The organism is Trebonia kvetii (assembly GCF_007827045.1).
GTDB lineage: Bacteria > Actinomycetota > Actinomycetes > Streptosporangiales > Streptosporangiaceae > Trebonia > Trebonia kvetii.
The window spans coordinates 1,133,086-1,246,821 of sequence record NZ_RPFW01000001.1 but is presented as its reverse complement, the minus strand read 5'-3'; the positions used below and the strand labels follow the sequence as shown (position 1 = coordinate 1,246,821).

The 113,736-nt window shown below is 69.8% G+C and carries 103 protein-coding genes and 8 pseudogenes (2 of these 111 cut by a window edge); 60 read left to right on the top strand and 51 right to left on the bottom strand.

The annotated features are described in order from the left end of the window. A protein-coding gene (gene pgm, locus EAS64_RS05655) for a phosphoglucomutase (alpha-D-glucose-1,6-bisphosphate-dependent) (protein WP_145851589.1) crosses the window boundary here: on the top strand, positions 1-617 show its final stretch. 1,024 nt of this gene lie to the left of the window's left edge; 617 of the gene's 1,641 nt are visible here — the last part of the coding sequence; its start codon lies off the left edge, out of view; it ends in the stop codon at positions 615-617. Between the two features lie 138 nt (positions 618-755). Further along, positions 756-2,765 (top strand): hypothetical protein, encoded by a 2,010-nt coding sequence (locus tag EAS64_RS05650; RefSeq protein WP_145851588.1) that lies wholly within the window; start codon positions 756-758, stop codon positions 2,763-2,765. 87 nt (positions 2,766-2,852) lie between these two features. Here the strand turns inward: EAS64_RS05650 and EAS64_RS05645 are convergent, their stop codons facing one another. Then, entirely contained in the window at positions 2,853-3,449 is a 597-nt protein-coding gene (locus EAS64_RS05645; RefSeq protein ID WP_145851587.1) for a TetR/AcrR family transcriptional regulator, read from the bottom strand. Positions 3,450-3,552: 103 nt separating this feature from the next. Between EAS64_RS05645 and EAS64_RS05640 the strand changes: the two genes are divergently transcribed. The 7 genes from EAS64_RS05640 (at position 3,553) to EAS64_RS05610 (ending at position 12,905) form a co-directional block, all read left to right on the top strand. After that, positions 3,553-4,611, top strand: coding sequence for a carbohydrate kinase family protein (locus EAS64_RS05640; protein WP_145851586.1), 1,059 nt, complete (start codon positions 3,553-3,555; stop codon positions 4,609-4,611). After that, positions 4,604-5,854 carry an aminotransferase class III-fold pyridoxal phosphate-dependent enzyme gene (locus EAS64_RS05635; RefSeq protein ID WP_145851585.1) on the top strand — a complete coding sequence of 417 codons (1,251 nt, stop codon included), beginning with the start codon at positions 4,604-4,606 and terminating at the stop codon, positions 5,852-5,854. Before EAS64_RS05640 ends, EAS64_RS05635 begins: the two co-directional genes overlap by 8 nt. Before the next feature lie 56 nt (positions 5,855-5,910). Further along, positions 5,911-7,404: an amino acid permease gene (locus EAS64_RS05630; protein WP_145851584.1), complete on the top strand. Its 1,494-nt coding sequence runs from the start codon at positions 5,911-5,913 to the stop codon at positions 7,402-7,404. Positions 7,405-7,551: 147 nt separating this feature from the next. Then, positions 7,552-9,537: an oxidoreductase gene (locus tag EAS64_RS05625; protein WP_222849023.1), complete on the top strand. Its 1,986-nt coding sequence runs from the start codon at positions 7,552-7,554 to the stop codon at positions 9,535-9,537. A 116-nt stretch (positions 9,538-9,653) separates the two neighbouring features. After that, entirely contained in the window at positions 9,654-10,847 is a 1,194-nt protein-coding gene (locus EAS64_RS05620) for an acyl-CoA dehydrogenase family protein (protein ID WP_145851582.1), read from the top strand. Between the two features lie 671 nt (positions 10,848-11,518). Further along, entirely contained in the window at positions 11,519-11,764 is a 246-nt protein-coding gene (locus tag EAS64_RS05615) for a hypothetical protein (protein WP_222849022.1), read from the top strand. Positions 11,765-11,846: 82 nt separating this feature from the next. Continuing rightward, complete coding sequence (locus tag EAS64_RS05610; RefSeq protein ID WP_145851580.1) at positions 11,847-12,905, top strand: alpha/beta hydrolase; 1,059 nt, start codon at positions 11,847-11,849, stop codon at positions 12,903-12,905. A 9-nt stretch (positions 12,906-12,914) separates the two neighbouring features. On the opposite strand, the gene EAS64_RS05605 is transcribed toward EAS64_RS05610, so the two are convergent. The 5 genes from EAS64_RS05605 to EAS64_RS05585 all read right to left on the bottom strand — a co-directional run bounded on the left by EAS64_RS05605 (position 12,915) and on the right by EAS64_RS05585 (position 17,745). Next, entirely contained in the window at positions 12,915-13,826 is a 912-nt protein-coding gene (locus EAS64_RS05605; RefSeq protein WP_145851579.1) for a threonine/serine dehydratase, read from the bottom strand. Between the two features lie 137 nt (positions 13,827-13,963). Then, complete coding sequence (locus tag EAS64_RS05600) at positions 13,964-14,176, bottom strand: hypothetical protein (RefSeq protein WP_145851578.1); 213 nt, start codon at positions 14,174-14,176, stop codon at positions 13,964-13,966. 214 nt (positions 14,177-14,390) lie between these two features. After that, on the bottom strand, positions 14,391-15,371 hold the full coding sequence (locus tag EAS64_RS05595; protein WP_145851577.1) for a Gfo/Idh/MocA family protein: 981 nt from the start codon (positions 15,369-15,371) through the stop codon (positions 14,391-14,393). 126 nt (positions 15,372-15,497) lie between these two features. Further along, positions 15,498-16,742, bottom strand: a complete 1,245-nt coding sequence (locus EAS64_RS05590; protein WP_145851576.1) for a styrene monooxygenase/indole monooxygenase family protein — start codon at positions 16,740-16,742, stop codon at positions 15,498-15,500. A 298-nt stretch (positions 16,743-17,040) separates the two neighbouring features. Beyond that, positions 17,041-17,745 carry a DUF5995 family protein gene (locus EAS64_RS05585; protein ID WP_145851575.1) on the bottom strand — a complete coding sequence of 235 codons (705 nt, stop codon included), beginning with the start codon at positions 17,743-17,745 and terminating at the stop codon, positions 17,041-17,043. Positions 17,746-18,007: 262 nt separating this feature from the next. On the opposite strand from EAS64_RS05585, the gene EAS64_RS05580 reads away from it, so the two are divergent. From EAS64_RS05580 to EAS64_RS05565, 4 genes are read left to right on the top strand one after another with little or no spacing between them, the layout of a single operon-like run. Next, entirely contained in the window at positions 18,008-19,156 is a 1,149-nt protein-coding gene (locus tag EAS64_RS05580; RefSeq protein WP_145851574.1) for an ABC transporter ATP-binding protein, read from the top strand. Then, entirely contained in the window at positions 19,153-20,436 is a 1,284-nt protein-coding gene (locus EAS64_RS05575) for a polyamine ABC transporter substrate-binding protein (RefSeq protein ID WP_246115534.1), read from the top strand. Before EAS64_RS05580 ends, EAS64_RS05575 begins: the two co-directional genes overlap by 4 nt. Before the next feature lie 2 nt (positions 20,437-20,438). After that, a complete protein-coding gene (locus tag EAS64_RS05570; RefSeq protein WP_145851573.1) occupies positions 20,439-21,308 on the top strand; it encodes an ABC transporter permease in 870 nt (289 codons plus the stop codon). Then, positions 21,305-22,150 (top strand): ABC transporter permease, encoded by an 846-nt coding sequence (locus tag EAS64_RS05565; protein ID WP_145851572.1) that lies wholly within the window; start codon positions 21,305-21,307, stop codon positions 22,148-22,150. The genes EAS64_RS05570 and EAS64_RS05565 overlap by 4 nt, the downstream gene beginning before the upstream one ends. A 122-nt stretch (positions 22,151-22,272) precedes the next feature. Here EAS64_RS05565 and EAS64_RS05560 read toward each other — a convergent pair whose 3' ends face one another. Further along, complete coding sequence (locus tag EAS64_RS05560; RefSeq protein ID WP_145851571.1) at positions 22,273-23,838, bottom strand: outer membrane protein assembly factor BamB family protein; 1,566 nt, start codon at positions 23,836-23,838, stop codon at positions 22,273-22,275. 49 nt (positions 23,839-23,887) lie between these two features. Next, positions 23,888-24,925, bottom strand: coding sequence for an LLM class flavin-dependent oxidoreductase (locus tag EAS64_RS05555; protein ID WP_145851570.1), 1,038 nt, complete (start codon positions 24,923-24,925; stop codon positions 23,888-23,890). A gap of 56 nt (positions 24,926-24,981) precedes the next feature. On the opposite strand from EAS64_RS05555, the gene EAS64_RS05550 reads away from it, so the two are divergent. Next, positions 24,982-25,488, top strand: a complete 507-nt coding sequence (locus EAS64_RS05550) for an SRPBCC family protein (RefSeq protein ID WP_145851569.1) — start codon at positions 24,982-24,984, stop codon at positions 25,486-25,488. Positions 25,489-25,516: 28 nt separating this feature from the next. Here EAS64_RS05550 and EAS64_RS05545 read toward each other — a convergent pair whose 3' ends face one another. After that, the gene (locus EAS64_RS05545; protein WP_187365706.1) at positions 25,517-26,149 is read right to left on the bottom strand and encodes a TetR/AcrR family transcriptional regulator; all 633 of its coding nucleotides are present in this window, start codon (positions 26,147-26,149) and stop codon (positions 25,517-25,519) included. A 138-nt stretch (positions 26,150-26,287) separates the two neighbouring features. Between EAS64_RS05545 and EAS64_RS05540 the strand changes: the two genes are divergently transcribed. Next, a complete protein-coding gene (locus tag EAS64_RS05540; RefSeq protein ID WP_145851567.1) occupies positions 26,288-26,923 on the top strand; it encodes a hemerythrin domain-containing protein in 636 nt (211 codons plus the stop codon). A gap of 28 nt (positions 26,924-26,951) precedes the next feature. On the opposite strand, the gene EAS64_RS05535 is transcribed toward EAS64_RS05540, so the two are convergent. Then, positions 26,952-27,908: an aldo/keto reductase gene (locus EAS64_RS05535; RefSeq protein WP_145851566.1), complete on the bottom strand. Its 957-nt coding sequence runs from the start codon at positions 27,906-27,908 to the stop codon at positions 26,952-26,954. Between the two features lie 46 nt (positions 27,909-27,954). Here EAS64_RS05535 and pdxR point away from each other — a divergent pair, with 46 nt between their 5' ends. Next, positions 27,955-29,397 (top strand): MocR-like pyridoxine biosynthesis transcription factor PdxR, encoded by a 1,443-nt coding sequence (pdxR, locus tag EAS64_RS05530; protein WP_222849021.1) that lies wholly within the window; start codon positions 27,955-27,957, stop codon positions 29,395-29,397. Here pdxR and EAS64_RS47335 read toward each other — a convergent pair. Genes EAS64_RS47335 through EAS64_RS05515 form a run of 3 tightly spaced genes read right to left on the bottom strand, consistent with a single transcriptional unit; the run spans position 29,315 to position 30,984 of the window. Continuing rightward, positions 29,315-29,806, bottom strand: a complete 492-nt coding sequence (locus EAS64_RS47335) for a YybH family protein (protein ID WP_369333553.1) — start codon at positions 29,804-29,806, stop codon at positions 29,315-29,317. The genes pdxR and EAS64_RS47335 overlap by 83 nt on opposite strands. Beyond that, the gene (locus tag EAS64_RS05520; protein WP_145851563.1) at positions 29,752-30,159 is read right to left on the bottom strand and encodes a TetR/AcrR family transcriptional regulator; all 408 of its coding nucleotides are present in this window, start codon (positions 30,157-30,159) and stop codon (positions 29,752-29,754) included. The genes EAS64_RS47335 and EAS64_RS05520 overlap by 55 nt, the downstream gene beginning before the upstream one ends. A gap of 42 nt (positions 30,160-30,201) precedes the next feature. Then, positions 30,202-30,984, bottom strand: a complete 783-nt coding sequence (locus tag EAS64_RS05515; RefSeq protein WP_342782015.1) for an SDR family oxidoreductase — start codon at positions 30,982-30,984, stop codon at positions 30,202-30,204. A gap of 307 nt (positions 30,985-31,291) precedes the next feature. Between EAS64_RS05515 and EAS64_RS05510 the strand changes: the two genes are divergently transcribed. Together EAS64_RS05510 and EAS64_RS05505 are read left to right on the top strand one after the other, a co-directional pair. Continuing rightward, positions 31,292-31,660 carry a lipase family protein gene (locus EAS64_RS05510; RefSeq protein WP_145851562.1) on the top strand — a complete coding sequence of 123 codons (369 nt, stop codon included), beginning with the start codon at positions 31,292-31,294 and terminating at the stop codon, positions 31,658-31,660. A gap of 5 nt (positions 31,661-31,665) precedes the next feature. After that, positions 31,666-32,628, top strand: coding sequence for an NADP-dependent oxidoreductase (locus EAS64_RS05505; RefSeq protein WP_222849020.1), 963 nt, complete (start codon positions 31,666-31,668; stop codon positions 32,626-32,628). Here EAS64_RS05505 and EAS64_RS05500 read toward each other — a convergent pair. From EAS64_RS05500 to EAS64_RS05470, 7 genes and pseudogenes are all read right to left on the bottom strand, one after another. Then, entirely contained in the window at positions 32,625-33,332 is a 708-nt protein-coding gene (locus tag EAS64_RS05500) for a helix-turn-helix domain-containing protein (RefSeq protein WP_145851560.1), read from the bottom strand. The genes EAS64_RS05505 and EAS64_RS05500 overlap by 4 nt on opposite strands. 4 nt (positions 33,333-33,336) lie before the next feature. Beyond that, on the bottom strand, positions 33,337-33,639 hold the full coding sequence (locus EAS64_RS05495) for an ATP-binding protein (RefSeq protein ID WP_222849019.1): 303 nt from the start codon (positions 33,637-33,639) through the stop codon (positions 33,337-33,339). A 280-nt stretch (positions 33,640-33,919) separates the two neighbouring features. Beyond that, positions 33,920-34,816 (bottom strand): alpha/beta fold hydrolase, encoded by an 897-nt coding sequence (locus tag EAS64_RS05490; protein ID WP_145851559.1) that lies wholly within the window; start codon positions 34,814-34,816, stop codon positions 33,920-33,922. Positions 34,817-35,023: 207 nt separating this feature from the next. Beyond that, complete coding sequence (locus tag EAS64_RS05485) at positions 35,024-37,243, bottom strand: MMPL family transporter (RefSeq protein WP_222849018.1); 2,220 nt, start codon at positions 37,241-37,243, stop codon at positions 35,024-35,026. Between the two features lie 294 nt (positions 37,244-37,537). Next, on the bottom strand, positions 37,538-38,089 hold the full coding sequence (locus tag EAS64_RS05480) for a LysM peptidoglycan-binding domain-containing protein (protein ID WP_145851557.1): 552 nt from the start codon (positions 38,087-38,089) through the stop codon (positions 37,538-37,540). Between the two features lie 489 nt (positions 38,090-38,578). Beyond that, positions 38,579-38,767, bottom strand: a pseudogene (locus EAS64_RS45605) (response regulator transcription factor); the annotation flags it as partial. A gap of 160 nt (positions 38,768-38,927) precedes the next feature. Next, a complete protein-coding gene (locus EAS64_RS05470) occupies positions 38,928-39,122 on the bottom strand; it encodes a hypothetical protein (RefSeq protein WP_222849016.1) in 195 nt (64 codons plus the stop codon). Between the two features lie 209 nt (positions 39,123-39,331). On the opposite strand from EAS64_RS05470, the gene EAS64_RS05465 reads away from it, so the two are divergent. Then, a complete protein-coding gene (locus EAS64_RS05465; protein WP_145851556.1) occupies positions 39,332-39,526 on the top strand; it encodes a hypothetical protein in 195 nt (64 codons plus the stop codon). Positions 39,527-39,834: 308 nt separating this feature from the next. On the opposite strand, the gene EAS64_RS43355 is transcribed toward EAS64_RS05465, so the two are convergent. Then, complete coding sequence (locus EAS64_RS43355; protein WP_187365705.1) at positions 39,835-39,999, bottom strand: hypothetical protein; 165 nt, start codon at positions 39,997-39,999, stop codon at positions 39,835-39,837. A gap of 315 nt (positions 40,000-40,314) precedes the next feature. Between EAS64_RS43355 and EAS64_RS44550 the strand changes: the two genes are divergently transcribed. Both EAS64_RS44550 and EAS64_RS44545 read left to right on the top strand, forming a co-directional pair. Continuing rightward, complete coding sequence (locus tag EAS64_RS44550) at positions 40,315-40,764, top strand: alcohol dehydrogenase catalytic domain-containing protein (protein WP_222849015.1); 450 nt, start codon at positions 40,315-40,317, stop codon at positions 40,762-40,764. After that, entirely contained in the window at positions 40,761-40,949 is a 189-nt protein-coding gene (locus EAS64_RS44545; protein WP_222849014.1) for a hypothetical protein, read from the top strand. Before EAS64_RS44550 ends, EAS64_RS44545 begins: the two co-directional genes overlap by 4 nt. A gap of 136 nt (positions 40,950-41,085) precedes the next feature. Here the strand turns inward: EAS64_RS44545 and EAS64_RS05455 are convergent, their stop codons facing one another. Together EAS64_RS05455 and EAS64_RS05450 are read right to left on the bottom strand one after the other, a co-directional pair. Continuing rightward, complete coding sequence (locus EAS64_RS05455; protein ID WP_222849013.1) at positions 41,086-42,141, bottom strand: carbohydrate kinase family protein; 1,056 nt, start codon at positions 42,139-42,141, stop codon at positions 41,086-41,088. After that, positions 42,134-43,192 carry a LacI family DNA-binding transcriptional regulator gene (locus EAS64_RS05450; protein WP_145851554.1) on the bottom strand — a complete coding sequence of 353 codons (1,059 nt, stop codon included), beginning with the start codon at positions 43,190-43,192 and terminating at the stop codon, positions 42,134-42,136. The genes EAS64_RS05455 and EAS64_RS05450 overlap by 8 nt, the downstream gene beginning before the upstream one ends. Before the next feature lie 398 nt (positions 43,193-43,590). On the opposite strand from EAS64_RS05450, the gene EAS64_RS05445 reads away from it, so the two are divergent. The 5 genes and pseudogenes from EAS64_RS05445 to EAS64_RS05425 form a co-directional block, all read left to right on the top strand. Continuing rightward, a complete protein-coding gene (locus EAS64_RS05445) occupies positions 43,591-44,550 on the top strand; it encodes a substrate-binding domain-containing protein (RefSeq protein ID WP_222849012.1) in 960 nt (319 codons plus the stop codon). 113 nt (positions 44,551-44,663) lie between these two features. Beyond that, positions 44,664-45,698, top strand: coding sequence for an ABC transporter permease (locus EAS64_RS05440; protein WP_145851552.1), 1,035 nt, complete (start codon positions 44,664-44,666; stop codon positions 45,696-45,698). Beyond that, a complete protein-coding gene (locus tag EAS64_RS05435) occupies positions 45,695-46,474 on the top strand; it encodes an ATP-binding cassette domain-containing protein (RefSeq protein ID WP_145851551.1) in 780 nt (259 codons plus the stop codon). Before EAS64_RS05440 ends, EAS64_RS05435 begins: the two co-directional genes overlap by 4 nt. Before the next feature lie 381 nt (positions 46,475-46,855). Then, positions 46,856-47,623, top strand: a pseudogene (locus EAS64_RS05430) (ABC transporter ATP-binding protein); the annotation flags it as partial. Between the two features lie 103 nt (positions 47,624-47,726). Next, positions 47,727-47,873 (top strand): annotated as a pseudogene (locus tag EAS64_RS05425) (LacI family DNA-binding transcriptional regulator); the annotation flags it as partial. A 119-nt stretch (positions 47,874-47,992) separates the two neighbouring features. Here EAS64_RS05425 and EAS64_RS05420 read toward each other — a convergent pair. Beyond that, complete coding sequence (locus EAS64_RS05420; RefSeq protein WP_145851549.1) at positions 47,993-48,244, bottom strand: hypothetical protein; 252 nt, start codon at positions 48,242-48,244, stop codon at positions 47,993-47,995. A gap of 224 nt (positions 48,245-48,468) precedes the next feature. On the opposite strand from EAS64_RS05420, the gene EAS64_RS05415 reads away from it, so the two are divergent. Continuing rightward, positions 48,469-49,128 carry a response regulator gene (locus EAS64_RS05415; RefSeq protein WP_145851548.1) on the top strand — a complete coding sequence of 220 codons (660 nt, stop codon included), beginning with the start codon at positions 48,469-48,471 and terminating at the stop codon, positions 49,126-49,128. Positions 49,129-49,148: 20 nt separating this feature from the next. Here the strand turns inward: EAS64_RS05415 and EAS64_RS05410 are convergent, their stop codons facing one another. Further along, positions 49,149-49,502, bottom strand: coding sequence for a response regulator (locus tag EAS64_RS05410; protein WP_145852366.1), 354 nt, complete (start codon positions 49,500-49,502; stop codon positions 49,149-49,151). A 172-nt stretch (positions 49,503-49,674) separates the two neighbouring features. Between EAS64_RS05410 and EAS64_RS45600 the strand changes: the two are divergent. Then, positions 49,675-49,845 (top strand): annotated as a pseudogene (locus tag EAS64_RS45600) (DUF5999 family protein); the annotation flags it as partial. A 287-nt stretch (positions 49,846-50,132) separates the two neighbouring features. On the opposite strand, the gene EAS64_RS05400 reads toward EAS64_RS45600, so the two are convergent. Then, positions 50,133-52,310, bottom strand: coding sequence for a GAF domain-containing sensor histidine kinase (locus EAS64_RS05400; protein WP_145851546.1), 2,178 nt, complete (start codon positions 52,308-52,310; stop codon positions 50,133-50,135). A gap of 170 nt (positions 52,311-52,480) precedes the next feature. Further along, the gene (locus EAS64_RS05395; RefSeq protein WP_145851545.1) at positions 52,481-54,481 is read right to left on the bottom strand and encodes a beta-galactosidase; all 2,001 of its coding nucleotides are present in this window, start codon (positions 54,479-54,481) and stop codon (positions 52,481-52,483) included. A gap of 226 nt (positions 54,482-54,707) precedes the next feature. Here EAS64_RS05395 and EAS64_RS05390 point away from each other — a divergent pair, with 226 nt between their 5' ends. From EAS64_RS05390 to paaI, 4 genes are all read left to right on the top strand, one after another. Then, positions 54,708-56,846: an alpha-galactosidase gene (locus tag EAS64_RS05390; protein WP_145851544.1), complete on the top strand. Its 2,139-nt coding sequence runs from the start codon at positions 54,708-54,710 to the stop codon at positions 56,844-56,846. Continuing rightward, positions 56,843-57,538, top strand: coding sequence for a hypothetical protein (locus tag EAS64_RS05385; RefSeq protein WP_145851543.1), 696 nt, complete (start codon positions 56,843-56,845; stop codon positions 57,536-57,538). Before EAS64_RS05390 ends, EAS64_RS05385 begins: the two co-directional genes overlap by 4 nt. A gap of 74 nt (positions 57,539-57,612) precedes the next feature. Next, positions 57,613-59,040 carry a sialidase family protein gene (locus EAS64_RS05380; RefSeq protein WP_145851542.1) on the top strand — a complete coding sequence of 476 codons (1,428 nt, stop codon included), beginning with the start codon at positions 57,613-57,615 and terminating at the stop codon, positions 59,038-59,040. Between the two features lie 126 nt (positions 59,041-59,166). Then, positions 59,167-59,589, top strand: a complete 423-nt coding sequence (paaI, locus tag EAS64_RS05375; RefSeq protein ID WP_342782014.1) for a hydroxyphenylacetyl-CoA thioesterase PaaI — start codon at positions 59,167-59,169, stop codon at positions 59,587-59,589. Between the two features lie 71 nt (positions 59,590-59,660). Here paaI and paaK read toward each other — a convergent pair whose 3' ends face one another. From paaK to paaZ, 7 genes are read right to left on the bottom strand one after another with little or no spacing between them, the layout of a single operon-like run. Then, entirely contained in the window at positions 59,661-60,965 is a 1,305-nt protein-coding gene (gene paaK, locus EAS64_RS05370) for a phenylacetate--CoA ligase PaaK (protein WP_145851541.1), read from the bottom strand. Positions 60,966-60,975: 10 nt separating this feature from the next. Further along, positions 60,976-62,058: a 1,2-phenylacetyl-CoA epoxidase subunit PaaE gene (gene paaE, locus EAS64_RS05365; RefSeq protein WP_145851540.1), complete on the bottom strand. Its 1,083-nt coding sequence runs from the start codon at positions 62,056-62,058 to the stop codon at positions 60,976-60,978. Further along, positions 62,055-62,567 (bottom strand): 1,2-phenylacetyl-CoA epoxidase subunit PaaD, encoded by a 513-nt coding sequence (gene paaD / locus EAS64_RS05360; RefSeq protein WP_145851539.1) that lies wholly within the window; start codon positions 62,565-62,567, stop codon positions 62,055-62,057. The genes paaE and paaD overlap by 4 nt, the downstream gene beginning before the upstream one ends. Further along, positions 62,561-63,415 (bottom strand): 1,2-phenylacetyl-CoA epoxidase subunit PaaC, encoded by an 855-nt coding sequence (gene paaC, locus EAS64_RS05355; protein WP_145851538.1) that lies wholly within the window; start codon positions 63,413-63,415, stop codon positions 62,561-62,563. The genes paaD and paaC overlap by 7 nt, the downstream gene beginning before the upstream one ends. Positions 63,416-63,424: 9 nt before the next feature. Further along, positions 63,425-63,718: a 1,2-phenylacetyl-CoA epoxidase subunit PaaB gene (gene paaB / locus EAS64_RS05350; protein ID WP_145851537.1), complete on the bottom strand. Its 294-nt coding sequence runs from the start codon at positions 63,716-63,718 to the stop codon at positions 63,425-63,427. Then, positions 63,715-64,668: a 1,2-phenylacetyl-CoA epoxidase subunit PaaA gene (paaA, locus tag EAS64_RS05345; protein ID WP_145851536.1), complete on the bottom strand. Its 954-nt coding sequence runs from the start codon at positions 64,666-64,668 to the stop codon at positions 63,715-63,717. The genes paaB and paaA overlap by 4 nt, the downstream gene beginning before the upstream one ends. Continuing rightward, positions 64,665-66,695, bottom strand: coding sequence for a phenylacetic acid degradation bifunctional protein PaaZ (gene paaZ / locus EAS64_RS05340; protein WP_145851535.1), 2,031 nt, complete (start codon positions 66,693-66,695; stop codon positions 64,665-64,667). The genes paaA and paaZ overlap by 4 nt, the downstream gene beginning before the upstream one ends. 68 nt (positions 66,696-66,763) lie before the next feature. On the opposite strand from paaZ, the gene EAS64_RS05335 reads away from it, so the two are divergent. Further along, a complete protein-coding gene (locus tag EAS64_RS05335) occupies positions 66,764-67,564 on the top strand; it encodes an enoyl-CoA hydratase/isomerase family protein (protein WP_246115533.1) in 801 nt (266 codons plus the stop codon). Further along, complete coding sequence (locus EAS64_RS05330; protein WP_145851534.1) at positions 67,561-68,178, top strand: TetR/AcrR family transcriptional regulator; 618 nt, start codon at positions 67,561-67,563, stop codon at positions 68,176-68,178. The genes EAS64_RS05335 and EAS64_RS05330 overlap by 4 nt, the downstream gene beginning before the upstream one ends. A gap of 306 nt (positions 68,179-68,484) precedes the next feature. Here the strand turns inward: EAS64_RS05330 and EAS64_RS45595 are convergent. Both EAS64_RS45595 and EAS64_RS05320 read right to left on the bottom strand, forming a co-directional pair. Next, positions 68,485-69,237: pseudogene (locus tag EAS64_RS45595) on the bottom strand (NAD-dependent epimerase/dehydratase family protein); the annotation flags it as partial. Next, positions 69,234-70,478, bottom strand: coding sequence for an MFS transporter (locus EAS64_RS05320; protein WP_187365704.1), 1,245 nt, complete (start codon positions 70,476-70,478; stop codon positions 69,234-69,236). The pseudogene EAS64_RS45595 and the gene EAS64_RS05320, both read right to left, overlap by 4 nt. Positions 70,479-70,482: 4 nt before the next feature. Here EAS64_RS05320 and EAS64_RS45590 point away from each other — a divergent pair. After that, a pseudogene (locus EAS64_RS45590) lies at positions 70,483-70,959 on the top strand (NUDIX hydrolase); the annotation flags it as partial. 39 nt (positions 70,960-70,998) lie between these two features. Here EAS64_RS45590 and EAS64_RS05310 read toward each other — a convergent pair. Beyond that, a complete protein-coding gene (locus tag EAS64_RS05310) occupies positions 70,999-72,216 on the bottom strand; it encodes an amidohydrolase family protein (protein ID WP_222849010.1) in 1,218 nt (405 codons plus the stop codon). A gap of 164 nt (positions 72,217-72,380) precedes the next feature. On the opposite strand from EAS64_RS05310, the gene EAS64_RS05305 reads away from it, so the two are divergent. The 9 genes from EAS64_RS05305 to EAS64_RS05265 all read left to right on the top strand — a co-directional run bounded on the left by EAS64_RS05305 (position 72,381) and on the right by EAS64_RS05265 (position 80,852). Further along, positions 72,381-72,881: a Rieske (2Fe-2S) protein gene (locus EAS64_RS05305; protein WP_145851531.1), complete on the top strand. Its 501-nt coding sequence runs from the start codon at positions 72,381-72,383 to the stop codon at positions 72,879-72,881. After that, the gene (locus EAS64_RS05300) at positions 72,878-73,999 is read left to right on the top strand and encodes an amidohydrolase family protein (RefSeq protein ID WP_145851530.1); all 1,122 of its coding nucleotides are present in this window, start codon (positions 72,878-72,880) and stop codon (positions 73,997-73,999) included. The genes EAS64_RS05305 and EAS64_RS05300 overlap by 4 nt, the downstream gene beginning before the upstream one ends. Before the next feature lie 42 nt (positions 74,000-74,041). Further along, positions 74,042-76,270 (top strand): glycoside hydrolase family 3 C-terminal domain-containing protein, encoded by a 2,229-nt coding sequence (locus EAS64_RS05295; RefSeq protein WP_145851529.1) that lies wholly within the window; start codon positions 74,042-74,044, stop codon positions 76,268-76,270. A gap of 88 nt (positions 76,271-76,358) precedes the next feature. Continuing rightward, a complete protein-coding gene (locus EAS64_RS05290) occupies positions 76,359-77,579 on the top strand; it encodes a DUF4032 domain-containing protein (RefSeq protein WP_145851528.1) in 1,221 nt (406 codons plus the stop codon). 91 nt (positions 77,580-77,670) lie between these two features. Next, positions 77,671-78,246, top strand: coding sequence for a TIGR03086 family metal-binding protein (locus EAS64_RS05285; RefSeq protein WP_145851527.1), 576 nt, complete (start codon positions 77,671-77,673; stop codon positions 78,244-78,246). Next, on the top strand, positions 78,243-78,623 hold the full coding sequence (locus EAS64_RS05280) for an ArsR/SmtB family transcription factor (protein ID WP_145851526.1): 381 nt from the start codon (positions 78,243-78,245) through the stop codon (positions 78,621-78,623). Before EAS64_RS05285 ends, EAS64_RS05280 begins: the two co-directional genes overlap by 4 nt. After that, on the top strand, positions 78,616-79,050 hold the full coding sequence (locus EAS64_RS05275) for an SRPBCC family protein (protein WP_145851525.1): 435 nt from the start codon (positions 78,616-78,618) through the stop codon (positions 79,048-79,050). Before EAS64_RS05280 ends, EAS64_RS05275 begins: the two co-directional genes overlap by 8 nt. A gap of 36 nt (positions 79,051-79,086) precedes the next feature. Next, on the top strand, positions 79,087-79,596 hold the full coding sequence (locus EAS64_RS05270) for a DUF72 domain-containing protein (RefSeq protein ID WP_145851524.1): 510 nt from the start codon (positions 79,087-79,089) through the stop codon (positions 79,594-79,596). Between the two features lie 59 nt (positions 79,597-79,655). Next, on the top strand, positions 79,656-80,852 hold the full coding sequence (locus tag EAS64_RS05265; RefSeq protein ID WP_145851523.1) for a phosphorylase family protein: 1,197 nt from the start codon (positions 79,656-79,658) through the stop codon (positions 80,850-80,852). A 22-nt stretch (positions 80,853-80,874) separates the two neighbouring features. Here EAS64_RS05265 and EAS64_RS05260 read toward each other — a convergent pair whose 3' ends face one another. Next, a complete protein-coding gene (locus tag EAS64_RS05260) occupies positions 80,875-81,630 on the bottom strand; it encodes an alpha/beta fold hydrolase (RefSeq protein ID WP_222849009.1) in 756 nt (251 codons plus the stop codon). An 86-nt stretch (positions 81,631-81,716) separates the two neighbouring features. On the opposite strand from EAS64_RS05260, the gene EAS64_RS05255 reads away from it, so the two are divergent. Then, entirely contained in the window at positions 81,717-82,310 is a 594-nt protein-coding gene (locus tag EAS64_RS05255) for an amidohydrolase family protein (protein WP_281283218.1), read from the top strand. Continuing rightward, positions 82,307-82,450 (top strand): hypothetical protein, encoded by a 144-nt coding sequence (locus EAS64_RS44540; RefSeq protein ID WP_246115532.1) that lies wholly within the window; start codon positions 82,307-82,309, stop codon positions 82,448-82,450. Before EAS64_RS05255 ends, EAS64_RS44540 begins: the two co-directional genes overlap by 4 nt. Before the next feature lie 4 nt (positions 82,451-82,454). On the opposite strand, the pseudogene EAS64_RS43350 reads toward EAS64_RS44540, so the two are convergent. From EAS64_RS43350 to EAS64_RS05225, 4 genes and pseudogenes are all read right to left on the bottom strand, one after another. Further along, a pseudogene (locus EAS64_RS43350) lies at positions 82,455-84,820 on the bottom strand (alpha/beta fold hydrolase). 83 nt (positions 84,821-84,903) lie between these two features. Beyond that, positions 84,904-85,395 (bottom strand): hypothetical protein, encoded by a 492-nt coding sequence (locus EAS64_RS05235; protein WP_222849006.1) that lies wholly within the window; start codon positions 85,393-85,395, stop codon positions 84,904-84,906. Continuing rightward, positions 85,392-86,246 (bottom strand): fumarylacetoacetate hydrolase family protein, encoded by an 855-nt coding sequence (locus tag EAS64_RS05230; protein ID WP_246115531.1) that lies wholly within the window; start codon positions 86,244-86,246, stop codon positions 85,392-85,394. The genes EAS64_RS05235 and EAS64_RS05230 overlap by 4 nt, the downstream gene beginning before the upstream one ends. A 28-nt stretch (positions 86,247-86,274) precedes the next feature. Then, entirely contained in the window at positions 86,275-86,874 is a 600-nt protein-coding gene (locus EAS64_RS05225) for a VOC family protein (RefSeq protein ID WP_246115530.1), read from the bottom strand. A gap of 173 nt (positions 86,875-87,047) precedes the next feature. Between EAS64_RS05225 and EAS64_RS05220 the strand changes: the two genes are divergently transcribed. After that, a complete protein-coding gene (locus EAS64_RS05220) occupies positions 87,048-87,752 on the top strand; it encodes a GntR family transcriptional regulator (protein ID WP_246115529.1) in 705 nt (234 codons plus the stop codon). On the opposite strand, the gene EAS64_RS05215 is transcribed toward EAS64_RS05220, so the two are convergent. Continuing rightward, positions 87,749-90,076: a thiamine pyrophosphate-binding protein gene (locus EAS64_RS05215; protein WP_145851519.1), complete on the bottom strand. Its 2,328-nt coding sequence runs from the start codon at positions 90,074-90,076 to the stop codon at positions 87,749-87,751. The genes EAS64_RS05220 and EAS64_RS05215 overlap by 4 nt on opposite strands. Before the next feature lie 166 nt (positions 90,077-90,242). On the opposite strand from EAS64_RS05215, the gene rph reads away from it, so the two are divergent. Both rph and EAS64_RS05205 read left to right on the top strand, forming a co-directional pair. Beyond that, a complete protein-coding gene (gene rph / locus EAS64_RS05210; RefSeq protein ID WP_145851518.1) occupies positions 90,243-92,876 on the top strand; it encodes a rifamycin-inactivating phosphotransferase in 2,634 nt (877 codons plus the stop codon). 11 nt (positions 92,877-92,887) lie between these two features. Continuing rightward, positions 92,888-94,651, top strand: a complete 1,764-nt coding sequence (locus tag EAS64_RS05205) for a heparinase II/III domain-containing protein (RefSeq protein ID WP_145851517.1) — start codon at positions 92,888-92,890, stop codon at positions 94,649-94,651. Here the strand turns inward: EAS64_RS05205 and EAS64_RS05200 are convergent. Next, positions 94,648-95,064, bottom strand: a complete 417-nt coding sequence (locus tag EAS64_RS05200) for a RidA family protein (protein WP_145851516.1) — start codon at positions 95,062-95,064, stop codon at positions 94,648-94,650. The two genes, EAS64_RS05205 and EAS64_RS05200, sit on opposite strands and share 4 nt — an antisense overlap. A gap of 92 nt (positions 95,065-95,156) precedes the next feature. Between EAS64_RS05200 and EAS64_RS05195 the strand changes: the two genes are divergently transcribed. From EAS64_RS05195 to EAS64_RS05175, 5 genes are read left to right on the top strand one after another with little or no spacing between them, the layout of a single operon-like run. Next, positions 95,157-95,639, top strand: coding sequence for a cupin domain-containing protein (locus tag EAS64_RS05195; RefSeq protein WP_145851515.1), 483 nt, complete (start codon positions 95,157-95,159; stop codon positions 95,637-95,639). 8 nt (positions 95,640-95,647) lie between these two features. Next, positions 95,648-96,616: an acyl-CoA thioesterase gene (locus EAS64_RS05190; RefSeq protein WP_145851514.1), complete on the top strand. Its 969-nt coding sequence runs from the start codon at positions 95,648-95,650 to the stop codon at positions 96,614-96,616. Between the two features lie 15 nt (positions 96,617-96,631). Beyond that, a complete protein-coding gene (locus EAS64_RS05185; protein ID WP_145851513.1) occupies positions 96,632-98,326 on the top strand; it encodes an AMP-binding protein in 1,695 nt (564 codons plus the stop codon). Continuing rightward, entirely contained in the window at positions 98,323-100,716 is a 2,394-nt protein-coding gene (locus EAS64_RS05180) for a bifunctional salicylyl-CoA 5-hydroxylase/oxidoreductase (RefSeq protein WP_145851512.1), read from the top strand. The genes EAS64_RS05185 and EAS64_RS05180 overlap by 4 nt, the downstream gene beginning before the upstream one ends. A 1-nt stretch (position 100,717) precedes the next feature. Beyond that, positions 100,718-101,545, top strand: coding sequence for a PaaX family transcriptional regulator (locus EAS64_RS05175; protein ID WP_246115528.1), 828 nt, complete (start codon positions 100,718-100,720; stop codon positions 101,543-101,545). A gap of 118 nt (positions 101,546-101,663) precedes the next feature. Here EAS64_RS05175 and EAS64_RS05170 read toward each other — a convergent pair whose 3' ends face one another. Together EAS64_RS05170 and EAS64_RS05165 are read right to left on the bottom strand one after the other, a co-directional pair. After that, the gene (locus tag EAS64_RS05170) at positions 101,664-102,509 is read right to left on the bottom strand and encodes an oxygenase MpaB family protein (protein WP_246115527.1); all 846 of its coding nucleotides are present in this window, start codon (positions 102,507-102,509) and stop codon (positions 101,664-101,666) included. Positions 102,510-102,713: 204 nt separating this feature from the next. Next, a complete protein-coding gene (locus EAS64_RS05165; protein ID WP_222849005.1) occupies positions 102,714-103,520 on the bottom strand; it encodes a FadR/GntR family transcriptional regulator in 807 nt (268 codons plus the stop codon). A gap of 500 nt (positions 103,521-104,020) precedes the next feature. Here EAS64_RS05165 and EAS64_RS05160 point away from each other — a divergent pair, with 500 nt between their 5' ends. The 4 genes from EAS64_RS05160 to EAS64_RS05145 are packed head-to-tail and all read left to right on the top strand — an operon-like array spanning position 104,021 to position 109,116. Further along, positions 104,021-105,379, top strand: a complete 1,359-nt coding sequence (locus tag EAS64_RS05160) for an ABC transporter substrate-binding protein (RefSeq protein ID WP_222849004.1) — start codon at positions 104,021-104,023, stop codon at positions 105,377-105,379. Continuing rightward, the gene (locus EAS64_RS05155; protein ID WP_222849003.1) at positions 105,376-106,311 is read left to right on the top strand and encodes a carbohydrate ABC transporter permease; all 936 of its coding nucleotides are present in this window, start codon (positions 105,376-105,378) and stop codon (positions 106,309-106,311) included. The genes EAS64_RS05160 and EAS64_RS05155 overlap by 4 nt, the downstream gene beginning before the upstream one ends. Further along, complete coding sequence (locus tag EAS64_RS05150; RefSeq protein WP_145851507.1) at positions 106,311-107,183, top strand: carbohydrate ABC transporter permease; 873 nt, start codon at positions 106,311-106,313, stop codon at positions 107,181-107,183. The genes EAS64_RS05155 and EAS64_RS05150 overlap by 1 nt, the downstream gene beginning before the upstream one ends. Position 107,184: 1 nt before the next feature. Further along, positions 107,185-109,116 (top strand): DUF8034 domain-containing protein, encoded by a 1,932-nt coding sequence (locus EAS64_RS05145; protein ID WP_145851506.1) that lies wholly within the window; start codon positions 107,185-107,187, stop codon positions 109,114-109,116. Between the two features lies 1 nt (position 109,117). On the opposite strand, the gene EAS64_RS05140 is transcribed toward EAS64_RS05145, so the two are convergent. Together EAS64_RS05140 and EAS64_RS05135 are read right to left on the bottom strand one after the other, a co-directional pair. Beyond that, positions 109,118-109,579: an SRPBCC family protein gene (locus tag EAS64_RS05140; protein WP_145851505.1), complete on the bottom strand. Its 462-nt coding sequence runs from the start codon at positions 109,577-109,579 to the stop codon at positions 109,118-109,120. 35 nt (positions 109,580-109,614) lie between these two features. After that, a complete protein-coding gene (locus EAS64_RS05135) occupies positions 109,615-109,977 on the bottom strand; it encodes a nuclear transport factor 2 family protein (RefSeq protein WP_187365702.1) in 363 nt (120 codons plus the stop codon). Between the two features lie 78 nt (positions 109,978-110,055). Between EAS64_RS05135 and EAS64_RS05130 the strand changes: the two are divergent. After that, positions 110,056-110,397, top strand: a pseudogene (locus tag EAS64_RS05130) (ArsR/SmtB family transcription factor); the annotation flags it as partial. Then, entirely contained in the window at positions 110,384-110,866 is a 483-nt protein-coding gene (locus tag EAS64_RS05125) for an SRPBCC family protein (protein ID WP_222849002.1), read from the top strand. The pseudogene EAS64_RS05130 and the gene EAS64_RS05125, both read left to right, overlap by 14 nt. A 37-nt stretch (positions 110,867-110,903) precedes the next feature. Here the strand turns inward: EAS64_RS05125 and EAS64_RS05120 are convergent, their stop codons facing one another. The 3 genes from EAS64_RS05120 to EAS64_RS05110 form a co-directional block, all read right to left on the bottom strand. Beyond that, positions 110,904-112,367, bottom strand: a complete 1,464-nt coding sequence (locus tag EAS64_RS05120; protein WP_145851502.1) for an arabinofuranosidase catalytic domain-containing protein — start codon at positions 112,365-112,367, stop codon at positions 110,904-110,906. 123 nt (positions 112,368-112,490) lie between these two features. After that, the gene (locus EAS64_RS05115; protein WP_145851501.1) at positions 112,491-113,417 is read right to left on the bottom strand and encodes a gamma-glutamyl-gamma-aminobutyrate hydrolase family protein; all 927 of its coding nucleotides are present in this window, start codon (positions 113,415-113,417) and stop codon (positions 112,491-112,493) included. A gap of 4 nt (positions 113,418-113,421) precedes the next feature. Then, a protein-coding gene (locus EAS64_RS05110; protein ID WP_222849001.1) for a type I glutamate--ammonia ligase crosses the window boundary here: on the bottom strand, positions 113,422-113,736 show its 3' portion. The gene runs 9 nt beyond the window's last position; 315 of the gene's 324 nt are visible here — the last part of the coding sequence; the start codon falls outside the window, past its right edge; the stop codon is at positions 113,422-113,424.

Here is a 113,736-nt window from a genome sequence, read left to right as displayed (position 1 = left end):
AAGCCGCCGCGGTCGGCAAGACGCTGGTCAGCTCCTCGATGATCGACCGGGTGACGGCCGGCCTCGGCCGGAGGCTCCTCGAGGTGCCCGTCGGGTTCAAGTGGTTCGTGCCCGGGCTGCTCGACGGCTCGGTGGCCTTCGGCGGCGAGGAGAGCGCAGGGGCCTCCTTCCTGCAGCGCGACGGGTCGGTGTGGACGACCGACAAGGACGGGATCATCCTGGCGCTGCTCGCCTCGGAGATCACCGCGGTCACCGGCCAGACGCCGTCCCAGCTCTACGACGGACTCACCAAGCAGTACGGCGCGCCGGTCTACGCCAGGGTCGACACGCCCGCCACGCGGGACCAGAAGGCGGCACTCGGCAGGCTGTCGCCGGAGCAGGTTCCGGCGGGCGATCTTGCCGGTGAGAAGATCCTGGCGACGCTGACCTCGGCACCGGGAAACGATGCGCCGATCGGCGGGCTCAAGGTTGTCACCGAGTCCGGCTGGTTCGCCGCCCGCCCGTCGGGCACCGAGGACGTCTACAAGCTGTACGCCGAGTCCTTCCGCGGCGCCGAGCACCTCGCCGCCATCCAGGAAGAGGCCCGCGCCATCGTCGCCGCCGCCATCGCCCCCTAGCCGCGCCCCGAGGAACGTACCCCCGCGATGCGGGCTGCTTTGTTGCGTTTTCTGATCATTCCTGGGCAAGCCTGATCCCTCGGAACCTCCGGCCGCTACCGTTCCCGTGTTGGTCTTCTGAGCGGGCGGGAGCGAGCTGTGCGACGAAACTGGAAGTTCAGGTCGGCGGGGATCGCGGGCGCGTTGCTGCTGGCCACCGGTGGCGTGCTGCTGGCGGGGAGCGGCACGAGCGCCAGGGCCGACGCCGTCATCTCACTGCCCGCCAGCGTGACCTACCTGAACCAGACGCTGCCCGACACGCTCGGCGGCAACGGCTACGTGTTCATCGCGGCCGAAGGCGGGATCATCGTCTGCAATGTCGCCGGGCAGCAGCTCACGACCGTCGACGCCGCGGACGGGATCGGCGCGCTCGCGCTCTCCCCGGACGGCGCCACCCTGTACGCCTCGGTCAACTCGGGAGCCAATGCGGGCTCCGTCGCGGCCATCACGGTGTCGTCGATCGCCAGCGGGCCGGTGAAGCAGACCTTCTACCCGCTTGCGGCGGGCGACCAGCCGGGATCCCTGGCAGCGCAGAGCGGCAAGGTGTGGGTCGCCTACAGTTCGACGGTGGCCGCCGTCACTACCGTGGCGATCGGCGCCATCAACCTGGCGGACAACGGCACGTTCGAGCCCGCCGCGGCGCCCGGCACCTGGGATAAGTCGGTGGACCTCGCCGCCGACCCGCAGGACACCGGCGTGCTCGTCGCGGTCTCGTATGATTCCCCGTCCGAGGCCGCCAGCTACAACACCGGAACCGACCCGGCCACGCCGATCGCCGCGCAGGGCGCACTCGGCTCTGGCGGGAACGCGTGCACCTACCTCGGCGAGGTCGCGGTCGTGCCCGGCGGCCAGCGGTTCGCGGCCGGCTGCGACGGGCCCGGCAGCGTGCAGGAGTACGGCACCGCGGACCTCGCCACCGGGGTAGCCGCCTACAACGCCAATGGCGCCGGCACCTCGCAGGCCATCGCGGTCGCGGTGGACGCCGACGGGTCCGTGGCGGTCGCCAACCGGACCAGCATCTACGTCTACAAGGCGAACGGGACCCTGCTCAACACCTTCGCGGTCACCACGGGCAACAAGACGGACGAGGCCTACGGCCTTGAGTGGGTGGACACCGCGGGCGGGCCGAGCCTCGCCGCCGTGTCCCAGTCGGTCACGGCGAAGACCTACACGGTGCAGATCTTCAGCAAGGCGGAGCTGCTGCGGCCGACGGTGAAGTTCTCCGCCACCGCCAAGACCGCCTTCGGCAAGCCGGTAAAGCTCACCGGCTTCTCGCTGCTCCCCGGCGGAGCGGCGGACACGGCCCCGGTCAGCATCAAGAGGACCGGTCCGGGCGGCACGGTGACCGTCAAGACCGTCACGCCGTCGAGCGCCGGCGCCTTCACGGCCACCGACACGCCCACGGCTGTGGGCAGCTACACCTACACGGCGACGAGCGGCGCCACGTCGGTCGCCGCGAAGGCCACGGTCGTCAAGGACACCCCCGCGCTGACGCTCACCCCGGCCAGTTCCACGGTCGGCTACAACAGCGTGGTGCACCTGACCGCCACCCTCGGCGCCACCCACGGCAACCGAGCAGTGACGATCTACGCGCAGGTCAACGGCGGGAAGAGCAGGGTCCTCGCGAGCGGCAAGGTCAACGGCAAGGGCCAGCTGTCCGTCGCCTGGACCGCACTGCGGAGCAGCACCTTCCTCGCCAAGTTCGCCGGCGACGCGGATGACGTCGCGGTCAGCGCCGCCGCCGCCGCGTCGGTCCGCGCGCAGGTCACCGAGACGCTGAGCGGGCAGTACGGCACCAAGAAGTCCGGCGGCACCACCTACCGGCTCTACCACCACACCGGCAAGGTCACCGTCGCCGCGACGGTGACGCCCGGCCACCCTGGCGAGTGCGTCAAGGCGGAGCTGCAGGTGTTCGCCAACGGCGCCTGGCACGCCAGCACCACGACCGCCTGCACGAAGCTCAGCGCCACGAGCAAGGCGACGGTCCGCCTCGCACTCGGCATGGCGCGGCTCGGCGTCCCGTACCGGGTCCGCGCCGATTACGTCAGCGGCAGCAAGACCAATGCGAGCGGCGACAGCGGCTGGCTGTACCTCATGGTGGAGAAATAGGGGATACCGGAGTCACCACGAACCCGTTCGGGATATTCCAGATCTCTATCCCGAACGGGTTCGGTTATCACGCCCACGCCAACGTCGTCACCCGGCCGGGCGGAAGCTGTCGAGCAGCCTGTCCAGCATCTCCCGCTGCCTTTCCGCGGTGACACGGTCGGCGTACAGCACGCGCTGCGCGCTGAGCCCGTCGATCAGCACGAGCAGCTGGTGGGCCGCCAGGTCGATGTCCAGGCCGTCGCGGAGCTCGCCCTGCTCGCCCGCATGGGCGAGGTGCGCGCGCAGCCGGCGGGCGAACCGGTCGAACTCGGCGTTCTGCACCGTGCGCATCTCTGGGTTGCCGAGGGCCCGCCCCCAGAAGCTGATCTCGATCCGCGCCTCGAGGTCACGCTCGTCGTCGAGCGGCAGCGCCTCGAGCATGATCACGCGCAGCGCCGCTAGCCCGGTCAGGCCGGCCGCGCTGGTCTCCATCCGGGCCGCGACCCGGCGGTGTGACAGCACGAGCGCCGAGCCGAGGATGTCGGCCTTGTCGTCGAAATAGTGTGCGAGGATGCCTGGCGAGCAGTGCGCCTCCCGGGCGATGGCCCGGACGGTCGCCTTCGCGATGCCGTCGCGCGCGATCACCCGCCAGGTGGCGGACAGGATCTCGTCGCGCCGCTCATCCCAGTTGACGATCTTTGGCATGGCCCACAGACTCCCACTACCGGTTCTGGCCTAACTCTGTTTTTTTATCGGACGTCCGTCTAATATCCCCTCAACGTACCGCACGGACCCCGAGGAACCGCCGATGACAAGCGAACCGCGCAGCACCCGGGTGACCGGGCTGCTTGGCCAGGTCACGGTGCTCGGTGCGCACATTCTCGACGTGCTGGGCAGGCCGGTCGAGGTGATACCGCCCGGCCAGGGCGGCGCCCGGCTCACCGAGATCAAGGCCACCGCCGCGGGCACGGCGGCAGGCACGGGCGTGGACCTGGCCAAGCTGGGCGCCGAGGTGCACGCGATCGGCGCGATCGGCGACGACCTGATAGGCGACGTGGTCGTCGCCGCGATGACCAGGCACGGCGTGGACACCGGCGGGCTAAGCCGCAAGAGCGCGGCGCAGACATCGGCCACCATCCTGCCGATCAGGCCCAACGGCGAGCGCCCCACGCTGCACGTGCCCGGCGCGACGTCGCTGCTCGAACTGGCCGACGTGGACCTGTGGCGGGTGCGCGGCAGCCGGGCGCTGCTCGTCGGCGGGCCTGACGCGCTCGGCGGCTTCGCCCGCGACGGGCTGCCTCAGGTGATCGCGGCGGCGCGGGACGGGGGGGTGCTTGTCGCCGTCGACGTGCTGCATCCAGGCAGCCCGCGCGACCTGGAGCGGATCTGCGATGTCCTCGCCGCGGCCGACTGGTTCCTGCCGAACGGCGACCAGCTTCTCGCGCTCACCGGCCGCGACGACCTGACGGCGGCCATCGAGGACATGCTGGCGCTCGGCGCCGGCGGCGTGGCCGTCACCTGCGGCGCGGACGGCTGCCTGGTCGCCTGGCGCGGCGGCGGCGCCCCGGTGGCGCTGCCCGCCATCAAGGTCGACGTGGTGGACACCACTGGCTGCGGCGACGGCTTCACCGCGGGCATGCTCGCCGGGCTGCTGCTCGGCGTGGCCCCGGTCGACGCCGCGTGGCTCGGCATCGCCTGCGGGGCGCTCGTCGCCACCGGCCTCGGTTCCGACGCCGGCATCGACAGCCTCGGCCAGGCGCTCGCCTTCCTGTCCCGCGAGCAGCCGGCCGTGGCTGGCCGGATCGCCGCCGCCGCGATCGCGCGGCGGTCAACTCACCACGAAGTAGAGGAGCAGGTCCATGACTGAGCAGCCCCGCGTGACGGCAGAGCACACCGCCGACAAGCGGCTGCGGGAGCGCGCGCGGGCCGTCATCCCCGGCGGGATGTACGGGCACCAGTCGACCGCGCTGCTGCCCGGCGCCTACCCGCAGTTCATGCGCGGCGGCCGCGGCGCGCGGATCTGGGATGTGGACGGCAACGAGTACATCGACCTGATGTGCAGCTACGGGCCCGTCGTGCTCGGCCACCAGCACCCGCGGGTGGAAGAGGCGGCGGCGGCGCAGGCGGCGCTCGGCGACTGCCAGAACGCGCCCGGCCCGGTCATGGTGGACCTCGCGGAGCTGCTGGTGCGGACCGTACGGCACGCGGACTGGGCGATGTTCGCCAAGAACGGCACCGACGCCACCACCATGTGCTGCACGATCGCCCGGGCGCGGACCGGGCGGCGCAAGATCCTGGTGGCGACCGGTGCGTATCACGGCGCGGCGCCCTGGTGCACGCCCCGGCCGGCCGGCGTCACGCCGCAGGACCGCGAGAACCTCGGCTACTACACCTACAACGACATGGAAAGCGTCCGGCAGGCCGCCGCCGCGGCGGGCGACGACCTGGCAGGCATCCTGGTCAGCCCGTTCAAGCACGACGCCGGGTACGACCAGGAACTCGTCGACCCCGGGTTCGCCCGCGGTCTGCGCGCGCTGTGCGACGAGACCGGGGCCGCGCTCATCCTCGACGACGTGCGCTGCGGGTTCCGGCTCCACCTGGGCTCGAGCTGGGAGCCCGTGGGCGTGGCGCCCGACCTGTCGGCCTGGAGCAAGGCGATCGCGAACGGGCACGCGCTCGCCGCGGTGCTCGGCAACGACGCGTTCCGCGACGGTGCCCGCCAGCTATTCGTCACGGGCTCGTTCTGGTTCTCCGCGGTCTCGATGGCGGCGGCGATCGCCACCATCACGGCGCTTGCCGAGGAGCGGGCGGTCGAGGCGATGGAGCGGTCGGGTGCCGAGCTGCGCGACGGGATCCTGGCGCAGGCGCACTCGTGGGATCTCCCGATCAGCTACACCGGCCCGGACGTGATGCCCTACCTCTCCTTCGCGGGCGACGAGGACCACCGGCTCGGCGACGTGTTCGCGGAGCACGCCCTGCGCGGCGGCGTCTACCTGCACCCGCGGCACAACTGGTTCGTCTCCGCCGCGATGACCGGCGACGACATCGCCCGGGCGCTTGAGGCGACGGACCGGGCGTTCGCCGCGGTCCGCAAGCAGATCGGCAACTGAAGGAAACAGGAAGAGCAGCAGTACGAGTGAGATAGCCAGTCAGAAAGTAGGTCACCATGTCCAACAGAGCAGCGGCCGGCGTACAGCCGGCGGCGGACTCGCCCGAGTCGCTACTCGAGCGGGCCGGCTACAAACCGGAACTGCGGCGGTCGCTCCGCTTCTTCTCGATGTTCGCGATCGCCTTCTCGGTCATCTCGATCACCACGGGAATCTTCCTGAATTACGGGTTCGGCCTGGCGTACTGGGGGCCCGCCTCCATCTGGACGTGGCCGATCGTCGGCGTCGGCAACCTGGCGATCGCCCTGGTCGTCGCCGAGCTCGGCACCCGCATCCCGCTGGCCGGCTACGCCTACCAGTGGAGCGCCCGGCTGGTGAACCCCAGCTACGGCTGGTTCGTCGGCTTCGCCGGACTGCTCTACATGGCGGTCGGCGGCGGCGCGATCATGCTGCAGGTGGCGGCGCCGCTGCTGCTCAGCGAGTTCAACGTGGACAACCCGAGCTCGCACCTGGTGCTCGCGGTGGCGATCATCCTGATGCTGCTGCCGGTGGTGATCAACCTCATCAGCATCCAGGTGGCTGCCCGGGTCAACAACATCGCGGTGTTCACCGAGATCATCGGGACCGTGGTGTTCGGCGTGCTGCTCCTCGTGCTGTGGGGCGTCAAGTCGAAGCCCGCGCCGTACGGCGCGAGCATTCTCACCAACACGACCTCCGTCTTCCACAACCCGACGTGGTACGCCTTCACCCTGGCCGGGCTGCTCGGCGCCTTCACCCTGGTCGGGTTCGAACTCGCCGCCGACATGTCGGAGGACGCGGTGGACCCTCGCCGCAGCGTGCCGCGCGGCGTGCTGTGGGCAGTGCTCGGCTCCGTCGTGCTCGGCATGGTCGCGCTGATCGGCTTCACGCTCGCCATCCCCGACCTGAAGACCGTCGAGGAGGCGCCGCTGCCGCTGCTCGCGATCGCGGGCTACTGGCTGCCGTCCGGCCTGGTTAAGGTCTTCGTGGCGTTCGTGGTCTTCTCGATGTTCTCGATCCTGGTCGTGGGCAGCGGCGCGCAGGCCAGGCTGGTCTTCTCGCTGTCGCGGGACAACATGCTGCCGTTCTCCGGCGCGCTGCGTAAGGTCAACAAGCGCAGCCAGACGCCGGTGGTGGCGCTGGTGGTCTTCGGCGTGATCGACCTCGGCGTGATGATCTACGGGTACAACCAGCCAAGCTCGTTCGGCACGCTCGTCGGCGCGACCGCGATCATCCCCTACATCATCTACTTCCTGATCACCCTGGCCTACGCGGTCAAGCGGCGCACCACGGAGAGCCTGCCAGGCGCGTTCTCCCTCGGCCGCTGGGCGTGGCCAGTCATCGGCTTCGTGCTCGTCTACACCGTGGTGATCATGGTGGCGCTGTCGTTCCCCTCGCCGTTCCACGGCTCGGACAAGATGCTCGGCTACGCCCTGATTCTGGCCGCGCTCTGGTACTTCGGCGGCCTGCTGCGGCGGCTCAGGAACGGGACCGCGGGGGTGAAGCCGGTCGACGACCTGGCCGGCAATCAGTAACCCGCTGTCGGCGGACTGAGCCCCGACGGCCGATGGAGTGAGGCGGCCGTCGGGGCTCACCGCTGTGCACAGGGCACTCGCCGGGGGGCTTGGGGGGCGTCCCCGGGCAAGCAGGGCCGTTGCGCGCCTACTATGTCCCGGTCAGCGTTGACCAGTGACCGTCCGGAGCGGCTCGTGATGTTTCCCCGCCTGTTCAGCCCGCTCGCCATCGGCTCGGTGACCTTGCGGAACCGCATCGTCTCCTCCGGCCACGACACCGTCATGGCGGAGCACGGGCAGATCACCGACCGGCTGATCGCCTACCACGAGGCCCGCGCCCGGGGCGGAGCGGGCCTGATCGTGGTCCAGGTCGCGGGCATCCACGAGACGGCCAGGTACACCAGCCACGTGCTGATGGCGACCGACGACTCCTGCGTGCCCGGCTACCGCGCGCTTGCCGAGGCGGTCGCGCCGCACGGCACCCTGCTGTTCGGCCAGCTCTTCCACCCAGGCCGGGAGGTCATGGACCTGGATGACGGCACGCTGACCGTGGCGGTCGCGCCGTCGGCGGTGCCGACCGAGCGGTTCCGCGTCATGCCGCGGCCGCTGCGGCTCGCCGAGATCCGCGAGATCATCGACGGGTACGGCCAGGCCGCCGCCCGGCTGCGCCGGGCAGGCCTTGATGGCGTGGAGATCGTCGCCAGCCACGGCTACCTGCCGTCGCAGTTCCTCAACCCGGCGGCCAACCTGCGCACCGACGCCTACGGCGGCAGCGCGGAGAACCGGCTCCGCTTCCTGCGTGAGGCCTTCGAGTCGGTCAGGCGGCACTGCGGGCCCGATTTCCCCGTCGGCCTGCGCATCTCCCTCGACGAGCGTGACCCGTCGGGCCTGCCCGCCGACATCGCGTTCGCGGCGAGCGTTTCGCTAGCCGGCGAGGGACTTGCCGACTACCTGAGCGTCACCACCGGGACCTCCGCCTCGCTGGCCGGCTCCGACCACATCGCGCCGGACATGAGCAACGCCAGCGGCTACCTTGCGCCGCTGGCCGGGAAGCTGCGCGCGGCGGTCCGCGTGCCGGTGCTCGTCGCCGGACGGATCAACCAGCCGCAGGAGGCGGAGCACATCATCGCCGACGGCCAGGCCGACGCCTGCGTGATGACCAGGGCGATGATCTGCGACCCGGAGATGCCCGCCCTCGCGGCAGCCGGGCAGACCGACGACATCCGCGCCTGCATCGGCTGCAACCAGGCCTGCATCGGGCATTTCCACCTCGGGTTCCCGATCTCCTGCATCCAGCACCCGGAGACCGGCCGCGAGCGGCTTTACGGCATCAGGCGGCGCGCGGACCGGCCCAAGAACGTCATGATCGTCGGCGGCGGCCCGGCCGGACTGAAGGCCGCCGCCGTCGCCGCCGAGCGCGGCCACGACGTCACCCTGTACGAGGCGGCGGGCCGGGTCGGCGGGCAGGTGCTGGTCGCCGAGCGGCTGCCCGGCCGCGAGGAGTTCGGCGGCGCGATCACCAACCTGTCCCGCGAGGTCGCGCGGGCCGGCGTGGCCATCCGGCTGCGCACCACCGTGGACCTGCCCGCCGTCCAGGCGCAGTCACCGGATCTGGTGGTCGTCGCCACCGGGGCGCGGCCCTACCGGCCGCCGCTGGAGATCATGGACAGCCCGTGGATCGCCGACGCCTGGGACGTTATCCGCCGGCCGGAGTCCGCTCCGCCGGGGAAGATCGTGGTGGCCGATTTCCGCGGCGACTGGGTGGGCCTGGGCACCGCGCGGCTGCTCGCCGCCGCCGGGCACGAGGTGATCCTCGCAGTGCGCGGCTACGCGGCGGGCGAAAGCCTGCAACAGTATGTCCGCGACCGCCTGCTCGCCGCCATCTCCAGGCAGCGGATCACCGTGCTGCCCCTGGTGCGCCCGTTCGGCGCCGACGACGACACGGTCTACCTGCAGCACGTGCTGACCGATGAGCCCGTCCTGGTCGCAGGAGTCGCGGGCCTGGTGCTCGCCTGCGGCTCGTCGCCGGCGAACGAGCTGCTTGACACGCTCGACTCGGCAGGAGTTCCCGCGCTCGGCATCGGCGACTGCCTGGCGCCGCGCACCGTCGAGGAGGCGGTGCTCGAGGGCCTCGTCGCCGCGTCCGGCATCTGACCTCCGCGGCGCCTGGGCGCCTAGCCCGAGACCTGCCGGCGCCGATCGCCGCGGCAGTGATGCTGGGCACGGTCGCCGCCGTGCGTTATCGTCGGGGCCGACGCACAGGAGCAGCCATGACTTCCACCGCACCCGCCACTTCCCAGGTCTCGCAGGAAGACTTCGCCGAGATTCTCGCCGCCACCCGCGAGTTCGTCAGGACCCGGGTGATCCCGCGGGAGAACGAGATCATGGAAGCCGACGCCATCCCCGCCGACCTGCGGGCGGCCGCGGCCGAACTCGGCCTGTTCGGTTTCGCGATCCCGCAGGACCACGGCGGGCTTGGCCTGGACCTGATGCAGGACGTCGAGCTCGCCATGGAGCTCGGCTACACCAGCCTGGCGCTGCGCTCGATGTTCGGCACCAACAACGGCATCGCCGGGCAGGTGCTCGTCGGCTACGGCACCGCGGCGCAGCAGGCGGCATGGCTGGAGCGGATCGCCTCCGGCGAGGTCGTCGCCAGCTTCGCCCTCACCGAGCCGGGGGCCGGGTCGAACCCGGCGGGGCTGCGCACCCGCGCGGTCCGCGACGGCGACGACTGGGTGATCAGCGGCTCCAAGCGGTTCATCACCAACGCGCCGACCGCCGGGCTGTTCATCGTCTTCGCCCGCACCCGCGAGGCAGCCGGCAGCGACCCGGGCATCGCGGTGTTCCTCGTCCCGGCCGGGCTGCCCGGCCTGCACGTCGGGCCGCACGACCGCAAGATGGGCCAGGAAGGCTCATGGACCGCGGACGTCACGCTGGACAGCGTCCGGGTCGGCGCGGACGCGCTGGTCGGCGGCTCGGAACAGGTCGGCTACCAGGCCGCGATGTCGTCGCTGGCCCGCGGCCGGGTGCACATCGCCGCGGTCGCCGTCGGCGCCGCGCGCCGCGCCCTTGACGAGTCGGTGGCCTACGCCGCCACAGCCACCCAGGGCGGCACCCCGATCGGCGACTTCCAGCTGGTGCAGGCGCACCTGGCCGACATGCAGACCGGCGTGCTGGCCGGCGAGGCCCTGGTGCGCGAGTGCGCGCGCAAGTACCAGACGGGTGAGGATCAGCGGATCAGTCCGTCGGTCGCCAAGCTGTTCTGCACCGAGATGGCCGGCCAGGTCGCCGACAAGGCCATCCAGGTCCACGGCGGCACCGGCTACATGCGCGAGGTCCCCGTCGAGCGGATCTACCGCGACGTCCGCCTGCTCCGCCTCTACGAGGGCACCAGCGAAATCCAGCGCCTCATCATCGGCGGCGGCCTCATCCGCAACGAAAAGCGCCGCCTGAAGCCCCAATAGCTCCGGCAGCACGGTCAACCGGGTCAATAAGTGGGCGCGTTAGGCCCTATCTCGGACCGTGTCCGCGCGCCCGCTGTCCTCGCCCGCCCCGCTGGTCACCCCGATCCCGGGAGCATCGCCGACCTCGCTGGTCACGTCCAGCGCTCCTCACCGGTCCCGTCAAACGCCGCCGGTCTCTCTGGTCCTGGCGGCCTCGCCGCGCCGGCAATGATCACGGAACTTCGGATTTCAACGGAACTTCTCTACCTGAATCGGGTAGAGAAGTTCCGCCAGGATCGGATTTTCCGTGATCAACGGCCCCGTATGCGGGAATTGCCGGGTTCGCCAGAATTCTGGCGCCCCGGCGTCCCGCGGCACTCCGCCGGGGCGCCGGCCGCCCAACGCACACGCGCACCTCCACGAAGGGCGGTCCGCTGGCGGTGGCAGTTCGGTTGCGACCCACCCGTACGTGTCGCCCATCACGGCACTTATGCCCCACCAGGGTTCGCATGCCTCTCAGGCACCTGATATTAATGAGAGGCGCGAAAAGCGGTCTAGACCACTCGAACCCCCAGGTCACGAGCGGCCGGCTGCGGTCCAGCGCCGAAACCCATCGTGAGGTCGCCTCCGGCGGAGGTGGCTGGCTGCCGCGTGCCGTGACGGGCTCATGGTGCGCGAAAGGAGAGATACCTGTGATCACCGGGATCACCGAGATCTCACATATAACCACTAAACAGGACATGTCTCGATGGACCCGGGCGCACGCCGATGTGCCGGGCATCACATGGTCGGTTTTCGCCGGACCGGGCGGGACCATGATCATCGTCGAGCACGCCGAAGACCGCTGCTCGCTGAACCGGGCTGACGACGTGCACGAGGTCGCCGCCACCCCGGCCGACAGCGCAGGCAGAGTCGGCCGGGCCCGCGCAAGCGCCTGAAGATCTCGCACGCCGGGCGACGCGGCTAGAGGTCGCGTCCCGATTCCGCTAGGCTCCCTGTCGCGATAGGGCGGAGGGCACCATGCAGACTTTGCTTCCCGGAATCACCATGGAGCGGGTGCCCACGCGCCGGCTGACCACGGCCGTGCTTTCCGTGGCCGGGCGTACCGGGCGGCCCGTGCTTTTCGTGCACGGCAACGTATCTTCATCGCTGTTTTGGCAGCCCCTCATGCTCGCCCTGCCGGAGCGTTACCGGCCGCTCGCGGTGGACCTGCGCGGCTTCGGCGACACCGACCCGGAAGCGGTGGACGCGACCCGTGGCCTCGGCGACTACGCCGACGACCTCGCCGCCCTCATCGAGGCGCTTGAGCTGAACTCGGTGCACCTCGTCGGCTGGAGCATGGGCGGCGGCGTTGTCCTGCAGTACCTGACCGAGCGGCCCGCCGAGCACGCGGCCGCCTCGGTGACCCTGGTCGCCCCGGTCTCACCGTTCGGCTTCGGCGGCACCTACGGGGTGGACGGCACGCTCTGTGACCCGGACGGCGCGGGTTCCGGCGCCGGCGGGGTCAACCCCGACTTCGTGGCGCGCCTCGCCGCAGGCGACCGGGGCGCGGACAGCCCCACCTCGCCGCGGCAGGTGCTGCTCGCGCACTACGTGAAGCCGCCATTCGTTCCGGATGAGCTCGACATCTTTGTGGAGTCGATGCTGTCCACCAGGACTGGTGACGACCATTACCCGGGCACCTCCCGGCAGGCGCCGGGCTGGCCGGGCTTCGCACCGGGCGACCGCGGTGTGCTGAACACGATGGCGCCCACCCATTTCCGCATCGAAGGCCTTGACGCGCTCGACCCCAAGCCGCCGGTGCTGTGGGTGCGCGGCGCCGACGACGTGATCGTGTCGGACACCTCGCTGTACGACTTCGGGTACCTCGGCTCGCTCGGGGCCGTCCCAGGCTGGCCGGGCCCCGATGCCTGGCCGCCGCAGCCCATGGTGGCGCAGACCCGCGGCCTGCTCGACGGCTACGCCGCCGCCGGCGGCCGGTACCGCGAGGTGGTCTTCGCGGACTCAGGCCACGGACCGCACCTCGACCAGCAGGCCCAGTTCCTCGCCGCCCTTGAACCGCACCTCGCGCAGGCGTAGCCGGGAGCTTCAGTCGCCCAGCTGGGCCGGGCTCATGTTGGCGCCGCTGATGACGACGGCGACGCGCTCACCGGGCGCCGGCTTGTACGCGCCGGAGAGCAGCGCCGCGACGCCGACCGAGGCGGCAGGCTCGGCGGCGATGCGCGCCGACTGCCACAGCGTGCGCTGCGCCCCGCGGATGGCGTCATCGTCGACGAGCACCACGTCCTCAACATAGGCCTGGGTGATCGGGAAGACCAGCTGGCCGACCTGGCGCGGCGCGAGGGCGTCCACCGCGATGCTGCCGGCGGGCGCGTCGACGGGCGCGCCTGCCGCCCGGGCGTAGGCGAGCGTCGGCGCGCCGTCCGGCTCCACCCCGATGACCTTGACGGTGCCCGTGAAATACGAGGCGATCCCGGCGATGAGACCGCCGCCGCCCACCGGAACGAGCACCGTGTCGAGCGGCCCGGCCTGCTCGGCAAGCTCGAGGGCAAGCGTGGCCTGCCCGAGTATGGTTTCCCGCTGGTCGTAGGCGTGCACGCTCATCGCACCCGACGAACCGATCCACTGCTCAGCCGCCGCGAGCGCGTCGGCGTAGCGATCGCCCGCGATCACCAGGTCCGCCAGCTGCCTGATGCGCTCGATCTTGGCGGGAGCGGAGACCGTGGGCACGAAGATCCTGGCCGGAATGCCAAGCCGGTGCGCCGCATACGCGACGGCCACCCCGTGGTTGCCACCGGACGCGGCCGCCACCCCGACCGCAGGCACCTCCCGCAGCAGCAGGTTAGTGAACGCACCGCGTGCCTTGAACGAGCCAGCGCACTGCAACTGCTCAAGCTTGAGCGTCACCGGCCCGGCCAGGTCCACCTCCACAACCGGCGTGCGACGCACATAAGGCCGGATCGTCTCATACGCCCGCTGAATCTCGTCCAGGGAAATCACCAGCCACCGCCCTCCGTCACCATCACCGTTTCCGCCCGCCGGTCATAGTGGATCGTTACGAGGGTCCTGATCCTCTCAACGATCCACTATCTCCCAGATGCCGGACGGGTCACTGTCTCAGCCCCTCCGATTCCAGCTCATTCTGGTGGCAGCCGCGCGATCAGGCTGGAGAGCTCGGAGCGCAGTGCCCTTGCATCAGCCTTGTCGACGCCGAGCCTGGTCGAGAACTCCCAGTCCTCGACGGCTTCGATGGCCTCATTGACGCTTCCCGCCAGAAGCAGCAACTCTGCGCGTGTGACGTGGAGAACGATCTGATCCGACCTGTCATGCTGTGCGAGTTCACCTGTCAAGGAGCTGCCTGACGTGACCGCCTAGCCATCTCGCAAGCCCTTCTTTGCCTGAACGGCAACGACCTGCCACTGCACCCGCGACTGGGTGAGCATCCCGGCGCGCGGTAACTAAATGCTACTCAATAGATGCTAAAAGTGACAATCCGGAGAATAGCAACTCCTGCCGTCGGTCACGGTGATCATCGCGGTTAGGCCTGCCTAGGGACCGACGCGTTCACTCGTCCGGGTAGCGCAGGCCGATCTGCTGGCGGATCTCGTCGAGAGTGGCCATGATCGCCACGGTCTCCTCCGGCGGCAGGATGTCGCCGGCGATCCGGCCCTCGCCGACCAGGCGCTCCGCCTCGGCCGCCTGGAAGTGCATGCCGCGTCCGTTGACGGCCGGGCGGAACTCCTCGGTCAGCGCGCCAGTCGCGTCGTAGACCCGCAGCCCGGTCGCGGTGTACCAGACACTGTCGAGTTCGATGCGGCCCTCGGTGCCAAGGACCACGGCGACGTTCGGGCCGCGCGTGGTGCTCGCCGAGTAGGTCGTGGCGATCTGCCCGCCCGCGTAGCGGAACATGGTCGCCACCTGCGCGTCGGCGCCGGTCTCCTTGAACGTGGCGACCGCCTGGACCGACTGCGGCGTTCCGAACAGCTGCGAGGCGAACGAGATCGGATAGATGCCGAGGTCGAGCAGCGCGCCGCCGCCGAGTTCGAGGGCGTTGAGCCGGTGGGCGGGGTCGTTCGGCAGCAGCTGGGTGTGATCCGCGCTCATCGAACGGATCTCCCCGATCGTCCCCGCCGCCAGGATTTCCCTGAGCCGGACCATGTGCGGGAGCCAGCGCGTCCACATCGCCTCGAGCACGAGCAGTCCGCGCTCCGCGGCCAGCGTCACGAGCCCCTGCGCCTGCGCCGCGTTCAGCGTGAACGGCTTCTCGACCAGCACGTGCTTGCCCGCGTTGAGCGCGAGCGCCGCGTTCGGGTAGTGCCAGGGGTGCGGGGTGGCGACGTAGACGATGTCGACCGTGGGGTCGGCGACCAGCGCCTCGTAGCTCGCGTGCGCGGCCGGCAGGCCGAAGTGCGCCGCGAACCGGTCGGCGCTCTCCTGGGTGCGCGACCCGACCGCCGCCACGGTATGCCCGTTGAGCAGCAGGTCGGCGGTGAACTGGCGGGCGATGCCGCCGGTGCTGATGATTCCCCAGCGCAACGCCGTCATAATGACCCGCCCTCGATGATGATCGAACACACCTTGCCGTCGTCCGTCACCTGGCGATCGTAGTACTCCCCGCGGAAAGCGCGACGCCGGGCGGCCGGTCGAAACCGCCCGGCGAAGGGCAGCCGCTTACATTCCGTGGCGCGCCAGGAACGCGGCCGTGCGCTCCGGCGTCGCCAGGATGTCCCACTGGCGTTCCGGCTGGTTGAAGTTGTTGGTGAACTCGTCCGCGACGGCCGGGTTCTGCGACATCGCGCCGAGCAGCTGGAGCAGGTGCGGCGCGGGCGGCAGCCCGATCATGAGGTTTGTCCAATCGGAGATGGCCCGCACCCGGTTGGCGCGGCGGGCGGCGACCTTCTGCGCGAACCGTTCGTCGAAGTTCTGGTCCTCGGTGATCACCTGGCCGAGTTCCCAGGCTGAGTAGGAGGCCGAGTTCGCGCCCTGGCCCACGACCGGGTCCACGACCGAGTGCGCGTCGCCGAGCGCCATCACCACCCTCCCGTTCGGCAGGATGGCGTAGTCCTCGCGCAGCACCGGGGTCACGGCGCCCTGGAGCAGGTCGTTAGGGCCAGTCAGCCTGAACCGGGCGGTGTCGATCCGCGCGAAGACCTCCGGGTGGTGCGTGCGGACCTTCTCGAGCACCAGCTGCTCGAACGCCGCCGGGTCCTCGTCGTACTTGGCGTCGGCGAGGATCTCGGTGTCGCCGCCCGGCACGTTCTCGAACAGCAGCACGGTGACGTGCCCGTTGGCGGAGAACGTGGGAATCTCAAGCAGTTCGCCGTGCGGCGGCGCGATGCTCATCGTCACGCCCTTGGGCTCCGACGGGGCGATGCCGTGGTACAGCCCGGCGGACAGCCGCCGCATCGGCCGGCTGTAGGGGGACTTGCCGGGGATGACAGGGAACATCGCGCTCGTGCCGCCCTTGCCGGTGGCGACGACCACGAGGTCGTACTGCTCCGACAGGCGCACGATCTCTTCGGGGATGACCAGGTGCCCGGCACGGAAGTCACCGCCGCGCTCCTGGAAGTCGGCAAGAAGTCGCGGCAGGTAGACCCGGTAGTCGATGGCCCTCGACGGCGCGCCGAACGCTCCGGGGAAGGACAGCGGCTGCGGCCCGCCAATGTAGTGGTGGTGGCAGAAGTACCCGTACTCCGCCAGATCCCAGTGGTCGACGCCGAGCGCTTCCTCGCGCTTCACGGTCGTGTTGTGGTGCGCGACCGTGTTCAGCATCCTGCCGCTGGCAAGCTGCGCGGCCGTCTGGTCGCTGTAAAGGGTGACGGGGATTGCCTGCTGCTGCAGCAGCAGGGCCAGGTGCAGTCCCGCGACCCCTGATCCGACGATGGCGATGCCTGAAGACGGTGTACCACCAGCCATGGATGGTGCCTCTCTGTGTGAGCCCATTCGAGGACCTTCGCCTCAATATTCGCTCGCGTGCCCGCGCAAATCGAGATCTTGCTTTCGCGTGGAGATTGCCAAATAAGACCTCGTGCCCGAGGCGGTCACGCCACGTCTGACCAGCCCCACGCGCCCCGGCGGCCTCGTCTACCTCCCCATGGCGGCATTGATCACGGAACTTTGTATTTCAACGGAAATTCGCTACCCGATTCGGGTAGCGAATTTCCGCCAGGATCAGAAGTTCCGTGATCATCGTGCCCGCGAAGCCGAATCGGACCTAGACGGCCACGAGCAGCAGCCGGCTGGCCGCCGCGGTGGCGGCGGCGAGCGAGTCGAGGAAGAGCCCGCGTGCCAGCGGATCGTCGCGCAGCGCCCATAGCAGCAGGCAGTTGTTCCAGGCCAGGTCCCGCGCGCTGTTGATCGTCCAATTGCCGATCAGGTCGGCCACCGCGGCCAGGTGCCTGTCCGCCGCGAGCTCACAACTGGTCTCGAACGACTCCCTGACGGACTGCTCGGCCGCGTCGAGCAGCGTGTCGACCCTCTGGTAGTCGGCGTAATGCGGGCCGGCGTCCGGCGCGGTGCCTAGCGCCGCGCAGGTGGCGACCACCGCGAGCGGCAGGTCGTGGTTGATGTGCGCGTTCATGCCGGCCAGCGCGAACTGGATCGGCTCGATCCCGGCGGCTGACCGCCGGTCCACGAGCGGCTGCCACGCCAGCGGCACCGAAGACGGATCCGACAGCGCGTCCACCGCGGTGAAGTACAGGTTCGCGAAGGTGACGTCGAGCTGGCTCATGAAGCCGGCGTCGGCGAAGAACCCCTGCGTAAGCGAGGCGCTCACTTGCCTGGTCACGTCCAGGTACATGCGGTTGAAGCAGGCGATCCCGTCCGTCGCGGGAAGCGCCGCCCCGATCGCCTCCATCCGGGCGATCGCGTCGGCGACCGAGACCGCCGGCGTGTCAGGCACCGGCAAAGCGAGTGACATGGCGATCACTATAGGCCGGCCAGGACCTGCAACCGACCTGCACCTTGGCCGGCAACGTGCCGGCAACCGGGCGCTCACACCCTGTTGCTTGGCACGCATCCGCAACGGCTGCACCAGCGGTAACACAGCACACAGGCTGGCCAAAACGACGGATTCCGTTGTGGAACTTCGAAGTTGATGTAATATCCCCGCTTACAGGCATCCTCGGATGTGGAATTAGTGGGCTAAACCCCGGACTGCAACGGGTCCCGGAGGGCGATAGATGACACAGACACGCGAGTCGGCCAGCCCCGAGCAGGCGACCGAGACGCTCCCCGCCATCGAACTGGCTGGGATCTACAAGGAGTTCAGCTCCCACGGCGACGTGGTGCAGGCCGTGGCAGGCATCGACCTGGAGATCGGTGTCGGGGAGTTCTTCTCGCTCCTTGGGCCGTCCGGTTGCGGTAAGACCACCACGATGCGGATGATCGCGGGCTTCGAGGAGCCCACCCGCGGTGAGGTCAAGCTTTACGGGAAGAGCGTCCTCGGGGTGCCGCCGAACAAGCGTGACGTGAACATGGTGTTCCAGTCCTACGCGCTGTTCCCGCACATGAGCGTGTTCGAGAACGTCGCCTTCGGGCTGCGGCGCAAGGGCGTCGCCAAGGACGAGGTGACCAAGCGGGTCGGCGAGATCATCGAGACCGTCGGCCTGGCCGGCCGGGAGAAGCGCCGTCCCCGGGAGCTGTCCGGCGGACAGCAGCAGCGGGTCGCGCTTGCCCGTGCCCTGGTGAACCGGCCGCGGGCGCTGCTGCTCGACGAGCCGCTCGGCGCGCTTGACCTCAAGCTCCGCCAGGCCATGCAGGTCGAGCTCAAGCGGATCCAGCGCGAGGTCGGCATCACTTTCATCTACGTGACGCACGACCAGGGCGAGGCGCTGACCATGTCCGACCGGATCGCGGTCATGAACGAGGGCAGGGTCGAGCAGCTCGGCTCGCCGCGTGCCATCTACGAGCGCCCGGCGACGCGTTTCGTGGCCGGCTTCATCGGCACCTCGAACCTGCTGTCCGGTGACGTCAAGTCGGCGTCAGGCGACCGGGCGGTCATCCTCAGCGGCGACGGCCAGCACATCGAGGTCCCGCTGCGCGAGGGCCTGTCCGCCGCCATCGGCAGTCCGGTTGAGCTCACCGTCCGGCCGGAGAAGATCGACCTCACGCTTGACGCCGCAGGCGCCGCGAGCTGCCGGCTGCGCGGCACGGTCACCGAGGTCGTCTACCTCGGCACCTCCACCAACTACAACGTCCTGACCTCGACCGGCGCCGAGATGACGGTCTTCGTGCAGAACTCCAACAACGCCGACGACGTGGCGGCGCGCGGCCAGGACGTCTGGCTGTCCTGGGAGCCCGAGCACTCCTACGCGATCGGGGCCCAATGACCGGCCTGGACCCGGCGAAGCTGCGCGGACTGGCCCAGCGCCGTAACGGCGTACCGGGCACGGAAGGCGGCATGAGCCGCCGCGGCCTGATCAAGCTCGGCGGCGCGGCGGCGGCCGGCCTGGCGCTGTCCGGCTGCGCCATCCCCGGCCTCGCCAAGATCATCACCCCGGACGAGGCCAAGGCCCAGGCGAAGGACTTCTGGCCCAAGCAGAAGGCGACAGGCCAGCTCAACTTCGCCAACTGGGCGAGCTATATCGACCCGAACCACGAGACGCTGAAGCTGTTCACCAAGGCCACCGGCATTGCGGTGAACTACCAGGAAGTCATCGAGGACGACAACTCGTTCTTCGCCAAGATCGACCCCATCCTGCGGTCCGGGCAGTACAGCGGCTACGACCTGATGGTGATCACCGATGGCTTCGAGTTCACCGACCTGGTCGAACTGCAGGAGGTGATCCCGCTCGACCACGGCATGATGCCGAACTTCAAGAAGTACGCGCTCAGCAAGTTCATGCAGGAGACCTTCGACCCGGGCAATCTGTACAGCGTGCCGTGGGCGTCGGGCATCACCGGCATCGCGTGGAACACCAAGTACATCAAGGAGCCGGTCACCAGCATCAGCGAGCTGTGGAACCCGAAGTACGCGGGCAAGATCGGCATGATGCAAGACCCGCAGGAGCTGGCGAACTTCGGGTTGTTCCGGGCCGGCATCGACCCGGACAAGTCCACGCTCAAGGACTGGAACACGGCCGCCGCGGTCCTGGACAAGCAGCGGAACGACGGGCTCGTCCGCGCCTATTACGACCAGTCCTACCTGAACGCGCTCAGCCGGGGCGACGTCTGGATCACCATGGCCTGGTCCGGGGACATCTTCCAGCAGAACCAGTCGACGGGCAACAACGACCTTGCGTTCGTGGTGCCCGCCGAGGGCGGCAACATCTGGACCGACAACATGATGATCCCCAAGCTGGCGCAGAACCCGGTCTCCGCGATGAAGATGATCGACTGGTTCTACCGGCCGGAGATCGCGACGATGCTCACCGAGAACGTGCAGTACATCAGCTCGAACTCCGCGGTGCCCACTCTGATGAAGCAGGATTCCCAGCGCAAGAAGGGCGCCAACGGCCAGGACCAGGCGACGCTGCAGGCCCTGGTCGACAGCCCGCTCGTCTTCCCGCCTGCGTCGGTGCTGAGCCGGACACGGAACTACGTCACGCCGGTTGACCCGAAGACCGCGCAGACGTTCAAGAACATCTTCAACGCGATCACCGAGGCCTGATCATGCGTGCGATTCGATCCAAGCTCACCCCGTACTACCTGATGCTGCCTGGCGGCCTGTGGCTCGCGGTGTTCTTCGCGGTGCCGATCATCATGATGATCGGGCTGTCCACGATGAGCGGGAACATCATCTCCGGCTTCGGCGAGACCTGGCAGCACTTCGGCAACTACACGTACGGCTTCACGCAGTACAAGTCGCAGTGGATACGGTCCGCTGAGTACGCGGGCCTCGGCTGCCTGATTTCCATCGCGCTTTCTTACCCGATCGCGTACTGGATCGCCTTCTACGGCGGGGCGCGCAAGTCGACCTACCTGTTCCTGCTGCTGCTGCCGTTCTTCGTCTCGTTCGTGCTGCGGACGATCGCCTGGAACTACATCCTCGGCGACCAGGGCCTGCTGCTCGACCCGCTCAAGCACCTGCACCTGGTGCCGCAGAACTTCCACATCCTGGCCACCGGCTGGGCGGTCGTCATCGGCATCGTCTACAACTACTTGCCGTTCATGATCCTGCCGATCTACGTCGCGCTTGAGCGGGTCGATCCGAAGGTCATCGAGGCGGGCAGGGATCTCTACGCCAACCCCCTGACGGTCTTCACGAAGGTGGTACTGCCGCTGTCGCTGCCCGGCGTCTTCGCGGGCGTGCTGCTCAACTTCGTGCCTGCCGCCTCGGACTACGTGAACGCCTCGGTGCTCGGCGGGACGGGGAACTCCATGATCGGAAACGTCATCTACGACCAGTACTTCGTCGTGCAGAACTATCCGCTGCAGGCCTCGCTGTCGTTCTCGCTGATGGCGATCCTGCTGATCGGCATCTTCAGTTACGCCCGGGTGCTCGGCACCGAGGACGTGCTCGAAGCGGCGGCAGTGGCATGAGCGCGGCGACTCTGGAGCGGACCTCCCACCGCAAGCCGAGCAAGAAGGTCAGGCAGCGCAGGAAGACCGGCGAGCGCCTGCTGCACTGGTTTACCTGGATCCTGATCGTCTGGCTCGCCCTGCCGATCGCCGTGGTGATCGCGTTCAGCTTCAACAACCCGCACGGCCGGTACAACTACTCCTGGACCGGCTTCACCTTCAAGTACTGGGGCTCGAAGCTGTTCGCGATCCCCGACCTGACCACCGCGATGGAGCACTCGATCGAGGTGGCCGCCGTCGCCACCATCGGCGCGACGGTACTCGGCACGCTGGTCGGCCTCGCGGTCGGCAAGTACAAGTTCCGTGGTCAGGGCGCGAGCAACCTGGTCCAGTTCGCCTGCATCTCCGCCCCCGAGGTGGTGCTCGGTTCGTCGCTCGCGACGTTCTTCCTGCAGGCGCACATCAAGGAGGGTGCGCTGACCGTGATGGCGGCGCACATCATGTTCTGCATGTCGTTCGTCGCGATCACCGTGCGGGCGCGGGTGGTCGGCCTCGACCCCTCCGTCGAGGACGCCGCCAAGGACCTCGGCGCCGGGCCGTGGGACACGTTCCGCCTGGTCACCCTGCCGATGATCTTGCCCGGCGTGATCGCGGGCGCCATGCTCGCCTTCGCGCTGTCGATCGACGACTTCATCACCACCGAGTTCACCTCGGGTTCGTTCGTGACGTACCCGCTGTGGATCTGGTCGGTCAGCCGTCAGGGCCTGCCGCCGCAGGTGAACGTGATGGGCTCGATCGTCTTCGCGGTCGGCGTACTGTTCGCGATCGCCAACTCGGTGGTTTCCCGCCGCCGCGCCGCCTGACGCTATCGCGCGGAAGCCGGCCTGACTGAGTCACGCCGCACCCGTTCCGGGGAAGATCCTTTTGGATTATCCCGAACGGTTGCGGCGTGACTCCGTCCCGAGAACCTTTTCCTGACGGCCTGTCAGCCTGGGGTGGCCGGAGCCGTGATCGCGGCGACCGGCGGCTCGCCTGAGCTGTCGCTGCTCTGGTTGACGATCAGGTAGTTACCGCCGGACGCGAACAGGCCGGACTGCTCCGTCTGCAGGATCGCCTGGCTGAAGTAGCCGAGCGAACGAACGGCGCCCGTCGCGACGTCGGCCTCCTCCAGGGAGTACGTGGGGTCAGACTCATCGACAAAGACCAGGTGGCCGCCGCTGAGCGTCAGGTCGTGCACCTCATCTGGCGTGGCTGTCAGCCACAGCCGCTTGCCGTCGGCGAGCCGGTATCCGACGAATGCGGTAGTGCCGCCATAGCCGTCGGTGAGGCCGATGAGCATTCCGCCGGTCACCACCGCCGTCACGCCGAAGCCGTCGGTCGATCCGGTGGCGAGTGCCACGGTGCCGCCCCGCAGCGGGATGCCCGACACGCTGAAGGAAGAGGTCACGGTGCCGTCCGCGCCGAAAACCCGGACCTTGGACGTGCCGCGCGGTCCGGAAAGGGCGTCGCTAACGACGACCGGGCTCGTCGACAGGATCTGATACTGGTAGCTATTCGTCGGCTCGGTGACGTGGTACCGCCAGGCTGCCTTGCCTGTCGCGGCGTCGAGGCTCACCACGTAATAGGCGGAGTTGCAGCCCGCTATGGCGACGACGCTCCCGCCTGACGCCGCGAGCTGCTGGAAGCTGCATTCTGCGGGCGGCGCGAGCGTCCACTTTTGCACGCCGTCCTGCCCGTTCACCCCGGCGATCCCGTCGTCGGTCAGCACGATCGCGGTACCCGAGGCGACAGCCAGTTCGCCCGTCGGCTCGCTGCCGGTGTGGGGGTCCTTTACCGGGTCCGACCAGAGCCGCCGGCCGGTGCGGAGATCGACGGCCATCACGTTGCCGCAGTCCGTCGAGTCCTGACCGTATCCGATGAGCCCGAGCGTGGTGTCCGAGCTTGTCCCGCTCACGCCGCACGCGACGTCGATGCCGGGCATCGTCAGCGCCCACTGCCGCCGGCCGGTCGCGGCGTCGTAGCTGACGGCCTCGTCGACGCGGACCCGGATCAGCGACTGCCCGCTGGTCCACGCGCCGACGGTGGTCAGTTCCGGCGAGCTGTCACCGGGCGCGACCCAGGCCACGGTCAGGTCGGCGCCATGCCACACCGCGAACAGGGACTGACCGGCGAACAGCCCGCAGGCAACGCCGACGGCGAGGAAGCCGCGCCGCGCCCACCCCTTCCTGAACACCAGGACAAGGGCCGCGGGCACGGCGGGGATGCCGATGAGGAACGAGGTGACAAGCGCCGGGGCGATTCCGCGCGGGCACGCGCCGTAGGACACACCCTGGTCGCTGGTTCCGCAGGAACCGCCAGTCTCGCTGATAAGGGTGCCCCAGCCCTTGACCTGCAGCATGATGGCCAGTCCGGCCGCAGTCCCCACAACGAGGGCGATGATAAGGCGAACCGCCAGCTTCCCGGTGCGCGTCCGGCCTCCGCCGGATTCCGGGACATCGTCGTAGCCGATCTCGGCCTGCCGGTGCACGCTAAGGAAGCTATCAGCGCGCACTTATCAAACTCTTAATGATGGCTGATCGACGCACGATGGACATCGGCCGTCAATCCGTGACGTTTGCGTCCTTGACTAGGTCGACCAGGATTCCCAGGGCCGCGACGCGTTCTCGCAGATCGTCGCCCACCAGGCTGACCCGCAGCGTCGTGACACCGCAGTCGCGGTAGGCGCGCAGCCGCTCGCGGACCACGTCAGGCGGTCCGATCAGGTTGGTGCCAAGGCCGATCTCGATCGGCACCCGGGCGGCGGCGGCCGTCCGGTCGCCCTCGGCCCACAGCCGCTGCACCTCGGCCACGTCGTCGCCGAAGCCCTGCCTGGCGAAGGCGTTGTTGTAGAAATTGCTGCCCCGCGATCCCATGGCGCCGAAGGTGAACGCGTACCCGTCGGCATGGCGCCGCCCGGCCGCCTCGATGTCCTCGGTGAACTCCAGGCTCACCGCGACCACCAGGTCCAGGTCGGACAGGGACCGCCCGGCCTGCCGCGCCGCCGCGCCGAGCGGTGCGAAGAACGCATCGGCGGACTCGGTGAAGAACGAGTTGCCGATCCACCCGTCGGCCAGCTCACCGGTGAGCGCGAGGTTCGCCGGCCCGAGCGCCGCGATGTAGATGGGGATGAGGCAGGGCTCGGCGCGGGACCTGATGGCCACCCCCTCGCTGCCGGGCAGCGGAAGCCGGTACACCTCGCCGGAATAACTCAGCCGCTCGCCCGCGGCGATCATGCGGATGATCTCAATTGTCTCCCTGGTCCTGCGCACCGGCCGGGAGAACTCGGTGCCATGCCAGCCCTCCATCACCTGCGGGCCGCTCGCCCCGATCCCCAGCACGAACCGGCCGGCCGAGATGTGCTGCAGGCTCATCGCGGACATGGCGAGCATCGCGGGAGTCCGCGCCCCGAGCTGCGCGATGCCGGTGGCGAGGCACACCCGCTGCGTGCGAGCCGCGATCGCAGCGAGCGGCGTGAACGCGTCGTACGCCCAGAACTCGGGCATCCAGATCGAGTCCACCCCGACCCGCTCGGCCTCGCGGGCCAGTTCCAGCCAATCCGGCTCCTGGGGATTCACCGACAGTCCGACCGTCAGCGTCATGGCTTAGACCCCTCCTCGGTTGACACGGTGAGTCCAGTATGGGGAGGCTGGCCGGCATGGAGTGGACGGGAGCGCGCTACGCGGACAAGCCCACGGTTGAGGTGCGGACCTGGATCGGTGCTCCGCCCGGCCGGGTCTGGGAGCTGGTGTCGGACATCGAGCTGATGCCCGTCATGAGCTCAGAACTGCAGTCGGTGCGCTGGCTTGACGGCGTGGCCGGGCCGTCGGCGGGCGCCCGGTTCACCGGTCGCAGCCGCCACGAGGCGCTCGGCGAATGGGAGACCACCTCGCAGGTGACCGAGTTCGAACCGGAGCGGGTGTTCGGCTGGGCGGTGGGGGACCCCGCCGACCCGGCCGCGCGGTGGCGGTTCCGGCTTGAGCCGAAGGATGGCGGGACCGAGCTGTCTGAGTGGATGCAGCTGGGGCCTGCCCGCTCGGGCCTGTCGTTCGCGATCGACCAGATGCCGGACAAGGAGCAGAAGATCGTGTTCGTGCGGTTGCGCGAGTTCGAGCGCAACATGACCGCCACCCTCGGGCAGATCAAGGCGCGCGCCGAAGCCTGACGGCCTCGCCCCGCGGCTAGGCGGGCGGCTAGCCGGGCGCGGTCATGCCGAGGCTGGCGGGGATGGCCTCGATCGCGCCGTCAAGCCGGCTGAGCAGCGCCTTGCGCCCGCCCCGGCCCCCGTTGTACACCCAGTGCCGGCCCGACACGCTCCAGGCCAGGATGGTGAGCTCCACCAGGGTGCGCAACCGCAGGTCGTCGGCGTCCAGCGCGAGCTTGGCGGCGAGGTGCTGGGCCAGTTCGTCCTTGACGCCGGCCCGGTAGTGCTCCACGTACCGCAGCAGCGCGGGCTCGTTCGCCACCATGCGCCGGGTGTCGATGAACCGCTGGTCCCAGTCGGCGTCGAGCCCGGTGACGGCGTCCGCCAGGGCCCGGTGCAGCTCACCGAAGAGCACCCCGGACAGTTCGCGCTCGTCGAGCGCGGCGAGGAACGCCGTCCATAGCTCCGCCTCCGCCTCGATCCCCGCGGCCTCCTTGGCGGGGAAGATCCGGGAGAACGTGCTCTTGGAGACGTCGGCGGCGTCCGCCAGCTCCTCGAGCGTGGTTCCTTCGAACCCCTTGGCGGTGAACAGGCGGAGCGCCGCCTCCGCGAGCGCGCGCCGGTTCCGCAGCTTCTTCCGCTCGCGCAGCGGCAGCGAACGGTCGGTCTCCGGGATGGTCATGCCGCGCATCATAGCTGATCCGGACCCCATGACCGAAAGAACCCACGTTCTACTTGACCCTTGACAACAAATGAGTCTGAGATTCATTATGGTCTTAGCGTCAGATTAGGGTCTGAGCCTGTGAGTCAAGGAGGAGCCATGGAATTCCAGCTCGACATGAGCATGATGTTCGCGATGCACGACGCGCTGCGCAGGCAGCTGGTGCAGATCGCCCGGTTCACCAGGCGGCCCGACGACAATCCGGCGAAGCTGCTGCAGGCCTCGCTGGGCTGGGAGCTGTTCAAGAAGTTCCTGATCGTCCACCACACGACGGAAGACGACGTGCTGTGGCCCGACCTGCGCGGCGCGGTGACCGGGAACGGCGCGCGGCTCTCGCTTGCCGACGAGCTTGAGGCCGAGCACGCGGTCATCGAGCCGCTGCTCGCCGCCATCGACGCGGCCGCGGCGGACCGGGACTACGGCCATGAGCGGTTCGGCGGCATCGTGGACGAGCTGACGGTCAAGCTCTCCGCGCACCTACGGCATGAGGAAACCGACGGGCTGCCGCTGATCGATGTGTCACTGACCCCGCAGCAGTGGCAGCGCTTCGCGCAGATCCACGCCGACCGGATCGGCCCCGACGCGCCCACCTACATGCCATGGCTGCTCGCCGACGCGAGCCAGCAGACACTCGACGACGTGCTCGGCAAGTTTCCGCCGCACCTGCTAGCGGCGTACCGCGAGCAGTGGGGCCCGCGGTACGCCGCGCTCGACGTATGGAACGCCGCCGGCTGATCAGCACGTGTTGATCAGCTCGTGTTGATCAGCACTGCACGCCGGCCCCCGCCAGGCGCGCGAGCTGCGAGTCGTCCAGCTTGAGCTCGGTCGCGGCGAGAGTCTCCTCGAGCTGGGCGACGCTGCTCACACCGGGGATGGGGATGACGGGCCGGTCCTCGTGCAGCAGCCAGGCGAGCACCACCTGGTTGGCGCTGGCGTCGAGTTGCGCGGCGACCTCGTACAGGGCGGCAAGCCGGGCCTGCGCGGTCGGGTGATCGTAGGCCGCGGGCAGCGGCTTGTCCGGATCGCAGTAGGCGCCGCCGAGCAGCGGGGAGTAGGCGAACAGCGTGAGGTTCTCCGCGGCTGCGTAGTCTTTCAGTTCCTCGCTGATCATGTCGAACTCGCCGGGGCCCTGCAGGGCGGGCAGGTAGGTGTACCGCTGCTGCACGCAGCTGTACGAGGGACGGCGCTGCGCGAGCCCCCTGGCCCGCTCGATCCGCCAGGTCGCGGTGTTGCTCGCGCCGAGCAGGCCCACCGTGCCGCGCTCGGCGAGGCCAGCGAACGCGTTCACGGTCTCCTCGAGCAGGGTGTCTCTGTCGTCGATGTGCGCGTAGTAGAGATCCAGCCGGTCGACGCCGAGGTTGCGCCTGCTGAGGTCCGCGTCCGCGAGGATCGCCCGGGACCCGAATCCCTGCCAAAGCCGCGCGTCGGGGTTGCCCGCAACGGTGGTGCGCGCTCCGACCTTGGTGGCGACGACCATCTGGCCGGCGACACCGCGGGACTTCATCCAGCGGCCGAGGACGCGTTCGCTCTCGCCGGCGTCGCCGTGCCACTGGCCGTAGCAGTTGGCGGTGTCGAGGAAGTTGCCGCCCGCGTCGAGGAACCGGTCGAGGATGTCGAAGGCGACGGCTTCCGGTGTCCGGTAGCCGAAGTACATGGTGCCGAGACAGAGCTCGCTCACCCGGAGGCTGACTCGGCCGTCGCTGAGGGTGCGTGTGCGCATGGCCTCAAGGTAACGGGACAAGGGTACGGCGATACGATCCAATTCCATGCGGGATTCCCAGTCCAATTCTAGGTACGATTCGCCCGCGAGCATGCTGCTTGACCTGGACGGGCACGGCCCGCTGCACGCCAGGCTGGCCGGTGCGCTGCGTGCCGCGATCCGTGACGGGCGGCTGCGGCAGGACTCGCTGCTGCCGCCGAGCCGCGTGCTGGCCGCCGAACTCGGATGTTCCCGCTGGGTGGTGACGCAGGCGTACGCCGAGCTGGTGACCGCCGGCTACCTGGAGACCAGGACCGGCTCCGGCACCAGCGTCCGGCCGCTCGCCGGGGCGAGCGGTACCAGTGAGGCAGGCGGCGCAGGCCGTACGGGGACGGCGAGCGGCCGCACCCGGCCCGGCCCGGCGCCGACAGCGCGAGCGGCAAGCATCGACATGGCGCCCGGGCTGCCCGACCTCCGGCTGTTTCCCGTCGCACGGTGGGCCGGTGCCATCCGGGCCGCGGCGGCCGGCCTGACCACCGCCGACCTCGGGTACCGCGATCCCGCTGGCCATCCGGTGCTGCGCGAGGCGCTTGCCGAGTACCTCGCCCGGGTCCGCGGCGCGGCCGTCGGCCCCGGCGCGCTGACCGTCTGCGGCAGCGCCACCGAAGGCATCGCCCGCATCTGCCGTGCGCTGGCCCGGGAGGGAGCGACGGCCGTCGCGGTGGAGGATCCCGGCTGGCAGCGGGTCAGGGAGGTGGCGGCGGCCGCGGGGCTGGCCGTCGTCCCTGTTCCCGTCGATGAGCAGGGACTTCGCGCCGACCTGCTCGCCGGCCTGCGCGATGTCGGCGGGGTCATCCTCACCCCCGCCCATCAGTTTCCGTCCGGTGCGGTGCTGTCGCCTGCCAGGCGGCACGAGCTGCTCGACTGGGCGCGGCGAACCGGCGGGCTCCTTGTCGAGGATGATTACGACGCCGAGTTCCGCTACGACCGCCGGGCCGTCGCGACGCTGCAAGGCGCCGCGCCCTGGGCGGTCACGCTCGTCGGCTCGGTCAGCAAGACGCTGTCGCCGGCGGTCGGCATCGGCTGGATGGTCGCACCGCCCCGGTGGACTCCGCTGCTGCGCGACGCCGCTCCGCCCCCGGTCCTGGACCAGCTGGCGTTCGCCTCGTTCCTGCGGGCCGGCTCCTACGACCGTCACCTGCGCGCCGCGCGCAAGCGCTACCGCGAGCGCCGGGACGCCGTGGTGCGCGAACTCGCCGGTCGGCTGCCCGATGCGTCGGTGTCCGGAATTCCCGCCGGGCTGCATCTCGTCGCGAGCCTCGGCCCCGGCCTCGACGGTGACGCCGTGCAGCGGCACGCGGCCCGGCTCGGCGTCCACGTGGTCAGCATCTCCAGGTACCAGGTCCGCCGCGGCGAGCCGGGGCTGGTCATCGGGTACGGCAACCTGGCCGACCACGAGGTAGCCGCGGGGGTGGCGTCCCTTTCCGCCGCGATCGGGCGAGTCGGCTAATCGCCCTTCCGTTCGCCCCTCGGAAAGAACATGTACTGCTTTTGAGGCAAAGATCCGGCACTTTTGAACCGATTGTCCTACCAAAATCAGTACATGTGCTGGCTAAGCGCGGATTCGGGCTCGATGAATCGACGGCGAGCCGCCAAAGGCCGTCAGCATCGCGCTGCCAGACGGTCGCGTACTTGGTCACCAGGGTGGGCCCGCCAGGGATGCGCACCGTGACGGTGCCGAGCACGTACCCGAGGCCGCCCGCGCTCACCACCTCGTCAGTCGCGATGGTTCTGATGGCGCCCGCCGCGCTGGCCCGGTCGATGGCGAGCCGCCAGAACAGCTCGATGGTCGCGCGGCCCCTGATCAGCTCGGTGTTCTCGGCGAGCAGCCGGGCGTCCTCGGTGTAGCAGGCGGCCATGCCGGCCGCGTCGCCGTCGTTGAACAGCGCCTCGAACCGGCGGTTAAACCGCTCAAGCTCATCATGGCGAGGAACTCGGAAGTCAGGTGCCCGGCCATCGCCTGGAGCACCGCGAGCAGGTCGCCCCGCAGGCTGCCGGTGTCGGTCCCCGCCGTCAGCCGCTCCGCCGCGTACCCGTCCACGGCGGCCAGGACGAGCTGCGGCTTGCCCGGCCACCGCCGGTGGATCGTCGTCTTGCTGGCGTGCGCCCGCGCCGCGACGGCGTCCATCGTCATGCCCGCATAGCCAAGCTCACCGAGCAACTCGATGACGGCGGCCCGAATCGCTCGCTCGCGTACTTCACCCCGGGCCATAAGTGTACGATACCGTATCGTACACTTCAGTTAAAGAGGGAGTTACCAGGTGGGGACGAGGCCGCCGTCGATGCGGATGTCGGCGCCGGTGACGTTGGCGGTGATGTCGCTCGCCAGCAGGAGCACCATGTCGGCCACCTCGTCCGGGCGGCTGAACCGGCCGGTGACCATGGCACTCGCCGCGCCGTTCGCGACATCCTCCGGCCGGGCGCCGGTGGCACGCCCGATCCGGGCGGCCACGCCGTCCGTGCCGAGCCACAGGTCGGTGGCGACCGGGCCTGGGCTCACCGTGTTGACGCGGATGCCGTGCGGGCCGACCTCCTTGGACAGGGCCTTGGAGAAGCTGGCCAGTGCGGCCTTCGCCGCGCTGTAGTCAAGAACGGCGGGATCCGGGAGCACGGAATTGACCGAGCAGATGTTCACGATCGCGCCCTTGCCCGCCTCGAGCATGCCGGGCAAGGCGGCGCGCGTGGCGCGCACCGCCGCCATCAGGTCGAGGTTGATGGTGGCCAGCCAGTCCTCGTCGGTGATGGACAGGAAACCGCCGGTCCGCGGCGGCGCCCCGCCGACGTTGTTGACCAGGATGTCGACGCCGCCGCCCGCGCGGGCGACCAGTTCGGCGGGCCCGCCGGGCGCGGCGAGATCCACCTCGACGGATGTCACGGCATAGGAATCCGCCAGTTTGTCCAGCTCTGCCGACGAGTGCAGTGCCCCGGCGGTGACCCGCGCGCCGCCGGCGGCAAGCCCGCGCGTCACGGCGAGGCCGATGCCGCGGCTCGCGCCGGTGACGACGGCGCTGTGTCCAGAGAAGTCGATGCTCATCATGTCTGCCAACGGTATGCCGTGGAGGCCGCGGTGGCTTCGGTCAGCCGACTGCATCGGTCGCTTAGCCGTGACGGTACTGGTACGCATCCGGTTAAGTTGGTTGACCCAAGCCTGCTTAACCAGTCGGCTTGTACCTTCGGCGCCGTGAGCATGCTTTTCGGTCGGAGGTCCGCGCGCGGCGGCGCGAGCGGCGGGTTTCCTGTACCCGAGTCATGATCGCAGTCGCGTGACTCAAGCATGGCCGGGGGTAGGCCGGGTGACGATGACGGAGGTCACAGCAAACCGCGCAATCAAAGGAGCACCGCCCATGAACGGCACAAGGAACCCGGTCCTCTTCATCCACGGGCTCCGGCTGCACGCCAGCTCGTGGGAGCCATGGGTCAGCCCGTTCGCCGAGGAGGGCTACGCCCCGCTGGCGCCCGGCTGGCCCGGCGTTCCCGAGACGGTCGAGGAAGCCCGCGCCAACCCGGAGTCCATCGCGAACCAGGGCATGGGCGGCAGGGACCACACGGTGCCCGAGGCCATCACCAAGGCGACGCTGAAGCAGTACCGGGGATCCGATGCGGTGACGGACCTATTCGAATTCCCCGACCGAGGGCACAGCCTCACCATCGACAGCGGCTGGCGCACGGTGGCGGGCGAGTGCCTGTCCTGGATGGCCAAGCAGAGTTTGTGATTGCCATGCAGGAAACCATGATGGCCCTGCGTGCGCACGCGCGCGGCGGCCCCGAGCAACTCGTCTTCGAGCGGGCCCCGGTCCCCGTGCCGGGGCCCGGCGAGGCCCTCGTCGCGGTGCATGCCGCCGCGATCACGTTCGCCGAACTCGGCTGGGACCTGTCCTGGACCACTAAGGACGGGAAGGACCGCACGCCGGCCATCCCGTCCCATGAGGTGTCCGGGACGGTGGCAGCGCCCGGGCCTGAGGTCACCGGCCTGTCGGCGGGCGACGAGGTGTACGGCCTCATCGAGTTCGACCGTGACGGCGCGGCGGCCGAGTACGTGACGCTGCCCGCCGCCCACCTCGCGGCGCGGCCGCGGTCGGTCTCGCACACCGAAGCGGCCACCCTGCCGCTCGCGGCGCTTACCGCGTGGCAGGCGCTCAGCGACTACGCGGCACTCGAGCCGGGGGAGCGGGTGCTTGTGCAGGGCGGTGCGGGCGGTGTGGGCGGTGTGGGCGCGTACGCGGTCCAGCTCGCCGCCATCCTCGGCGGCACCGTCACCGCGACAGGCAGCACACGGCACCGGGATCTGGTCGGCCGCCTTGGCGCGACCACGTTCGTTGCCTCGGGGGCCAGCGGGGCGGCCGTCTACGGGGCGGCCGCCCCCGCTGAATACGACGTGGTCATCGACACGGTCGGCGGAGACGTGCTCGACGCCTCCTATCAGGTGACGCGCCCGGGCGGGCGGCTGGTGACGCTCAGCGCGCCGCCGTCGGCGGAGAAGGCCGCCGCGCGCGGCGTGCACGCCATGTTCTTCGTCGTTACCCCGGACGCCGCCGAGCTGGCACGGCTCGCGGCGCTGGTGGACGAGGGCAGGCTGCGGCCGATCGTCAGCCAGGAATTCCCGCTGGCGGAAGGCAGGGCGGCGTTCGAGAGCGCCACCCGGCCGCGTCCGCCCGGCAAGACGGTGCTGCTCGTCCGCTAGCTCGCCGGCAGGACGCTCGCCAGTTCGGTCCGGGAGCCGATCCCGAGCTTGGGGAAGATCCGGTACAGGTGCGCCGCCACCGTGCGGTGCGACAGGTACAGCCGCTCGCCGATCTCGCGGTTGGACAAGCCGCGGGCGGCGAGCTGCGCGACCTGCAGCTCGACGGCAGACAGCTGGGTCCAGCCGTCACCGCCGCGCCGCGGGGAAGGCTGTCCGGTGGCGGCCAGTTCCGCCTCGGCCCTCGCGGCCCAGGCGGCGGCGCCGAGCGAGTCGAAAGCGGCGAGCGCGTCGTGCAGCGGCTGGCGTGCCTGCGCCGCGCGGTGCTCACCGCGCAGCCAGCTGCCGTATGCCAGGTCAAGCCGCGCGCCAAACCACGCGGGTGCGCCGGCCGCATACTCCCTGGCCTGCGCGAACCGTTCTTCCGCGACCTCGTCCTCAGCAAGGACGACGCGAGCGAGCGCGATCGCCCGGCGCACGTCGGGCGCGGTCGTCGCGCCGGTCAGTACCTCGACGTCGCGCAAGATGGCCGCCCCTTCCGCCCGCCGTCCGCTCAGCGCCGCCGCCTCGGCCAGGTAGTCGACCGCCCACGCGCACTGCGGCGCCTGGTATGCCTGGTCGGCGGGGTCCATCATGCGGCGGAGCTCAGCGAACGCGTCGACCGGGCGGCCGTCGCCGAGCGCGGCGAAGCCGCGGGCCAGCTGCACGAAGTCACCGGCGACGAAGCCGGCCCGGCCGAGCGCGCTCGCCAGCGCAGGATCGCGGGTGTCCCGTGCGCTGTGCCGCCGCCTTGGTGCCGCGCGCGGAAAGCACGGTGAAGCCGCCCCTGCGCGCGTCCGTCGCCGCGCCCGCCAGCAGCGCGCTCTTGCCCGTGCCCGGATCTCCTACGATGCCGAGCGACTGCCCACGTGCACCGGCCGCGTCCAGCGCCTCCTGGAGGCGCCGCTGCTCTTCTTCCCTGCCGATAATCCGGCCGCCTTGCCCGGCAAGCCGGGCAAGCACGTCTTCAGTCACTCCGCCCCCGCTATGTACTGCTGCCTGCGTACCCGAGACTAGCGGCCGCGGCCGCGCGACCCGCGCCCTGGTCCCGGCGCCACCGCGCGACTCAACCCCCGCCCCGCGCCACCGCGCGACTCAACCCCCGGTCCCCGCGCCACCGCGCGACTCAACCCCCTGTGCCGCCGCCACCGCGCGACAAAACCGCCGCAGCCGGGGACCCGTCGTCCCCGGCTGCGGCAGCGCGCCGGTGCCGTTCGGTGATGATCCGGAACGGTTTCGGCTTACTCTCCCCGCCTCAGCTACTCGCCGTGGTGGCCTGGATGATCACCCGGGCGACCGCGTCCGGTGCGGAGATCAGCGACAGGTGCCCGGCCTTGACCTTGGCCACGTGCGCGTGCGCGCGGTTGGCCATGGCGAGCAGCTCGGCCGGCGGTATGACCTTGTCTCCGGTGCCCACGACGGCCCAGGACGGAACCTTGGCCCAGGCCGGCGTCCCCGATGGCTGGGTCACTGCGGCGGACGACAGCGGCCGCTGCGTCGCGGCGAGTTGCGCGGCGGACACGCCGCTCGCGAAGCAGTCGGGGAACAGCTGCGGCTGCAGGTACAGGTCGGCGGCGCCCTTCGGCGCGCCCGGGTAGGGGACGGGCAGGAATGTGCTGGCGGGGTTGCCGCCGATGCACGAGCCAGGCACCTTGCCGAGCAGCCCGTCGACGGTCTGCCCCTTGGCCGGGATGAACGCGTCGACGTAGACCAGTGCCTTCACCGCCGGGTCGCCGACGGCGGCGTTGGTGATGACCGCACCGCCGCAGGAGTGCCCGACAAGGACGATCTTCCGCCCGGCCAGAGCCGGGTTCTTAGTAAGGAAGTCGTGCAGGTACGCCGAGTCCGACGGCAGCCCGCGCAGCGGGTTCGGCGGCGCGTATACGGTGTACCCGGCGACGGCCAGCCGGGCGATCACCCGGTCCCAGCTCGACGCGTCGGCCCACGCGCCGTGCTCGAGCACGATGACCGGCTTGGCGCTGGCCGTGGCGTGCGCGACCGGGGCGTTGCCGGCCGCCGGTGCCGCCTGGGCGGAGGCCGCCACGAGGGAGATCGCGGCGAGCCCGGCCGCGAGGCCGGCCGCGGCGGTGCCGATGACGGGGCCGGTGATAATGCGCGCCCGTGCCAGCCGCGGCTTCAGTGAGAGCTTCATGGTGATGCCTTGCGTCGCTCGCGGCGCCCCCGCCGGCGTCGCCGTGCCGCACGTTAGGCTCCGCCCTGCTCGCCGCGCGTACGTCAGCCGACTGCAAACAACGCTGTCATCGGACAGGCCAGGCACCCCTTGCCGGCTAACTGAAACCGGCATTCGACCGCACAGCCGCGCGTAAGGCGGGTGCCGGCTCAGTCGGTTGACGCGCCCCTAGCCGATGCCCCGGCCCGCCAGGTCATCGAGGGCGCACTCGTCACCCGCCGCAGGAGGTTCCGCGTCCGGCCCGCCGCCCGCCGTGAACCCGGCGAGCCACCGGGGCAGGTACCAGTTTCGGTCGCCGAGCAGCGTCATGACAGAAGGCAGCAGGACGGCGCGGATCACGGTCGCGTCGATGAGTACGGAGATGGCCAGGCCGACGGCGAGCTGCTTGAACTGCTGCACGCTGAGCGTGCCGAACACCGCGAAAACGGCAACCATGATGATCGCGGCGCTGGTCACCACGCCGGCGGTGGACCGGATGCCGTACGCGACCGCCTCCCTGGTGGGGAGTCCGCGGTCATGGCCTTCCCTGATCCGGGACACGACGAACACGTTGTAGTCCATGGAGAGACCGAACAGCACGACGAACACGAACAGCGGGATCCACGACTCGATCGCGCCTGGTGCCTGGGTGCCGACAAGCCCCGCGCCCCAGCCGTGCACGAAGACGGCGCTGAGCGCGCCGTAGGCGGCGCCGACCGAGAGGAGGTTGAGTGCCATCGAGGTCGCCGCGATCGTCAGCGAGCCGAACGAGACGAGCATCAGCAGGAAGGTGATGCCCATCACGAACAGGATCACCGGAACGATGCTGCTGCCCATCTGGTTATTCCAGTCGATGCGCGCCGCAAGGTCGCCGCCCACCAGCGCGGTGCCGCCGGGGATCTGTCCAACGGTGGCAGGCACGATCGTGTCGTGCAGCGCCGTCAGGGCCTGCCGTGAGGTGGCGTCGTTACCTGTCCCAGCCAGCGGGATGGAGATCTCCGCCAGGTTCGCCTTCGGGTACACGATGGTGTGCACCGGCTGGCCGAGCGCACTGTTGTGGTAGCTAGTCAGGGCCGCGATCTGCCGCTGAGCGACTGCCGACCTGATGTCCGGCGCCTTCACCACCACAACGGCCGGGTTGGGACCGCCGGGGAAAGCAGTCATGATGTGGTCATAGCGCTGCACGATCGGACTGTTCGAGGGCAGCATCTGCTGCACGTTCAGGAATTCGGTGCGGATGCTGAGGGCGGGAGCGGCAAGGGCCAGCAGCAGGCCCGTGGCGAGTACCGCGGACCGGCCCGGGTGGGCGAGCACCCGGTCAAGCGCCGCGGTCCAGAATCGCCCGCCGCCGCTGCGGCCGATCCGGCGGAGGAACGGGATGCGGCCGAGCTCCACCTTGTCGCCGAGCAGCGAGAGCAGTGCGGGCAGCACGGTCACCGAGCCAACGACGGCGATCAGCACCACGGAGATGGTGGCGATCGCGAAGCCGTCGAAGATCTGCACGCCCGCCAGGAACATGCCGGCCATGGCGACCATGACGGTCAGGCCGGAGATCAGCACCGAGCGGCCGGAGGTGGCGGCGGCGGTGCGCAGCGCGGCTTCACGGCTCGCGCCCTTGGCCCGTTCCTCGCGCTCCCGGCGCAGGTAGAACAGGCAGTAGTCGACGCCAACCGCCATGCCCATCAGCATCATCACAGAGCTCGCCGAGGAGTCCACGTGCAGCACGTGGCTGACAAGCGCGAGGATCCCGTTGGCGGCAAGGAAGGCGGTCAGTGCCAGCACGACCGGCAGCAGCGCGGCGAGCAGTGCGCCGAAGATGACGAGCAAGATGCCAAGGGCCAGCGGGATAACGGTCCACTCGGCCTGACGGAAGTCACGGAAGATCGTGTCGTTGAACCACTTGGAGACGCTGGCCTGGCCGACTTCCTCGATCGTGACGTTCCGGTGTGCGGCCGCCACCCGCGCGACCGCGTCCTCAACCGGCTGCACCCGGTTGTACGCCGTGTCGGGGTCGCCCTTCATCGAGAACTGGAGCAGCTCCTGCTGCCCGCTGGCCGAGAAGGCGGGTGGCCGTACGCCGCTCACCTGGCCTGTTGCCTTGACGGCTGCGAGCACGGCGGTAGCAGCGGACCGCAGCGCCGCCTTGTCCGGCGACGCGGCGGAACTTGAGATCATCACGAGTTCGGACGCTGGGTCCTTGATGCCCGCGTTGACCAGCGTCCAGGTGGCCCGGCCGGACTCGCCGACACCGTACTCCGCCTGGTTCATGGTGACCTGGCCGACCATGCCGCCGACCAGCATGGTCACGATGACGAGCGCCAGCCACGCACCGACCGCGGTCAGCCGGTGCCGTGCGCTCCACCCGCCGAGCGTGGCGGCGAGATTGGGCAGGTGGCCCGTTGCCGTCACGCGCGCCGGATATGACTGATGGGTCGCCGAGCTTTTCATCGGTGCTCACCCCTACGACACGACCTTGCTGCCACCCCCAGCATGGTCACCAGGGCGGCGACGCGATACGGCCGTAAGGCCCGCACTCCCCGGGGCGTTGGTCACCGGTCAGCCTGCCGCGCCGACCCCGAACGCTTCGGCGAGCCGGCTTCAAGGTCAAGCCGGAGATTGCCGAGGCCCGGCCGATCGCGCCGTGAGGGGGGCTCACGGGGAGGTACGCGATCGACCGGGCCTTTCTAAAGGCTGTGCTCGTTATCAGGTCCCGGGGCACCCGTCGGCGGCCCACGGGGAACCGCCGTACTGCTGGTACAGCTCGGCGAAGATCTGCTTCTGGTGCGCGATCGACGTGCCGTACACGTTGTACCCGCTGGCGGGGATGATGCCGTAGGCATTGCCGTTCGCGGCAGGGTTCTGCAGGTTCGTCGACTCCCGGTAGGCCACGCACGCGGCGAACGACGAAGGCACGCCGGGGATGTCCGAGAGGCTGCTGGACGAGTAGCCCGACGACCCGGTGGAGGCCGCCCGCGTCGTGGTGCTCGCGGCGCTGCCCGACGATGAGCTGTAGGACGTCGTGTGCTGGCTGCTCGCGGGCGAGCTCGTGTGGTTCGACTGGGTGGTCGACGCGTGCGCGGCAGACGGTCCCGCGGGGATCTTGACAGTCTGCCCGGCGAAGATCAGGTCGAAGTTGTGGATCTGGGAGTTCGCAGTCTCAACCGCCGCGAGGCTCGCGTTATGCGCGGAGGCAATCCCAGAAAGGGTGTCACCCGGCTGAACGAGATAGGCGACGAGTGCGAGTGCTGAAAGCAATTCCTGTTGGCCTTCCGGCTTACGGCGGGTCCTACTGACTAACCGCCTTGGGTCTCCTGGCTGGGTCGCCCGGAATCAATCCTTTCGGATGTCCGGCAACAAGAAGCCCGGCACGTGCGCAATGGCGCCAACCCGTGTCGGGCGAGACCCAGACTACTCCGGTAATCGTCGGCTGGCCATTCAAGCAACCTCGGCCTCAAGGCCATTAACAGTGCCGATCCCGCGTGCCTGTCGGCTAATCGGCAAGATCGGGTAATCGGCCCCTGTGCATGAGGTCACATTGACCGCAGCCATTTCTCACACTTAGCAATCGCCGCACTACTAGGTGTAGCGACATTTCCAGGGAGCCGCAATTAAACTGCCACCGTTCTGCAACCCTACGGCCCATGATCACGGATACCTCGCTCCTGGCGGAAATAACGACCCGCATTCAGGGGCGTTATTCCGCGGTAATCCAATTTCCGCCGCGCCCACGTGGATTGGGATCTATCACACGTTGTTGAGGTACGCGAGTACCGCCAGGACCCGGCGGTGGCCGCTGTCGCTTTGCGGCAGGCCTAGCTTGACGAAGATGCCGCCGATGTGCTTGCTTACTGCCCGTTCGGTGATGAACAGGGTCTTCGCGATCGTGGTGTTGTCGTGGCCCTCGGCCATCAGCATGAGGACCTCGCGCTCGCGCGGGCTCTGGATGCCCGCCAGCGAGGCCGCGCAGGCCTCGGCCCGGCCGCAGTCGGCCGTCCTGGTGTCGGACGTGCCGCGCGGCGACGACGGCGGGGGTGGCCGCGGCGGACGGGACTGGTTCATCGGTTCTCCCCCTGGGTAACTGCCGCGGGCCGGCTTAGCGGTGGACGGCCGTTGCGCGACGGCTACGGAGGAGGCCGATGCCGGCGCCGGCCGCGACGACTCCCATGCCAACGGCGGTCACCACCTGCTGGCTGCCATCGATGGTGTGGCCGTGCAGGTGAATGTGCGGCCCGGCGACCCCGGCCACGACGGCGACGGCGGCGTTGAAGAGGAACAGGAACCAGAGCACCGCTTGGCGGAGAGCAGCGACTTCATGAGTCTTCCTTTCGAATCGTGGTTGCGATCTCTGCAATCCACGATGCGGTCAGGCGCTCAACGCAACGAGGGGGTGCTCACCCGAAACCGGGGTGTAGCGCGCTACACCCCGGTTGGGAGCCCGGTCCCCCTTCGGCCAGCCACGGGTCAGCCGGTAACCGGAACCTGGGGCGGGCCGCAGCCGTGCCCACCAGGGTGCTGGACGGGCTGGAGGTGGTGAGGATCGCGAAAGCGGCCCGCGGTCGCCTGGTCCAGCCGGCGGCCGTCGCCGAGTTCCGCGTTGGGGCACAGGCTGTCGGCCAGCCCGTGTCCCAGGCGCTGCCGGAGCACGAGTTCCGACCGCTGCAGGGCCTCGCGTCGCGGCACGGCGGGAGATAGCCCGCTCCCGCCGTGCCGCGCACGGCCGCCCCGGGGGGCCTGGGCGGTGGACGAAAGCGATCAGGCGGCCTTGCCGCTACTAGGCTCGGTCCCGCGACGCTTGAAGGGCCGTCGGCCAGAGAACGTGGCCGGTTCCTGCGCGCGACGATCCTGACTGCCCCTGGACCACCCCGTCGGCGGCGGTCCAGCTGAATCAGGCGTACATTGCGTGCGCGGCACGGCGGGGCCAGGAGATGCTCCCGCCGTGCCACGCACGGCCGCCCTGGGGAAGGGCGGCCCGCCCCGGGGGAGGGCGGTGGAGGAAAGTCTCAGGCGGCCTTGCCGCAGGGCTCGGTCCCGCGCCGAGCGAAGGGCTGCAGCTCGGAGAAGGCAGCCGATTCCTCGGCGATGACCATGATCGCCAGTTGCTTCATCATGAGGAACCGCACGTCGGCTTGGGTCAGCCCGCTGTCTAGCGTGTCAGTCCGCTCCATCGTCTCCCCGTCCGCTCGTACTGTGCTTGACGCTCCGGTCGGCTTGGGCCAATCCAGCCGACCGGAGCACTGGAAAGAGTCTGCGTCACCCGTGGTGTGCCGCACATCACGGTCAGCGTCCGTCATCGGATGGTGCTAGCTGGGCCCGGGCATTCCCGCTAGCCGGTATGCCCGGCTGCTTCGCCGGCCCTGGGCATATCGCGGCGCAGCCTGTGCGCGGATAAGCAGGGTCCAGCGCCCAAAGCAGAGGTGTAGCTGCTTACACCGGCGTTCGGGAGTGCGCTCCCTCGCCGCCCCGGGCGGGGGTCGGCACTGTTGATCAAGGAACAGTCGCAACCTGAAGGCGAGAAGAGCATGCCCATGATGAAGTCCGTGCGTACTGCCGGTTCCGGCAGGATCGAGGTGGTGAAGGTGGAGCGTCCGGTTCCCGGCCCCAGGGATGTGCTCGTGCGGGTGCGCGCTTGCGGCATCTGCGGCACCGATGCCGCATTCGTCGAGATGGGCGGGATGCCCGGCCCTGCGGGAGAGGTGCGGGCGATTCCGCTCGGGCATGAGCCGGCCGGCGAGATCGTCGAGGCGGGCGCGGACGTGGCCGGGCTGAGGCCAGGCGACCGGGTGGTTGTCAATCCGCAGGCCGCGCCTTCTGGCATCATCGGCTGCGGCGGCGCGCAGGGCGGCATGAGCGAGTACCTCCTCATCGAGGACGCGGGGGCGGGCAAGAGCCCGAACCCATCGATCTCGGAGCTATGCTGCGCAGCGAAATGACGATAATCGCCTCCCAGGGATCCCCCACTGAGATCTTCGAGGTCACCGAGGATATCGCCGAGCATGCGGCGCGCTTCTTCCGGCTGGTCAGCCATCGCGTCCCATTCTCTGACGCGGAGCGTGCGTTCGAACTCGCGCTCACCCCTGGTGCCGCGGAGAAGGTAGTGGTGAGCTTCGATGACTGACGCGCAGCGCACCTGCGCCGTGGCCGCTGGGCCGCGGGCGCCGGCAGGGCATCTCCTGACCCGAACCATTCTCGCGGCATCGGCTGCGGCACTGCTGGTCGGATAAATCAAAATCATCATCCTGAACGAGTGCGGCTTACTCAGCCACCGCACCGGTCATCTCCCTGCGGGCCCGCCGCACCGCGGGCGTGACTGCCTCGGCGAAGTCCAGGTCGGCGCGGGTCAGCGGGCTGTGCGGGTCACCGGGCCGGGCGCGCCGGGCGAACGGCGGGTCCGCGCCGACCCGTTCGCAGGTCAGTGCGGAGATCAGCACCGCTTCCTCGACCGCCGCGGTGAGCAGGTCCGCGGGCCAGCGGAGCAGGTCTCCGGGGGCGAGCAGGCCGCGCCTGCTCAGACCGCCGAGCAGGCCCGCGGTGAACGCGTCGCCGGCGCCGATCGTGTCCGCCACCTGGACCTGACGGCCGGAACAGGAAATCGGCGTGTTCCCGGCCCGGTACAGCAGCGCCCCGCGCGGGCCGTCGGTGATGACGACAAGCAGCGCTCCGAGGTCGAGCAGCCGGCCGCTCACCTGCTCAGGGCCTGCTCCGGGGTAGAGCCAGTCGATGTCCTCGCGGCTGGCCTTGATGATGTGCGCGACGCGTACGAACTGCTCGATGAGCGGGCGCGCCCGTGCCGGCTCGCCGACCAGGTCCGGGCGGACGTTGGGATCGTAGCTGATCACCACGTTGCCTTCGCTGCGCAGTGCGGCAACCGCGGCGTGGACACGCAGGTCGCCCGGGGGCGTCCAGGAGGCGAGCGAGCCGACATGCAGCACGTTAGTGTCGCGCGGGACACGCGCGAGCTCGGCATCGGTCCACTGCCAGTCCGCGGTGCCCGCGGCGTAGAAGTCGTAACTGGCCCGCGCGCTGCTGTCGAGGCTGACCACCGCGAGGGTGGTCGGCTCCGCCGCGTGCGGCGCGGGCGCCAGGTCGAGGCCTTCGGCGGTGGCATGCGCGCGCAACTGCCGGCCGAACGCGTTGTCCGCGAGCCGCGCCATCAGGGCGGTGCGGTGGCCGAGCCTGGCCAGGCCGACCGCCACGTTGAACGGGCTGCCCCCGGGCCTGGCCTGATAGTGACCTGGGTGGTCGCCTGGAACGAGGTCGACGACGGCCTCGCCGATGACCGTGAGAACCGGCTTTTTGTGCTCAGTCACGCGCTGCCGCCGTCGGGCCGATCTCACCCGAGCCACGAGGGATGAGCCGGGTGGGCAGGACATGCGTGCGGAACGGGGAGCGGTCGCCGTCCAGCCTGCGGAACAAGGTCTCTGCCGCCAGCTTGCCCAGGCCGATGACGTCTTGGGCCACTACGGTAATGCCGGGACGGAGCATGTCCGCCAGCGGAAAGTCGTCGAATCCCACCATGGCCACGGTGTTCTCCATGCCAAGGGCCCGCAGCGTCCTTCTGGCGCCGATGGTGACAATGTTCTGGCTGGTGAACAGCGCGGTGGGTGGCTCCGGCAGGCGCAGCATGCGCGTTGCCGCATCGATCGCGGCCTCCTCCGAGCTCGCCTCGTGCCACACGATCCGCTCGTCAAGCGGGATGCGCGCCAGCTCAAGCGCGCGGGTGTAGCCGTCGTAGCGCTGCGCGCCGGTGGCCACCGACATCCGGTCACCGAGGTAGCCGATCCGCTGGTGCCCGGCGGCCAGTAGGTGGTTGACCGCGCCGATCGCTCCTGCCCGGTTGTCGGACACCACGGCGTCCGCGTCAAGCAGGCGCGGCTCGCGGTCGACGAAGACCATGCAGGTGCCGGCCTGGCGTTCCCTGAGCAGGTAGCTGTGGTCCCGCCCGGCCGGCACGATCAGCAGTCCGTCCACGCGGCGGTCGAGGAACGCGCCGGCCAGCCGCCGCTCGCGGTCGGCGTCCTCGTCCAGGCTGCCGAACAGAGCGAGCACTCCCCGCTCACGCGCCGCGTTCTCGATGACGCGCAGAAGCGCCGCGGAAAATGGGTTAGCCGCGTCCTCGACGAGCGTGCCAATCGTCGCGGTGCGCCCGTCGCTCCTGCGCAGGTTGCTGGCCGTGAGATTGGGACGGTAACCAAGCCGGTCGGCCGCGGTATTTACCCGCGCCACTAGCTCCGGATCGACCGTGCTGACGCCATTGATCACCCGAGAGACGGTCTTGAAGGAGACTCCGGCAAGTGCCGCCACGTCGCGCATAGTGGGCCTGGCGGCCGGTCGAGATCCGTCCGGATCTAGTCGAGTCATCGTTGTCTCTCCAACCTTCGCGTTACTTACTCGTTGCCCAACGGGTCTCTTGGTGCATCTTGACAGATTGTTTCACGCAAGTCATCCTCCTGGTGAGGCAACGTTGTCCCAGATTTAACAGCGACGCAATCAAGATCTCAGCGTCAATTCGTGGCCAACACCTGAGAGGCGTTAACAGCATGGACAGCTCAACGAAGAGAGCGACCCGCGGGGGAGCGCGCCGGCGATCATATCGCCGCGCGGCGTACGCTGCGGCGGCCCTCTGCGCTTCTGCGGCCCTCGCCGCCTGCACTTCTTCTAGTTCTACTAGCTCCTCAAGCTCTGCCGCTTCGCAAAGCTCGGCGAGCGGTTCGGCGTCGTCTAGCGGGTCGGCGTCGGCTGGCGGCCAGACTGTGGGCGTGTCCCTCATCCTCAAGACCCTGACCAACCCCTACTTTGTCACGATGAAGAACGACGCCGAGGCCGCCGCGGCCAAGGACGGGGTCAACCTGACGGTCGCCGCGGGCAGCTCAGACGGCGACACCCAGACTCAGATCAGCGCGATCGACAACGCGATCTCGAGGGGTGACAAGGGCATCCTCATCACGACCAACGGCAACGCGGTGAATACCGCACTGGAGCAGGCGAAGAAGGCAGGCCTGTTCGTGATCGCGCTGGACACCGCGCCCACACCGCCGACCGTCGCGGACATCACCTACGCCACGGACAACACGGCGGCAGGCAAGCTGGACGGGCAGTACGCGGCGAAGATGCTCGCCGGCAAGCCGGCCGTCATCGCGATGCTCGACCTCTTCAACAACCAGGTCGTCTCGGTCGACGTCGACCGTGACCACGGCTTCCTTGAAGGCATGGGCATCAACCCCGGCAACCCCAACGAGAACGGCCAGGAGGCCAAGACCGGCAGCTACGCCGGCGGCACGTACACCATCGCCTGCCACCAGCCGACCCAGGGCGCGATCGACGGCGGCCGGACCGCGATGGAAAACTGCCTGTCGGCCAACTCGAACATCAACGTGGTCTACGCGATCAACGAGCCGGCCGCCGAGGGCGCGTACGCCGCGATCAAGGCCGCGGGCAAGCTGAACCAGATCAAGGTCTTCGCGATCGACGGCAGCTGCGCCGGGCTGAAGCTGGTGAGCAGCGGCGAATTCGCCGCCGATGCGGTGCAGTACCCGGGCAAGATGGCCGTCCTCGGTATGGAGGCGATCGCCAGTCTCGCCCGCGGCGGGAGCAAGCCATCGGTCTCCAACGGCCTGTCGTTCTTCAACACGGGGACCGCGCTTGTGGCAGGCAAGTCCTACTCGGGCGTCACGATCGAGTCGCCCACCCAGGGCGCCTCGGGCTGCTGGGGTAGCTAGCTAACCGATTTCGCGCGACGCTGAACGCAAGGGCCGGCGGGCGCCGAGGGGCGCCCGCCGGCCGGACCTAATCACCACGGGCCGCGCAGCGGTAACCATCGAAGGGGATCGGTTTGACCACCGCAATACATGACGATGCCGGATCCGCGGCACTCGAGGAGTTTCTCAACCGCCCGCCGAGCGTGGGCCAGCGCGTCCATTCAGTGCTGCACGGCCAGCCCGCGCTCAGCCCGGCGATCGTCCTCGTGCTCGCCTGCGTGGGATTCAGCCTGACCAGCAGCCACTTCTACCAGCTGCAGAACCTGTCCCTCGTGGTGCAGCAGGCCGCAGTTGTCGGCACGCTCGCGGCCGGGCAGACCCTGATCATCCTGACTGCCGGCATCGACCTGTCCATTGGCGCGATCATGGTGCTGTCCTCGCTGGTCATGGCGACGCTGTCCTACCAGCAGCACGTGCCGGGGGTGCTGGCGCTGCTGATCGGTGTGGTGATCGCGATCGCCGCCCAGACCGTCAACGGGTTCCTGGTGACGCGGATCAAGCTGCCGCCGTTCATCGTCACGCTTGGCACGCTCAGCATCTTCACCGCGATCACGCTCATCTACGCGCAGGGCCAGACGATACAACTCCCGCCCGGCGCCTTCCTGCTGTGGACAGGGAACACCTTCTCCATCGGGTCGGTGAACCTCACCTACGGCGTCCTGCTGATGGTCGTGCTGTACCTGGTGTTCTCGTACGCGCTGCGCTTTACCGCGTGGGGGCGGCACCTGTACGCCGTGGGCGACGACGCGGAGGCGGCGCGGCTCGCCGGAATCTCGGTGAACCGGGTGCTGCTGAGCGCCTACATGGTCGCCGGGATCGCCGTCGCCGTGGCCGCCTGGGTCCTCGTCGGCCGGGTCGGCGGCGGTGACCCCAACAGCGGGCTCAACGCCAACCTGGAGTCGATCACCGCGGTGGTCATTGGCGGCACCAGCCTCTTCGGCGGCCGGGGCGTCGTGCTCGGGTCGCTGATCGGCGCGCTCATCGTGCAGGTCTTCGACAACGGCCTCGCGCTCGCCGGGCTTGACCCCAACTATCAGGTCCTCGCGGTCGGCATCCTGGTGATCGCCGCCGTGTCCGTCGACCAGTGGATCAGGAGCGTGAAGGCATGACAACCCCGGTGCTCGAGGCGCGCGGCCTCGTGAAGCTGTTCGGCCGGGTCATCGCGCTTGACGCGGTGGATCTCGCCTTGTACCCGGGGGAGATCCTCGCGGTGATCGGTGACAACGGCGCGGGCAAGTCGACCCTTATCAAGTGCCTGTCCGGAGTGCTCGTACCCGACACGGGCAAGATCTTCGTGAACGGAGACGAGGTCCGATTCCGCAACCCCCAGGACGCGAGAAGCGCGGGCATCGAGACCGTTCACCAGGTCCTCGCCGTCGCCCCGGCGCTCGACATCGCCAGCAACCTGTTCCTCGGCAGGGAGATCCGCCGCAAGGGCCCGCTCGGCTCGCTGCTGCGGATGCTCGACAGCAAGGAGATGCGCAGGCGGTCGGCGGAGCAGATCAAGAACCTGGGCATCGGCACCCTGCAGAACATCGGGCAGGCGGTAGAGACCCTGTCCGGCGGACAGCGTCAGGCCGTGGCGGTCGCCCGCGCCAGTGCCTTCGGCAGCCATGTCGTCATCCTGGACGAGCCCACCGCGGCCCTCGGCGTGCGGGAGACCGGGCAGGTGCTCAAGCTCATCCGCGACCTGCGCGACACCGGTAAGGCGGTCATCCTGATCAGCCACGACATGCAGAACGTCTTCGCACTCGCGGACCGCATCCACGTCCAGCGCCTCGGCGCGCGCGCCGCCGTGATCACGCCAAAGACGCACACGATGGAAGACGCGGTCGCGATTATGACCGGTGCGAGGAGGATGACGACCAGTCATTCGACTGATTGAAGCGTGCCCGCGTCCCGGTGGGTTCAGCCGGGGCATTCCGGCTAGCAGGTAGTGGGGTTGGGCGCTCGCCACATAGTGCGTCACGGTCTGGCGCGCCATCGTGGGAGTGTGAATACAGCACTTCGTTCGTTGCGGTCCAGCTGGTCGTCCGACCTGCAACCCGTACTGGTCGGCATCCAAGGGTGTGCTGGTGAGCGAGCTGTGATGAGAACTACCAAGCCTTACCACAGCGACGGGTCGCGGTGCCTCAACCCCTGGTTGTGCCAGCGGGATGAACACACCCGTACCCCGAAATGCGGGGCCAAGGCACCGTCCTCGCCATTCGAATGCGAGCTCCCAGCGGGCCACCCGGGTGGCCACTTGCACATCTCTTGACGAGCTGTGCCGGAGCCCGCCGCGTTCTTGATGGACGAGCCGCTGTCCAACCTGGACGCCAAGCTCCGCGTCTCGATGCGCGCCGCCCTCAACCAGCTGCACGAGCGGCTCGGCACGACGACGGTGTACGTGACGCACGACCAGGTCGAGGCGATGACCCTCGGCGACCGGGTCTGCGTCCTGCGCGACGGCAAGCTGCAGCAGGCCGACACCCCGCAGGAGCTGTTCGACGCCCCGGTCAACCTGTTCGTCGCCGGGTTCATCGGCTCCCCGGCGATGAACTTCGTCACCGCCGACCTGGTCCGCGACGACGGCCCCGCCGTCGCGTTCGCCGGGTTCAAGCTCCCCGTCCCCGCCGCGGTGGTGGCCGGCAAGCCCGGCCTGGATGAGTTCTTCGGCAAGAAGGTCATCCTCGGCATCCGCCCGTCGGACTTCGAGGACGGCGCGTTCGCCGACGCCGGCTGGCCCCGCATCGGCGTCACCGCCGGCGTCACCGAGGGGCTCGGCACCGAGATCCACGCCATCTTCACCATCGACGCGCCCCCGGTCGAGCACCACTCGATCACCTCGGCGGCCGGCGGGCACGACGAGGAAGACGAGACCGTCGCCGCCCTCGTCGGCGGCAAGTCGCTGTGGACCGCCCGGGTCTCCTCCCGCTCCGCGGTCCGCCCCGGCGCCCCGCTCGAGCTCGCCATCGACACGTCCCGGCTGCACTTCTTCGACCCCGCCTCCGGCGAATCCATCGGCCACCCGCTGTCCGCGAGTGCGGGATAGACCGGCCTGCGCGCCTGCAAAGCAACGATCGGCGGGTCGCGCGCGCGTCAGGCGGCTACCGGCGGGAAACCGTTAGGTGACCTGCTCCGCGCGTGACCCTGTGATGGCGGACGTCGCCGAACTGGCGAGCGTCTCGCACCAGACTGTCTCGCGCGTGATCAATGACCATCCCAATGTCCGGCAGCCTACGCGCATGCGAGTGCAGGCCGCGATCGCCGAACTCCATTACCGCCCCAACCGTGCGGCGCGTCAACGCCACCCTGGAACCGTCGCCGTTGGTGACACCGATCATTGAATCACATATCACCGCAGGTCATTTGGCGTGCCAGCCGCGTACTACGGCCATCCGTGGACAGGGAGGGTAGGCGATTAGGCGGCCTTGCCGCGGTCGGCCTCGGTCCGGCGCCGCGAGAAGGGCCGTCGGCCAGAGAAGTTGGCCGTTTCCTCGGCGACGATCCTGGCTCCTAGCCGCTGGAGGTCGGCGAGCTCTGCGTGGAGCTTGCGGACTTCGTGTTCTCCCCAGTTCGGTGAGCTGACCCGGTGGTGGGTGATGGCGGTTGCCATGAGGAACCGCGCGTCCGCCGGCGTGAACCCCTCGTCCAGCCAGTCGGTCCGCTCCATAATCTTCCCCCGATTACGCTTGAATTCTGGAACGCTCCGGACGGCTGGGTCACTCCAGCCGGCCGGAGCAATGCATAGAGTCTGCGGGCCGGCCGTGTTCCGCACATCGCGGGCAGCGTCCGTCATTGGTTAGCGCTAGCTTGCCCCGGGCTTTCCTGCTGGCAGGTAAGACTGATTGGTCTGCAGGCTGGATCGCTGCCCGCTTGACGGACGATAATCGCAGGATGAGCAGGCAGGGGATCCGGGTCGCGCTGGCAGACGACGACGTCCTGCTTCGCGAGGGCCTGGCAAGCCTGCTCGACCGCTCCGGCTTCGACGTGGTCGGCCAGAGCGGTGACGCGGTAGGCCTGATTGACCTGGTGCACCGGCAGCGGCCGGACCTGGTCGTGGTGGACATCCGGATGCCGCCGCGGCATGAGGTCGAGGGCCTGGAGGCGGCCCGCCAGATCCGCGCGGAGCTTCCTGAGACTGCCATCCTCGTGTTGTCGGCGCACGTTGAGGTCGAGCATGCGATGGATCTGCTGGCGGAGGGGCAGCGCACCGGTTACCTGCTGAAGAGCCGGGTGATCGACGTGGACGACTTTACCGAGACCCTGCGGCGGCTGGTGCGCGGCGGTTCGGCCGTCGATCCGGCTCTTGTCGCCGAGCTTTTCGCCGCGCGCCGGGCGGACGACCCGCTTGACGTGCTGTCCCCGCGGGAGCGCGAGGTGCTCGCGCTGATGGCGGAGGGTCGATCCAACAGTGCCATCGCGCAGCGGCTGTGGGTGACCGAGGGCACTGTGGAAAAGCACGTGCGGAGCATCCTGATGAAGCTGCACCTTGAGGAGTCTGACGAGGTGCACCGCCGGGTGCTGGCGGTGCTCACCTTCCTCGGCGCCCGTTAGGCCGCCCGCGCGGTTGCCCGTCAGCCGGACGGTGACCCGAGGACCCGCAAGATCGCCGCGGCAGACAGTTCCGCCTTGGCCAGGAATCCGGCCGCCTGGCACTCCGTGATCAGGTCCGCGTAGTCGTCCCCGGGCCGGGTGGAGGTCATGATCACGGCGATTCCCCGGGCGGCGAGGTCGCGTGCCAGGTCGAAGCCGTTCTCCGCGCCGAGCCCGATGTCGACCAGGGCGATGTCCGGCTGCAGTTCGCCTGCCTGCCGCATTGCCTCCGCGCTTGACAACGCGATCCCCGTCACCGTGAGACCCCCCCTGACGAGCAGGCTCCTCGCGGTCTCCAGGAAGGCAGCGTTGTCATCGACAAGCAGGCAGCGCATGGTCACACGTCCACGATGACTCGCGCGCCTTCCCCGGCGCATTGCTGGTAACAGGAATAGGCACGGCAACCTCTCGTCTGGCTAGCTTTAGCAGGGGCATTCCAGCTAGCAGGTAGTGAGGTTGGGCGCTCACCATGTAGTTCGTGACTGTCTGGTCAGCCATCGTGGGTTCATGTGCAAACACCAGCCTCCGTGTCCCGACCCGCTAGCGCCGGACCGCATGGCCGCCCGCGTCGAGGTCAGCCATCCCGAGCAGGGGTGGAGCATGCTCTGCAACGGTGTCGTGCTGTTCGACGATGCCGGAGGACTGCTCCCCGACGGCAGGGAAGTAGGGCCGAGGCAGGGGGCATCGATCCCCCGCCAGCGGGCTCGGGCAGTGTACGTTCCGTCCGTGTGGGTGCTGGCCGCGGGGGCCCGATCACTCGGCATCCCGCATGGCGCCGGAAACCTGTGATGAACAGCACCGAGCAATACCATGGCGACCGGTCGCGGTGCCTCAACCTCTTGTTGTGCCAGCGGGACGACCACACGCCCGTTACCCCGCCATGCGGCACCCCGGCACCCGCCAGGCCAGCCCAGTGCGAGCTCCCAGCGGGCCACCCTGGACCCCACTTGAACTTCCCTTGATCGCTAGAACTCGCTGACCGGGAGTTCCGCCAGCAGGGTAGTCCCCTCACCAGGTCGGCTCTGGACGTTCAGCGTCCCGCCGACGGCCGCGACCCTGTCCTTGAGGCCGACCAGGCCGGAGCCGTGCACCGGGTCGGCTCCGCCGGTCCCGTCGTCGCTGATCCTGAGCCTGATGACCTCACCGGCCTGCTCGATGCCGATCTGCACGGCGGAGGCTTCGGCGTGCTTGGCCGCGTTCGCCAGTGCCTCCGATATGACGTAGTACGCCGTGACCTCGAGACGCTCGGGCAGTCGTTCCCGTGTCCGCACGTCGAGCGTCACTGGTACCGGTGACCGGCGGGCGAGCGCCCTGAGCGCGGCTTCCAGCCCGCCCTCGGTGAGGATCGCCGGGTGGATACCGCGTGCGTACTCGCGGAGTTCGTCAAGCGCGTTCGTCAGCCCGGCCACTACGCGGTCCAGGTTCGCGCGAAGTTTCCCCAGTTCGGGCGGCATGTCCGCCTGAACAGAACGAAGCTGCAGTCCGAGATTGACGAGCCGCTGCTGCGCGCCGTCGTGCAGGTCGCGCTCGATGCGGCGCCTTGTCTCATCTGCCGTGGCGACGATGCGGGCCCGGGAGGCCGTCAGCTCCGCCTGAGTGTCTGCGTTGGCGATCGCGGTGGCGACCAGCTCAGTGAACCCGGCCAGGCGCTCCTCGGTGTCTGATGGCAGCGGCTGCCGGCTCATGGATGCGGCGACCATGACACCCCACAGTCGGCCCTCGACGTTGATTGGCGCGCCCACCGACGACCTGATGCCCTGGTCGCGCGCGTAGTCGGCGGCGCCGCCTGAGGCGCCCTCGTAGCTGTCCACCCGGGCCGTACGCCCGGTTTCGAGTACTGCCGCTGTGACGCTCCGCCCGCCCAGGGTGACCTGCTCGCGGACCGGGACCGGTTCGCCGGAACTGCTCCAGCCGGCGACGCCCGTCGCCAGGCCTTCTTCGTAACGGCCGATGAGCGTGAAGTCGGCTGGAAGCAGCCGGCCGACTTCGCGCGCGACCGCTTCGAAGATCACGCGCGGCGGTTCGCCGAGCGCTACGAGCGTGGCTACCCGGCGCAGCGCGGCCTGCTCTTCGGCGATCGTGCTGAGCTCCTGCCGCGCCTGGGCGTTCGCGATCGTGGTCGCTATGAGCTCCGTGAACGCGGCCAGCCGCTGCTCGGTGCCGGACGGCAGGGCGTTCTCGCGTACCGACGCGGCGATCATGACGCCCCAGAGCCGGCTCTCGACACGGATCGGCGCGCCCGCCGAGGAGCGCATTCCGATCTCGCGCGCCGCCGCGCTGACCGCGTCGTCGCCGGTCGCGGGATAGTCGGCTCGCGCCGCCCGCCCTGTCTCGAACACCGCCGTGCTCACGTTCCGCCCGCCAAGCACCAACCGGCGGCCAAGGAGCCGGTAGCCGCCGGCCCTGCTCCAGCCGCCGACCACTTCGACACCGCCGTCAGCGTCGTAGCGGGCCACCATCGCGAAGTCGGCTTCTGGCAGCACCCGCCCGACCTCTTCGGCAACGGCGGCGAACACCGTCACGGGCGCCGTGCCTGCGGCGGCAAGCATCGCCACGCGCCGCAGCGCGGCCTGCTCCTCGGCGATCGCGCGCAGTTCCACATGTGCCTGGGCGCTCGCAATCGCGGTCCCGACAAGCTCGGCGAACGCGGATATCCGGTGCTCATCCTCGAGACGAAGCCCCTCAGGTTCCGTGGTCGCGTTGATCACCACACCCCACAGCCGCCCGCCGACGATGACGGGGCTGCCGATGGCGGCACGCATGCCCATGCTCCGCAGGGAGTCCGCGACCGACCCCGGGGGCCCGGCGAACCGTGCGGCCCGCATCGGCCTGCCAGTGCGCAGGACCGCGATGGCGATGCCCTCACCCGACACCGTCAGCCTGGTCCCAACGCGGGCGAGCACCCCGCCGCGGCTCGAGCAGCCGACCACGGTCGCGGCGCTATCGGTTTCGTACCTGAGCACCACCGCGATGTTCGCCCCCGACACCTGCGCCAGTTCCTCGGCCACTGCCGCGAAGATATCCTCCGGGGCTGCGGCCCTGGCCACGAGCGTGGCGACCCGGTGCAGCGCCGCCTGCTCGCCGGCGAGCCGCTGGACCTCCTGGTGCCCGGCGCCCGGCGCCGGCCACGATGAGCTGTCCATCCCGGGCGACCGTCAAGACCGCGTCGCCGTGAGCCGATACGACTGCATACGCCTCCCAAGCACGTGCGCATTCCGACGCTACCCGCGTGACGCGAACTACGCCACCAGGCAATACGCACCGGAACCCGGGACGCGGCGCTGCACACGCGGGTCAGGCGAGGACCGCTCCGTCAGTCCCGCGAGCTGAGCACTAGCACGCCGCGCGGCCCAAGCACCACGCCCGGCCCCACGATCTCTGACGAGAGCAGGTCCCGGCTCTTCCCGCCCAGGTCCACCTCGACCTCGCGGTCCAGGTGGCTGATCACGAACCGGTACTCACCGCGCCTCACCATCTCAACGTCAGGCGGAACATCGGTCCTGAACTCGACACCCGCCCGGCCGCAGGCTTCCGCCACCAGGCCGCGCAGCGTCACCCGGTCCGGCAGGGTGCCAAGGTAGAACGCCTCGCCCTCACCGTAGGAATGCCTGGTCGCGGCCGTCTGACCGGCAAGGTGACCCGACGCGTAACGCAGCACAGGCTCCGCGCCGCGCAGGCCGATGACGTCCTGCCACAAACGACCAGTAGCGGACAAGCCGGATGAGCCGGACAAGCCAGGCCACCCGACTACACCGTCCAGCCGCACCGTCGTCTCCGCGGGCAGCGGCGCGAACTCCTCAACCCGCAGCCCGAGCAGGTCCTGCCATGGCGCCGGGTACCCGCCGAGCCGGATCCGGTCGCGGGGATCCACGATCCCGGAGAAGAAGCTGACAAGCACCGTCCCGCCATTGGCGGTGAACCGCCGCACGTTGTCCGCCCCCGCGTCACTGACCAGGTAGAGCGCGGGCACCACTACCAGGCGGTACGCGGACAGGTCGCTCTCCGGATGCGCGAAGTTGACGGTCACCCCGGCGGCGAACAGCGGCCGGTAGAACGCGCCGAGCAGGTCGACCAGGTGCAGCCGGCTCGGGTGCGAGTCGAGCTCGAGCCCCCACCAGCTCTCCCAGTCATGCAGCAGCGCCACGGCAGCACTCACCTGGCTGCCTGCTATCGGCGCGAGGCGGCCCAGGTCCGCGCCGAGCCCGGCCACCTCCCGCCAGACCCGGCTGTCGGTACCGGCGTGCGGCAGCATCCCGCTGTGGAACTTCTCGGCCCCGGTGGCGGCGGCGCGCCACTGGAACGACAGGACCGCGTCGCTGCCGCGCGCCACCGCCTGCAGGCTGAGGCCGCGGTACTGCCCCGGTGCCTTGGGGACGTTGACCGCCCGCCAGTTGACAGTGCTGGGCGCCTGCTCCATCAGGATCCACGGCCGCCCGCCGCCCACCGAGCGGGTCAGGTCGCAGGCCATGGCGGACAGCATGTAGGACTCGGCGTCGGCCGGGTCGGGGTAGTTGTTCATGGAGACAACGTCCAGTTCGGAGGCCCAGCGGAACTGGTCCACCGCCCGGTGCAGGCCCATGAAGTTCGTCGTAACGGGCGTGTTCTGACTATGTGCGGCGATGGCCTCGCGCTCGGCACGGAAACAGTCGAGCAGCTCAGCGGAGCTGAACCTGGCGAAGTCGAGCTGCTGTGCCGGGTTGGCGAAGGTGGGCGCGGTGCGCGGCGGCTGTATCTGGTCCCAGCTCGTGTAGTCCTGGCTCCACACGGCGCCGCCCCAGGTCTCGTTGAGCCGGTCAAGCGAGCCATAGCGCGCCCGGAGCCAGTCGCGGAACGCCTGCGCCGAGGTCTCGCAGTAACAGGCGGGGACGTGGCAGCCGTATTCGTTGCTGACGTGCCACATGGTCAGGGCCGGATGGCGGGCGTAGCGCCGCGCCATCCGTTCGGCGAGGTCGGCGGCGGCCGCGCGGAACGCGGGGGAGCTCGGGCAGTAGTGCTGCCGCGCGCCGGGCGCTAGCCGCTGCCCGTCCGCCGTGACCGGCAGGATCTCGGGGTGCTCGGTGACGAGCCAGGGCGGGGGCGACGCGGTGCCTGTGCCCAGGTCGACGCCGATCCCGGCATCGGCGAGCAGGTCGAGGACGCGGTCCAGCCAGCCCGCGGTCAGCTCCCCGGGCGCGGGCTGCAGCCGCGACCAGGAGAAGACCCCGACGGTGACGAGGTTGACACCCGCCTCCGCCATGAGCCTGACGTCCTCGGCCCAGGTGGATTCGGGCCACTGCTCCGGGTTGTAGTCCCCGCCGTAACCGATGCCTCGCACAACTTGACATTGTTCCAGGAGTACGGGCCGAGGGTCACCGGGTACAGGCGCGTGTCGGACAGCATCGCGAGCGGCAAGACGGCTTCTGCCGTGCTCTCGGCGACAGGCACCGCCCGGATCTGGTGGCCACCGGGACTGGTCGCTGAGCAGCGAACTGGTCGAGCGCGGCTCCTGCTAGCGTCGGGGAGCGCGGCGGTGTGGACTCGAGTCAGCAGGAGAGCTATCGATGGCGGGTTTCTGGTACGACGAGACCGCGGGCGTGTGGCTGGCCGAGATGGAGTCGACCGCCTACGCGTTCGGGCTCGCCGACGACGGGGCGGCGCTACGCCACCTGCACTGGGGCGGCCCGCTGCCGCGCGAGGCGCTGCCCGGCCTGCTGACAACGGCGACCGGCCCGATGCCGCGCCACGAGGCGCAGCTTAGCCTGGTCCGCGAGCGCCCCGACGAGTACGTGCCGTGGGGCGGGCTGCGCTTCGACGAGCCGTCGCTCAAGGCCGAGTTCGCCGACGGCACCAGGAACGTCGAATGGCGCGTCACCGGCCACCGGATCACCCGTCGGGGGCCGGCCAGCACGCTGGAAGTCGATCTCGCCGACACCGGCTACCCGCTGCGGGTCACCCTCGCCTACCGCGTCTACGACGGCTTCGACGTGCTCGAGCGCTGGGCCACGCTGCGGCACAGCACTGACAACGACAGCGCTGACAAACGGGGCGCTGACAAGCACGGGGGCGCCAAGCGCGATGGGGACTCGTCGCCCGTGCTGATCAGGCAGGCCCACTCCGCCAACTGGTGGCTGCCGCCGCGCGGCAGCTGGCGGCTGCGCTACCTGCACGGCGGCTGGAGTGCCGAGACGCAGCTCGCGCAGACCACGCTCACTCCGGGCAAGGTGGTACTCGAAAGCCGCCGCGGCATCACCAGCCATCAGCTCCACCCCTGGTTCACCCTGGACCCGGACGGCGCGGCCACCGAAGAAGCGGGAGAGCTGTGGAGCGGCGCCCTGGCCTGGAGCGGCTCATGGAAGCTCGTCTTCGAGACCAACCCGGGCGGCCGCACCCACGCCTGCGGCGGATTGAACGACTTCGACTGGACCTATCGCCTGGACCCAGGCGATGCCCTGGTCCTGCCGCGGTTCGCAGGCCTGTACACAACGGCTGGTTTCGGTGCCGCGAGCCGTCAGTGGCACGCCTGGCAGCTGGCCTGCGTGCTGGGCCGCGGCGACGATCGCCCCGCGCTGACCGCCCCGGCCTGGGCCCCGCCCGCGCCTGCCCCGGAGCGGCCCGCCGGCCCCGCCGGCCCCGATGCACCGTCGCTGCGCCCGGTGCTCTACAACTCCTGGGAGGCCACCTGGTTCGACGTGCACGAGGCCGGCCAGATCCGCCTCGCCGAGCTCGCCGCGCGGGTCGGCGTCGAGACCTTCGTGATGGACGACGGCTGGTTCGGCGAGCGGCATGACGACCATGCGGGCCTCGGCGACTGGACGGTCAACAGGGAGAAGTTCCCGCGGGGACTCGCCCCGCTGATTGACCGGGTTAACGAGCTCGGCATGCGGTTCGGGCTGTGGGTCGAGCCGGAGATGGTGAACCCGGACAGCGACCTGTACCGCGCGCACCCGGACTGGGTGTACCACTTCGCCGGCCGTACCAGGTCCCAGCAGCGCAATCAGCTGGTACTCAACCTGGCCAGGCCCGACGTGGCGGAGTGGATGTTCGCGACACTCGACCGGCTGCTGTCGCAGAACCGCATCGAGTTCATCAAGTGGGACATGAACCGCTCGTTCTCCGAGCCGGGCTGGCCCGCACAGGCAGGCGACAACCCGGAGCGCGCCTGGACCGACCACGTGACCAACCTCTACGCGGTCATCGACGCGCTGCGCGCCGCCCATCCCGGTGTCGCGTTTGAATCCTGTGCCAGCGGCGGCGGCCGGGCCGACCTCGGCATCCTGCGCCGCGTCGAGCAGGTCTGGACTTCGGACAACACCGACGCCTGGGACCGGGTGAAGATCCAGGAGGGCTTCACCCAGCTGTACCCGCCGCAGGTCATGATGGCCTGGGTCACTGACAGCCCCAACTTCCTGACCCGCAGGGAGCTGCCGCTCAGCTTCCGAAGCGATTGGCACGAGTCAGGCCTGATGGAGCGGATCGACGCCCTGCGTCAGGTCCGGGAGTTCCATGCGGCACTGCGCGCCCTTCCCGAGGGGGAACGGGCCGTGCTTGAACTCGTGTCCGTCGACGGCCTCACCGTGGTGGAGGCGGCCGCGGCGCTCAACATCCGGCAGGTCACCGCCCGGGTCCGGCTGCATCGCGCCCGCAGGGCGCTGCTGCCCGCTCCAGTCCGCCGGACCGTCGCGGAAGGGGTCATGTCGTGAGCATCGACGAGATGCGGCCGCCGCCCGGCCGTTTCGAGGACCGGCTGGAAGCGGAGCTCGTCAGGGTGGTCAGCGAGCGCGCCGCCAGACAGCGGCGCGCGGTCGCGGCCATGCGACGCCCCGCCGTCCGGACCGGCTTCCTGGCCATCGGGACCGCTGTCGCGGCCGCCGCCGCGACCGCCGTCGCGTTGGCCGGACCGCAGCTCAGCGGCCGCCCTGCCGCACCATCCCAGGCAGGAACAGGTGCCGGGAGCGGTGCGGTGCACATCAGGACGGCCGCGTTCACCGTGGACAGTAACGTCGATGGGACGCTCAGCGTGACCTGGGACAAGCGCGCGTACATCCAGAACAGCCAGGACATCGCGAGCCTGCAGCGAGCCCTGCGCCAAGCCGGGTTCCCCGTGCTCATCAGGCAAGGTGTCTTCTGCAAGGGACCGCATGACAGCGGGCAACTCGGCGAGGGCGGCGTCGGGCCCGGGGTCGGCAAGGTCATGACGGGACAGGACAGGCCCGGTGGGGAGGTCGCCTTCATCTTCACGCCGTCCGCGATGCCCCCTGGCGAAGAGCTGTTCATCGGCTATCTGTCACCGGCCCAGCTCGCCATCACGCATGGGCGGCCCGGGTCCATCGAGCGCCTGGTGCCGATCGGGTTGCCGCTGACCTGCTCCACCCAGCTGCCCCTCGTGGACTGAGCCCGCCGGCCGACAGCAGTGCGTAACGGATTCCGGCTGATGCGGCCGCCTTCCTGATGCGAAAGTAGTTACGAATGACGAGCAACCATAACCCGTTCATCCGAATTAATGAGTCTCTATCGCGTCGCGCACTGCTGCGTGGCGGAGTCGTCGCAGCCGCCCTGGCGGCGCTCCCGTCCTGCGACGCTACGGCATGGACGACGCCGTCGGGCACGGCATCCACGGCGACGGCAAGCCCGGCGTCGAGGGTCACCGCGAACGTCCGGGTCAGCCGCGATCAGTTCAGCCAGCACGTCGGGCCGTCGCTCGCGGCGAACCCCCGGCAGCCCGGGCAGCTCCTCGTCGCCTGCCAGGGCTCGCCGTTCACCCCCGAGTTCGTCCTCACCTACGTTTCGGCCGATGGCGGCGCGACCTGGCAGCTGGGCGGCAGGCCGCCGCAGCCGGGCTCCGGCCCGGCGGGCGACGACGTGACCGTCGCCTCTGGCGGGAACGGCACCGGCTATGTCTGCGCCGCGCGTTCCGGTCACGGTTCCCGTCTCGGCCCGGCGAACCCCGACGCCAACCGCGCGGTGTACGTGTGGCGGACCGGCGACGGCGGGCGTACCTTCTCGGCGCCGGTGACCCTGGTCGAGGGTGTCTACAGCGACCACCCCTGGGTCGCCGCTGGCCAGGGCGGGGGCTCGTCAGGGCGCCACGTCTACGTGGCATGGGGAGCGGGCGCCGCGCACACGGCACTCGAATTCACCCGGTCAACCGATGGCGGGCAGACGTTCGCGACCCCGCGCAGGATCCTGGCGGAGGCCAGCGCCCCTTCCCTGGTGAGCGCGGGACCGCAGGTGGCCGCGGGACCGGATGGCGTGGTGTGCGTGGTCTGCGACTGGACGACCAAGCAGGACGCGTCCGGTGACATGACCGGGCAGGTCACCGCGGTCTGCTCGGCCGACGGAGGGGACACCTTCGGCGCGCCTGTCCACCTGGGCGCCGAAACGGCGACGATGGCCCTGCCCGGCGGTGTCCGGCCCAACAGCGGCCCCGCGGTCGCGATCTCTCCCCGGGGCGATGCCATCTTCGTCGCCTTTCCCGTGCGCAAGCCGGGCGCGACGCACTCGGACATCGTGGTGACCGTGTCACGCGACCGCGGGCGCAGCTGGACCGCGCCGGTGACCGCGACCCCGGCCGACGGCGCGATCTACTTCCAGCCGAACCTGGCGGCCGACGCGGCGGGCAGGGTCGCGATCTCCGCCTTCGCCCTGAAGGACGGCCGCATGGACGAAGTGCTGCTGATCTCCCGCCCCGGACAGCTGAGCTTCGACCCGCCGCTGCGGGTGACAACCGCCCCGTTCGACCCCCTCGACCGGGCGACTGCCACCCGCGGCAAATACGGCATCTGGTGGCTCGGCGACTGGCAGGGCATCGCGAGCGGCGACGGCGTGTTCCACCTCGTGTGGAACGACACCCGCACGGGAAAACTGGATCTCTTCGCGGCCACGCTGCACCCCTGACGCCCGCCACGAATGGCGGGCCAGTTGCCCGCATGATCGTCCCCGGCGGGAAGATGGTGGATCGTTAGGAGGCCTCAACTGCTCCTAACGATCCACCATCATGGGAAATCGGCGTGAGGGGCATCCTTGTCGCAGGAAGCAGGCCAGCCCGGCCAGCCCGGCCCGGTCGAGGCGATGATGGCGGGCGACGCCGCGTCGCGGATGCTCGGCATCGAGCTGGTCGACCACGGCGAGGGCTGGGCCCGCACGCAGATGACGGTCCGCGACGACATGGTCAACGGGCACGGCATCTGCCACGGCGGCATGATCTTCAGCGTCGCGGACACCGCCTTCGCCTGCGCCTGCAACAGCTGGGGGCCGGTGACCGTGGCGGCCGAGTGCGACATCGTGTTCGCCGCGCCCGCCAGGGCGGGCGACGTGCTTACCGCCGAGGCCAGGCTGCGCTCCCGCTTCGGCCGCACCGGCCTCTACGACATCGCGGTCGAGTCCGACGGCCGCCTCATCGCCGAGTTCCGCGGCCGCAGCTCCGAATTGAAAATGCCCGTGTAGTTGCCGGGGTCAGGACCCCGGTAACGACACGGGCAACTGAGTAGTTGATCTTGGCGAGCCGGGATCAGCGCTCAGCGGGGGCGCTCGTCGATGATGCGGCGCATCTTGCCGAGCGACCGCTCGACGGTGCCCGGCTCGGCGACCATGGTGGCCGCCGTGACGCCGATGGTGTTCTTGATCAGGGTGGTGAGCTGGGCGCCCGCCGCCTCCGCGGTCTCCGGCGACGCGTCAGGGCGGCGCTCGACGTGGACGGTCATCACGTCGAGCCTGCCGGGCCTGGACAGCACAAGCTGGAAGTGCGGCGAAAGCGCGGGGACGCCGAGGATCAGCTCCTCGACCTGGGTCGGGAACAGGTTCACCCCGCGCAAGATGATCATGTCGTCGCTGCGGCCGGTGATCTTCTCCATCCGGCGCATCGTGCGCGCCGTGCCGGGCAGCAGCCTGGTCAGGTCCCTGGTGCGGTAGCGGACCACCGGCATGGCCTGCTTGGTGAGCGAGGTGAAGACCAGCTCGCCCACTTCGCCGTCGGGCAGCACCTGGCCGGTGACCGGGTCGACGATCTCCGGGTAGAAGTGGTCTTCCCAGACGTGCAGGCCGTCCTTGGTCTCCACGCACTCCTGCGCGACGCCCGGCCCGATGACCTCTGACAGGCCGTAGATGTCGGTGGCGTCGATGCCCGCGCGGGCCTCCATCTCGGCGCGCATCTCGTTCGTCCACGGCTCGGCGCCGAAGATGCCGTATCGCAGTGAGCACTGCACGGGATCGAGGCCCTGGCGTTCCATCTCGTCGATGATGGCGAGCATGTAGGACGGGGTGACCATGATGATGTCCGGGCGGAAGTCGCGGATCAGCGTCACCTGTCGCTCGGTCATCCCGCCGGAGACGGGCACCACCGTGCAGCCGAGCTTCTCCGCGCCGTAGTGCGCGCCCATGCCGCCGGTGAACAGCCCGTACCCGTAGGCGTTGTGCAGGATGTGCCCGGGGCGGCCGCCCGCGGCGCGGATCGAGCGGGCCATGACGGTGGCCCACGTCCCGATGTCTTCGGCGGTGTAGCCGACGACCGTGGCCCGGCCGGTGGTGCCGGACGAGGCGTGCACCCGGACCACCTGCTCGCGGGGGACCGCGAACATGCCGAACGGGTAGTTGTCGCGCAGGTCCAGCTTGCTGGTGAACGGGAACTTCGCAAGATCCGACAGGTCCGCCAGGTCGTCGGGGTGGATCGCCGCGGTGTCGAACAGCCGCCGGTAGTGCGGCACGTTGTCGTAGGCGTGCCGCAGCGACCAGCGCAGCCGCTCCAGCTGCAGCGCCCGCAGCTCGTCGATGGACGCGGTCTCGATCGGCTCGAGCTCCCCGGGCGGGGTGGCAGTAGTGGCCATGAAAGGTCTCCTACGCGTCGTAATCCACGGTGATCTCGTCGCTGCTTGGCAGGGCCTGGCAGGTCAGCACGTACCCGGCCGAAACTTCGGAATCCTCGAGCGCGTAGTTGCGGCGCATGACCGCCGAACCGGAAACGACCCTAGCGCGGCAGGTGCCGCATACGCCGCCCTTGCAGGCGAACGGCAGGTCGGGCCGGATCTGCTGCGCGCCGTCGAGTACCGGGGTGCCCGGCGGCAGGGTGAAAGTGGACGCGCGCCCGTCGAGAATCGCGGTCACCGTCGCGCCACAAGCCGTCGGCGCCTCCGCGTGGGTCGCCTCCACCGGCGGCTCGTCCCCGACCCAGAACAGCTCACGGTGCAACCGCGAGCCGGGCACGCCAAGCGACCTCAGCAGTTCCATCGCGTCAGTCACCATGCCGAACGGCCCGCACAGCCACCAGTGGTCCACGTCGGGCACGCTCACCGTGGCGGGCAGCAGCCGCGCGAGGCGGTCGCGGTCCAGCCGCCCGCTGTGCAGCTCGACCTCCTGCGGCTCACGCGACAGCACGTGCACGATGCGCATCCGGGCCGGGTAGGCGTCCTTCAGGTCCGCCACCTCGTCGGCGAACATCACCGTGCCGCTGCGCCGGTTGCCGTACAGCAGTGTCACGGTGGAAGCAGGATTAGCGGCGAGCACAGAAGCGGCGATCGACATCATCGGCGTGATCCCGGAGCCCGCGGCGATCAGCACGTGGGAAGCGGCGACAGACAGGTCGGGTGTGAACGTGCCGCTCGGCACCTGCGCCTCGATGACGTCTCCCGGCCTGACGTCGCGGACTAGCCAGCCGGACACGGCGCCGCCCGCGACCTCGCGGACGCCGATGCGCGGCGCCGTCCCGGCGGGGGAGCAGATCGAGTATGAGCGCCGCTCGTCACCGCGCCGCAGAGTCAGCGACTGTCCCGGCGCGAACGCGAAGGCCTGGGCAAGCTCGCCGGGCACCGCGAAGGTGATCGCGGCGGAGTCGTCGGTGAGCGCCTCGACGTCCACCACGACCAGCGGATAGAAAGTGGTTCTTGACGCAGAAACAACAGCGGTCACAGTGCTTCCAGTCATAGGGCCTTCACCGCCTCGAACGGCTCGCCGCACGCCTCGCAGCGGTGCAGCGACTTGCATGCGGTGGCGCTGAACCGCGCTGTCTCCGTGGTGGAAGCCGAACCGCACCGCGGGCACCGAGGCAGATCCGTCGGAACGGTGGAGAGTTTCACCGGCACCGGCCCGCTGCGCCTAGGCGCGGGTGACGGCGGTGCGATGCCCGCTTCGGCGAGCTTGCGCCGCCCGTCGGCGGTGATCCAGTCAGTGGTCCACGGCGGTGCCAGCTGCGTCTTGACTGTGACCCTGTCGAAGCCGGCCTTCATCAGCCGGTGCCGCACGTCCGCGCCGATCTCGCGCATCGCCGGGCAGCCGCTGTAAGTCGGCGTGATGGTGACCACGACACCCTCTTCTGTGGACTCAGCTCCGCGCAGGATGCCCAGGTCAGCGATGGTCAGCATCGGCAGCTCGGGGTCCGGCGTCCCGGCGGCCACGTCGTAGGCGCTCTGGCCGGGCGAAGTCGCGGTCACCACGTCGCGTCCGGGTCTGCTCGCGCCACGGACTGCATTTCCGCCAGGATGTAGCCCATCGCCTCGGTGTGCACGCCGTCCCGCCCGGCGCGCCCGCTGACCGGGCCAAGCGTCGCGCCGCCGGGCCGTGACAGGCCGGCCGCGGCGAGCACCATGTCGAGCACCGCATGCACCGAACCGGGATCGACGCTGGCCAAAGCGGAGGCATCCGGCAGGAACAGCTCCGCGGTCAGCGGCCACAGCGCGTCAAGCGCGGCCTGCATGCGAGCGTGCGACAGCTCGGTGCCGTCGCCGAGCCTGATCACCCACTGCGCCGCGTAGTCGCGGTGGTAGGTGAGCTCATTCGCCCCCTTGGCGGCGATCGCCGCAAGTACCGGGTCCGATGCGGAAGAAAGCGCACCAAACAACGCGAGCCGCCACGAGGAGAAGATCAGCAGCCGCCCCACGACCTCGGCGAAGTCCCTGTCGGCGTGCTCTGCCAGCCGGACATTGCGGAACTCGGCTTCCGAGCGGAAGAACGCGAGCTGGTCCTCGCTCTGCCCGAGTATCCCGCCCGCCCTGGCGAGCAGCATGCGGGCCTGACCGAGCAGGTCGAGGGCGATGTTGGCGATCGCGGTCTCCTCCTCGAGCTCGGGCATCCGGGTCAGCCACTCCTGCAGCCGGTGGCTGTAGATCAGCGCGTCGTCGCCGAGAGCCAGACAGTACCTGGCCAGGGCGGCGCCGTCCGTGCCTGGCGGCACCGACGTGTCGATGCCCGCCAGCGGGTCGGTGAACCCGGTGCCGAACGCCCAGCGGTGACCGTCGTCGTGGTCCTCGCCGAGCAGGTCGTACGGGTTGTCGTGGTCAGTCATCACAGGCACTCACATGTGCGGGACGTCGTCGGGAATCTCGTAGAACGTCGGGTGCCGGTACACCTTGTCGCCGGACGGCGCGAAGAACGGGTCCTTCTCGTCCGGGCTGGACGCGGTGATGTCGGTGGCGGCGACCACCCAGATGCTGACGCCCTCGTTGCGCCTGGTGTACAGGTCGCGGGCGTGGTGCAGCGCCATCTGCGGGTCGGCCGCGTGCAGGCTGCCCACGTGCACGTGGTTGAGCCCGCGCTTGCCCCGCAGGAACACCTCGAACAAGGGCCAGTCCGCGCTGGACTCAGTCATGAGGACGCCTCCGGTGAAACACGAACCCGTTCCGGATTCTTGCGAGCGTGCGCCATGGCCGCCTCCCGCACCCACGCGCCCTCGTCGTGCGCCGCCTTGCGGCGCGCCACCCGCTGCGTGTTGCACGGGCCGTTCCCGGCGATAACCGCCTTGAACTCGTCCCAGTCCACCGGGCCGAAGTCATAGTGCCCGCGCTCGTCGTTCCAGCGCAGCAACGGATCGGGCAGCGTGACGCCGAGCTTTTCCGCCTGCGGCACGGACATGTCGACGAACCGCTGCCGCAGCTCGTCGTTGGTGTGCCGCTTGATGCCCCACTCCATCGACTGCGCGGTGTTCGGCGAGTCGGCGTCCGGCGGACCGAACATCATCAGCGACGGCCACCAGAACCGGTTCACCGCGTCCTGCACCATCTCCCGCTGCGCCGCGGTGCCCCGCATCATCGTCAGCAGCAGCTCATACCCCTGCCGCTGGTGGAACGACTCCTCCTTGCAGATGCGGATCATCGCCCGCGCGTACGGGCCGTAGGAGGAGCGGCAAAGCGGCACCTGGTTGCAGATCGCCGCGCCGTCCACCAGCCAGCCGATGACGCCGACGTCGGCGTAGCTCAGCGTGGGGTAGTTGAAGATCGAGGAGTACTTCTGCCGCCCGCCGATCAGCTTCGCGGTCATGTCGCCGCGGCCGGCCCCGAGGGTCTCCGCCGCGCTGTACAGGTACATGCCGTGCCCGGCCTCGTCCTGCACCTTCGCAAGCAGGATCGCCTTGCGGCGCAGCGACGGGGCACGGGTGATCCAGTTGCCCTCCGGCTGCATCCCGATGATCTCCGAATGCGCGTGCTGCGCGATCTGCCTGATCATCGTCGCCCGGTACCCGTCGGGCATCCAGTCGCGCGGCTCGATCCTGCGCTCGTGCGCGATCGTCTCGTCGAAGTGCTCCTGAAGGTCGACGCTCATGCGTTCCACTCCTTCGCGACCATGGTCAGCACGTCGTAGCTGGCCACCACGGCGCCATCCTGGTTGGTGACCTCCGCGTCCCAGCGGACCTCGCCGTAGTCGCCGGCCCGGGGGCTGATCTGCTTGCAGGTCAGCGTCACGGTCATCTCGTCGCCCGGCTTCAGCGGGGTGGTGAACCGCAGGTTGTCGATGCCGTAGTTGGCCAGCACAGGCCCGAACTCCGGCTTGACGAACAGCCCGGCGGCAAACGACAGGATCAGGTAGCCGTGCGCGACGCGCCCGCCGAAGAACGGGTTCTTCGCCGCGGCCTCCTCGTCGGTGTGCGCGTAGAAGGTGTCGCCGGTGAACTCGGCGAAGTGCGCGATGTCGTCGAGGGTCACCGTGCGCGGCCCGGCGTGGATGGTGTCGCCGATGCGCAGCCGGGACAGCGGCTTGGTGAACGGGTGGGCGTCGTCGAGGTTGCGCGGCGCGCCCTTGACCCAGCGGCCGCTGGCTGCGGCCAGCATCCGCGGGCTGGCCTGGATAGCGGTGCGCTGCATGTGGTGGAAGACGCCGCGCATGCCGCCCATCTCCTCGCCGCCGCCAGCCCGGCCTGGGCCGCCGTGCACGAGCATAGGAAGCGGGGAGCCGTGGCCGGTGGACTCGGGGGCGGCGTCATCGTCGAGCACCAGGATGCGGCCGTGCCACGGAGCGGTGCCCAGGATGACGTCGCGGGCGAAGGCAGGGTCTTCCGTGACGATCGACCCGACCAGGCTGCCCTTGCCGAGGGCGGCGAGCTCGATGACGTCTTGCGTGCCGTCGTACCCGATCAGCGTGCTGACCGGGCCGAACGCCTCGACCTCGTGCAGCTCGGGGCGCCTTGTGTCGTGCGCCCGCAGCAGGATCGGTGACAGGAACGCGCCGCGTTCGGCGTCGGCGCCCTGCACGTTGACGTGCTCCGGGTCGCCGAAGACGACCGTGGCCGCGTCTTCTAGTGCCTTGAGCGAGCGGCGGACCTCTTCGCGCTGGTCGAGGCTGGCGAGGGCGCCCATCCTTGTCGCCTTGTCGGCCGGGTTGCCGACGACTACCTTGGCCAGCTCCTCCCTGACCGCCTCGGCGACGCTTTCCGTGAGGGCGGCGGGGACGAAGGCGCGGCGGATCGCGGTGCACTTCTGGCCGGCCTTGACGGTCATCTCGATGACCAGCTGCCGGACGTAGCGGTCGAACGCTGGGGTGCCGGGGGTGGCGTCGGGGCCGAGAACCGACATGTTCAGCGAGTCGGCCTCGGCGTTGAAGCGCACGGACCTGGCGACGACGTTGGGGTGGCTGCGCAGCCGGCTCGCAGTGCTCGCGGATCCGGTGAAGCTGAGCAGGTCCTGCTCGGTGAGGTGCTCGAGCAGGTCGCCGGCGCCGCCGCTGACCAGCTGCAGCGCGCCCTCGGGGAGGACCTGCGCGTCGATGATGATCTCGACCATCAGCGCGGTGAGGTAGCCGGTCTGCGACGCGGGCTTGATGAGGCTGGGCACGCCGGCGATAAGCGCCGGTGCCAGCTTCTCCAGCGGACCCCAGACGGGGAAGTTGAAGGCGTTGACCTGCACCGCTACCCCGTGCCTGGGGGTGAGCAGGTGCTGGCCGAGGAATTCGCCCTCCTTGCCGAGCTGCTCGGGCAAGCCCTCGACGAACACCTTGTCGTTGGGCAGTTCGCGCTTGGCTTTGCTCGCGTAGCTGAGCAGCACGCCGATGCCGCCGTCGATGTCGAACTTCGAGTCATACAGGGTCGCGCCGGTCCGGTAGGACAGCTCGTACAGCTCGTCGCGATGCTTGCGCAGCAGCTGGCCGGCCTCCTTCACCAGCTCTGCGCGCTGGTGGAAGGTCAGCTTCCGCAGCGCGGAGCCGCCCGTGTCGCGGCCGTAAGCGAGCGCGGCCCCGAAGTCCACACCGTCGGAGGACACCTCGGCGACGAGGTCCCCGGTCACCGCGTCGTACACCGGGGCGCCGCTATCCGGCGCCTGCCAGCGGCCTTCCACGTAACTGCGCAGTACCGTCACCGGGGTCCTCCGTCCATTGCGTGGTTTCCACTTTACATACCGACCATTCGGTAATTTACTCTTGGGACATGGGAGCTGACCAGATGCCAGGAGGAGAAGAAATCGTCACGGTCGCCGTCGAGGGTGCCGTCGGCGTCGTCACGCTGCGGGCGCCCGCCCTCACGCGGGCGGCCAAGGAGCAGCTGCTGGCCGGCCTGCGGCGGCTCGCCGAGGACGACGCGGTGCGCGCCGTGCTGCTGACCGGCTCGGGACGGGTCTTCTGCGCGGGACAGGATCTCGGCGAGCACGCCGCCGCGCTCGACGCCGATCCGGCACGCGCCTTCGACACGCTTGAGCTGCACTATCACCCAGTCGTCCTTGCCCTTGCCGGCATGCCCAAACCCGTGGTCGCGGCCATCAACGGCACCTGCGCGGGCGCGGGCATCTCGCTCGCCCTCGCCTGCGACATCCGGGTCTGCGCGGAGACGGCCAAGTTCGCCACCGCGTTCACCGGCATCGGGCTGACCTTCGACTCGGGACTGTCGGCCACCCTGACGCGGGCCGTCGGCAGCGGACGGGCCAGCGAGCTCATCCTGCTCGCCGAGCCGTTCACCGCGCAGCAGGCCCTCGACTGGGGTCTCGTCGGCCGCCTGGCGGATCCCGCGGAGGTGCTCACCGAGGCGCGGGCCATCGCGGACCGGCTGGCCGCTGGGCCGACCCTCGCCTACGCCGAGGCGAAGAAGGCGATCGCCGCCGCGGCGCTGCCCGCGCTGCCGGATGTCCTGGTGGCCGAGCACGAGGCGCAGACACGGCTCGGGCAGACCGCGGACCACAAGGGGGCGGTTGCGGCATTCCTCGCCAAGAAGCGTCCGGAGTTCCACGCCCGATGACCGCGATCGCGACTGACCAGGCACCGCGTCGGCGCGGGCGGCCGGGCAACGACCTGGAGGCGGTTCTGCGGGCCGCGGTCGAGGTGTTCAACGAGCGCGGCTACGACGGGGCGAGCATGGAGATCCTGTCCAGGCGCCTGGGCATCGCCAAGTCCGCGATCTACCACCACGTGTCGGGCAAGGAAGAACTGCTCAGGATGGCCCTTGACCGGGCGCTAGACGGCTGGTCGGAGGCCGCGCAGCGCGCGCAGGAACTCGACGCCCCGGCCATCGAGCGCCTGGAACTGCTCGTCCGCGGCACGGTGGCCGTGCTCGAAGACAGGCTGCCCTACGTCACCCTGCTGCTGCGCGTCCGCGGCAACACCGACATCGAGCGCGCGGCCCTGGCCCGCCGCAGGTCCTTCGACAAGCTGGTAGCCGCCCTGGTCGAGGAGGCAGAACGGGACGGCGACGTCCGTGCGGACGTCGACCCGAAGGTCACCGCCCGGCTGATGTTCGGCATGATCAACTCGATCGTCGAGTGGTACCGCCCAGGCAGTAGGCCCGACGGCGCTGACCCGCTTGCGGACATGGTCTGCGCCATCGCCTTCGACGGCCTCCGCGTGCGCCGATAACGGCGCAGGCACTGCCCCCCGCCAGGACTCGTAGTGGTCGAGCATGGTCTGCCGTACCGGCCGGTAGGCGACCCCGAGTTCCGCTACGCTGCGGCTGTTGTCCACCGCGAAGCGGATGCCGAGGTGCTTGGCGATGTAGTCGGGGGTGAGACCGAAACGCGGCCCGAGCACCCGGACCGCGGCGTCCGGCACCCGGTGCCGCGGAATCAGCAGCTTGCCTGGGTACTCGCTCCTGATGATCCTGGCCATCTCGTGCATGGACACCATCTCGGGCCTGGCCAGGATGTACCGCCCCGACGCGGCCGGGTTCTCCGCCGCCGCGATGTGCGCGGCGGCGACGTCGCGTACGTCGGCGAACGTGAAGCTGAACCCGGGTGCGCCGTAGAAGAAGTAGCCCGCCATCAGCTCGTTCATCAGGAACAGGCTGCCGGAGTCCGAGGCGGGCAGGAGCGTGGGCCCGAGGATGAGGCCCGGGTTCACCGTCACCAGCGACCACCGGTCCTGTGCCTTGGCCAGCTCCCAGGCCTCCCGCTCCGCGATCGTTTTCGCGTAGTGGTAGGGGTTGTTCTCCGGCGTGCTCGTCGTGTTGAAATACCGCTCGCTGAGGGTCTGGTTCTCCATGCTAAGCACGTCGATGTAGTCGCCGAAGATCGCGCCGACGGTCGAGGTCAGCACCAGCCGCCGCACGCTCGGCGCCCGTTCGACCGCCGCGATGACGTTCCGCGTGCCCTCCACGGCCGGCTTGATCACGTCGCTGCCGGTGTGCTTGATCTGCTCGGGGAGCAGGAACGGGCTGGCCACGTGGAACACGTACGCGCAGCCGTCCGCCGCCGCGTCGAACGAGCCGGGTGCTAGCAGGTCAGCCTCGAAAAGCTCGAGGCGGCCCCGGCCGCCGTCCAGGCGGCGCAGCGGTCCGGTCTTCGCCTCGTTCGCCAGGCTGCGCACGCTCGCCCTGACCGTGTACCCCCGGTCGAGCAACTGACTGACCAGGTGGCTCGCGACGAAACCGGTGCCGCCGGTGACCAGGACAGTCTCGGCGTTGCCCGGGGGCTGGCTCACGCGGCGGGGCCGTTCATCGCAGGCTCACTCGCGGTAGCCGGTGCCCGCGTGACGTCCGGCAGCCGGAGGGCGATCGCGATGCCGGGCAGCGCCGTCACGGACATCACGAGCAGCGCCGCGTACGGGTTGCCGATCACCGCCTGGACAAGCAGCACAAGGAGGACGCCGCCCAGGTTACCCGCGAGCAGCAGTGCGCCGGTGGCCGTCCCCGCCCTGGCCGGGCCGACGTGCACCTCTGACCACTCGAGCGCCACCGGGAGGCAGGCGAGCAGTACGAACCCTTCGACGGCGAGCAGCACACCGAAGATGACGGGCGCGTGCGCCAGTGACAGCACCGCGAACACCACGGCCGTGGCCACGGTCGCGGCGACAAGCATGCCGCGGCGCTTGTCGCGCTTGGTGACGATGCCGGGCAGCACCGCGGCGCCCGCGATGCCGGCCACCGTGGTGAGACCGATAAGCGGGCCGGACAGCGAGCCGTGCCCGAACTTGGTGAGGATCGAGTCCAGCCAGGTGGCGATGGCGTTGAAGACGCCGACGCCGATGAAGAGCAGGGCAGCCAGCTTCCACATCAGCCGGTCATGGCGCAGCCAGCCGAGCGACTCGTGCGCCGGGGCTTCGACGGGGAAGGCGGCGGGCAGTCGCAGGGCTGCGAGCATGGTCACCGCGGCGGCCACCGTCACCGCCGCTTGCACCGTGAGCAGCAGCCTGAGCCCTCCGGCGCTGACCAGCGGGCCGCTGGTCAGCGCGGCGAGCAGGATGCCGACGAACTGCGCGGCGCTGGCCACCGAGATCGCGGCGGTGCGCTCGCCCTCGGGGAAGTAGCGGGCTGCCACCTTCGTGCTGGCGTTGAGCACCAGCGGCTGGCCGGCGGAGACGACGAGCTGCCCGGCGAGCAGCCAGGCGAACGAGCTGGTGTCCGCGACGCGCAGTAGCGACCCCACGGCGGTCAGTACCGCACCGGCCGCCAGCGCCGCACCGAAGTTCCGGTCAAGCCAGCGCCCTGCGGGAATGGCGAGCACCACAAAGAGCAGCGGGTTCACCACCGCCAGGTCGCCGACCACGCCGTTGGAGACGTGCAGTGCGGCGCTTGTCTGGTCGGTGACCGCCGCGAAGGTGAGCCAGAGCAGCTGAGTGCAGGCCACGAGCACGGCGAATGCCACCAGCACCGTCCAGCGGCTGGCCCGGACTGGTCCGAAACGGGGCGATACCTCATCGATCACCGCGTCAGTATCGGGCATCGAGATGTGTGTCCGCGACCGTGGAATCGATGTCATCGTGCCCTATTCTCAAGTGATGGGAACCGCCGGGGCGCCGATCCGCAGGGAAACGGTGGCCGCCCGGGTGGCGGACTTCCCTCGCCTGGCCGCTGACAGGCCCGAGCTGAAGCAGGCGGCGGTGGCGCTCTGCGTGACCGTGCGCGACGGCATTCCCCGCCTGCTGCTGACCCGCCGTTCGGCCCGGCTGAACGCGCACGCCGGCCAGTGGGCGCTGCCCGGCGGGCGTATCGACCCGGGCGAGACCGCGGTCGGCGGCGCGCTGCGCGAACTGGTCGAGGAGGTAGGGCTGGAACTCGGCCCGGACGCCGTACTCGGGCAACTCGACGACTACGTGACCCGGTCCGGGTACGTCATGACGCCCGTGGTCTGCTGGGCAGGCCCGACGGGCCGGCTGACGGGCAGCGAGGCCGAGGTCGCTTCGGTGCACCAGATACCCGTCGCCGACCTCGACGTGGAGCCGAGGTTCGTTTTCATCCCGCAGTCAAGCGCCCCGGTCATCCAGCTTCCGCTGCTCGGCGGTTACCTGCACGCCCCGACTGCCGCGATCGTCTATCAGTTCTGCCGCATCGCCTGCCGCGGCGAAGTCCTCCGCGTCGCCCATTACGAGCAGCCGCTCTTCGCCTGGCGCTAATTCCGGCCCGATCCCGAAGAACGCGGCGGCGTTCCCGCGCAGGACCGCCTCCCTGCCTTCTTCGCCGAGTACGGCGAGGAGGTTCTCCAGGGCATCGGCGCCGTGATCGTGCGGATAGTCGCTCGAGTACAGGAGCATGTGCCCGGCGTCGAGCATCTCGGCTAGCTGCTCGAGGTCACCCGCCGGCACCCGGCCGGGGATCAGCGTCGGGCTCGTCGTCGCCCGGATGTGGTTGCGCACGTAGACGGACGGCTTGTCGCGCACCCACGGGGTCTCACGCCACAGCGCCTTCCAGTCCTTGTCGAACCGCCACAGCAGCGAGGGGAGCCAGGCGAAACCGAGTTCGGCGAGGCAGACGCGCAGGTTCGGGTAGCGGTCGAAGACACCCTCGGCGACGAGGCTGAGCACCTGGTTGGGCGCGACGATCTGCGAGTTGTAGAGGTAGTCCTCGTAGTACGTCGACGCGGTTCCCGTCGCGGTGGGCGCCATTCCCCAGCCGCCCCAGGCGTGCAGGGTGATCGGCAGCCGGTTCCTGCTCGCCGCCTCGTGGATCGGGCGGTAGCGCAGGTTGCCCCATGGCGTCTCGCTCCGCACCGGAAGCAGCACCTGGGCGAACCGGCGGTCGCCGCCCAGCCGGTCGATCTCGGCCGCCGCGGCCTCCGGGTGAAAGACCGGCACGACGATGCTGCCGCGCAGGCGCTCGTCGCGATCGAGGAACTCCGTGCGCATCCAGTCGTTGACCGCCGTTGTCATGGCCGACTCGAAGTACGGGTTGCGGCTGCCCTGGAAGGTGGCGACGCAGGTGAGGATCACGGCGAGCGGCGCGTGCGGTTCGAGTAGCTGCGCGCGCAGCTCCTCGTAGGTGTGCGGCGGGAAGCTGCCCGCCGCGCGGGCCTCCTGGCGGGCGGACATCGGCTCGCTCTCCGGATAGAGGCGGTGGCCGATCCCGAGGTGGGCGCTGCGGATGAACTCGTGCCAGTAGGGATCGATATAGCCCAGCAGTGCGTCCATGGAGGGCGGCTCGACGTGGACGTCGCAGTCGATGGCGCCGGTCTCGATCGAGCTCACCCGGGCAATGCTAGGCCGGGCCTGCCGCGGTGCGGGAGGCCTCTCGGTCCCCCGGTCGGATGATCGACGGCGATTTATGCTCGCAGCACATCGCGGGGCTGTCCGGGCAGTTCCGGCCGACAGCGGCGCTTCACTTTCGCTGCCGCGTCCGCTTTCATGGCGGTATGAGGGTCGTCGTCGGCAAGGTCTCCGACTTCGCGAACGGCGACAGGAAGATCGTCGAAGTGAACGGCAAGTCCATCGGGGTCTTCCGCGTCGATGACCGCTTCTACGCGCTTCGCAACCGGTGCCCGCATCAGTTCGGCCCGCTGTGCATGGGAACGCTCGCGCCGCGGGCGATTTCCGGCGGCCCGGGCGACGTGCGGCTGGACTCGGGGCCGCCGCTGCTCGCCTGCCCGTGGCACGGCTGGGAGTACGACATCGCCACCGGCCAGTCGTTCATGGGACCGGGGCGCGGCAACGTGCCGGCTCTCGCGTACGACGTGAGCGTCCTGCCTGGTAGTGAACTTCTCCCCGCGGAGGGGGCCGAGGCCAGGACCGACGGCCGCGTCCCAGGCCCGTACGTCGCGGAGACGGTGCCGGTATCGGTGGAGCAGGACTATGTGGTCGTCGAGGATTCGCCGGCCCGCCGGGCAGGCGACGCGAGGAATGAGGCGCAGGCATGACGGTGACCGCCCGCGAGACCGGGCCGCACGACCAGGCGAGCTCCGGCCGTCAGGCGAGGCCGCTGCTGCTCGACGTCGACGTGCATCCGCTGTTCCTGCCGCGCGACATCCTCCCGCGCCTGCCCGAGCCATGGCGGACGCGGTACGCGAACGAGAACTCCGGCCGCGGCGGTGCGCGCGCGATCCATGATTACCCGCGCTGGCGCAACGGCGGCTTCCGTATCGACGCCGCGGTGCCGGGCGGACCGCCGGGCAGCGATATCGATGTCCTGCGCGCCCAGCTGCTCGATGAGTACGGTACCGACATCGCCATCCTGATCCCGCTCACGTTCGCCCTTGAGGGCCCTGCCGACTACAAGGCGGCGCTGTGCCGGGCGATCAACGACTGGCTCGCGCAGGAGTGGCTCAACCGCGACCCCCGGCTTCGCGGCAGCCTCAACGTGCCGTTCGACTCGCCGGACCTCGCGGTCGCGGAGATCGAGCGCTTCGCAGGCGACCCGCGTTTCGTCCAGGTGATGGTGCGCGGCGACACGCAGAGCGAGTGGGGCGACAAGAAGTACTGGCCGATCTACCGGGCGGCCGAGGCCGCGGACTTCGTGGCCATGTGCCACGTGGGCGGTGAGCCGGGCAACCACTACCGTGGCAGCGGCGCGCCCTCGTACTACCTGGAGCAGCATGTCTGGCTGCACATGCCGGTCGAGCGGCTCGCGATGAGCATGATCTGCGAGGGCGTCTTCGATGCCTTCCCGCGCCTGCAGGTCGCGCTCGTCGAGGCATGCCTGACGTGGTCGGGGCCGCTGCAGTGGGCGATGGATGCCGCCTATGCGGTCGCGGGCAACGACGCGCCCCAGCTGAGCAGGCTCCCTTCGGAGTATTTCCGCGAGCATTTCTGGCTGAGCACCCAGCCGATCGAGGAGCCGGACAACCCGCGGCATCTGGTGAAGTCGATCGAGTTCGCGCAGCTGACGGACCGGGTGATGTTCTCCTCCGACTACCCGCACTGGGACTTCGACTCGCCCGTCAAGGCGCTGCCGGCTGCGATGCCCGCCGCGATGCGGGGCAAGATCATGGGTGAGAACGCCGCCCGCCTCTACGCCAGGCGTCTCAACCGCGGCTGATACGCCCGGCGCTGCCTGGCACGTCACCGAAGGGATCGGTTCATGACATCCACGCAGCCCGAGAGGCTCACGGTCGATGAGAAGGCCGCACTCACCGGCGGTGCGAGCTTCTGGCGGACCAAGGCCCTCGGCGGTATCCCCTCGGTCCGGGTCTCCGACGGGCCGCACGGCCTGCGCAAGACGACCGACGACGGGCCGTCGGCCATCGCGGTGATCAGCGAGCCGTCGACCTGCTTCCCGCCCGCCGCGGGGCTTGCGCAGAGCTGGGACCCGGGGCTCGCGGAACGGGTGGGCGCGGCGCTGGGGCGGGAATGCCAGGCCGAGGGCCTGGACGTGCTGCTCGGACCGGGCATCAACATCAAGCGCTCGCCGCTCGGCGGGCGCAACTTCGAGTACTTCTCCGAGGACCCGCTGCTGACCGGCGCGATGGCGACCGCCTGGGTGCGCGGCCTGCAGTCCCAGGGCGTCGGCGCCTCGCTGAAGCACTTCGCCGCCAACAACGCGGAGACCGACCGGATGCGCTCGAGCTCGGACATCGAGCCGCGCGCGCTGCGCGAGATATACCTCCGCGCCTTCCAGCGGGTTGTCGCCGACGCCCGCCCGTGGACGATCATGTGCTCCTACAACCGGCTCAACGGCGTGCTCGTCTCGGAGAACCATTTCCTGCTGACCGAGGTGCTGCGCGGCGAGTGGGGCTTCGACGGCCTGGTGGTCAGCGACTGGGGCGCGGTCGCCGACCGGGCGGCCGCCGTCGCGGCCGGCTGTGACCTGGCCATGCCCTCGCCCGGCGACGCGAGCGACGCCGAGCTAGCCGAGGCCGTGCGCGCTGGGCTGCTCCCCGAGGCGGTGCTCGACCAGGCCGTATCCCGTCTCGCGGCCCTGGCGGACCGGGCCGTGGCCGGGCGCGGCACCGCCGGCGGCTACGACGCGGACGCGCATCACGCGCTTGCCCGCGAGGCGGCGGCCAGGAGCATCGTGCTGCTGAAGAACGACGATGGCATCCTGCCGCTGTCGGCGGGCGCCTCGCTCGCCGTCATCGGCACCTTCGCCGCCGAGCCCCGTTACCAGGGCGGCGGCAGCTCGCATGTCGTGCCGTCCAGGCTCGAGACACCCCTGGAGGCGCTGTCCGGTGCGGCCGGCTCGGTCACCTACTGTCCCGGCTTCACGCTCGACGGCCCGGCCACCGATCCCGCCCTGCTCACCGAGGCCGTCGCCGCTGCCCAGTCGGCCGACGTCGCCGTGCTGTTCCTCGGCCTCGGCGACCGGCAGGAGTCGGAGGGCTTCGACCGCACGACCATCGACCTGCCCGCCAATCAGGTGGAACTCGCCGCCAACGTCGCGGCGGTCAACCCGCGGACGGTGGCCGTACTGTCCCACGGCGGAGTGCTGCGGCTGGCGCCGCTGGCCTCCGTCGTGCCGGCGATCCTGGACGGTGCCCTGCTCGGCCAGGCCGTCGGCGGCGCCGTCACGGACGTGCTGTTCGGCACCGTCAACCCGTCAGGCAGGCTCGCCGAGACCGCCCCGGTGCGCATCCAGGACACGTCCGCGTTCCTGAACTTCCCCGGCGAGCACTCGCACGTGCTCTACGGCGAGGGCATCTTCGTCGGCTACCGCTGGCACGATGCCCGCGACCTCGACGTCTGCTACCCGTTCGGGCACGGCCTGTCCTACACGACCTTCGGCTACGCGGGCCTGTCACTGGCCGCAACGCCGGACGCCATCGAGGTCCGGGTGACCGTGACGAACACCGGTGACCGTGCGGGCAGGGAGATCGTGCAGGCCTACGCGGCCCTGCCCGAATCCGCGGTCGCCCGCCCGCCGCGCGAGCTCAAGGGCTTCGACGCGGTCGACCTCGCGCCTGGCGAGAGCCGCGAGGTGAGCATCGCGCTGCGCCGCGACGATCTCGCCTACTGGGACCGCCGGGCCGGCCGCTTCGTCGTGGAGGGCGGCGGCTACGAGGTGTCGGTCGGCGCGTCGAGCCGCGACCTGCGAGCCACCGCGCGAGTGGACGTCGCGGGGGACGAGCTGCGCATCCCGCTGACGCTGAACTCGACCCTCGCCGAGGTCCTCGCCGACCCGGTCGCAGGTCCCAAGCTCGCGGCGGGCCTCGCCGCGATGATGCCCGCGACCGACAAGGCCGACGCGCTCGGCGCGGACCTGCTGTCGCTGATCGGCTCCGCCCCCGTCGGGCGCATGGTGAGCCTGTCGGCCGGCGCGATCACCGGGGACCAGCTAGAACAGCTCCTCGCCGAGGCCAACGCCGCCCAGTGAAGATCCTGCAGGCGCGCTACCAATATGGCAGCGGCTGCACTGGTCCGAACTGGACAGCGGCGCGAGGGATGCGGGAGGGTTGTCGACCGTGCGCTTCGTGTTCAGCCCTCCCGCCGAGGATGCCGCGGGACTGCTCACCCTTCCGTGGAGTGAACCGCTCGACGAGTGGCAGGACGAACGGCTGGTGGAGATTCGCCAGCGCGGCATCTCGCGGCACGTCGTCCGGTTTGTCGCCGACGGCGGCACGCTGTACGCGCTGAAGTCCATCAGTGAGCGCCTGGCACGCCGGGAGTACCGGCTGCTGCGTGAGCTGGCCGAGCTTGGCATCCCCGCCGTCGAGGTCGTCGGGGTGGGGGTGAACCTTGGCCCCGGCGCCGAGGCGATCCTGGTGACCAAGTTCCTCGCGTTCGCCACCACGTACCGTGCCGTCTTCTCCAGCCCTCGCGGCAGCGGCCCGCCGACCGACAAGCTGCTCGACGCGCTGGTCGAACTCCTGGTCCGGCTGCACCTGTCCGGCTTCTTCTGGGGTGACTGCTCGCTGTCCAACACACTGTTCCGCTACGACGCGGGCACGCTCGAGGCCTACTTCGTCGACGCGGAGACCAGCGAGAAGCACCCGGAGCTGAGCAACGGCCAGCGCAGCTACGACGTCGAGCTGGCCGTCGAGCGGGTGTACGCGGAGCTGCTCGACCTGGAGGCAGGGGAGCTGCTGCCGGCCGGGATCGACCCGCTCGAGGTGGCCGAGGACCTGCAGCGCCGGTACGACAGGCTGTGGGACGAGCTCACCATGGAGGAGATCATCCCGGTGAACGAGCAGCGGTTCCGTATCGCGGAACGGCTGCGCCGCCTCAACGAGCTCGGCTTCGCCGCCGAGGAGGTGGAACTGGTCAGCACTCCGGCGGGCAACCGGCTGCGGGTCACCACGCGCGTCGCCGACCAGGGGGACCAGGCGCGCAAGCTGTTCCTGCGCACCGGGATCGAGGCGCGTGAGAACCAGGCCCGCAGGCTGCTCAACGACATCGCCTCCTTCCGTGCCTACCTGGAGCAGAAGGAGCGCCGCCCGGTATCGGAAATCGTGGCCGCGAGCCGCTGGCTCACCGAGGTCTACGACCCCGTAGTCGAGGCGATCCCCGAGGACCTGCGCGGGCGCCTGGCTCCTGCCGAGGTCTTCCACGAGATCTTGGAGCACCGCTGGTACATGTCGGAACGCGCAGGCCGCGACGTGGGCACGACCGCGGCCGCCCGCTCCTACTTCGAGCGCGTCCTTCCCAAGGCGCCAGAGGCACTCGATCAAGACCTGACCGAATGAAATCAACTTGTTTAGCAAGTAATCTGTTGTGCAACAAAGCAGTTGTAGTAGTCTCCGTCTCAGGCAATGATCGTTCCTGGAGGGAGCCGCCATGGACCTGTTCGACGCGCTTGAGCGCGCGGTCACCTCGACCGCCGAGATCGTCAAGGAGACGCCAGCGGAACTTCTTGACGCCCCCACCCTGTGCACCGAGTGGGACGTCCGCGCGCTGCTGAACCATGTGATCGGCACCCTGTGGCTGGCCGAGGGCCTGTTCGCCGACCGGATGCCGCGGCATCCGACGCCGCCTGGCGGCCTGCCGCCGGTCGACCTGGCAGGCCAGGACCCGGCCGCGGCCTACGCCGAGGCGGCAGCCGCCGCGCTCGCCGCCGCCGCCGCGGGCGACGCGCTGACCCGGGCGCATGCCACCCCGCTCGGCGACATGCCGGGTCCGGTGCTCGCCGGGGCCACCACGCTCGACATCCTGGTGCACGGTTGGGACCTGGCGGTGGCCACCGGGCAGCCGGCCGACCTGGACGGCCGCCTCGCCGCGCACGTGCTCGGGTTCGCCGAGCAGGGCCTGGCCACGCCGGAAGCCCGGGCCGGGCGCATCGACCCGCCCCTGGCCGTCGCGGTGGACGCCCCCGTAACCCAGCGGCTGACCGCCTACCTCGGCCGCAAGGCGTGAACCCGGACGCGGCGCTGAAGGCGCTCGCCGAGCCCAACCGGCGCACCATCCTCACCCTCGTCGCCGCCGAACCGCGCCCGGTCGGCGATATCGCCGGGCACCTCGACATCACGCCGCAGGCGGTCTCCAGGCACCTGAAGGTGCTGCACGAGGCCGGCCTCGTCGACGAGCGGCGCGAGGGCACCCGCCACCTGTTCGTGGTCAACCCCGACGGCTTCGCCGCCGTGCAGGAGTTCCTGGCCGGCTTCTGGACGGAGCACCTGGCCAGGCTCGGCTCCGCACTGGCAAGCCACCAAGACCAGCAAGACCAGCAAGACCGGCAAGACCAGGCAGGCGAGCCGGCAAGGACCCAGGCAGACCAGGCCACTGATGAGTGACGCGTATGCCACCGAGGTGGACCTGCCGGCACCGCCCGAAGAGGTCTTCAGGCACCTGACGGACCCGGCTGCCATGATCCGCTGGATGGGCCAGCACGCCACCCTCGAGCCGGTGCCAGGCGGCGCCTTCGAGGTCGACATCAACGGCGTTCCGGTCCGCGGCCGTTACCTGGAGGTCGACCCGCCGCGCCGGGTCCTGGTCAGCTGGGGCGTCGCGGGCAACGGCGACATGCCGCCAGGAGCCACCGAGGTCGAGTTCACCCTCACGCCCATCGCCGCGGGAACCCGCCTGCGACTGGTCCACCGCGGCCTTTCCGAAACCCAGGCGGAGATGCACGCCACCGGCTGGCAGCACTTCCTCGCTAGGCTCACACACGCCGCCGCCGGAGACGACCCGGGCCCCGACCCATGGCAGAACCCGTCGTAAAGGTTTCCCACGCCGGAACTGAGAAAGGGACCCGGCATGGCACAGATCCGGGTAGGCACGGCAGGCTGGACCGACAAGTCACTGATCGATTCCGGGTGGTATCCGGACGGCGGCAGTGATCCGGAGAAGCGCCTGCGGTACTACGCCAGCCAGTTCCGGCTTGTCGAGGTCGACTCCGCGTACTACGCGCTGCCCGCCGAGCAGACCGCGGCAGCCTGGGCGGAGCGGACTCCTGGCGGCTTCACCTTCAACATCAAGGCGTTCAGCCTGTTCACCCAGCACCCGAACTCCATACCGCCGGTGCTCGCCGCCACCAGCGACCTGGCCGTGGTCCGCCTGCACGGTCACTCGGACCAGTGGCAGAGCAACGACATACAGGAGCGCTTTCGCTACCGCTACAGCAGCAAGGAGCTGCAGGAATGGACCGCCCGGGTGCGGCGGCTTGCCGGCGACGCAGCCGAGACCCACGTAGTGTTCAACAACTGCTACCGCGACTACGCTCACGTCAACGCCCAGGACTTTGTAGGCCTCATCGGCGCCGCCTGAGTGCCGCCGCAGGACCCGTCTCCCATACCGTAGGTCCCCGCCTGTCGATATCATCCAATATGGAGCTGATCGCAGATTTCTCCGCTATCCCGTCCAGCGAGCACGCCGCGGAGATCACCCGGCTGTGCGACGCGATGGAGGCGGCCGACGCGGCGGGCCGCTACCCGGAACTGACGGTGGAGCGCCCCTGGTCGGCGCACAACCCCATGCTCGAAGGCGAGTTCGCGGCGCCCGGTGCCATTCGCTGGTACCTGGAGCGCGAGCTCGGCCGCCTCGCCGAGCACGGCGCGCGGATCTCGGTCCGCCCGGGGCGCGAGGCGCTCGACCTGCACGACCCGGAGATCGGCCCCGCCGTCGACGAGACCCGCAGGGACCTGAGGCGCAAGAAGCTCTTCCTGTTCACCCCCGAGCGGATGGCGCTATCCATCGACCGACTCAGACACTACACGGGGACCGAGCCGGAATCCTTCCAGCGCTACGTGCTGCTGACCAATTACGCCTGGCACGTCGAGGAGTTCCGCGCCGCCATGCCGGAGAGCACAGGACCCGCCACCGACGGGCGGCAGATGCCCGCCTGGCACTACGCCCGCCCGGACCGCTCGGGCGTGACCATGATCAACATCGGGGTGGGACCGTCTAACGCGAAGACCATCACCGACCACCTCGCCGTGCTCCGTCCGGACCTGATCCTGATGATCGGCCACTGCGCCGGGCTGCGTAACCGCCAGGAAATCGGCGATCTGGTGCTCGCGACCAGCTATCTCCGTGACGACCGGGTCCTCGATGACATGCTCCCGCTCAGCGTCCCCGTGATCCCCAACCACACGCTGAACACCCTGCTGCTCAGCGAACTGACCCTGCGCGGCCTGCCGTCGCGGATGGGCATCGTCTTCACCACCGCGAACAGGAACTGGGAGCTGCACCTGGCCACGGTGGAGGAACGGCTCCGCGTCTCTCGTGCGGTGGCGGTCGACATGGAGTCCGCCACGGTCGCCGCCAACGGGTTCCGCTACCGGATACCGACCGCCACCCTGCTCGCGGTCAGCGACAAGCCGCTGCACGCTGCGCCGAAGCTGAGCGCGGACGCCCAGAGCTTCTACGCCGCGAGCCGCCGCCAGCACGTCGATATCGCACTGTCCGTCGCCGAGAACGTCAGGAAGCTCTACCCAGGCGGCCTGCCCACCGCCGACCTCCGCTCAGCCGACGAGCCGCTGCTCGGCAACTCAAGCACCTCCCGCCGGGCCGATCGCGGCTAGGGGCTAGGGCAGCGCCGCTCCGCTATCCCTGGATGAAGGCGAGCAGGTCCGGGTTGATGACGTCGGCGTGGGTGGTGGGCATGCCGTGCGGGAAGCCGGGATAGGTCTTGAGCGTCCCGTTCTGCAGCAGGTTGGCGGACAGCGGCCCGGAGTCGGCGTAGGGCACGATCTGGTCGTCGTCGCCGTGCATGACAAGCGCCGGGACGGTGATCTGCTTCAGGTCTTCGGTGAAGTCGGTCTGCGAGAAGGCGACGATGCCGTCGTAGTGTGCCTTGGCGCCGCCCATCATGCCCTGTCGGCACCAGTTGTCGATGACCGCCTCGATGGGTTCCGTCCCTGGGCGGTTGAACCCGTAGAACGGCCCCGCGGCCACTTCCCGGTAGAAGGCCGCGCGGCGCCGCGCGGTCTGGTCCTGGAAGTCGTCGAAGACGCTCTTGGGCAGGCCGCCAGGGTTGGCGTCGGTCTGCAGCATCAGCGGCGGCACCGAACTGATCAGCACCGCCTTCGCCACCCTGCTCTCACCGTGGCGGGCGATGTAGTGCACGACCTCGCCGCCGCCGGTGGAGTGGCCGATGTGCACGGCGTCGTGCAGGTCGAGGTGAGCGGTGACCGCGGCCAGGTCGTCGGCGTAGTGGTCCATGTCGTGGCCGTCGGCGACCTGCGCGGACCTGCCGTGCCCGCGGCGGTCGTGGGCGATGACCCGGTAGCCGCGGGTCACGAAAAACATCAGCTGGGCGTCCCAGTCATCGGCCGACAGCGGCCAGCCGTGGCTGAACACGATGGGCTGGCCCTGCCCCCAGTCCTTGTAGAAGATCTCCGTGCCGTCTGCGGTGAGTCAAGGTTCTCGAAGGCCACGGAACGACGCTGCTACCCGGCTTGATCGACGCCCACGTGCACCTGCGCGGCACCGCTGATCTCGAAGAGCTCGCACGCTGGGGCGTGACGACCGCACTAGACATGGGCTCCTGGCCGCCAGCCCTCATCGCAGAGCTGCGAAAGGCCGGCTCCAGCGACGTGCGCAGCACCGGCGCCGGGGCCCTCGGCCCGGGGAGCCCGCAGGCGATGATCCCCGGCCGCCCGGCCGACAGCGTCATCCTGACACCGGAAGACGGACGCAGGTTCGTCGCCATCCGGGTGGCCGAGGGCATGGACTACATCAAGGTCATCGTCGAGGCGCCGGGCCGCGGCGGCCTCGACCTGCCGGCCGTCAGGACGATCGTCGAGGCTGCGCATGACGCCGGCCGGCTGGTGGTCGCGCACGCCTCGCACACCGGCGCGGTCGCGACAGCGCAGGAGGGTTGTGTCGACGTGCTGACGCACGCGCCGCTCGACGCGGTCCTGGACCAGACGGCCGTCGCCGATGCGGGTAACGCGGGTCGGGCGCGCACCGCGAGCTTGAACTGCTTGTCCAGGCGGGTCTCACCCCCGCCGAGGCCCTGCGCGCCGCCACCGCGGTGACGGCGGCCCGCTTCGGCCTGCCCGACCGCGGCCGCATCGCACCCGGCCTCCGCGCAGACCTGCTGCTTGTCGATGGTGACCCCCTGGCCGACATCACCGCGACCCGCGCGATCCGCGCGGTCAGGCTGGCGGCAACCTGAGCGGTCAGGCCGGGACGGCCGCCGGCGAAGCCGGCGAGTCAGCGGGACGCTTCGCGTGCAGGGCGGCCTCAAGCGCGAAGGCCAGCTGCTCGAGCTGGAACGCCCTGGCCGCGATGTGGAAGTCGATGCAGTGCCCGGCGTTCGGCACCAGCCGCGCGTCGACCCACGGGGCCTTCGCGAACGCCGACCTGAACTCGGCGACCTGCGCGTCGTCGCTGATCCACAGGTGGTCGAACTCGCCCTGCCGGCTGTGCACAGGCACCCGGACCTCAGCCGCGACCCGGGGCATGCGCTCCACCCAGGCGCCGGTGATGTCGAGCAGTTCGGCCTTCGGAACGGGGGCGTCGGCGGCGTGGCCGGCGTCCGGCATCGCCGTGGTGTGCGTCCAGTCGGGTCCGTACATCACGAAGTCCTTGACCGGCCCTGGCAGCTCGACGTACTCCAGGTCGGGCAGTGCGGCCCAGGCGGCGCCGCTCTCCTTCGGCACCCGCACCAGGCAGCCAGACACGGCGATGCCGAGCAGCGGCCATGCGGGCCGCCTGGCCGCGATGGCGGTGGTGACCGCGCCGCCGATGGAGTGCCCGATGATCACGACGCCTGGCCTGCCCGCGCCGTAGCTGTCCCAGAGCTCACCGATGAGGTGGTCGAGCACCTCCGCGTTGCGCAGGATGACCGAGCCGCCGGCCTCAACCGAGACCTTCGTGCTGCCCAGGTAGCCGGGCCGGTCAACGGCGATCACCGGGATGCCGAGCGTCTCCGCGCTATCGAGCAGCGACTGGCCGGGCACGTCGAAGTAGACCGACGTGTAGGTGCCGCCAGGCAGCGCCACGACGAGCGGCGCGCCCTCCGCAACCGGGCTGTCCGCTCGGCGGCGCATCGAGAACGTCATGCCCTTCGCCGGGCCGTCCGTGCTGACCGTGTGAGTGACCTCAGTGGTATCCGGCCGGACAAGCACGACGTCCTCGCCGTAACGTCCTGCCACGTCGACAAGACCGGGCCCAAGACACCGGACTGACACGCCGCGCCGTGATGCCGCGGCGACGAGCTGGGCGGTGGCCGAAGCGGCGCCGAGCACCGCGAACCCGCTGCCCAGGTGGTCGTAGAGCGAGTCGCCTGGCGCAAGCCAGTGGTGCGGCAGCCGGTTGCCAGCGGCGGCGACCGGACGATAATCCGAGCTGTCACTGGTCTGCGATGCGGCGCGGGATCCGTACCCGTAGCCGAGCACGAGGCCCAGGCAGTGGAACTCGATCCGCTTCGTCCGCTGCACCATCTCCGCCGCCGCGGGAAGCGCCACGGCGAATGACTCCGAGTCGCCCATCAGCGCCGCGGAGGCGAGGTCGGTGGACACCGTGCGGGCGTTCTCGCTGGCGATGCGGATGGTGTCCGCGGCGACGGGCCTGCGCTCGGTCTCATACGTGTCGAGCAGTTCTACGGGCGCCCAGCCGCGCAGTACCGCGGCCAGCTTCCAGCCGAGGTTGACCGCGTCGCCCACGCCGGTGTTGAAGCCGTGTCCGCCCCACGGCGGATTCTGGTGCGCGGCGTCCCCGGCGAGCAGCAGGCGGCCGCGGCGGTAGGCGGTGGCGAGCAGCGACCTGGCTTGCCACGGATCGGTGCCCAGCACCTCCACGTCGATGTCGGCGCCGGTCATGGCCCGCACGACGCGACGGGATCGGCGTCGCGGTCGTCGTCCGGGCGTCCGGTCGCGATGGCCCACCAGGTGCCGTCGAGGTCCAGCGGCCCGACGACCCCCGGCGCGGCCGGGTTCAGCACCCAGCGGTGCACCGCCCGGTCGCGGATGAGCGAGCCGAGACGAAGAGAACGGAAGACGATCGACAGGTTCGGCCGCCCGGCATTGCCGCCCTCGTAGACCGCGCCCATGGCCCCGCGAACGATGCTGTGTGCCCCGTCCGCGCCGACGGCATAAGCGGCGCGAATAGTAGACACGGCACCCGAGGCGTCGGACACCCGCACGCTGACGCCGCCCGCGCCCTGCTCCACGCCGACGGCGCGGTACCCGAACAGCAGCCGAACGTTCACCGCGCCGCCGAGTGCGTCGCGCAGCGCCTGCTCGACAACGGGCTGACCGACCTGCTGCCCCGGCTCGGCCGCCAGATCGTCGCCGGCCAGGCGGAGGCCGAGGGTGCCGGTGAAGCGGGTGACCTCGGCGCCGGCCGCGGCGGTGCAGAACACCACGTCGCTGGACCAGGAGACGGGAATCGGGGCGCGCGCCCTGATGCGCTCGGCGAATCCCCACCGGCGGAACAACTCCATCGTCCTGGCCGACGTCGTCTTCGCACGCGGCCGGACGGCGGAGACCGAAGTCCGCGGCTCGATCACCGCGCAGCCGATGCCGTGGTAGGCAAGCTCCATCGCCAGGGAGAGACCGACAGGCCCGCCCCCGATCACGACGACAGGCGCCACAGTGCCGTCTGGGAGGACGGCGCCGCAAGACGTCACGGCCGGCCGGCCGTGAGGACGGCGGCCAGCGCCGCCCGCACTCCGGGCACGCGGGCAACGGCCGCGTCCCTGTCGACGAGGCTCTCCCGCAGCGCGAGGATGTTACCGCTGCGCGACTCCGGCGGGATGTCGTCGGTCCGGACGGTGATCACCGCGTGAAAGTGCGGGTAGGCCTCGCCGAAGGTCATCAGGTAGCGGGCCGGCGCGTCGAACGCGAGCCCCAGCGCGGCCATCAGCTCCTGAACCAAGGGTCCGAACGACTTGAGCTCCCTCTCCTCAAGCCCGCCCCAGCCAAGCGCGTGCCGACGCAGCCGCAGGAAATACCAGCCAGGCACCTCGAAGCCGGGAGCGATCTCGCAGGCCCAGTCGTCGTCACGGAACACGACCGTGTCATCGGGTGCCCGGTCGAGGTGGCAGATGAGGCAGTGCGCCGGGTCGGTGACGCTGCCCGCGGGGAAGCGCCGGCCGTCGGTAAGCGGCGCGGTCACCGCCCGGTCACCCGCGTGATCAGCGTGCCGATGCCGGAGATCGTGGTGTCGATGCGGCTGCCAGGACGGAGCCACTCCGCCGGAGTACGGCTGAAGCCGACGCCCGCCGGGGTCCCGGTGAAGATCAGGTCGCCCGCGTGCAGGCGCACTCGGTAGGACAGGTACTCCACCAGCGTCGGCACGTCGAAGATGAGGTGCCTGGTATTCGAGGCCTGCTTCGTCACGCCGTCGACGTCGCACCGGATATCGAGCCGCCCGGCCGCGCCGAGCTCGTCGGCCGACACCACCCAGGGGCCGACAGGGCCGAACCCCGGCGCGGACTTGCCGAGACCGAACTGCGGGTTCGCGCCGCCCTCGAACTGCACCACCCGGTCGCTCAGGTCCTGGCCGACCGTGTAGCCGGCGATCACCGCCAGCGCGTCGGCCGCGTCGACCTCGTAGCAGTCGGTGCCGATCACCACGACGAGCTCCGCCTCCCAGTCCAGGGCGTCGGACCGGGTCGCGACCGCCTCGTTCGGCCCGGCGATGCTTGAGGAGAACTTGGGAAACACGAGCGGGCGGTCAGGCAGCGCCATCGCCGACTCGCCGGCGTGGTCGGCGTAGTTGAGGCCGATGCCGAACGCCTGCGACGGCACCGGCACGGGCCGCTCAAGCGCGCCGAGGTCGAGCGCCGGGGCGTCGGACGGAGGGCCTTCCCGCTCGAGGCGCGCGGCGGCGGCGAGCAGGGCCGGCCAGGCCGCGAACATCGCGGCGGGGTCGGCGGGCACGGCGCCGCCGCTTGCCCGTTCGGCGTCGACCAGGCGGTCACCGACCACCAGGCTCGTCCGGCTGTTGACGACGGCGACCTTCACCCAGGTGTCCTTTCTGCGGCCGGCACGGTCAGCGGGCACCCATGAGCGCCGGCATCGGGTCGGGCAGCGCGGACTTCAGCGCCCACGACCGGTCGGAGAGTTCTTCCACCGAGGCGCCCGCGCGGTACGCCGCGAGCAGTTGCTCCGGGTCGAACTGCGGCCCGACAGAATCAGCGGCGTACTCCGGGCCCTTCATGTAGTTCGTCGCGTCGTCCGGCTCGGCGAACCGGTCGATCTGCATCTCGACCATGTTCCCGTCGGGGTCGCGGTAGTACATGGACGTCGTGACGCCGTGCGCGATGCATACGGCCGGGCGGATGCCCTGGTCACGCAGCAGCACGTAGCGGTCGAGCAGGTCGTCGAGGTTCTCGAAGGTGTACGCGACGTGGTGCATCGCGCCGGTCGCCGGCGTCTTGCGTTCGAGCGGGACCGGGGGGTTCAGCAGCGCCACGCGGTGGTGCTCATCGTCGAAGGTGATGAACGTGAGCGCCGCGTCCTGATACAGCACGTGACCGTCGAGCACAGTGCAGTACCAGTCCCGCATTTCCGTCGGCTGGCTGGTCTGGAACACGACATGAGCGAACTTGGGCTTGGCAGACATTCGGCCGGCCTCTCTCAGCTGGGGCATCTTCGCCACCCGGAGTGACCCGGCTCACGTTAGCAGATATATGTTATAACAGCAAGGTTCGGCATCGCCGCCAACCGGGCGTGCGATGCTTAGCGGGCGGACGTGTTCGTGGCCGCTATAGTTGATATCAGTACTGGTCCGGCCCCGGATCGCGTTCGAGAGCGAGGCAACTGGTGGCACCTCAGTCGGCGCCGACGGTACGGCCCATCGCGTCCCGTTCGGTCACCGAGCTGGTCACCGCCGAGCTGCGACGGTCGATCCTCTCCGGCGCCCTGGCTCCCGGCCAGAGCTTTTCCCTCAGGGAAATCGCCGGCCTGCTCAACGTCAGCTTCATCCCGGTCCGCGAGGCGCTGCGCAACCTGGAGGCGGACGGGCTCGTGGTGATACAGCCCGGCCGCAGCGCCACCGTCGCCCCGCTCGCCCTGGAAGACCTTGAGGCCATCTACCGGCTGCGGCGGCTGCTCGAGCCTGACCTCGCGCGCCGTTCCTGCCTGCTGATCTCCGATGCCGAGCTGGACAGGCTGGCCGCCCACGCGGTCGAGTTCGGCGACGAGAACCGGAGCATGGACGCGATCTACGACGGCCATCACGAGTTTCACCTCGCGCTGCTCGGGCCCGCCGCCACGCCCTGGGACACGCGGATGCTCACCATGCTGTGGCGGGCCGCGGAACGGTACGTCCGCATCGGGTTCGGCTTGCTCGACCCGGACCCGGACGAGCACGCCCGCCGCGGTCGCGCGCACGAGGAGCTCATCGCGGTCTTCCGCAGGCGCGATCCTGATGCGGCCGCGCAGGCCGTCTTCAGCCATCTCGATCACAACGAGCAGCTCGCGCTCGGCGCCCTGCGCGTGCTCGGATCCGCGCAGCAATCCAGCTAGTCGACCAGGTCGAGTGCGGCGCCGATCACCGCGCCGGTGTCGATCTGGTGGTAGCGGTAGGTGCTTTCCAGGTCGCCCGACTGGCCGAACGCGGTGACGCCGAGGTGCGCGGCGGGCACCCGGTTGATGCCCGCGAGGAACGCCAGGGTGTGCGGATGGCCGTCGAGCACCGTGACCATCGGCGCCGCTCGCTCTGCGGCGAAGACCGTGTCGAGTATCCAGTCCGGCGCGGCTGCCAGGCCCCGCCGCACCTGCAGGGCGCGGAACAGCAGGTCGGGGCTGGTGACGCAGATGACGTCGGCGCCGAAGCCGATCGCGTCAAGCCGTTCCGAGGCGGCGAGCGCCTCGGGCATGAGGGCGCCCATGGCGCAGATCGTGACGGCGGGCCGTGCGTGCCGCCGCAGCTGGTAGGCCCCGGCGACCACGTGGCGGCGGCGCCGCTCACGGGCGGCCGGGTCGGCGGGCACCGCCGCGAGCCCCTGGTCAACCGGCCGGGTGGACAGACGCAGGTAGGCCGACTGCCCGCCTGGCCTGCCGAGCTGCGCGAGCGAGGCGAGCAGCACCCACTCGGTGTCGATCGCGAAGGCGGGCTCGTAGCTAACGCACCCCGGCTGCTCCACGCCGATCGACGGAGTGACGACCGACTGATGGGCGCCGCCCTCGGGCGCGAGGCTGACGCCGGAGGGCGTGCCGACCAGGATCGACTGGCCGCCCGCGTAGATGCCGAACGACCACGGCTCAAGCGCCCGCGCGACGAACGGGTCGTAGAGCACGCCGACCGGGAAGAGCGGCTGCCCGGTACGGCTCCAGGTCGCGCCCAGTTCGCCAAGCGCGCCGACCAGGTTAGTTTCCGCGATGCCGAGCTCGATGTGCTGCCCGGCGGGTCGCTCGCGCCAGTGCAGGATCGTCTCACTGTCGTCGGCGAACCAGTCGGTCCGCTCCGCGGAGGACCAGACGCCCGCCTTGTTCACCCAGCCGGCCAGGTTGGTGCTCGAGCTGACGTCCGGGCTCACCGTCACGATCCTCGCGCCCACCTGCGGCGCGGCGCGGTTGACGTCGAGCAGGGCACGGCCGAGCGCGGACTGCGTGGTCGCCGTGCCCGACGGGGTGCGACCCAGGTCGGCCGGCACCGACGGCGGCTCCGTCAGGCGAACGGGGTCACGCCGCACCCGTTCGGCGGCACTCTCGCACAGCGCCGCCTCGGGCGAGCCGCCGGGGAACCTCAGCCACGGCTGAGCCGGGTCGGCGCCGGTCCGCGCGGCAAGCTCGCCGAGCTGTGCCTCGGTGAGCAGCGCGGAATGATTCTGCGGATGGCCCTCGATGGCCAGCCCGTAGCCCTTCACCGTGTAGGCGAAGATCACCGTCGGGCGGGTGTCGTCGATCGCGGCGAAGGCCAGGTCGAGCGCCGCGTGGTCGTGACCGCCCAGGTTGCGGAAGGCGGCCCGCAGCGCGTCGTCGCCGACGCCTTCGAGCAGCGCGCGCAGCGAGTCCGCGTCGGGACCCGGGCCGGGCAGCCTGGTGCGCAGCTCGTCCGCGGTGCACCGCAGCAGCCGCTGGTACTCCGGATTCGGCATCCGGTCGAGCCGATCGCGCAGCAGGTGGCCTCCCGGCCTGGCGAACAGCTCCTCGAGCAGCTGGCCGTACTTCACGGTGAGCACCTGCCAGCCGGCCGCCTCGAACATGCCCTGCAGCCGGGGAGTGCCGATGCCGGGCACTACCCGGTCAAGCGACTGCCTGTTCAGGTCGACGATCCACACCACCTCGCCCAGGTCGGTGACCATCGGGTCGCCGATCGCCTCCCAGACGGCGCCCTCGTCCAGTTCCGCGTCGCCGAGCAGCGAGTACTGCCGTCCGCCCGCTGGCTCGCCGAAATGCCCGGCGACGTAGCGGTGCGCGAGCGCGCCCCACAGCGGCGCCGTCGCCCCGATGCCGACAGAGCCCGTGGAGTAGTCCACCGGATCCGGGTCCTTGGTGCGGCTCGGATAGGACTGCAGGCCGCCGAACTGCCGCAGCGTCGTCAGGTAGGACTCGTCGAGCTGGCCGAGCAGGTAGTTGATCGCGTGCAGCACCGGGGATGCGTGCGGCTTAACTGAGACCCGGTCGCCCGGCCGCAGGTGCCTGAACCACAACGAGGTCATCATCGTGACCATCGACGCGCTTGACGCCTGATGCCCGCCGACCTTCAGTCCCGACGGATTCGGCCTGACCCGGTTGGCGTGGTCGATGATCGCCGTCGACAGCCACAGCACGCGGTCCTCGACGGCCCTCAGCGCCGCGAAGCCGGCCTGGCCGGCGCGCTCGAATTGGCCGTGCGGAGCAGTCATCAGCACACCCGTTCTCGGTAAGGTCGACTTGTTATCAGTTATAACAGAAGCGCGGGCCTTCAGCCACGCATAACGGACCGGTACCCGGCGTGCCGGGCCGGTAACGGTCGCTCTGTGTAACCTGCTTCAGTGCCCGAACCAAGCCACTTGCACTGGAGGCATCGCGATGACCGAGCGCTATGTGCTTGACTTGGAGGAGCTCGACGCGGCGCAGGTCGCGCTCGCGGGCGGCAAGGGCGCGAACCTGGGGGAGCTGTCGCGGATCGAGGGTGTTCGCGTGCCGGCCGGCTTCTGCGTGACGACGGATGCCTTCAACCGGGTCATGGCGGCCGTGCCAGGCATCGATGACCTGCTCGATGAGCTGTCGGGCCTGGACCCCGACGACCGGCAGGCGATCCGCACGCGCAGTGCGGAGATCCGCCAGGCCATCGAGGGGATCGCCATCACTGACGACCTGGCGGCGGCGATCACCCGCTCGGTGAACCGGCTCGGCGGCGATGCCGCGCCTGGCGCCGCCTGGGCCGTCCGGTCAAGCGCGACGGCGGAGGACCTGCCGACGGCCTCCTTCGCCGGCCAGCAGGACACGTACCTGAACGTCGTGGGACCTGACTCGGTCCTGGAGCACGTCAGCCGCTGCCTGGCCTCGCTGTTCACCGAACGGGCCGTGACCTACCGGCTGCGCAACGGCTTCGGCCACCGCGCGGTGCACATGGCCGTGGTCGTGCAGCGGATGCTCGTCCCGCAGGCATCGGGCATTCTCTTCACGGCCGACCCGGTCACCTCCAACAGGAAGGTCGTCTCCATCGAGGCAAGCTTCGGCCTCTGCGAGGCCCTGGTATCCGGCCTGGTGAACCCGGACGTCTACCGGGTGCGGGACGGCGAGATCGTCGCCAGGGCGATCGCCGCGAAGAAGCTCGTCATCCAGGCCACACCAGGTGGCGGAACGCGACAGCTTGCGATCGACCCGGAGAGCCAGGAGCGGCCGGCGCTGACCGACGCGCAGGTCGTCCGGCTCGCCGGGCTTGGCAGGCGGATCGAGGCGCACTTCGGCCAGCCACAGGACATCGAGTGGTGCCTGGCGGACGACGAGTTCCAGATCGTGCAGAGCCGGCCGGTCACCACGCTGTTCCCGGTACCGGAAACCAGCGATCAGGGCAACCACGTCTACCTTTCGGTCGGCCATCAGCAGATGATGACCGACGCCATGAAACCACTTGGCCTGTCCGTCTGGCTGCTGACGACGCGGGCGCCGATGACCGACGCGGGGGGCCGGCTCTTCGTCGACGTCACCAAGATGGTGGGTTCGCCAGCGACCCGCGCGGGCCTCCTGCAGGCCATGACGAAATCCGACCCGCTGATGGGGGACGCGCTGCAGACCGTGCTCGATCGCGGCGACTTCATCCCGGTTCTCCCGGCGGAAGCCCAGGTCGCGCCCCCGGTGTCGGTCGGCGATGCGCCCAGCCCGATCGAGACCGATCCGGCCATCCCCGCCGAACTGACCGAGGCAGGCCAGGCCGCCAACGAAGCGCTGAGGCGTGACATCGCGGTGAAATCAGGCCCCGCGCTCCTCGACCTCGTCATCGCCGACTTCGAGGAGCTGCAGCGGATCCTGTTCCACCCGCGCAGCAGCCAGGCGATCATGGCGGGGATGCAGGCCGCCTGGCGGCTCAACGAGCTGCTCGAGGGCTGGCTCGGCGAGAAGAACGTGGTCGACACGCTCACCCAGTCCGCGCCTGGCAACGTCACGGCGGAAATGGGCCTGGCGCTGCTCGACGTCGCGGACGTGATCCGCCCGCATCCCGACGTGGTGGCCTTTCTTGAGCGAATTGGCCTCGACCGCGTGGGTGAGGACGCGGACTACCTCGACGAGCTGCCCGCGCTGGCGGGCGGGCAAGAGGCCAGGGCCGCCATCGAGGCCTACCTCGCCAAGTACGGCATGCGCTGCGTCGGCGAGATCGACATCACCAAGCCGCGCTGGAGCGAGCGCCCTGCCACGCTGGTGCCGATGATCCTCGGCAACATCAGGAACTTCGAGCCGGGCGCCGGCCAGCGGCGCTTCGAACAAGGCCAGCGAAATGCCGAAGAGAAGGAACGGGATGTGCTTACCCGCCTTCGCGAATTGCCGGACGGGGCGGCGAAGGCCGAGGAGGCGAAGCAGCTGATCGACCGGATCAGGATCTTCGCCGGGTACCGGGAGTACCCCAAGTACTTCATGATCAGCCGCTACTTCATCTACAAGCAGGCCTTGCTCGCGGAGGCCGGGCGCCTGGTGCAGGCCGGCGTGCTGCGCGAGCCGGAAGACATCTTCTACCTCAGGCTCGCCGAACTCGCCGATGTGGTGCGCACGAACCAGGCCGATGATGAGCTCATCCGCGAGCGCAAGGAGGCGTTCAGGTCGTACGCGGCGCTCACGCCGCCCCGGGTGCTCACCTCAGACGGGGAGGCCATCGCCGGGAGCTACCGGCGCCCCGACGTCCCGGCCGGCGCGCTTACCGGCCTGCCCGTCTCCGCGGGCACCGTCGAGGGACGCGCCCGCGTCGTGCTCGACATGGCGGATGCCGACCTGGAAGCCGGCGATATCCTGGTCACCGCCTATACCGACCCCAGCTGGACGCCCGCGTTCGTCGCGATCAACGGCCTGGTGACGGAGGTGGGAGGCCTGATGACCCACGGCGCGGTGATCGCCAGGGAGTACGGCCTGCCGGCCGTCGTGGGGGTGGAGCAGGCCACCCGGCTGATCCGCGACGGGCAGCGCATCCGCGTGCACGGAACCGACGGGTACGTGGAGATCCTGGATTAGGTGGTGTCAGGTTGGCCTGGAATCTGCGGAAAGCTTGCCTCGCCGCGGCCGCGTTCGTCGTGACGCTCGGCGGTTGCGTCGCGGCGACCCACGCATCCGCGGCGGCGTCGTCGGCGGACGCCCGGGCGTGCGGATCGATGCTGTTCTTCCCCGCGGGGACGGCCGACGAGATCATGGCGGGCAAGCTCACGATCGCGCCGTTCCGCGCCGCGACGATCGGCAAGGGGGCCGTCGACTGGTCGATGGACCCGTTCCACGATCCCACGTGGCGGCTGAATTTCCGCTGGGGTGAGTGGATCGAGGCGCTGATCGAGGGGTACCTGGCGGGCGGCCCGCATGCCAGCGCGTATCGCGCCCGCGCCGAGGCCATACTCAAGACCTGGATCACCGACGTGCCGATCGCCGACAAGAACCCGCTGACCGCGATCTGCTCCGCGCAGGCATTCCCCGGCCAGGCCTGGATACACAACGAGATCCCGGTGCTGCTCGACTACTATGCCGCGCACTGGCAGGGCGCCTATAACCACGGCTTGTCACAGGACCTGGAACTGCTCAAGGCCGGCTGCGCGTACCCGGCAGGCCAATGGGGCGGCAGGCCCGCGACGTGGCGGAAGACGGCGCTGACTCATCTCACCGCTGCCTTCAAGCCGAACCAGTACGGCCCCGCCGTGGACGCCCAGGGGGTGAGCAACGAGCAGGCGACCGGATACGCGAACTTCTCCACCGGACTGTGGACCACCGCCGAAGCAGACGTGCAGGCCTGCGGCCTGTCCCTACCCGGCTGGATAACCGGCCGCATCGCCAAGATGCCGCTGTTCCTCGCCCTGGCCACCCAGCCGGACGGCAAGCTTGCCCAGATCGGCGACACCTACCGGATCGCGCCGCGGAACCGGGCGCACACGCCACTGCGGTTCGCGGCGACGCGAGGGAAAGAGGGCACCGCACCGTCGCGGCGCATCGGCGTCTACGCCGCCGGGTACGTGTTCGGACGGTCGGCATGGGGAACCGCGAACACGTTCGGCAGCCAGTCCTTTTACTCGCTCCGGTTCGGGCCGGGAACCCAGATCCACGGCCACGCCGATCACATGGGCCTCACCTATTACGCACGGGGGAGGAACCTGATCGTCAACGCGGGCCATTACGGCTACGCGAACACGCCGTACCGCGCGTACCTGCTGTCGCCGGAGGCCGCCAGCGTCCTGGTCATGCCCGGGGTCCCGTTCCGGCCGGCCGCCGCGACCAGGCTCGTGTCCTCAGCCATCGGTACGAAGGCGCAGTTTTACCAGTTCTACGACACCGCCTTCGGCGGCCTCCCGCGGTGGCGGAGCGTCTACGTCGACCAGAACCCCGACCTGATCCTGGTATTTGACCGGGCCTCGGGCGCCGCGAGCTACGAGCAGCTCTGGCACCTGGACCCGAGCCTGTCGGTCAAGTCGGTGACCGCCGCCACGGCGGTCGCCACCGCCCCAGGCACCCAGCTCGTGCTCAGGCAGATCCCGCTGCCCGGCCAGCGGATCCCGTCCGGTTCCACCCGGGTCGTCGGCGGCTTCGTGTCCCGCGCGCAGAACCACCGGACGCGCGCTCCGATCGTGACCATGACCAGGACGGGCCCCAGCGCCGCGATGCTGACGCTGATCGCGCCGACCGCCCTCGGTGTACCGGTGCACACGTCCATCGTCACGGCCGGCGGTGGCCGCTACCGGCTGCGCGTGACGATCGGCGGCAAGGCGCTGAGCTTCCTGGTGACCAGCGACGGCCGGATCCAGCAGGGCTAGCGCAGCGCGCGGAGCCGGTCGTCGGGGATGACGGCCACGCCGAGGATCTCGATCATCGCCTCGGGCTGCCACAGCGCCGTGCAGCCGATCCCGGCCATGGCCGGGTACACCGGACCGGCCAGCTCGCGCCAGACGCGGCCGATCTCCTTGCCGTGCGCCTGGTAATCCGGGATGTCAGTGAGGTAGATCGTGATGCTCACCAGGTCTTCCGGCACGCCGCCCGCCTCCCGCAGCGTGGTCAGCACGTTGCCGAAGGCCTGACGGAACTGCTCGACGATGCCGCCGGGCACGATCTTCATGTCCTTGTCCAGGGCGGTCTGGCCGCCCAGGTGCAGGGTGTTCCCGGCGAGGGTGCCATGCGAGTAGCCGCTTGGCGCGGGCAGGACGGCCGGGTTGACGGGAACGTGAGCCATGACATTGACAATACATGACGGTCGTGAAAGATTCGATATAGCGCTTTTATGACGACCGTTTAAACAGTAGCGAACCGGGAGGAGCCGCGACCATGACGGCCGACTTCAGCAAGTACCGCCTGGAGGGTGACAACTCGGCGTACCGGCTGCCCAACGGCCTCGTCGCCCCCGTGGTGACGCGCGGCGGCCTCGAGGACGGCGGCACGGCCAACTCGGGCGGCGCGATCCGCGTCTCGGGAGTGAGCATCCAGCACACCCCGGCCACGAAGCTCTGGTTCGGCAAGGTCAGCAACGAGCCTGGCTTCCGCTCCGTCAGCCACCACCACGGCGAGGCCGAGACGGGCGGCTACGTGCTGTCCGGCCGTGCCCGGATCTACTTCGGCGACAAGTTCGCCGACTACGTGGACATGGAAGAGGGCGACTGGGTGTTCGTGCCGCCGTTCATGCCGCACGTCGAGTGCAACCTGTCGCGCACCAAGCCGCTCGTCTGGATGACCACCCGCACGCCGGAGAACATCGTGGTCAACCTCGCCGACGTCGACGACGCGGACCTGCGGGACTGGCTGGACCGGTGACCCCGCACATGACAGAGGACAGCCTGGTGGAAACGTCCAGGCTGTTCACCGCAGCGGTCACGCTAGAGCCGGCCGAGCCCGAGCACTTCGACCTGGCCTTCACCGCCATCACCCAGGCGTGCCCGTGGCCGAAGGCGTACGGCGGCGACCTGGTAGCGGCGGCCGCGGCCGCGGCGATGCGCTCGGTGACCGACGGCAAGACGCTGCACTCGATGCACAGTTACTTCCTGCGCCCCGTCGACATCGGCGCGGCGGTCCGCTACGAGGTGGAACTGCTGCGCGACGGCCGGGGCTACAGCACCCGCCAGGTCCGCGGCTACCAGAACGGCAAGCCGGTCTACGCCTGCCTGGCCAGCTTCGCCGCGGGGGAGACCGGCGGCGGCACCTTCGAGTCGAGCCAGGGGGAGACCGCCCTGGCCCGCGCGGGCGCCATTCCCGACCCGGACGACCTGCCCACCTCGGCGGCATACCTGGATGCCAAGGCCGGCAGCTCGCTGGCGGAAAATTCATCGATGACCGAACGGTCGCGTGCTTACTGGTCCGGCGGCCGCAGCTTCGACATGCGCCACGTGCCTGGCCCGGTGTACCTCACCGTGGAAGGGGAGCGCGTGCCGCACCAGGCGGTGTGGGTCAAGCCCTACGACGCGCTGCGCCCCGTACCCGGCCTCAGCGACGAGCAGCGGGACGTCGCCGCGCTCGCCTATGTCTGCGACTACACGATCCTCGAGCCGGTGCTGCGCGTCCTGGACCTGCCGTGGGCGAAGCCCGGCCTGGTCACCGCCAGCCTCGACCACGCCATGTGGTTCCACCGTCCGCCTACTGTCACCGGCACAGGCGCAGCAGGCGACTGGCTCCTCTACGCCCAGGAGGCACTGGCGGCCGACGCCGGCCGCGGCGTGGGCGCGGGCAAGTTCTTCACCCGAGATCACCGTCACCTGGCCACCGTGGTCCAGGAAGGGATCTTCCGCTCCGCCTGATTGGGGATTACGCCGATGCCGCCTGCCGCACGCCTGTCACCGTCGGCGCACGTCGACACTTTCACCCGCGACCACCTGCCGCCGGCCCACCGGTGGCCGGTGATCGAGTTCACCACACAAGAGCTCGTCTACCCGGACCGGCTCAACGCCGCCGCCGACCTCGTCGACGTGCCCGCGGAAACGCTCGGCGCGGACCGGCCCGCGCTGCGCACCCCGCAGGGCGAGACGTGGACCTACGGCGAGCTGCGGACCAGGGCGAACCAGGTGGCGCAGGTCCTCACCGAGGACCTTGGCCTCGTGCCGGGTCAGCGCGTGCTGCTCCGCTCGCCGAACAACCCATGGACGGTCGCCGCCTGGCTCGGGGTGCTCAAGGCGGGCGGCGTCGTGGTGACCACGATGGCCGCGCTGCGCGCCCGTGAACTCGGCCCGATCGCCGAGCGCACCCAGCCGTGCGTCGCGCTCGTCGACCACCGGTTCGCCGACGACGCCAACGCCGTCCGGGACACCGTGCTGCCGTCGATGACGGTGATCACCTACGGCGGCGACGCTCCCGGTGACCTGACCGTCCGGGCGGCCGCCAAGTCAGGCGAGTTCACCAACGTGGCCACGGCGGCCGACGACGTGGCGCTGCTCGCGCCGACGTCGGGCAGCACCGGCATCCCGAAGCTCACGATGCACTTCCACCGGGACATCCTGTCCATCGACAACACGTTCGGCCGCCACACGCTCAAGCTGGCGCCCGACGACGTGGTTGCCTGCACCGCACCGCTCGCGTTCACCTTCGGCCTAGGCATGCTCGTCGTCTTCACGCTGCGGGCGGGCGCCTGCGCGCTGCTGATCGAGCAGGCCACCCCCGCCAAGCTCGCGGAAATCGTCGCCAGCGAGAAAGTCACCGTGCTGGCGACCGCGCCGACCGCGTACAAGGCGATTCTGCGCGACGGCCTCGAAGGTAAGCTCGCCGGGCTGCACAAGGCGGTCTCCGCGGGCGAGCACATTCCGCAGGGCACCTGGGAGCGGCTGCGCGACAGCATCGGCCTGAAGGTCATCGACGGCATCGGCGCCACCGAGATGCTGCACATCTTCATCGCCGCCGCGGGCGACGACATCAGGCCCGGTGCGACGGGCAAGCCGGTGCCCGGCTTCCGCGCCGCCATTCTCGGCCCGGACGGCAGCGAGCTCGGCCCCGGCGAGCCGGGGCGGCTCGGCGTGATCGGGCCGGTCGGCTGCCGCTACCTGGACGACGAACGGCAGCGGAACTACGTGTCGGGCGGCTGGAACGTGACAGGCGACGTCTTCTGCAAGGACGCCGACGGCTACTTCTACTACCAGGCACGCAGCGACAACATGATCGTGTCCTCCGGCTACAACATCGGCGGCCCCGAGGTGGAGGCCGCCATCGACACGCACCCCGACGTCCTTGAGTCCGCGGTGGTGGCCCGCCCGGACACCGAGCGCGGCTCGGTCGTCTGCGCCTTCGTCGTGCTGCGGGAGGGAGCAGCGGCGGACGCCGCGAAGGCCAAGGAGATCCAGGACCACGTCAAGAACGTGCTGGCCCCGTACAAGTACCCGCGCGATGTCCGGTTCACCGCCACGCTGCCCCGCAACGCCAGCGGCAAGCTGCAGCACTTCGCTCTCCGGGAGATCGTCGAGAAGGAGCAGGCGGGCACTGTTCGTCAGGCGGGCACTGTTCGAAAGGAATCCCTGGCATGAAGATCGCCGTAGTCGGCGGCGGCCCCGGCGGGCTTTACCTCGCCGCCCTGGCCAAGCAGCTCAACCCCGCCCACGAGATCACCGTCTGGGAGCGCAACGCACCCGACGACACGTTCGGCTTCGGCGTCGTCTTCTCCGACGAGACCCTCGGCGGCATCGAGAACGCCGACACGGAGTTCGCCGCCGCGATGGCGCAGCGGTTCGCCAGGTGGACCGACATCGACATCCACTACCAGGGGCACAGCCTGACGGTCGGCGGCCAGGGCTTCGCGGCGATGAGCCGCAAGGAACTGCTTGCCCTGCTGCAGGCGCGGGTGCGCTCCCTCGGCGTCACCGTCCACTACAGCACCGAGGCGCCGGATACCGATGAGCTGCGCGCCAGCCATGATCTGGTGGTTGCCGCCGACGGCCTCAACTCGCGGGTCAGGGCGCAGTACGCCGATGTGTTCGGCCCCGACCTGGACCGGCGGCGCAACAAGTACATGTGGCTCGGCACGGACCGCGTCTTCGAGGCGTTCCAGTTCTTCATCAAGCAGACGGAGTGGGGCACCATGCAGGTGCACGGCTACCCCTACTCCGCGGGCGGCTCCACGTTCATCGTGGAGATGCACGAGGACGTGTGGCGCCGGGCCGGCTTCGACGCCACGGAGCACACCGAGTTCCCGCCGGGCACCAGCGACGAGCAGGCCATCACGCGGCTGCGCGAGCTGTTCGCCGACGCGCTCGACGGCCATGAGCTGTACGCCAACAACTCCAAGTGGCTGAACTTCACCACTGTCCGCAACGAGCGCTGGCACCACGGGAACCTGGTGCTCGTCGGGGACGCCGCGCACACCGCGCACTTCTCCATCGGTTCCGGCACCAAGCTGGCGATGGAGGACTCGCTTGCGCTCGCGGCCTGCCTGCACGAGCACCCGGACGTGCCGTCCGCGCTCGCCGCGTACGAGGCCGAGCGCCGCCCGGTGGTCGCGTCCACGCAGCGCGCGGCGCAGGCGTCGCTCGAGTGGTTCGAGAACATCGGCATGTACACGGCCAACGACCCGGAGCAGTTCTCCTTCAACCTGCTGACCAGGTCACGGCGGATCACCTACGACAATCTCCGCGAACGGGATCCTGGCTTCGCCGCGCACGTCAACGCCGCGTTCGCGGCCCAGGAGACCGGCGGCGATACCGCGGCACCGGCGATGTTCCAGCCGTTCCGCCTCGGCGGCCTCGAGCTGAAGAACCGGGTCATCGTCTCCCCGATGGACATGTACTCCGCCGTCGACGGGGTGCCAGGCGACTTTCACCTGGTCCACCTCGGCTCGAAGGCGCTGGGCGGCGCGGGCCTGGTGATGACCGAGATGGTGTGCGTTTCTCCCGAGGGCCGCATCACCCCGGGCTGCACCGGGCTGTGGAACGAGGAGCAGCGCGACTCCTGGGCGCGGATCACCGCGTTCGTCCACGAGCGGTCCACCGCGCGGATCGGGCTTCAGCTCGGCCACTCCGGACGGAAGGGCTCCACCCGCCTCATGTGGGAGGGCATGGACGAGCCGCTGCCCGAAGGCGGCTGGGAAGTGACAGGGCCCTCCGCGCTGCCCTACGGCCCCGGCTCGCCGGTGCCGCGTGAGCTCACCCGCGCGGACATGGACCGGGTCGTCGCCGACTTCACCGCGGCGGCGCGGCGCGGCGCGCAGGCCGGCTTCGACCTGCTCGAACTGCACTGCGCGCACGGCTACCTGCTGTCGTCGTTCCTCTCACCGGTCGCCAACAGGCGCACCGACGAATACGGCGGCTCGGTGGAGAACCGGCTGCGGTTCCCGCTTGAGGTGTTCGACGCGGTGCGCGCCGCCTGGCCCGCGGACAAGCCGATGATCGTCAGGATCTCCGCCACCGACTGGATGCCCGACGGCAACACCGAGCATGACGCCGTGCAGATCGCCCGCGCGTTCATCGCCCACGGGGCGGACGGCATCGACGTGTCCTCCGGACAGGTCGCCAAGGACGAGCGGCCCGCGTTCGGCCGGTCGTACCAGACTCCGTTCGCGGACCGTATCCGCTGCGAGGTGGCCGCGGAGGCCGGGGTGGCGGTGATCGCGGTCGGCGCGATCGCCTCGTACGACGACGTCAACTCGATCCTGCTGGCCGGCCGCGCCGACTTGTGCGCCGTGGGCCGCACCCACCTGTACGACCCGCAGTGGACACTGCACGCCGCCGTCGAGCAGGATTACCGCGGGCCGGCGGCCGCCTGGCCCGACCAGTTCGCGGCGGGCAGCCGCAAGCCGCCGTCCGCCCGCACCGACGCGGTGCGGCCCCGGCTGTCGCTGCTGCGTGCCGAGTCCGACGAGCAGGTGCACATTCGATGGACGCCTTCGCCCGCGCTGACCGCCCTGTCTGCGGCACCCTCTTAGGGTGGCAATCTCGGATAACACCCGGCTTGGCCAGTTGATCCTCACGCTGTTCGCCCTCTACGGGCGCGCGGAGGACAACTGGCTATCGGTGGCGGCGATCGTCGCGCTGATGGCGGACCTCGGCGCGGACGGTCAGGCGGTGCGGTCGTCGGTGTCCCGGCTGAAGCGGCGCGGCGTCCTCGACGGCGATCGGCGCGGCGGCGCGGCCGGCTACTCGCTCACCGCCCCCACGCTTGAGCTGCTCGCCGAGGGCGACGTCCGGATCTTCGACCGCCCCCGGGCGACCAGCAGGGACGGCTGGCTGGTGGTCGTGTTCTCGGTTCCCGAGTCAGAGCGCGACAAGCGGCATGCGCTGCGGACCAACCTGACCCGGCTCGGTTTCGGCACGGCCGCGCCAGGCGTGTGGGTCGCGCCTGGCGGCATCGCCGCGGAAACTAGGCACACCCTGGAGCGCCGCGGCCTGTCGGAGTACGTGGACCTGTTCGCGGGCGACCATCTCGCGTTCGGCGACCTGCGGTCCAAGGTGCGCCAATGGTGGGACCTGGACGAGCTAGCCGCGCTCTACGCGCACTTCCTGACCCGCTACTGCCCCGTCCGCGAACGGATGGCGGCGGGCTCGCTCACCATGGCCGAGGCGTTCGGCATCTACCTGCCGATGCTTACCGAGTGGCGGCGGCTGCCGTATCGCGACCCGGGCATCCCGCTCACGCTGCTGCCGGAGGACTGGAACGGCGTGGCCGCGGGCGAGCTGTTCGGCGCGCTGAACGCCGCGCTCGGCTCACCCGCCCGCGATCACGCATTGAAGGTCATCCGCGCGACGGGGCGCTGACGTCCTTGCTGCGTTACTGCGTTACTGCGACCTGTCCCTTACTGCGTTACTGCGTTACTGCATTACTGCGGCCTGCCCCATGCCGCACTGCGACCTGCCCCGTACTGCGTTACCCGCCTTACTGCGGTCTGCCGCGCATGGCCCAGCGGATAGTCCGCACGATCGCGTGGCCACCCGCGGGCGCGAGCACCGGCCCCGCGAGCGGCAGCCAGGGAAGGCGCAGCTCGCGGCGGGCCCAATCGGGAAGCTCGGCGATTGCCGCGGCGGCGAGGGCCGCGTACGGGCCGCGGGCGGCAAGCGGCAGCGGCGGGTCGGAGATCAGGAACCGCGCGGCCTCGAGGGCCTCGGGAATGGCGCGGGTTTCTGGCTCGTACTCACGCAGTGCGGCGTCCAGTTCGGCCCGGGTACGGGGCGGGTCTGGCACGCCAAGCGCGGTCGCGACCCGCGCGATGTCGCTGACGTAGCCGTCGCACCCCGCGTCGTCGAGCTTGTGTGCGCCGTAGCGCTGATGGCAGCGCAGGAAGCTGTCCGCCTCCGTGACGTGCACCCAGCGGAGCAGGTGCGGGTCGTCGGCCCGGTAGGGCCGGCCGCCGGGGCCGGTCCCGGTGACCTGGGCGTGGATGGCGCGGACGCGATCCACGGCCCGCTGCGCGTCCTGCTCGGCGCCGAACGTGGTCGCCGCGAGGAACGTGCTGGTGCGCTGGAGCCGGCCCCAGGGGTCGTCGCGGTAATCCGAGTGGTGCGCGATTGCGGTCATGGCGACCGGGTGTAGCGACTGCAGCAGCAGCGCCCGCAGGCCGCCGACGAACATCGCCGCGTCGCCGTGCACCCGCCTGATGGGACGGTCAGGTGCGAACCAGCGCGGTCCGGGAGTGCCGTGAAAGCGTTCCCGGGTCGCTGGCCCGGACGGGCCCGCGACCCGGAGGAAAAGCGCTTCGCCAAGTCGCTGCTGAAGCGTGCTCACTGGCCCCCCTGTCTGGCCGATTACACCAGGCGCGTTACGCCTCACCGAACGCGCCGGAGCCCGAAACGTATTCCGGCAGCAGACGGGTCGCTGCCTGCCCGCCATGACCAGCCGTCAGGGTGAGGCGCCTCCACGCGAGACCATCCGCGGCCTGACGACCGGCCGCGACGAGCGCTTTGCGGTCGCATTCTTCCGCTGGCGCGGCTAGCCGCCGAACAGGCGACGCTGGATCTCCCGCTGGTAGTCCTCGAGCGTCTTGTCCAGGTGCACGGTGGCGAAGTGTGCCGCCTGCTCCGGCTCGCCGTTGCGGATCGCCTGGTAGATGGCTGCGTGTTCCTCGACAGCTTCTGCCGCGTGACCGCCGAGCGTCCCGTGCAGTCCGATGGTGGCCGACTGCATCAGCAGTCGCCTGGCTTCGCGCACCGCAGCCAGGAGGAACGGGTTGTGCGATGCCGCGGCGATGCTGTGATGGAAGTCGTCGTCGCCGCTGCGGAACAGTTCCGGCTGCGCCGTCGAATGCCCCTCACGGCACAGGTCCGCGGCCGCCTCGATGGCGCGCAGCTCCGTCGGTGTCGCCCGGGTGGCGGCGAGGCGGCTCGCCTCCGATTCCTGGACGCGACGGAATTCGAACAGCATGTAGATGTGATCGAGATCGGTCGGCAGGAAGAAGCCGCCCCAGCGCATGCCGAGCATTCCGTCGTCGTCGGCGACGTAAAGCCCGCGGCCCTTTTGCGCCTTGATCCGGCCGAGCGCTGAGAGGATCTTGATCGCCTCGCGCACGACCGTGCGGCTGGTCCCCAGCTGCGCGGCGATCTCGTTCTCGGTGGGCATCCGGTCGCCCGGGCGCAGCTGCGACCGGGCGATCAGCTCCAGGATCTGCTCGGCGATCAGCTCGTAGCCCGGCCGGTAGGCCCCACGGCTGCCCGCGGCATCGCCGGTGCCCGCGGGTGACCGCGGGGCCGGTGCCGCGGCCGTGCCTGCTGCCGTCTCTCGGCTATCGGCCTGTGTCACACCAAAGAGTATGACTTGTTCTTCTTGCGGCCGCGTCATCCATCCAGCTCCGAGTCATCGACCGCGTCGGCACAATCCGAGGGCGGCTCTGGTCTGCGGCGATCGTAACATGGCTAGCCAGGTGATGATATGAGTACGACTCATTTTTCTGCCGTGATCGTCGGATGACCCACTCCTTGGGCCGATTGCCCCGGCTTCGGTCGGCAAAGAGGTGAAATAAGTCTGCTTCTCACCTCTTGACGACATCCCATAAGTGCGTCTTAATGAGGCAAGCAACATCGACGTCACGTACGGCAGTCCGCGTTGACTGTCCGTCACTGCTCGCTAAAACGGGCATCTATAAGTCATACTCATTCGAATCTCTCGGTTGTCCTCCGCCGCGTCGGCGGCCCGGGCGACTGCACAACGAAGTGGAGGTATCGATGGCCCTTATCAGCCGTGCTCCCCGCGCGCGAAGACGACCGAGAGTGTCGTGGGCGCGGGGAGCGTCTGCGGCCGGCGTGATCGCGCTGGCGGCTGCCCTCGCCGCCTGCGGGAACAGCAGCAGCAGCAGTTCGCCGACTGCGACAGGCAGTTCGTCGGCTGCGACAGGCAGTTCGCCGAGTGCGACAGGCGCTTCAAGTGCTCCGGCGACCGGCAAGGTCGGCGGCTCGCTGACCGTCTGGGTCGACGCGGTCCGGCTGCCGGCGGCGCAGGCTTACGCCAAGGCGCATCCGAATGTGAACGTGAAAATCGTCACCTTTGACGGCGACGGCAACGGCGCGACGACGATGCAGACCAAGATCCAGCTGTGGAACCGGACCGGCAGCGGCTGGCCGGATGTCATCTTCAGCGAGCAGGTCAACGACCCGGTGTGGATGGCGGAGAAGCCGTTCGACTTCGCCGAGCCAGTCAAGGGCCTCATCCCGGACAGCGTGCTCAGCCAGTGGCCCGCGCCGTCGACCGCCCAGTGCACGGTCAACGGCACGCAGGTCTGCGTCCAGGACAACCTCGCCCAGGTCGTGCTCTGGGTGAACAAGAAGCTGATGGACCAGTTCGGCTACACGGTTCCGACGACCTGGCAGCAGTGGGCGGCGCTCGGCCAGAAGGTCGCGACGGAGCACCCCGGCTACATCGTCGGGAACATCGGGGACTCGTTCAGCCACTGGATCTACCTGTGGGGCGACCAGTGCCCGCTCGAGCAGCTGACGGGCAGCCAGCTCCTCATCAACGCGGCGGACACGCACTGCACCCGGATGGCCAGCCTGCTCGACCCGCTGATCAAGGGCGGGGCGCTGCCGCCGCTGAGCGTCTTCACCCCTGACTTCGCCAAGAAGTACGGCGGCGCGGCCGACAAGGTCCTGATGATGCCGGGACCGAGCTGGTACGCGACCTCCCTCTTCCGGGACACGCTGCACATCCCGGCCGGGCAGATCACCGCCGCGACGCCGCTGCAGTGGGAGAACGAGCCGATCACGACCGGCCAGGTCGGCGGCGGCCCGTGGATCATCTCCAAGCACTCCACGAACCTCGCGACCGCGGCCGACTTCGTGACCTGGGCCACGACGGTCTACAACCCCGACCCGACGGGCGCGAACGCGAGGGCCGGGTACCCGGCTTACGCGCCCGTGGCTGCCAAGTGGCTGGCGGGCATGGCCACCAACTCCTACTTCGCCGCCGACCCGACGCCAGCGCTCAAAGCAGCGGCGGCGGATATCTGGAAGGGATGGAGCATTGTCACCTATCCGGACCAGCCCGTCTGGTCCAACACCGTCGTCACCGGGCTGGTCGCAGGCAAGTCGCTAAGCTCGCTGCTGCCAGCGTTCGGCAGCGCGCTCGCGCAGGCTGCGCAGGCAGCCGGATACCAGGTCACTCAGTGAGTTCGTCCGCTCTGACCTCGGCCCGTGCGGAGGCCACGCAGCCGCGTGGCCTCCGCGCCCCGCGGATGCGCGGCCGCCGCGTACCGCGGGGGCTGCCGTTCATCCTGCCGTACCTGCCATTCCTGATCCTGTTCGGCATCGCGCCGATGCTCTACGCGCTCGACCTTGCCTTCACGGGCGCCGACGGCAGCTGGACCGGCTTCCACAACTTCGCGCGGACGTTCACCGACTACCGCTTCGTTCCCGCGTTCGAGCACATTCTGCTGTACACCGGCGTCTGGCTCGGCACGCTCATCGTCTTCGTCGTCGGGCTGGCGCTGCTGCTCCACGGCCGCGCCAACCGGGTCTCGTCAGCCTTTCGCTTTCTCTTCTACATGCCGGGTGCGCTGGCAGGCGCGGCATCTGTCCTCGTCTGGCTCTTCATGCTCGACCCGGCCGTCAGTCCTGGGTCATTCCTGCTGCGAATGTTCGGGGTGGATCTGTTCGTTCAGTCGATCGCGCCAGGGAACCTGCCGTTCGTCTTCGCGATGATCGCGTTCTGGACCGGTGCCGGCGGCTGGATCGTCGTCATGTACGGCGCGCTGAACACGATCTCGCGCGATCTGGAGGAGGCCGCGCGCATCGACGGGGCCGGCCCGTTCACCATCGCCCTGCGGCTCAAGCTGCCGCTGATCCGCAAGTGGATCGCCTACATGACGATCCTGTCGTTCGCGACAGGGACGCAGCTCTTCATCGAGCCGCAGCTGGTAAACGAGGCGAGCCTCGGCCTCGTCCCCGACACCTGGTCGTCGAACCAGCTGGCGTACCAGCTGGCCTTCCGGTACGGGGACTTCAACGCCGCCGCCGCCATCGCCGTCGACCTGCTCATGATCGGCCTGGTCGCCGCGGTGCTGATCGTGACGCGCACCGGACTGTTCCGGAGGGAGGACTGATGCGGATCACCGCACGCGGCCTGCGACTGGTAATCCTCGCGGCGTTCGCCGTCTTCTTCGTGGTACCCATCCTCTGGCTGATCCTCGCCCCGACGAAGACCGACGGCGCGCTGGTCACGAGCAGCCCGCTCTCGTTCGGCAGCTTCCGCCAGATCGCACTGGCGTGGGACCACCTCGACGCCTTCAGCGATCACATCTACCGCACCTGGATCGGCAACTCGCTGCTGTACGCGCTCAGCGCGACGGCGATCGTGCTGGCGACGGCGATCCCGGCTGGCTATGGCCTCGCGCTCGGGAAGTTTCCCGGCCGCAGGCTGGTGCTGACCCTCACGCTCGTGGTGATGATCATGCCCGCGGCGGCGCTCGTGCTCCCGATCTTCCTCGAGCTCAACTCGCTGCACCTGATCGGCAGCGTGCTCTCGGTCATCCTGCCGTTCGCGTTTTTCCCGTTCGGGGTATACCTCGCGTATCTCTACTACGCGACCGCTGTCCCGCGCGACCTGCTCGACGCGTCGCGCGTGGACGGCGCCGGCGAATGGCAGACATTCCGCCGCATCGCGCTTCCGCTCGCGAAGCCCATCGTCGCCCTCGTGTTCTTCTTCAGCTTCGTAGCCGACTGGAACAACTTCTTCCTCCCGTACGCCGTCCTCGCGGACTCATCGCAGTACCCGATCCAGGTCGGCCTCTCCGACCTGCTTTCGTCAACTCCTTCGTTCAACCCGGCCTCTGGCGGCGGCGGTCAGCAGGTGAACATCTTCCGGCCGGAGCTGGCGCTCGCCACACTGCTCGCAGTCATCCCGGTCGCGATCGTGTTCCTGCTGTCGCAGCGCGCGCTGGTGCGCGGGATGGTCGGCGGGGCGGTGAAGGAGTGACATGACGCATGTCGACATCGCCGCCTCCGTCCCCCTGCTCGAACCCCCTGGCTGGGCGGTGGCCGAGCGGGGACTTTTCGACCTGCTCGACTGCGCCTGGCGCCGCTTCGCGCGTGATTTCACCGACCCGGACGGCCGGCTGAATTACCGGCACACGCTTACCTCAAGGGACGGCGTCGACGACTTCTACGAGACGTTCTTCAACTGGCCGCAGCTTTACCTGCTCGGCGGTGCCGACGACTTGCTTGCCGAGTCAGAGCGCCACTGGACGGGAGTCACCGCTCAGCTCACCGAGCTCGGCATGCTCACCGACGAGTACGAGCGCGGCTACGACTGGTTCCACCAGAGCGAAAGCCTGCTCCTGCTGTACTTCCTCACCATGGCCGACCCGGGCAGGTGGACGGAGCGGGCGGTACGGTTCGCGGAGCTGTACGTCGACCCCGCCCACGGTAATTACGATCCGGAGCGCCGCATCATTCGGCGCCCGCACAACGGATCGGACCCCGGCCGCCGCGGCCTGTTCGACGGGACGCACTATCCGTGGACCGACCGGGAGGAGAAGAGCTACGGCTGCCCGCTCGACTGGCTGCTGCCGCCGGGCGCGCCGGTGCCTGAGCGAGACGCCGACCCGCGGCTGACCACCGAGATGAACGCCAGGATCGGCGTGGGCGACACGGCGGTGAATCTCGCGGCCGCCGGGCTCGTCATGAACGCGTGGATCCTCACCGGCGACTCGCGCTACCGGGACTGGATCGGGCAGTACGTCGGCGCGTGGCGGGAACGGGCCGCCGCCAACGACGGGGTCGTGCCGGACAACGTCGGCCCGGACGGGGCGGTCGGCAGCCAGCTCGAGGGGCGCTGGTACGGCGGCCACTACGGCTGGTCCTGGCCACACGGCTGGTACAGCGTCGGCTCTGCCACCGCCGTGGCCGCGCTGGCCGCCGCCACCGCGACCGGGGACGACAGCTACCTGGACCTGGTTCGCCCGGCCCTGGACGCGGTCATCGCCCACGGCACGGTGCAGCCGTTCGCCGAATCGGACTCCTCCATCCGGTCGAAGTGGTACCCGCAGCTTGGCCCGGCGGTGACGGTGCCGACGCTGCTCGTACCGTTCCGGCACAGCGACCGGGGCTGGTTCGACTACAACCCGATGCTGGCGTCGGTCCCGATGGCCCTGTGGCACCACGCAGGCGAGCCCGCCGACCTGCGGCGCCTGGCGGACCTGCGCGAGCGGTCAGGATACGACTGGCGGACGGTCCGCTCCTTCCGCAGCAAGGAGGAGGCGGGTCACGAGGAGCCATGGTTCACGTTCCTGGCCGGCGACAACCCAGACTACCCGGAGAAGATGCTGGCCGCGGCGCAGGCCCAGGCCCGCCACCGGCTCGCCCGGATGCGGGCCTACCGGGGCGGCGACGTCGCAGAGGCCGACATTCACCTGTGGCAGCAATCAAATCCCGTGGTCACCGAGGCCCTGGTGCAGCTCACCTGGGGCGGCCCGCAAGTCATCTACAACGGAGGCCTGCAGCAGGCCAGGGTCCGCTACCACGATGCCATCCGCCGCCGCCCTGGCCTCCCTCCTGGCGTGGCCGCCCTGGTATCGAGCATCGATCCTGAGGCCACCGTGGTGGAACTGGTCAACCTCGACGCGGGAGGCGAACGCCGGGTGATCGTCCAGGCCGGCGCGTTCGCGGAACACGTCATCGAGGACGTCCGCTACACCGCGTGCGAGGACGGTTCCTGGCTCGGCGACCTCTACGACTACGGGCACGGCGACCCGGTCGTTATCGAGCGCCAGGCGGATGTTGGCGCCCCGTATCTCGCCGTGCGCCTGCCCGCGTCCACGCGCGTGCGGCTGACCCTGCGGCTGACGATGCGCGCTCGGCGCCCGTCGTACGCAAGCCCCTTCGAGGATTCGGTGAGCCCTGCGAACTGACTCAGCTGACTTGCCCGAACGGAGTTCCCGTGCCGGTCTCGGCGTAGGCGGCCAGGCTGGCAAGGAAATGCTCCCATCCCTGTGCCACGAGTTCGGCCGGCAGCCCGCCGTGGCGGAACTCCAGCTCGGATTCCGCCGGGCCGCGGGAGGCGAGCATAAACTCCAGCAGCGTGCCCGCCCACTCGCTGTTCCTCGTGTGTTCCACGCAGGACCAAGCGACCGCGGACGGCCGTCGGCGTGTGGTGACGTGCATGACCATTTCCTCGTCGAGCCCGGCGAACCCGAAGCGCAGCTTGCCGCCGGCGGCTGCCGATCCGGTCACTTTCGTGGTCCACCAGTGACGCGGGCCGTCCACGGTTGCGATGGCGTCGAACACGCGCTCCCGTGGCGCGCCGATGACCAGGCGCCGGGTGTATTCAACGGGGTGGCCGGCGGCGTCGGCCGGTCGCTGATCTGGGTTCATCTGCCTGTTCCTCCGAGCGGGTCAGGGCGCGCACGTCAGCCGACGAAGCCGGCGGCGCGGAGGGCGGCGGTGTCGTGCACCTGCCGGATGCGGGTGATCTTTCCGTTCTCGACGGTGAAGTGCTCGGCCACCCGAAGTGTCCCAAGCCCCGGCACGTCCATGTCGTACAACAGCATTCCGTCGCTGCCCGAGCTCATCGCCGCCAGCAGCTCGGTCCTGGTGGTCAGCGACCCGAAGCCTTCGAGCGCGGCGGCGAAAGACCTGGCGTCCGGATAACTGTTGACTGGCACTTCCACCCTTAGGCCCGGCGCGAGCAGCGAGGCTGCCTGACCGAATTCGCCGGAAGTCCAGGCGTCGTAATAGCCGCGGATTACGGCTCCGGTGTCCTGTGGGCTCATGTGGCCTCTCCGTTTCCTGCTGCCGGGGTAGCAGCATCGCACAAGTGAAGACTTGTATAAGCTACGACGCCAGGTTACACAAGTCAAAGCTTGTGCATGAGTATGATGGACGTCGTGACCGAGGCCGCGTTCCATGCGCTCGCCGAACCGCACCGGCGGGACATCCTGCGGCTGCTGCGGGACCGGCCGCAGTCGGTCAGCGAGATCGCCGGGCAGTTCGACATCACTCAGCAGGCAGTCTCCCTGCACCTGAAGGTGCTCAGGGAGGCCGGGCTTGTCGCCGTCCGGCCGCAGGGCAGGCACCGGCTGTATGCGGTGCGCCCGGAAGGACTGGCCGGGCTCCGCGACTTCCTCGCCGAGTTCTGGCCCGACAGCCTGCAGCGGCTCAAGCGTGTCGTCGAGGCTGATGATGGACGCTGACCCGGTCACCGCTACCGTGCATATCGACGCACCGCCAGAACGGGTGTGGGATTACTTCACCAAGCCCGGCTTGCTTGTCCGGTGGATGGGCGAGTACGCGGTGCTCGAACCCGAGCCGGGCGGCCAGTTCACAGTCAACGTCCAGGGAGCGCCAGTGCGCGGCCGGTTCCTGCGCCTCGACCCGCCGCGGCTGCTGCTCATCAGCTGGGGCTACGCCGGCTCGGACCGGCTGCCGCCCGGCGCGAGCACGGTGGAGATCCGCCTCACCCCCGCCGGCACGGGCACCCGCGTCGACCTTGAGCACCGGCAGCTGCCAGCCGCGGAGAAGCCAGGACACGGCGTCGGCTGGGTCCATTACCTGGCCAGGATCGCTGCTGCCGCCACCGGAGAGGCCGGTCCTGACCCGGGCATGGGGCAGCCGCCGCCACCGGAGGCCGAGCGGGCGCCCGGCCGCCACCAGTCACGGTGACGGCCGGGCCGTTGCTCGGTGCCGGATTCAGGACTGACTACGGCACTGACCATTTCTGGTTGGAGGCGCCGCTGCAGGACCATATCTGCAGCTGCGTGCCGTTGGTGGTGCTCCCGTTGGGATCATCGAGGCACTTACCCGAGGCGGGGTTGACCAGTGCCCCGTTCTGCGCCGTCCACTGCTGGTTGGAGCCTCCATTGCAGGTCCACAGCTCGACGAGCGTGCCGTTGTTGAAGTTGGCGCCGGTGATGTCCAGGCAGCCGCCGTCGATGGTGATGGTGCCGTTGGCGTTGACGGTCCAGTTCTGTGCGGGGGCGAAGCCGTCGCACGCCCAGATCTGCACCTTGTTGCCGTTGGCGCCGCTGCCGTTGTTGTTGTCCATGCAGGCGGAGCTGCTGACCCCGGACACGATCGTGCCGGTAGCACCGCCGCCGCCGCTTCCGGTGTTGTAACCGGCCGCGACGATGTTGGCCTGGACCGAGGCCTCAGTGGAGGCAGAGGCATAGCCGGTCGTCATGACGCCCTCGTAGAAGGTGCCGGCCGCGCCCTTGCTGTTGTCGCCGCCGATGCCGAGAATGATCGCGCCCTGCTTCTTCATCGGGTTGTAACCCGAGGGCCGCACCCCGCTGAAGTCGGTGGCGAGGCCGCCCGACTGGGCGTTGCCGCCGAGGATGGCCCACTGGTTCTGGCCGCCCTCGATCATCGCGGTGGTGAACCGGAAATTGGTGGTCGGGTCGTTGGAGTTAAGGTGCACGGCGGTCCCGGAGAACAGCCCGTTCTCCATGTCGGCCATGATCCACGGGCCGTTGCCCGAGCCGAAGCCCCAGACCTTGATGTTGCCGAAGTAGATGGCCTCCATCGTCCCGGCGCCGTCGTCGTTGTTGTTCGTCTCGGCGTTGCCGTAGTCGAAGCAGCAGCCGCCGTTGAAGTGCGTGCCATCGAAGATGGCGTACTCGCTCTCCGAGTTGTTGCCGGTGACGATGTTCCTTGTGCTGTCGTCACGGTAGCCGTCGCCCGCGGCGATGAAGACCCCGTACGCCTTGTGGCCGCCGACCGTGACCTGTGCCGCGGTCGCGTTCGCGAGGCCGTCGGGGCCGCCCGCGGCGCCGCCGCCCGGCGCGTCGGTCAGGTTGTTGCCGTTGCCTGACTGGTCGAAGATCTCGGTGATGACGCAACTGGTGCCTGAGCAGAAGGAGTCTTGCGTCGCGGCGTTGGCCACGCCGCCGGCGCTGAGCGGTGAGATGTTGGTCGTCGCGTTGTCCGAGGAGCGCCTGACCTGGTACAGCGGCCCGCTGTAGGCGGCGTAGAGCGCCCGGGTGGTGCTGTGCGCGGCCACGCACGGGGTGCCGCCCGCGGCGTAGATGTCACACGGCTCCTGCGTCGCCGCCCGTGCCGTGGTTCCCGTGCCGCCCGCGAGCAGGCCGCCTAGGGCCAGCGCCGCCGCCGCCGCGAGCGTCAGCAGGGCTTTTCTCGTGTGCCGGAATCTTGGTTTGACAGTCATCGTCGAATCTGCCCTTTCCTGCTAAGAACCGGATTGCCGTTCTTCCGCGGTCGCCGCCTGCCCGTTTACCGGCATGGTGAAATACGCGAACGGCAGGCGGGCGAACTCTCGCCTGCATTGATGTTAGCGATCACATCCTTTCGCTTCGAAAACATAAAAGCCTTGTCTGATTGCTTCTCTGCGAGTGTGAGCGCTAACAACACGACTGTCAACGGGCCAATTTAGATCAGCCAAAACGGGTGCTTGCTTCGCCCGATCCCCGTCACCGGAGCCGAGTCCGGCCAGAGCAGCCGAGTAAGGCCGTAAGATCCGCGCTCCGCCGTCGAGCCTGTCCCGGCAGGCGTGCACGAACTCGATGAACAGCCCTAGCTCCTGCGGATCGTCGGGGAGGAGTTCCGGGTGCCACTGGACGCCCAGGCACCACCGCGCTTCCGGCAGTTCCATCGCCTCGACGCCGCCGTCCGCGGCACGCCCGGTGACCTCGAGCCCGGAGCCGACCCGGTTCACCGCCTGGTGATGCAGCGAGTTCGTCTCCTTCGCGTTACGGCGGTAGGCGCGGGAGACCAGGCTGCCTGGCTCGAACTTGACCAGGTGCCTGAAGGCCAGTGCCTCGTCACGGTCAGCGGAGACGGGCGGGTGCTGCGGGCTGCTGCCCGCGATGTCGCCGTGCAGGGTGCCGCCGAACGCCACGTTGAGCAGCTGCATGCCACGGCAGATCGCGAGCACCGGGAGATCACCGTCAACCGCGGCCTTGAGCAGCGCGATCTCCCAGCGGTCACGCGCGGCGGAGGCGCCCTCGCCGATGTCCTCAGGCTCAGCGCCGCTCACCTCGGCCGCGAGGTCCTCACCGCCGATGACCAGCAGGCCGTCGAAGCCGCGCAAGGTCTCCGCCGTGTCGGTGCCGGCCGGCGGCTGCGGGGTCAGGTAGACCTGTGCCCCCGCACGCTGGAGCGACTGTGCGTACTGGACTTCCACGCCGAACATGTCGCGCAGGACCGGCCCGAAGACCTCACCCTCGCGCCGCCACGTGGTCACCAGGATCCTGGTCATGTCATCACCCAAGGTCGAAGAATCGCTGCAGTTCCGTGTCGGGAACCTTAGTGCGGAACGCGTCGTACTGGCTCTGCCTGGTGGCGGTGAAGCCCTCGATGAACCGCTCGCCGAGCCAGTCGCGGGCGAATTGCGACCGGCGCAGCCGGTCGATCGCCTCCGGCATGGACCTGGCGTAGTCGGGCCCGCCGCCGCCCTGCGCGTACCCGTTGCCGGTGACCTCGGGCGCGGGCTCGGCCCGCTCGATAATGCCCGCGACGTCGGCCGCGAGGGTCGCGGCCACGATGAGGTAGGGGTTGGCGTCGGCGCCAGCCAGCCG

Coding starts and splice junctions, on each gene's coding strand:
- EAS64_RS05580 (WP_145851574.1), top strand. CDS start 18,008: ATGACACAGACACGCGAGTCGGCCAGCCCCGAGCAGGCGACCGAGACG.
- EAS64_RS05410 (WP_145852366.1), bottom strand. CDS start 49,502: ATGCGCTGCCTGCTTGTCGATGACAACGCTGCCTTCCTGGAGACCGCG.
- EAS64_RS05285 (WP_145851527.1), top strand. CDS start 77,671: ATGGACCTGTTCGACGCGCTTGAGCGCGCGGTCACCTCGACCGCCGAG.
- EAS64_RS05575 (WP_246115534.1), top strand. CDS start 19,153: ATGACCGGCCTGGACCCGGCGAAGCTGCGCGGACTGGCCCAGCGCCGT.
- EAS64_RS05435 (WP_145851551.1), top strand. CDS start 45,695: ATGACAACCCCGGTGCTCGAGGCGCGCGGCCTCGTGAAGCTGTTCGGC.
- paaC (WP_145851538.1), bottom strand. CDS start 63,415: ATGACTGACCACGACAACCCGTACGACCTGCTCGGCGAGGACCACGAC.
- EAS64_RS05270 (WP_145851524.1), top strand. CDS start 79,087: ATGGCACAGATCCGGGTAGGCACGGCAGGCTGGACCGACAAGTCACTG.
- rph (WP_145851518.1), top strand. CDS start 90,243: ATGACCGAGCGCTATGTGCTTGACTTGGAGGAGCTCGACGCGGCGCAG.
- EAS64_RS05120 (WP_145851502.1), bottom strand. CDS start 112,367: ATGACTGTCAAACCAAGATTCCGGCACACGAGAAAAGCCCTGCTGACG.
- EAS64_RS05190 (WP_145851514.1), top strand. CDS start 95,648: ATGACAGAGGACAGCCTGGTGGAAACGTCCAGGCTGTTCACCGCAGCG.
- EAS64_RS05630 (WP_145851584.1), top strand. CDS start 5,911: ATGTCCAACAGAGCAGCGGCCGGCGTACAGCCGGCGGCGGACTCGCCC.
- EAS64_RS05400 (WP_145851546.1), bottom strand. CDS start 52,310: ATGGACAGCTCATCGTGGCCGGCGCCGGGCGCCGGGCACCAGGAGGTC.
- EAS64_RS05295 (WP_145851529.1), top strand. CDS start 74,042: ATGACATCCACGCAGCCCGAGAGGCTCACGGTCGATGAGAAGGCCGCA.
- EAS64_RS05115 (WP_145851501.1), bottom strand. CDS start 113,417: ATGACCAGGATCCTGGTGACCACGTGGCGGCGCGAGGGTGAGGTCTTC.
- EAS64_RS05510 (WP_145851562.1), top strand. CDS start 31,292: ATGAACGGCACAAGGAACCCGGTCCTCTTCATCCACGGGCTCCGGCTG.
- EAS64_RS05620 (WP_145851582.1), top strand. CDS start 9,654: ATGACTTCCACCGCACCCGCCACTTCCCAGGTCTCGCAGGAAGACTTC.
- paaK (WP_145851541.1), bottom strand. CDS start 60,965: ATGGCCACTACTGCCACCCCGCCCGGGGAGCTCGAGCCGATCGAGACC.
- EAS64_RS05565 (WP_145851572.1), top strand. CDS start 21,305: ATGAGCGCGGCGACTCTGGAGCGGACCTCCCACCGCAAGCCGAGCAAG.
- EAS64_RS05490 (WP_145851559.1), bottom strand. CDS start 34,816: ATGAAGCTCTCACTGAAGCCGCGGCTGGCACGGGCGCGCATTATCACC.
- EAS64_RS05200 (WP_145851516.1), bottom strand. CDS start 95,064: ATGGCTCACGTTCCCGTCAACCCGGCCGTCCTGCCCGCGCCAAGCGGC.
- EAS64_RS05645 (WP_145851587.1), bottom strand. CDS start 3,449: ATGCCAAAGATCGTCAACTGGGATGAGCGGCGCGACGAGATCCTGTCC.
- paaB (WP_145851537.1), bottom strand. CDS start 63,718: ATGACTGAGTCCAGCGCGGACTGGCCCTTGTTCGAGGTGTTCCTGCGG.
- EAS64_RS05550 (WP_145851569.1), top strand. CDS start 24,982: ATGGAGTGGACGGGAGCGCGCTACGCGGACAAGCCCACGGTTGAGGTG.
- EAS64_RS05535 (WP_145851566.1), bottom strand. CDS start 27,908: ATGCGCACACGCACCCTCAGCGACGGCCGAGTCAGCCTCCGGGTGAGC.
- EAS64_RS05585 (WP_145851575.1), bottom strand. CDS start 17,745: ATGTCACTCGCTTTGCCGGTGCCTGACACGCCGGCGGTCTCGGTCGCC.
- EAS64_RS47335 (WP_369333553.1), bottom strand. CDS start 29,806: ATGGCCGCCTGCTACACCGAGGACGCCCGGCTGCTCGCCGAGAACACC.
- EAS64_RS05545 (WP_187365706.1), bottom strand. CDS start 26,149: ATGACCATCCCGGAGACCGACCGTTCGCTGCCGCTGCGCGAGCGGAAG.
- EAS64_RS05225 (WP_246115530.1), bottom strand. CDS start 86,874: ATGCCCCAGCTGAGAGAGGCCGGCCGAATGTCTGCCAAGCCCAAGTTC.
- EAS64_RS05570 (WP_145851573.1), top strand. CDS start 20,439: ATGCGTGCGATTCGATCCAAGCTCACCCCGTACTACCTGATGCTGCCT.
- pdxR (WP_222849021.1), top strand. CDS start 27,955: ATGCGGGATTCCCAGTCCAATTCTAGGTACGATTCGCCCGCGAGCATG.
- EAS64_RS05145 (WP_145851506.1), top strand. CDS start 107,185: ATGACGCATGTCGACATCGCCGCCTCCGTCCCCCTGCTCGAACCCCCT.
- EAS64_RS05415 (WP_145851548.1), top strand. CDS start 48,469: ATGAGCAGGCAGGGGATCCGGGTCGCGCTGGCAGACGACGACGTCCTG.
- EAS64_RS05420 (WP_145851549.1), bottom strand. CDS start 48,244: ATGGAGCGGACCGACTGGCTGGACGAGGGGTTCACGCCGGCGGACGCG.
- EAS64_RS05180 (WP_145851512.1), top strand. CDS start 98,323: ATGAAGATCGCCGTAGTCGGCGGCGGCCCCGGCGGGCTTTACCTCGCC.
- EAS64_RS44545 (WP_222849014.1), top strand. CDS start 40,761: ATGACGATAATCGCCTCCCAGGGATCCCCCACTGAGATCTTCGAGGTC.
- EAS64_RS05390 (WP_145851544.1), top strand. CDS start 54,708: ATGGCGGGTTTCTGGTACGACGAGACCGCGGGCGTGTGGCTGGCCGAG.
- EAS64_RS05505 (WP_222849020.1), top strand. CDS start 31,666: ATGCAGGAAACCATGATGGCCCTGCGTGCGCACGCGCGCGGCGGCCCC.
- paaE (WP_145851540.1), bottom strand. CDS start 62,058: ATGACTGGAAGCACTGTGACCGCTGTTGTTTCTGCGTCAAGAACCACT.
- EAS64_RS05135 (WP_187365702.1), bottom strand. CDS start 109,977: ATGAGCCCACAGGACACCGGAGCCGTAATCCGCGGCTATTACGACGCC.
- EAS64_RS43355 (WP_187365705.1), bottom strand. CDS start 39,999: ATGGAGCGGACTGACACGCTAGACAGCGGGCTGACCCAAGCCGACGTG.
- EAS64_RS05335 (WP_246115533.1), top strand. CDS start 66,764: ATGGGAGCTGACCAGATGCCAGGAGGAGAAGAAATCGTCACGGTCGCC.
- EAS64_RS05590 (WP_145851576.1), bottom strand. CDS start 16,742: ATGGCTGGTGGTACACCGTCTTCAGGCATCGCCATCGTCGGATCAGGG.
- EAS64_RS05330 (WP_145851534.1), top strand. CDS start 67,561: ATGACCGCGATCGCGACTGACCAGGCACCGCGTCGGCGCGGGCGGCCG.
- EAS64_RS05555 (WP_145851570.1), bottom strand. CDS start 24,925: ATGACGCTGACGGTCGGACTGTCGGTGAATCCCCAGGAGCCGGATTGG.
- EAS64_RS05635 (WP_145851585.1), top strand. CDS start 4,604: ATGACTGAGCAGCCCCGCGTGACGGCAGAGCACACCGCCGACAAGCGG.
- EAS64_RS05215 (WP_145851519.1), bottom strand. CDS start 90,076: ATGACTGCTCCGCACGGCCAATTCGAGCGCGCCGGCCAGGCCGGCTTC.
- EAS64_RS05515 (WP_342782015.1), bottom strand. CDS start 30,984: ATGATGAGCATCGACTTCTCTGGACACAGCGCCGTCGTCACCGGCGCG.
- EAS64_RS05125 (WP_222849002.1), top strand. CDS start 110,384: ATGATGGACGCTGACCCGGTCACCGCTACCGTGCATATCGACGCACCG.
- EAS64_RS05595 (WP_145851577.1), bottom strand. CDS start 15,371: ATGACGGCGTTGCGCTGGGGAATCATCAGCACCGGCGGCATCGCCCGC.
- paaA (WP_145851536.1), bottom strand. CDS start 64,668: ATGAGCGTCGACCTTCAGGAGCACTTCGACGAGACGATCGCGCACGAG.
- EAS64_RS05300 (WP_145851530.1), top strand. CDS start 72,878: ATGACGGTGACCGCCCGCGAGACCGGGCCGCACGACCAGGCGAGCTCC.
- EAS64_RS05275 (WP_145851525.1), top strand. CDS start 78,616: ATGAGTGACGCGTATGCCACCGAGGTGGACCTGCCGGCACCGCCCGAA.
- EAS64_RS05140 (WP_145851505.1), bottom strand. CDS start 109,579: ATGAACCCAGATCAGCGACCGGCCGACGCCGCCGGCCACCCCGTTGAA.
- EAS64_RS05610 (WP_145851580.1), top strand. CDS start 11,847: ATGCAGACTTTGCTTCCCGGAATCACCATGGAGCGGGTGCCCACGCGC.
- EAS64_RS05320 (WP_187365704.1), bottom strand. CDS start 70,478: ATGCCCGATACTGACGCGGTGATCGATGAGGTATCGCCCCGTTTCGGA.
- EAS64_RS05265 (WP_145851523.1), top strand. CDS start 79,656: ATGGAGCTGATCGCAGATTTCTCCGCTATCCCGTCCAGCGAGCACGCC.
- EAS64_RS05640 (WP_145851586.1), top strand. CDS start 3,553: ATGACAAGCGAACCGCGCAGCACCCGGGTGACCGGGCTGCTTGGCCAG.
- EAS64_RS05380 (WP_145851542.1), top strand. CDS start 57,613: ATGACGAGCAACCATAACCCGTTCATCCGAATTAATGAGTCTCTATCG.
- EAS64_RS05540 (WP_145851567.1), top strand. CDS start 26,288: ATGGAATTCCAGCTCGACATGAGCATGATGTTCGCGATGCACGACGCG.
- EAS64_RS05150 (WP_145851507.1), top strand. CDS start 106,311: ATGCGGATCACCGCACGCGGCCTGCGACTGGTAATCCTCGCGGCGTTC.
- EAS64_RS05185 (WP_145851513.1), top strand. CDS start 96,632: ATGCCGCCTGCCGCACGCCTGTCACCGTCGGCGCACGTCGACACTTTC.
- EAS64_RS05450 (WP_145851554.1), bottom strand. CDS start 43,192: ATGACTCGACTAGATCCGGACGGATCTCGACCGGCCGCCAGGCCCACT.
- EAS64_RS05305 (WP_145851531.1), top strand. CDS start 72,381: ATGAGGGTCGTCGTCGGCAAGGTCTCCGACTTCGCGAACGGCGACAGG.
- EAS64_RS05195 (WP_145851515.1), top strand. CDS start 95,157: ATGACGGCCGACTTCAGCAAGTACCGCCTGGAGGGTGACAACTCGGCG.
- EAS64_RS05520 (WP_145851563.1), bottom strand. CDS start 30,159: ATGGCCCGGGGTGAAGTACGCGAGCGAGCGATTCGGGCCGCCGTCATC.